The sequence below is a fragment of the Nocardia sp. NPDC050713 genome (assembly GCF_040654315.1).
In the GTDB taxonomy this organism is placed as follows: domain Bacteria; phylum Actinomycetota; class Actinomycetes; order Mycobacteriales; family Mycobacteriaceae; genus Nocardia.
Genome location: NZ_JBFAHS010000005.1, coordinates 340,177 through 455,519, shown reverse-complemented (window position 1 = coordinate 455,519; position 115,343 = coordinate 340,177). Strand labels below are relative to the sequence as shown.

Below are 115,343 nucleotides of genomic sequence, written 5' to 3'. Positions count from 1 at the left end.
TCGGCGCGCGCTGACGCCGTTCGCCGCCGTACCGGTCGACGGCGTCCCGTTCGCGCCGAGCGGGTCCGCAAAGCCGGGAATGGCGTGCGGGAAAGGCACCGTCGGCGTATCGCTGTCGGCATCGGATGGACGCCGGCGGCCGGGCTCCAGCGGCAGCGGACTCGGACCCAACTTGCGGCCGCGCACCAGCGGCAAGGTCAGGCGGAAGCTGGCGCCGACGCCGACCTCACCCCAGGCGTCCAGCCTGCCCTCGTGCAGGTTGGCGTCCTCGACGCTGATCGACAGTCCGAGGCCGGTGCCGCCGGAGCGGCGCATGCGCGAGGGATCGGAACGCCAGAACCGGTTGAAGACCAGCTTCTCCTCGCCGGGTCGCAGGCCGACGCCTTGATCGCGCACCACTACGGCGACGGCGTTGGCCTCGCTGTCGCCGCGCATGCGGATCAGCACCGGCTTGCCCTCGCTGTGGTCGATGGCGTTGGCGAGCAGGTTGCGCAGCACCCGTTCCACGCGGCGCGGGTCGACCTCGGCGACCAGCGGATCCTCCGGCAGATCGATGACGACCTCGACGCCGGCGTCCTTCGCCAGATGCCGCACCGTCGAGATCGCGGCCCGCGCGCACATCCGCACGTCCAGCGACTCCACCTGGAGTTCGGCGACGCCCGCGTCGTGGCGGCTGATCTCCAGCAGGTCGTTGAGCAGACCCTCGAACCGGTCCAGCTCCGTGACCAGCAGCTCGGCGCTGCGCGCCAGCGCGGGATCGAGATCCTCGCTGCTGCCGTGAATCAGGTCGGCGGCCATGCGCACCGTGGTGAGCGGCGTGCGCAACTCGTGACTGACGTCCGAGGTGAACCGTCGCTGCAGATTGCCGAACTCCTCGAGCTGGGTGATCTGGTTGGACAGGCTCTCGGCCATCTCGTTGAACGCCTGCGCCAGTCGCGCCATGTCGTCCTCGCCGCGCACCAGCATGCGCTCCTTGAGGCGACCGTCGGCGAAGCGGCTCGCGATCCGCGCCGCGGACCGGATCGGCAGCACGACCTGCCTGGTGACCAGCGCGGTGATCGCGGCGAGCAGGACCAGCAGCACCAAACCGCCGATCATCATGGTGCCGCGCATCAGCGCGAGGCTGCGTTCCTCGTTGGCCAGCGGGAAGATCAGGTAGATCTCCAGGGTCGGCACCTCGGCGCTCGGGCTGCCGATGATCAGCGCCCGCCCTTGGTAACCGTCCGGGTCCTCGACCGTGGCGAACTGGTAGCTGACCTGATTGCGCTGCACGAACCGGCGCAGTTCCTCCGGTATCTCGGTGATCGGGCCGGAGGTGATCGGCTGCTGCGGCGTACCGCCGACCATGCTCAGCGCGGAGTCGAAACTACCTGCGGCGCCGGTGGATTGACCGGTCCCGCCGCGGTTGGACAGGGAATTGCGCGCGTCGGTGAGACGCTGCTGCTGGGTGCCCGCGTCCTGCACGCCGACCAGCTGGCTCTCCACCGAGTTGCGGGCGCGATCCATCTCCTCGACGGCGGCGTTGATCTTCGCGTCCAACAGCCGGTCGGTGATCTGACTGGTCAGCACCACACCGAGGATGGTGATCACGATGAGCGAGAGCGTCAGCGTGGAAACGATGACGCGCAGCTGCAGCGACCGGCGCCAGACATGACCGAGCGCGGTGCCCGCCTCTTTGAACCAGGCGGCCACCGGGGCGAGCGAACGCTCGAGACGCGCCAGCGTCCCGCCCGGCGTGCCCGCCCGATCACCCACGGCGGACGCGGCCTCTTTCGAGCCCTGGGCGTCCGCCTGCTGGGCATCGCCATCGATCACGGCGGTCCGGCCTTGTAGCCGACGCCGCGGACGGTGAGCACGATCTCGGGATTCTCCGGATCCTTCTCGACCTTGGCGCGCAGCCGCTGCACGTGCACGTTGACCAGCCGGGTGTCGGCCGCGTGCCGGTAGCCCCAGACCTGCTCGAGCAGCACCTCGCGGGTGAACACCTGGCGCGGCTTGCGGGCGAGGGCAACCAGCAGGTCGAACTCGAGCGGAGTCAGCGAGATCTGCGCTCCGCCCCGGCTCACCTTGTGCGCGGGCACGTCGATCACGATGTCCGCGATCGACAGCAGCTCCGCGGGCTCTTCTTCGGTACGGCGCAGGCGGGCGCGCACCCTGGCGACGAGCTCCTTCGGTTTGAACGGCTTGACGATGTAATCGTCGGCGCCGGACTCCAGACCGAGCACGACGTCGACCGTGTCGGTCTTCGCCGTGAGCATGACGATCGGGACTCCAGAATCGGCCCGCAGCACACGGCACACGTCGATGCCGTTCATGCCGGGCAGCATCAGGTCCAGCAACACCAGATCGGGGCGGATCTCGCGAACCGCCGCCAGTGCCTGCGTACCGTCGCCGACCACGTGCGGGTCGAACCCTTCCCCGCGCAGGACGATCGTGAGCATCTCAGCGAGTGCCATATCGTCGTCGACGACCAGAATCTTCGGCTTCATAATTACTATGTTGTCATCTCCCAGGCCAGGATCGGGCTGCCACGCCAAACACTGGTACCAACCCGACGTCTATCCAACGTTATCCACCAACGAGTTCGGCGCAGCGGGTGAGCAGCGCCGGGCGATCGTCGCCGGATCGGTATGTCCACCAGGGGCCGAACCAGTCCCGATCCGCCAGCTCGCGGTACACGGCCGCGGTGCGCCGCTGCAGGCCACCGTCACGCTCGTAGGCGTCCAGCGCACGAGCGGCGTCCAGTTCGCCACGGCGACGCGCGCGTTCGGCGGCCACCTCGGTGGGCACCTCGAGCAGCACGGTGAGTTGCGGCACCGGAAGTTTCAGGCGGCCGAACTCCAGTTCGCCTATCCAGGCGACGATTTCGCCGTCGGCCTGCTGATCGGCCCGCGCCGCGGAGTAGGCGGCGTTGGAGGCCACGTAGCGATCCAGGATCACGATGTCGTTGGCGGCCACCATGTTCGACAATTCCGCAGCGGCGTCGGCGCGATCGAGAGCGAACAGCACGGCCATCGCGTTGATCGACCCTGCCAGGTCACCATGTGCGCCGCGCAGCGCCTCGGCGGCCACATCGGCGTGGATCGACCGGCCATACCGCGGGAAGGCGGCGCTCGCGACGCGCAGCCCCTTCCCGGACAGCTCGGCGAGCAGCCCATCGATCAGCGTCCGTTTCCCGGCGCCATCGAGGCCCTCGACCGCTATCAGTACGCCCATGGCCAGCAGACTACCCGGCCGGGCGACCCGAAAAATCGTGGCTCCCCAACGACGCGACCAGTGGTCGGACTTCTGCGCACGGCCGCCCCGCTGCCGCTCGAGCCGTACAGCGCACCCGCCGAGGTGTCCGATGGCGCGATCAGCTCCGGCAGTGCCGATGTCCTGCGGCTCCTGTCCACCGGATCGGGCGGTTTCTGCGAACCTCCGGTGTGCTTCCAAGGCCCCGATAGCACGAATGCCCGTCGATCCGTGGATCGACGGGCCTTCGTCGGCCGACTCTACTGCCCGGCTCAGTACCGGTAGTGGTCCGGCTTGTAGGGGCCCTCGACGTCGACGCCGATGTACTCGGCCTGGTCCTTGGTGAGCTTGGTCAGCGTGCCGCCGAGCGCCTCGACGTGAATGCGAGCGACCTTCTCGTCCAGGTGCTTGGGCAGGCGGTAGACCTCGTTGTCGTACTCCTCCGGCTTGGTCCACAGCTCGATCTGAGCGATCACCTGGTTGGAGAAGCTGTTCGACATCACGAACGACGGATGTCCGGTCGCGTTGCCCAGATTCAGCAGACGACCCTCCGAGAGCACCAGGATCGACTTGCCGGTCTCACCGAAGGTCCACTGATCGACCTGCGGCTTGATGTTCAACCTGGTTGCGCCGGAACGCTCCAGCGCCGCCATGTCGATCTCGTTGTCGAAGTGACCGATGTTGCCGAGGATGGCCTGGTCCTTCATCGCCTTCATGTGCTCGAGGGTGATGATGTCCTTGTTGCCGGTCGAGGTGATGACGATGTCGGCGTTGCCGATCGCCTGCTCGACGGTCACCACGTCGTAGCCGTCCATCAGCGCCTGCAGCGCGTTGATCGGATCGATCTCGGTGACCTGCACCCGGGCGCCCTGTCCCGCAAGCGATTCCGCGCAGCCCTTGCCGACATCGCCGTAGCCGCAGATCAACACCTTCTTACCACCGATGAGCACATCGGTGCCGCGGTTGATGCCGTCGATGAGCGAGTGGCGGGTGCCGTACTTGTTGTCGAACTTCGACTTGGTCACCGAGTCGTTGACGTTGATCGCCGGGAACACCAACTCGCCGGCGGCTGCGAACTGGTAGAGGCGAAGCACGCCGGTGGTGGTCTCCTCGGTGACGCCCTTGACGCTCTCGGCGATCGCGCTCCACTTGCCCTTGTCGGTCTCGAAGCGCTCGCGCAGCAGGTTCAAGAAGACCGTGTACTCCGCGGAGTGGTCCTCGTCGGCGGGCGGAACCACACCGGCCTTCTCGAACTGCGCGCCGCGCAGCACGAGCATGGTGGCGTCGCCGCCGTCGTCGAGGATCATGTTGGCGGGCTCGCCCGGCCAGGTCAGCATCTGCTCGGCCGCCCACCAGTACTCCTCCAGGGTCTCGCCCTTCCAGGCGAAGACCGGGGTGCCCTTGGGCTCCTCGACCGTGCCGTGCGGGCCGACGACGACCGCGGCGGCGGCGTGGTCCTGGGTGGAGAAGATGTTGCACGAGGCCCAGCGCACCTGCGCGCCGAGCGCGGTGAGGGTCTCGATCAGCACGGCGGTCTGCACCGTCATGTGCAGCGAGCCGGAGATGCGCGCGCCCTTCAGCGGCAGCACGTCGGCGTACTCGCGGCGCAGAGCCATCAGACCGGGCATCTCGTGCTCGGCCAGTCGGATCTCCTTGCGGCCGAACTCGGCCAGCGACAGGTCCGCCACCTTGTAGTCGACGCCATTGCGGACATCGGGGGTCATGGACGTGCGTGCGGGAAGTTCTGAGGTCGTCATCTGCCTCTCCATGGTCGGCTGTACCGATGCAAGGCTAGTCGCTGAACGCCTCGCGACGTACCGCGTGCCCGTCGGGGCACGCCTCGACGGGCACGGGCGCGGCGCTCAGGCGGTCGCGCGGTAGCTCGCGAGGATCCGGGTGCGCTTGCGCGGCTGGATGTTCGCGCGGGTGATGTCGCCGTCGTAGTGGGCGAGCACCCGGTGGTCCATGATCGAGCGCCACAGCGGCGGGATGGCCGCGAAGACGATCATGCTCGCGTAGCCCGCGGGCAGCTGCGGGGACTCCTGCGAGCTCCGCAGGGTTTGGTACCGACGTCCCGGATTGGCGTGGTGGTCGCTGTGCCGCTGCAGGTGGAACAGGAAGATGTTGGTGACGAGCCGGTCGCTGTTCCAGCTATCGCGCGGGGAGCAGCGGGCCCAGGCGCCGTTGGGCCTGCGTTCGCGCAGCAGGCCGTAGTGCTCGACGTAGTTGACCGTCTCCAGCAGGGCAGCGCCGATCACCGCCTGCAACAGCAGCCAGGGCAGCACCGCGATCCCGAAGACGGCGATCAGCGCGCCGAACAGCACCAGCGTCATCGCCCATGCCTGCAGCACGTTGTTGTGCACGGTCCACCAGGGCAGGCCCTTGCGCGCCAGGCGCTCCTTCTCCAGCGCGAGCGCGGACCGGAAACCGCCCGCGACGCTGCGCGGCAGGAACTCCCACAGCGACTCGCCGAGCCGGGCGCTCGCCGGGTCCTCCGGCGTCGCGACACGCACGTGGTGACCGCGGTTGTGTTCGACGAAGAAGTGCCCGTACCCGGACTGCGCGAGCGCGATCTTGGCCAGCCAGCGCTCCATGTGCTCCACGCGGTGGCCGAGTTCGTGCGCGGCGTTGATGCCGATGCCGCTGACGAAGCCCAGCGTGGCGGCCAGTCCGAGCTTGTCGAGCACGCTCAGTTCGTCGCCCGCCCACATGTAGGCGGCGACGATCAGCCCGATCAGCTGGATCGGCAGGAACAGGTAGGTGCACCACCGGTAGTAGCGATCGTTGGACAGCAGCTCGTAGTCCTCGTCGCGCGGATTGCTGCCGTCCTCGCCGACCAGCCAGTCCAGCAAGGGAATGACCATCAGCACGATGATCGGTCCGATCCACCAGAACACCGCGGCGCCAGTGTGCAGCACAAGCTGTGAGGGCAGCAACGCGGAAGCCGGTGCGATCAGGCCGAGAACCCACAGATGGCGTTTGGGATCTGGCGATCCCGCCGGTTTGCCAACCGTTTGCACGTTTGCCCCGCTAATTAAGAATCCTAACTCCGATGTATGAGAATACTTACAGGCTTGAAGTCCGTTACACCGGAGTTCGCGGACTAAACGTGTCGACCGTTACAAGCGTGGCGGTCGGTTTTTCAGGGAGTTCACATGTGACAGCAGTCACCGCACACCTCCCGCAAATCGGGGCTTCGCCCCTAAGGTTCCCCTAACCAGGGCAGTCGGCGGCCCCTATTTCTTGGGGGCCTTTCCCCTAATCGAGCGAATCCGAGGCACTCGGTCGACGCGCCGCACGGGCGGCCAGGATCGCCTCGACGTAGGGCCCGAGCAGTTCGGCGAGATCGGCGGGCGCGTTGCGGCCCGGCGCGGGCGGTGTCGGAATGTAGCTGAGCGCGATCCGGACCAGCGCGGCCGCCAGCACGACCGACTCCGCCTCCGTCGCGTCGACCCAGCTGTCCTGGAACACCTTGGACAGCCGCTCGGTGGCGTGTTCGACCAGTGGCGCGGCGTCCAGGGTGATCAGGCGCAGCAGGTCCAGCTTCACCTCGCCCGCGATCAGCGACTGGATCAGCGGATCGGCGGCGGCGTCGAGGAAGAAGCCGGACAGCGCTTCGCGGAAGGCGGCGCGGACGTCGCCCTCGTTGCCCGCGATGGCGCTGCGGACATGGTCGACCAGGTCGTCGGCCAAGCGCAGGGCGTATCCCTGCGCGAGGCCCGCGCGCGAACCGAACTCGTTGTACAGCGTCTGCCTGCTCACCCCGGCCCGTGCCGCGACGTCGCCGAGCGTGATCTTGGACCAGTCCCGCTCGGTCAGCAGTTCGCGCATGGCGTCGAGGACGGAGGTGCGCAGGAGTTCCCGCGCCGCCTCCTGGTACGGAACCCTCGGTCCATTGCGCGGCATACCCGCGAGGTTGTCACGGGCATCCGCCGCAGTCAAAATCTCACGACCGCTCGATCTCGACCATGAAGAAGTCGGCCTTGGCCGCGCCACAGTCCGGGCAGGTCCAGTTGTCCGGGATGTCGTCCCACCTGGTGCCGGGCGCGATGCCGTCTTCGGGCCAGCCCTTGGCCTCGTCGTATTCGAAGCCGCACTGGATGCACTGGTACAGCTTGTATTCGGTCACGAGGTCACTCCTACCGGTTCGAAATCGATCTTTTCCCGCACACCGCAGTCCGGGCAGCACCAGTCGTCGGGCACGTCGGCCCACCGGGTGCCAGCCGGAAACCCTTCGCGCGGAGCGCCTTTGGTCTCGTCGAAAATGTAATCACAAACAGGGCAACGGTATGCGGTCATGATTCCACCTCCGCGCCGTAGCGCGCGAGGATCCGATCCCGCTTGCCCGGGTGGATGTTGGCCAGGGTGATGTCGCCGCCGTAGTGCGCGAGCACCCGCTTGTCCATCACCTTGCGCCACAACGGCGGAAAGTAGGCGAGCAGGATCATGCTCGCGTAGCCGCTCGGCAGGTTGGGCGCACCGTCCCAGCTGCGCAAGGTCTGGTAGCGACGGGTCGGGTAGGCGTGGTGATCACTGTGCCGCTGCAGGTGGTACAGGAAGATGTTGGTGACGATGTGGTCGCTGTTCCAGCTGTGCACCGGGGCGGGACGCTCGTAGCGACCGGTGTCGGTGCGCTGACGAACCAGTCCGTAGTGCTCGAGGTAGTTGACCGCCTCCAGGAGACTGAAACCGATCACGGCCTGCAACACCAGGTAGGGCAGCACGCCGAGACCGAACACCGCGACCAGCGCCGCGTACAGCACGACCGACATCAGCCAGGCCGAGAGCACCTCGTTGCCTGGCGACCACGGCTTCTTGCCCAATCGCTCGAGCCGCACCTTCTCCAACCGCCACGAGGACTTCAGGCCGCCCCACACCGTCCGCGGCCAGAACGCCCAGAAGGTCTCGCCCACACGGGAACTCGCCGGGTCCTCGGGGGTGGCGACGCGGACGTGGTGGCCGCGGTTGTGCTCGATGTAGAAGTGGCCGTAGAACGATTGGGCCAGGGCGATGCGGGACAGCCACCGCTCCAGGTCGACCTTCTTGTGCCCGAGTTCGTGGGCGGTGTTGATCCCGATGCCGCCGATCGTGCCGACCGTGATGGCCAGACCGATCTTGTCCACGACGTGCAGGCCGCCGTCGATGCCGAGCCAGCCGAGGTCGTCGGCGCTGATCAGGTAGCAGGCCAGGATCAGCGAGGCGTATTGGAACGGCAGATAGAGATACGTGAGGTAGCGGTAGTACTTGTCGTTCTCGAGGTACGTCATCACCTCGTCGGGCGGGTTCTCGCCATCGGGGCCGAAGAAGATGTCGGCCAGCGGGATCACCAGGTAGACCAGGATCGGGCCGAGCCAGAACGGCACCTGCGCCAGGCGATGCCAGCCGATTTCGTTCAGTGCCCAGATCAGCGGAAGCCCGATCGTGAACAAGCCGGTCGGCGCGAACAGCCCCCAGAGCCAGAGATAGCGCTTGCGATCACGCCAGGCCGGGGCTTCGACCGGGCGCTGCGGCGCGTCGGCATCCGTCGACATCGATGTCTCCCATCAGTGCGGCGCACACCGAGGTGTGACGCACAATACTTCTGAGGTGGACATTAGAACGACAACTGTCACATGTCTATACAAAAGAACTGATTTGTAAAGTTGTTATGACATAACGAAAGGCGTCCGGTCGGAACCGTCGACCGACCGGACGCCCTGCACCTTCTTCAGTACAACAAGACCTCGGCATCCTCCGGCAGCGCGTCCACCGGCCACCACCGCAGATCCGTCGACTCCGCGCTGCGCACCGGCACCGCACCGGCGGGCGCGGTGATACGGAACAGCAGATCGAGGTGGCGGGTCGGCACACCGAGTGAACAGGTGATCGGATGCGCCTGCGCACCATAGAGGCCGGGCTCGATCCGCAGCCCCGGGATGCCGGACTCCTCGGTCGCCTCCCGCAGCGCGGCGTCGGCGACGGTGTCGTCGCCCTCCTCGCAGTGCCCGCCGAGCTGAATCCAGCGCCCCACCTTCGGATGCAGGGTCAGCAGCACCTCGCGGGCGTCGTGGGAGAACACCACGGCGGAGGCCGTGATGTGACCGGGTGCGTGCTCGCGCAGACAGCCGCGCGGCGCGGAACCGAGGAAGGCCAGCATGGCCTCCCGCAGCGACCGATCCTGGTCCACCACGGGACGCCAGGTCTCCAGCAGCGATGTCGCCGACGCGTGCAGCGACTCAGCGCTCACAGCTCGACCAACCCTTCCCCCGGCCCCGTGACCGGACGCGGCGTCAGCTCCGTCAACGGATGACCGATGGCGATAGCGCCCAACGGGTTCCAGTCCGCGGCGAGACCCAGCACGTCCCTGGTGATCTCGGGGGCGAAGATGGTCGAGCCGATCCAGCAGCTGCCGATCCCCTCGGTGGCCAGCGCGACGAGCAGACCCTGCACGGCCGCGCCCACCGCCACGGTGAACATGGTCCGCTCGGCGGCGCGGCGGCGTTCGTCGGGATAGTCGTGCGCGCCGTCCGGCACGCAGAACGGGATGATCACCTCGGGGGCGTCGAACAGGATCCGGCCGCGCGCCACCCGCCGCTCCACCCGCTCGGGGTCGCGTCCGTCGGCCGTGAGGTCGGCGCGCCACTTGTCGGCCATCGCCTCCAGCAACCGATTCCGCAGTTCCCGATCGCGCAGCCAGACGAATCGGACCGGCCGGGTGTGATGCGGCGCGGGCGCGGTCAGCGCGACGGCGACCGCCGCCCGGACGCGTTCCGGATCGACCGGGGTGTCGGCGAACTGGCGCACTGAACGTCGCAGCAGCACGGCCTCGCCGCGCCCGCGTTCGATGGCCTCGGCGGTGCCGAGCCAAAACAGGTCGTCGGTACCGCGGCGCAGCAGATCCGTCGCGCCCGAACCGTCGTCGACGAACGGCAGGCCGCGCACCACCGCGACCGGGACGCCGCCCAGTTTGCCCTTCACCAGATCCGCGGCGGCGGCCAGCTCGTCGGCGACGGCCACCTGGGTGACTTGCAGTTCGTTGCCCTGCCCGTCCACCGAGCCCGCGTAGTCGTGCAGCACCCGCAGCCCGGCCGCGCCGATCGCGGCGTCGATCTGCCCGTTGCGCCAGGCTCGTCCCATCGTGTCGGTGATCACGACGGCGACGGTCACGCCGAGCCGTTCGGCCAGCGCGGTCCGCAGCGCCTTGGCACTGCCGTCCGGATCGCTGGGCAGCAGCACCAATTCGCCCTGCTCGACATTGGAACCGTCCACGCCGGATGCCGCCTGGACGATGCCGAGCTTGTTCTCGGTGATCAGGGTGCGGCCCTTGCGCGCGAGCACCCGCACGGCCTCCTGGTCCACCAGCGCCCGGCGGGCGGCGTCGCGTTCCTCGGGATCCAGTGGCGCGGCGACGATTCGGCCCTCGGCCTTGGCCACGATCTTGCTGGTGACCACGAGGATGTCGCCGTCGGCCAGCCAGGGCGCCCGTGTGGCGATGTGCTCGGCGATGTCGTCGCCGGGACGGAACTCCGGCAGGCCGGTGACGGGCAGGATGCTCAGCTCGCCCGCGGCGTGGTCGATCGAGGTCACGGCTTCACCCCCGCGAGATCCAGTGCCTCGCGCACGATTTCGGCGGTCGTCGGCGGGTCGGTCATGAGCAGCGGCACGCTGCGCACCTCGACGCCAGGCACGTCGGCGGTATCGGTGCTGTGGATCAGCCAGCCGTCGAGAATGCCGGTGGCCGAGCGGGCGCCGTAGTAGCGACCGATCGCCTCGGCCGTCGTCTCGACGCCGATCACCGACAGGCACTCGTCGGCCATGCCGCGCAACGGTTTTCCGTCGATCACGCCGGAGACGCCGATCACCTTCGCCTCGGTGGTGCGCAGCGCGCCGCGGATGCCGGGCACCGCGAGGATGGCGCCGATACTCACCACCGGGTTGGACGGCGCCAGCAGCACCGCGTCGGCGGACGATATGATATCCGTCACATTTGGGGCCGGTTTTGCTTCATCCGCCCCGATTGTGGCGAATCCATGGGTGTCGATGTTCGCGCGGTATCGAACCCACCACTCTTGAAAATGGATCGCGCGGCGTTCGCCAGGGTTCTCGGGGTCGCTGACAACCACATGCGTTTCACACCGATCGTCGGTTGCCGGGATCAGTTTCACGCCGGGTTGCCACCGGTTGCAGAGCGCTTCGGTGACCGCCGAGAGTGGATACCCGGCACGCAACATTTCGGTGCGAATCAAGTGCGTCGCGATATCGCGATCGCCCAAGCCGAACCAGTCCGGCTGCGCGTGATATTTCGCCAGCTCCTCCTTGGCGTGCCAGGTCTCGCCGACGCGGCCCCACCCGCGTTCGGTATCGATCCCCCCGCCGAGGGTGTACATGCAGGTATCGAGGTCGGGGCAGATGCGGAGGCCGTGCATCCAGACGTCGTCACCGACGTTCACGATCGCGGAAACGTCGGCTTCCGGCAGCAGTTCCCGCACGCCCTGCAGGAAGCGCGCGCCGCCGACTCCGCCGACCAGTACGGCGATCTTGGGCCCCTTGGCGGGCGCGATGTCCGCTTGTTGTCCAGTCACATCCGCACAGCCTATGCGGTGTCGAAGCGAGCGGTGTTCGGGCCATATTTGCTGGTCATTTGCTATGCCATACACCAAGATCAGCACGGAAATCGGTCGCGGATAGTAACGGAATAGCGTCGGCGGCTTGACCATCGACACGTCCGGCGTGTCTAATCACAGTCATGTCATTCCGGGTTCGCGCGAGAGTGCAAGGCGCGGACGACTTTTCGAACAGATGTTCGAGCCGGGGTGACGCGCTCGGGGATGTCCGCGGGACAACGTCGCGGGGTAGGGCCGTCGGTGTGCGTGTTGGTCCGACGGAAAGAATCATTCTGCGCTAACACACAGTGAGGAGGCGGAGCGATGGCCAACGATATGGTCTCGCAACCCGATTCCACAGCAGGCGCAGCACGTGGCGTCTGCGCAGACATCGGCCGGAGCGAGCAAGACGGCGGTGACGCGGTGTCGACACCCCGGCTCAGCCTGGTCGTGACGGGCTTCGACGAGATGTTCGAAAGCATCGAAGAGCAATGGCAGGAGCGTGCCCTGTGCGCGCAGACCGATCCGGAGGCGTTCTTCCCCGAGAAGGGCGGCTCGACCCGCGAGGCGAAACGGATCTGCATGGGCTGCGAGGTACGCGACGAGTGCCTGGAATACGCACTCGCACACGATGAGCGCTTCGGTATCTGGGGTGGCCTCTCCGAGCGGGAGCGCCGGCGCCTCAAGCGCGGTATCGGCTGACACGTAGGTGTCGCACCGACCTCGATGCGCGGGGTCGGTGCGAGTTCACCTAGATTTTGGGTATGTCCCGTTCCCGCCATCGACGCCCGCCCACCGCCCGGTCGGTGATCCGACGCGGCCGCGGGGTGCGCGGGCCGATGCTGCCGCCGACGGTGCCCGCCTGGCGCACCCGAGGCCAGCAGTTCGACCGGCTCGTGCTGGAGGCGTTCGCCCCGCTCGACAGCCGCTGGCACGATCGGCTCACCAAACTCGACATCGCCGTCGACGATGTACCGAAAATCCGTCCGCTGCACCCTGATTCGGTCACCTGGCCGGACGAGGTGGTGGCCGACGGACCGGTCCCGCTGTCCCGGCTGATCCCCGCGGGCGTCGACCGGCACGGTCAGGCGACCCGCGCGCGGATCGTGCTGTTCCGCAAACCGCTCGAGCTGCGCGCGAGCGATCCGGACGATCTGGTCGATCTGCTGCGCGAGGTGCTCGTGCAGCAGATCGCCACCTACCTCGGCGTCGACCCCGACGTCATCGATCCGGAGGCGGAGGAAGAGTAGGTCCCGAATCGGGCGATTCGCGTCCGACCGGCGTGGCCGGACGAGGTTCGCTCGCGACCGCGCATGCCCGGAGCGAGGGCGGAAGTACGCGTGTGAGCCGCCACTCTTAGCGCGTGTCTGTCCACATCCGGAGGCCAGGGGGGTTACTCTCATCGGCGTGATCCCCATGCGTCGTTGCTGCCGACCCGGCTGCAAGAATCCGGCCGTCGCGACGCTCACGTATGTCTACTCGGACTCCACCGCGGTGGTCGGTCCGCTCGCGACGGTCGCCGAACCACATTCGTGGGACCTGTGCGAAACGCACGCTTCCCGGATCACCGCGCCGAAGGGCTGGGAGCTGGTCCGCCACGAGGGCGGCTTCTCCACCACCCCGGACGACGACGATCTCACCGCACTGGCCGAAGCCGTTCGCGAGGCCGGTCTGCGACGCCGTCCCCCGGAGCCCGATCAGCGCGGCTACCGCGACTACGCACCCGCGCCGCAGCGCACCACGCGTACCGGCAGACGCGGGCATCTGCGCGTGCTGCCCGATCCGCCGAACTGACCTCGCGCGCTCTCGTTCCGAGACACCCAGACGCCTCTCGTCGGAACGCTCCTCCCGGTCCGGTCGCCACAGCTCTGTCGCGCGCCCGGCGAAATCGGTTGCCCGCGGCGTGTTCTCGAGCGCGACGGGGGGCCGGGGCCACAGCCCCACACCAGCCCCGCGGGGTGAAATCGGGGCGGAGGGTAGGGAGCGGTCCCACGGTGTCGGCGGGGCACACTAGGGTAGTGCCCATGACAGTCGCCCGCTCTGCCGAATTCGTGAACGCGGTGATCAAGGCCTACGACGTTCGCGGTGTGGTCGGTGAACAGATCGACGCGCAATTCGTCAGGGACGTGGGAGCTTCCTTCGCTCGGCTGATGCGCGGCGAGGGCGCCGGCCGTGTGGTCATCGGACACGACATGCGCGAGTCCTCCCCCGCGCTGGCCGCCGCCTTCGCCGACGGTGTGCGCGCCCAGGGTCTCGACGTGGTGCACATCGGCCTGGCCTCCACCGACCAGCTGTACTTCGCCTCCGGCCGCCTCGGCTGCCCCGGCGCCATGTTCACCGCGAGCCACAACCCCGCCCAGTACAACGGCATCAAGCTGTGCCGCGCGAACGCGCTGCCGGTCGGCCAGGACACCGGCCTGGCCGCGATCAAGGACGAGCTCGTCGCGGGCGTGCCGGAATTCGACGGCCCGCACGGCAGCGCCACCGAAGTGGACCTGCTCGCCGACTACGCGCAATTCCTGCGCGGGCTGGTCGATCTGGAGAACATCCGCCCGCTCACCATCGCGGTGGACGCGGGCAACGGCATGGGCGGGCACACCGTGCCGGAGGTGCTCGGCACGCTCGCGCAGGTGACCATCGTGCCGCTCTACTTCGAGCTGGACGGTTCGTTCCCCAACCACGAGGCCAACCCGCTCGACCCGAAGAACCTGGTCGACCTGCAGCGGCTGGTCCGCGAATCCGGCGCCGACATCGGCCTGGCCTTCGACGGCGACGCCGACCGTTGCTTCGTGGTGGACGAGCACGGCGAGCCGGTCTCCCCCTCGGCCATCACCGCGCTGGTCGCCGAGCGCGAACTGGCCAAGGAGCCGGGCGCGACCATCATCCACAACCTGATCACCTCGCGCGCGGTGCCGGAGCTTGTGCACGAGCTGGGCGGGACCCCGGTGCGCACCAGGGTCGGCCACTCGTTCATCAAGCAGCAGATGGCCGCCACCGGCGCGGTGTTCGGCGGCGAGCACTCCGCGCACTACTACTTCCGCGATTTCTGGGGCGCCGACTCCGGCATGCTCGCGGCGCTGCACGTGCTCGCCGCGCTCGGCGAGAAGGACCGGCCGATCTCGGAGCTGATGTCGTCCTACGAGACCTACGCCGCCTCGGGCGAGATCAACTCGACGGTGGCCGACGCCAAGGAGCGGACGCTGGCCGTGGTCGAGGCATTCGAGGATCGCGCCAAGTCGGTGGACCGCCTCGACGGGGTGACGGTCCAGCTGGCCGACGACGCCTGGTTCAACCTGCGCGCCTCGAATACCGAGCCGTTGCTGCGGCTGAACGTCGAGGCCAGATCGCCGGAGGAAGTAGACGCACTCGTGACCGAGATTTTGGGAATCGTCCGCTCCTGACTGGGATAGTGGAATTACGACGGAGTGGAATCACAAGCTCAGGATTCGACCGCGGAAGCAGACGGCTCTGCCTGATGCGAGATTCTGGGCATCGTCCGGTCCTGACTGGGATAGTGGAGTTACGACGGAGTGGAATCACAAGCTCGGGATTCGACCGTGGAAGCAGAGGGTTCTGCTCAGCGCGAGATCCCGAGCGATGCCCGCTCCCGACTGGAATAGTGGAATCACTGACAGTGGATTCGCCCGACCTGGGCTCGGTGTGGACGATCCGGACGCAGCGCGATGAGGGGAGGTGGAACGCCCGATGATCGCTGGAACACCGGTGCTCGACCTCGACGATGCCGCTTCGCTCGAAGCGGCGGACAGCGGCGGCGCCCTGCGCTCGGCCGCCTCGGGTGGCGCCCAAGTGCGCGCCACCGCGGCGGCCATCGGCGAGCATGCGCTCGCCCGTCTCGCCGACCTTCGCCCACGCAGCGTGGTCCTGGTCTCCGGCTCCGGCCGCGCCGCACGCGCCGCCGGTTTGCTCGTCGCCGCGCTCGGTGACCGCGCGGGTCTGCCGGTGGTGTCGGTCGCCGCGCTGCCGCCGTGGGTGGGCCCGCTGGACGTGGTGCTCGTCGCCGGTGACGACGCGGGCGATCCGCGCCTGATCGACGCGGTGGACCGCGCGCTGCGCCGCGGCGCCGAGGTCGTCGTCGCCGCACCGCACGAGGGTCCGCTGCGCGCCGCCGCCGCGGGCCGGGCCGCGCTGCTGGAGCCGCGGGTCCCGGTGCTCGACCACAACCGATTGCTGCGCTTCCTCGCGGCCGGTATCGCGGTGCTGCGCATCGTCGATCCGACGCGCACCGGCGCGGCCGTGCCGGACCTGACCGCGCTGGCCGACGTGCTCGACGCCGAAGCGCTGCGCGACGGACCGCACAACGAGGTCTTCCACAACCCCGCCAAGACGCTGGCCGCGCGCATGCAGCAGCGCGGCATCGTGCTGGCGGGCGACTCCCCCGCCGCCGCGGAGCTCGCCGAGCACGGCGCCGAGGTGCTGCTGCAGGCCGCGGGCAAGGTGGCGACGGCGGCCGATCTCGCCGAGGCGGTCGCCGCGAATCCGCGCATGGTCGAGGCCGCGGGCGAGTCCGCACCCGACTTCGATCCACTGTTCCACGACGAGGAACTCGACGGCCCCGCGCCGGTGGAGCGAATCCGGGTGTTCGTGCTCAGCGCCGATCCCGATCAGGCCGCCGCACGGCGCCGGGTCGCGGTGTTCGGCGGCGCCGGATCCGGTCTGGTCGACGCCGATCTGGTGAGCGCCGACGTCGACCTGTTACAGAACAGCCTGACCGATCCGGCCGCCCCGACGCCGGTGCGCGGCGAGGAGCCCGGCGGGTCCGGGCGCGGCACGGAACTGGAGCAACTCGCGGTGCTCGCGCTGCGCTTGGAGATGGCCGCGGCCTACCTGCGGCTGATCGGCTCGCGCGGCGCGGCCGCGGACACGTCCCGCGGTTTCGGCGGCGAACAGTACGACGGGGGACGCTACTAGTGCACGAACTCGTTGGTGCACTGCGTTCCTACGCATGGGGTTCGCGCACCGCGCTCGCTCAGCTGTGCGGCCGTCCCGTCCCCTCCGCACACCCCGAGGCCGAACTCTGGTTCGGCGCCCATCCCGCCGATCCCGCGCACGTCAAGACGCCGGTCGGCACCACATCGCTGCTGGAGTTCGTCGCCGCGAACCCGCATCGCGAACTGGGCGCGGCCGCACCGGAATTCGGTGACAAGCTGCCGTTCCTGCTGAAGATCCTGGCGGCCGAGGAGCCGCTGTCGCTGCAGGCGCATCCGTCGGCGTCGCAGGCGCGCGCCGGATTCGAGCGGGAGAACCGCGCGCGGGTGCCGCTGGACTCGCCGATGCGCAACTATCGGGACGAGAACCACAAGCCGGAACTGGTGGTGGCGCTGGACCGCTTCGAGGCGCTGGCCGGGTTCCGCGAACCGCGCCGCACCGTCGAGCTGTTCCGTGCGCTGGAGGTCCCCCAGCTCGCCTCGTACACGGAGATGCTTGCCTCCCAACCCGATTCGGCGGGCTTGCGAACACTGTTCACCACCTGGATCACGCTGCCGCAGCCGGTGCTCGCCACGTTGCTGCCCGCGGTGCTGGACGGCTGCGTGCGGTATCTGTCCGGAAAGGGCAAGCGCGCCTTCACCCTCGAGGCACGCACCGCGCTCGAGCTCGCCGAGGCCTATCCCGGCGACGCGGGCGTGCTGGCCGCGCTCCTGCTGAACCGGGTCACGCTGGAGCCGGGGCAGGGACTGTTCCTGGACGCCGGAAACCTGCACGCCTACCTGCGCGGGCTCGGCGTGGAGATCATGGCCAACTCCGACAACGTGCTGCGCGGCGGGTTGACGCCCAAGCACGTCGACGTGCCGGAACTGTTGCGGGTGCTGGATTTCGAGCCGATCGATCTGCCGGTCGTGCTGCCGGAACCGGCGGGCGACGGCTCGGTGCGGTATCGCACCCCCGCGCCCGAATTCGCACTGCGCCGATTCGATCTCACCGCGGGTTCCGGACAGGTGCCGCTCACCTCGGCGGGGCCGGGCATCATGCTGTGCACGGCGGGCACGGTGCGGCTGCTCCAGGACGGCGCGGAGCTGCTCGTCGGGCGCGGCGGCGCGGCCTGGATCTCGGCCGCAGACAGCGATATTCGCGCCCAAACGGTGGACGGACCCGCCCAGCTGTTCTGCGCCTGCCTCGGCGCGGGCAGCTGAGCGACGGGCGCACGCACTCGGCCGAGGATCGGCGAACAAGCTAAGTTAGCCGTGATCGGCGAAACGAGAGAGGACCTTCAGGACATGTCTGCTGGCGGTGGCAAGAAGGCGATTCTGGCCGCGTTGACGGCGAACGCGGGGATCGCGGTGGCGAAGTTCATCGGCGCGGCGATCACCGGTTCGGCCTCGATGCTGGCCGAGGCGGTGCACTCGGTGGCCGACACTTCCAATCAGGGCTTGCTGCTGTTCGGCCAGCGCCGCGCCGAACAGGAGGCCGACGAGCTGCACCCGTTCGGTTACGGGCGCAACCGCTACTTCTACTCGTTCATCGTGGCTCTCGTGCTGTTCACGCTCGGCTCGATCTACGCCATCTACGAGGGCATCCACAAGATCCAGCATCCCGAGGATCTCAGCTCGCCGATCGTCGCGATCGTCATCCTGTTGATCGCCATCGGCTTGGAGACCTTCAGCTTCATCACCGCGATCCGCGAATCCCGTCCGCTCAAGGGCGGCGCCACCTGGTGGCGGTTCATTCGCAACTCGCGCAGCCCCGAGCTGCCCGTGGTGCTGTTGGAGGACATGGGCGCGCTGGTCGGTCTGATTCTCGCCTTCCTCGGCGTCGGCCTGACCATGGCTACCGGCAACGCGGTCTGGGACGGCATCGGCACCCTGTGCATCGGCGCGCTGCTCGGTGTCATCGCGATCATCCTGATCATCGAGATGCAGAGCTTGCTGATCGGCGAGGGCGCGACCCCCGAGGAGGACAGGGCGATCCGGGAGAGCCTGATCGACGGCGAGCGCATCGACCGCGTCATCCACCTCAAGACTCAGTACTTGGGCCCGGAGGAGATTCTGGTGGCGGCGAAGGTGGCGATCACGCCGGGTCTCGACATCGCGACCATCGCCGCGGCCATCGACGCCGCCGAGGCGCGGGTCCGCCGCGCTGTGCCCGCCGCGCGGGTCATCTACGTCGAGCCCGATCTCTACCGCACGGCGCCCGTCTAGCGATCATCTCCGCGTGAGCACCGTTGTCCGAGGACAGCGGTGCTCGCGCGTTTTTCGGCGCGTGTGTTGGCGGGTGGTCGCGCCGCCCAGACACGGGTCTGCGCTGCGATGCCGACGGTGAATCGCGTTCGTCTGGAGCCGATCTGTTTCGGCCGGTGGCGGCGGCGGAAGGCCGCCCCGACGAGGAGGAACCCGTCCAGGCGATGTCAGCGGTGCTGTGGCTGACGGTCGCGCAGGAGTTCGAGCGGGTCGGTGTGGATGTCGAATTCGTGCCGGAGCACGTGGCGGGCGGCGTGCATGCCGTTCATGCCGTGCACGCCGGGACCCGGCGGTGTCGCCGCGGAGCACAGGTAGACCCCGGGCAGCGGTGTGGCGTACGGGTTCCAGCGCGGGGCGGGGCGGAAGGCCGTCTGGCGCAACGTCATCGCGCCCGCGGAGATGTCGCCGCCGACGTAGTTGGCGTTGTGCGCGGGTTGTTCGGCGGCGGTGATCACATTCGTGGCGAGGATCAGGTCGCGGAAGCCCGGCGCGAAACGCTCCACCTGGGCGATGACCGCGTCGCTGATGTCGCGATCGGAACCGTTCGGCACGTGGGCGTAGGTGTAGAAGGTGTGCGCGTCGCCGGGCGCGCGACCGGGATCGACGACGCCCGGCTGGATGGCGAGCACGTACGGGCGCTCGGCGTGGCGGCCCGCGGCGACCGCGCCCTCGGCCGCCATCGCCTCGGCGCGGCTGCCGATCAGGTGCAGGGTGCCCGCCTGGGCGCAACCCTCGGCCTGCCACGGCACCGGGCCGGAGAGCGCGAAATCGACCTTGCACGCGGCGCCGCCGTACCTGAACCGGCGCAGCCGCTTGGCGTATCGGGTGGGCAGCCGGTCGGCGGCCAGGCGGAGCAGCCCCGCGGGCGCGAGATCGAGCAGCACGGCGCGCGCACCGGCGAACTCGTCCAGCGAATCCACCCGGTGGCCGGTGTGCACCCGGCCACCGAGGTCCTCGAGTTCGGCGATGAGCGCGTCGGGAATGGCCTGGCTGCCGCCGCGCGGGATGACCCAGCCGCCCGCGTGGCCGAGCGTGGCGAGCAGCAGGCCCGCGCCGACCGCGGGGACGGCGCGCGGTGAGGTGATCGCGTGGGTCGCCACACCGGTCAGCAGCGCGGGTGCGATGTCCTCGTGGAAGCGCGCGTTCCACAGGGGCGAGCCCTGTTCGACCAGCCGCAGGCCGAAACGCACCGCGGTCGGCAAGTCGTCGGGTAGCGCGCGCATATCGGACATGGCCACGTCGACGACGCCCTGCCACTTGCGAACGAGCGGCGCGAACAGCCGCCGCCACGCGTCACCGTCGCGGCCGAGATCGGCGACGGTCCGCTCCAGATCCAGCCAGGCGAGTCCGGCCCGGCCGCCGTCCATCGGGTGCGCGTAGGACACCTCGGGAGTGAGCAGCTCGACGCCGCGCGCGCCGAGATCGAACGCGCGAAAGAAGGGCGACGCCAAGGCCATCGGGTGCGCGCCCGCGCACACGTCGTGGTGGAAGCCCGGCAGTGTCAGCTCCGCGGTTCGCGAGCCGCCACCCGGCTTGGCCTCGGCCTCGAACACCTCGACCGACAGTCCCGCCGAGGCGAGAACCACCGCCGCGGCGAGTCCGTTGGGTCCGGAGCCGACCACCACAACATCAGCCATGAACCCACGCTACCTGCGCGCGAGAACTCAGCGACGCGCCTCGGCCCCGACCCCGGCCAGCCACTCGTCGACCAGGATCCGCAGCCGCGCCTCCCAGAGTTCCGGCACCAGCCGACCGCCGCGCGCGAGGGTGGCCATGCCGTGGATCGAGCTCCAGGCCACCTCGGTGCGCGCGCCGAGATCGGGTTCCTCGACGTACGGGCGGAACAGACGCTCCAGCTCGGCCCAGCCCTCGCGCAGCGCCTGCGGCGCGTCCGGCCCGAAGGTCAGGTCGGTCTTCATCAGGAACATCGCGTCGTAGAGCGCCGGGTTGGCGGCCGCGAAGTCGAGGTAGGCCCGCGCCACCGACTCCAGCGCAGCGGCCGGAGTCTCGGCGGTGGCATGCGCCGCGCGCAGTGCCTCGGTGAGTTCGGCGAAGCCCTGCTCGGCGACGGCCGTCACGATGGCGGTCTTGCCCGCGAAGTGGCTGTAGAGCACCGGCTGGCTGTATTCGATGCGGTCGGCGAGCCTGCGCACCGTCACCGATTCCCAGCCCTGGGACTCGGCCAGTTCGCGGGCGGTCTCGATGATTCGCCGATGGCGTTCGGCCAGTTCGCGTTCCTTACGAGTCTGGGTGCTCATGGCCGAATTCTAGCACCGCTAGACAATCTATCCAGGCTCCGCGATACCGCCTCCGGGCTGGTCATCCTGGCACTGCTCGTCGCGAAGCAGCGGTACGCGCTCGGCATCGCCACGCTGGTGATCGCGCTGATCCCGTTCGGCGACATGCTCACGGTCCTGCGCTGGGACGGTTCGGCGGGCGCCGCCTTCGGCATCCATGGACTCACCGCGCTGCTGGTCGCGGTCACCGGTGCGCTGCTGATCAGGGAGCGGTCGGCGGCCAAGGGCGCGACCGCCCCCGCGGTGTGATCCAGGGCACAAACTCCAGCCCGCCGATGAGTCCCGCGACGAGGTCCCGTCCTTAACTGTGAACGCACTTCGAGCACAGGAGACGACCATGGCGACCAAGCCGCACGGCCCCGCGTCCTACTTCCCCAACATCGAGGCCAAGTACGGCCGCGGCATCGACGAGTGGTTCACCGTGCTGCGCGATTCGGGTCTTGCCGGGCACAAGGCGCTGGTCGAGTTGCTGAAGACCGAGCACGGCATCGGCCACGGCCACGCCACCGCGCTCGTCCAGTACCACCTGAATCCGGAGAAGTGGGCGGTCGCCTGACCGCCGGAAATACCTGAGCACCAACGCAAACGAACGAAGGGCCCGCGGGATAACGCGGGCCCTTCGTCGATCGCCAGGGCGGCACCGTGCGGAGGGGGTGGATGGAGCGATGCCGCCCGCGGCCCCGGCGTTGGCCGGGACGTCTCAGGGGTCAGGCCGAGACCAGGCTCTTCTCGGCGGGTTCGGCGGGTTCGGCGGACTCCGGCGCGCCGTGCTCGTCGACCATGGTGCGTTCGTCGAACGGCAGCTTGCGGTCGAGCACCAGCCGGACTTGGTCCACGTCGATGGTCTTGGTCCAGGTGCCGATCAGCACGGTCGCGACGGCGTTGCCGGAGAAGTTCGTCAGCGCGCGGGCCTCCGACATGAAGCGGTCGATGCCGACGATCAGGCCGACGCCGTCGAGCAGTTCGGGCCGGTGGCTCTGCAACCCGCCCGCGAGGGTGGCCAGACCCGCGCCGGTGACGCCCGCGGCGCCCTTCGACGCGACGATCATGAACAGCAGCAGTCCGAGCTGTTCGGGCAGGCTGAGCGGCTTGCCCATCGCGTCGGCGATGAAGATCGAGGCCATGGTCAGGTAGATCGCGGTGCCGTCCAGGTTGAACGAGTAGCCGGTGGGCACGACCACGCCGACGGTGGTCCGCTCGACGCCGAGGTGCTCCATCTTCGCGATCAGCCGCGGCAGTGCCGATTCCGAGGACGAGGTGCCGACGATGAGCAGGTACTCGCGAGCCAGGTATCGGACCAGCTTCAGGATCGACACGCCCGACACCACCCGCACCAGCACGCCGAGCACGCCGAACACGAACACCAGGCAGGTCAGGTAGAACGCGATCATCAGGGTGGCCAGCTGCACCACGGCGTCCAGGCCGGTCTTGCCGACGACGTTCGCGATCGCGCCGAACGCGCCGATCGGCGCCAGCCACAAGATCATCGACAGGATGCGGAAGACCAGCTTCTGCGCCAGCGTCACCGCGCGCAGGATCGGCTCGCCCGCGCTGCCCATGGCCTGCACCGCGAAGCCGACGAGCAGCGCGACGAACAGCGCCTGCAGCACGCTGCCCGCGGTGAGCGAGGAGACCAGCGTGGTCGGGATGATGCCGTTGATGAAATCCCAGGTGCCGCCCGCGCTGTGCGCCTGATCGGCGTACTTGGCGCCCGCGCCCGCGGTCTTTGCGATGTTCATGCCGCTGCCCGGTTCCAGCAGGTTGCCGACCACGAGGCCGATGCCGAGCGCGATCGTCGACATGACGAGGAAGTAGCCGAGCGCGAGCCCGCCGACCTTGCCGACGGTGGCCGCGGTGCGCACCGAGCCGATGCCGAGCACGATGGTGCAGAAGATGACCGGGGCGATCATCATCTTGATCAGGTCGACGAACATGGTGCCGAGCGGCGCGAGCGAGACGCCCACGTCGGGCGCGAGCCAGCCGACGAGGATGCCCGCGCCGACCGCGGCGATGACCGCCAGATACAGCCAGTGGGTACGGTCGCGCCGAACAGCGCGAGGTCTATCGCTCATGGCGAATCATGTCCTCCGAGTGGTACCGGAATGCGAGCCGTCCCGGCCGCCTGTGCAAAATGATGACGACCCGCGTGACGCGGGTCACTGTTTGGTGCATAACGTTCAGTGGAGGTCAGCTCGTGCGACGTCGTCGCTTCACAGACGCCGCCGGGTCCGGGTCGCGCGCGCGTCCTCGCCGGGACGAGCGGCCGCGCCGCCTCCGGCTCTCCCTGGCGGGTCAGGCCTTCGTCCTGCAACTCGTGGTGCTCGCGCTGATGATCGCCGGCGCTGCGGTGCTCGCGGTGTTCGACGCCAGGCACACCAGCGACGTGACCACCGAGCACGAAGTCACCGACGTGGCCGTGAGCCTGGCGCAGGCGCCGTCCACCCGCGCGGCGGTGCTCTCGGCCGATCCCAGCGCGCAGCTACAACCGGTGACCGAGCGGATCCGGTTGCAGACCCGGATGGATTTCATCGTGGTGATGGCGCCGGACCGGACGCGGTTCACCCACACCAATCCCGAACGCATCGGCCAGCCGTTCAGCGGCAACATCGACAGGGCGCTGGCCGGGGAGACGTTCACCGAGACGTTCACCGGAACGCTCGGGCCGTCCATCCGCGCGGTGACTCCGGTGTACGACGGCGACCGCATCGTGGCGCTGGTGTCCGCGGGCGTCACCCGGGCGCGCATCGGCGATCAGGTCGCCGCGCAGCTGCCGAAGATCCTCGGCGTGGCGGGCGCGGGTCTGGTCGTGGCCGCGCTCGGCTCGTTCCTGCTGAGCCGCCGGTTGCGCCGCCAGACGCACGGCCTCGCGCCGGACGAGTTGCGCGTGATGTACGAACACCACGACGCGGTGCTGCATTCGATCCACGAGGGCCTGGTGGCCTTCGGCGCGGGCGCGCGGGCCGAGGTCGTCAACGACGAGGCGCGGCGGCTGCTCGATCTGCCGGAGGGCGACGTGCACCGCGAGGATCTGCCGATCTCGTTGCAGCGCATGAGCTGGGGCGTGGTCCGCGACGAGATGCACGTGACCAACGACCGGATTCTGCTGGTCAACCAGGACGTGGTCACCTCACAGGGCCGCACCCTCGGCACCGTGATGACCATCCGCGACCACACCGAATTGCGCGGCGTCCTAGGCGAACTCGACTCGGTACGCGGTTTCGCCGAATCGCTGCGCGCCCAAGCGCACGAGTCGGCCAACCGGTTGCATACGGTGGTCACCATGGTCGAGCTCGGCAAGCACCGCGAAGCGGTCGAATTCGCGACCGCCGAACTCCAGCTCTCCCAGTCGCTCATCGACCGGATGATGGGTGCGGTCGGCGATCCGGCACTGGCCGCTCTGCTGCTCGGCAAGGTGAACCAGGCCGCCGAACGCGGTGTGGAGCTGACGATCTCGGAGGACACCGCCCTCGACGCCATCGCGCCGCTCTCGGCGCGCGAGGCGGTCACGCTGGTCGGCAACCTGATCGACAACGCCATCGACGCCGCCGCGGGCAGCGCGGGCGCGTGGGTGGAAACCACGCTGCGCCAAGCCGATTCGGACCTGTTTCTGCGCGTCACCGACAGCGGGCCCGGTATGTCGGCACAGATCTTCGCGCGCGCGGCCGAGCGCGGCTACACCACCAAAGACGATCATCACGGGCTCGGCCTCGCGCTGGTGCACCGCGTGATCGCCAGGCACGGCGGGGCGATCGACGCCCGCCGCGAGCCGGAAAGCGCGGTGACCGTGACGATTCCGCGCGGCGCTGGAAAGGACGCATCGTGATCCGAGTGTTGATAGTCGAGGACGAGCCGCTGATCGCCGAGGCGCACCGCGCCTACGTCGAGCGCATTCCCGGCTTCACACCGGTCGGCATCGCGCAGACCGGACGCGAGGCGATGCGGGCGACCGCCGCGGCAGCGGCCGAGGGCACACCGGTCGACCTGGTGCTGATGGACATCGGCCTGCCCGACACCAGCGGTTTGGACGTCGCGGCGGCGCTCAGCGGGATGGCGCCCAGTCCCGACGTCATCGCCATCACCTCGGCGCGCGACCTGGCGATGGTGCGCACGGCCGTCGCCAACGGCGTGGTGCTCTACCTGTTGAAGCCGTTCACCTTCGCCGCCTTCCACGACAAGCTGGAGCGCTACCGGGAGTTCCGCACCGCACTGCCCGCGGGCGAGTCCGCGCTGACCCAGCTCGACATCGACCGCGCGCTCAGCGCGCTGCGCACTCCGGACCAGCGCGCCAACACCCCGAAAGGCGTCGCGCCGCAGACACTCGAGGAGATCTCGCGGATCGTGCGCACCGCCGAGGACGGCATCACCGCCGCCGACACCGCGACCGGCATCGGCGTCTCCCGGATCACCGCATGGCGCTACCTCGAGAAGCTGGCCGACGACGGCCTGGTCGTCCGCCGCTCCGATTACGGCCGCGCGGGCCGCCCCAAAACCCGCTACGTCTGGAAACGCACCGACTGATCGCGAACTCTCTGGCGTCCGGTGCGGATCTCAGACGTCGGTGGAGAAGCGGATGCCGCCGTCCGGGATCTCGACGCCGGGCCAGACGCGCGCGCCGCGCAGCAGCTCGCAGCGGGCGCCGACGTTCGCGCCGTCACCGATGACGCCGTCGCGGACCAGCGCGCGCGGGCCGATGCGGGCGCCGAAGCCGATGATGGAGCGTTCCACGGTGGCGCCCGCCTCGACGACGGCGCCGTCGAAGATCACCGCGCCGTCGAGGCGCGCGCCCGCGCCGATCTCCGCGCCGCGACCGACCACGGTGCCGCCGATGAGCAGCGCGCCGGGGGCGACGCCCGCGCCGGGGTGGACCAGGGATTCGCCGCGCTGACCCGGCAGCGCGGGCGAGGGGGCGATGCCGCGGACCAAGTCGGCCGAGCCGCGCACGAAGTCCTCGGGAGTGCCCATGTCACGCCAGTACGACGAGTCGACATGGCCCTGCACCCGCGCGCCCTCGGCGAGCAGCGCGGGGAAGACCTCGCGCTCCACCGACACCGGACGCCCGGACGGGATCTTCTCGATGTACTCGCGGCGGAAGACGTAGCAACCGGCGTTGATCTGGTCGGTCGGCGGATCCTGGGTCTTCTCCAGGAACGCGGTGACCCGGCCGTTCTCGTCGGTGGGCACGCAGCCGAACGCGCGCGGATCGGAGACGCGCACCAGGTGCAGCGTCACATCGGCGTTGGTGGACTCGTGGGTGTCCAGGATCGCGCCGAGGTCGGTGCCGCCGAGCACGTCACCGTTGAAGACCATCACGTTGTCGGCGCGCAGCTTGGGCAGCACGTTGCGGATGCCGCCGCCGGTGCCGAGCGGTTCGGTCTCGGTGACGTACTCCAGCTCGAGACCGAGCTCGGCGCCGTCGCCGAAGTGCTCCTCGAACACCTCCGCCTTGAAGGACGTGCCCAGCACGACGTGGGTGATCCCGGCCTCGGCGATGCGGGCGAGCAGGTGGGTGAGGAACGGCAGGCCCGCCGTCGGCAGCATCGGCTTGGGCGCCGAGAGGGTCAGCGGACGCAACCTCGTGCCCTGGCCGCCGACCAGAATCACGGCGTCGGTGCCTGGATGTCCTGCCATCAATATTCCCCTAGTTCGTCGGCCGCGCTGCTACGCCTGTCGGCCCTGTTCCCGAGCCAACTCACGCAGCGCAGATCGAACCGCAATCCGGGAGCGAATCGCAAGTCCGGCGCGCAACGCGAGCCGCAGCGGCGCCTGCCACCAGTGCGGATGCCGGTCGGCCTGGAACCGGTACGCGCTGGCGTGGTGCGCGGGCAGCATCACCTCGGGATGGCGTCCCGCAGCGTGGCCCTTGGCGTGGGTGACCTCGGCGGTCGGCACGAACACGTTGTGCCAGCCCGCCTTGCCCATGCGGTCGCCGAAGTCGACGTCCTCCATGTACATGAAGTAGCGCGAGTCGAAGCCCTCGATCGAGTCGAAGGCGGCGCGGCGCACCAACAGGCACGAGCCGGACAGCCAGCCGACGGTGCGCTCGGAAATCTCCTCGTTCTCCTGCCGGTAGCGGCGGGTCCACGGGTTGCCGGGCCACACGGTGCCCAGGATGGCGTGACCCGCGCCGTCCAGCAGACCGGGCACCGAGCGCGCCGACGGGTACACGCTGCCGTCCGGCTCCAGCACCATCGGGCCGAGCGCGCCCGCCCGCGGCCAGCGCTTGGCGGCTTCGAGCAGCTTGTCGATGGAATCGGCGCCCCAGCGGATATCGGGGTTGGCGATGACGACGAACTCGATACTCGGGTCGATCTCGGCCACGGCGCGGTTGATCGCGCCGCCGTATCCGATGTTGCCGCCGGTGCGCAATAGCCGCACGTGTGAGTTGGCCTCGGCCACCAGCTCGGGCACGCCGTCGACCGACCCGTTGTCGGCCAGGATCACCTGCGGTTTCTCGCTGGTGGCGTGGGCGAGGGTGGTGATGAAGTGCTCGAGGTGCTCGCCGGGCGAATAAGTCACCGTGACGACGGCAAGGCCACCGGGGCCCAAGGAATCGGAAGCGCTCACATTGGGCGAGCCTAGTCGGAACGACGCGACCGCGCGTGCCCTGGTGCAGGACCGATGGCAGACCGATCGGTCTTCCGAGCCGGTCGGCGACGGACCGCCGAGCGCGTCGAAAAGGGCACGGGCCGAGCGGTTCTCGCCGTCATTCCCGGCTCGCGCGCAGCGCGTCGTGCAGCGCGGCGCGCCAGTCCCGCAGCGGCGTCAACCCGGCCGATCGCCAAGCCCGGTCCGACAGCACCGAATAGGCCGGGCGCCGTGCGGGTCTGGGGTAGGCCGTGGAATCGCACGGTCGCACCCGTTCCGGGTCGGCGCCGACCTCCGCGAAGACCGCCCGCGCCAGGTCGAACCAACTCGCCACGCCCGCGTTGGTCGCGTGCAGCAGCCGCGGCGCGTCCGGCCGCGCGACGAGCTCGAGCAGGCCCGCGGCGAGATCCGCCGCGTAGGTCGGTGACCCGATCTGGTCGTCCACCACGTCGACGGTCTCGCGCTCGCGTTCCAGCCGCAGCATGGTCGCGACGAAATCACCGCCGCGCCCGCTGTACACCCAGGCCGTCCGCACCACATGCGAATTCGGCGCCGATTCCAGGACCGCCCGTTCCCCCGCCAGTTTGGATCGTCCGTACACCGTGGCGGGCCCCGTCGGATCGTCCGTGTCGTACGGCGCGCGCTGGGTACCCGGGAAGACATAGTCGGTGGAGAGATGGATGAGCCGGGCCTCGACGGTCGCGCAGACGGCGGCGAGCACGGCCGGGCCGGTCTCGTTGCCCGCGAAGGCGGCATCGGGCTCGGACTCGGCCTTGTCCACCGCGGTGTACGCGGCGCAGTTGAGCACCACGTCACCGGGGGCGATCGCGGCACGCACCGCGTCGGCGTCGGTGATGTCGAGGTCGGCGCGCCCGTATCCGCGAGCGCGCGGCGCGAGGCGCAACAGCTCCCTGCCGACTTGTCCACCGGCCCCGGTGACGACGAGACGAGCGGCGGCGGGCGGTACGGCGGCGGTCACGGTCGCAAGTCTGGCACGCCGTGACACTCGCGGGTGCCGTCCCGTGGGGTAACCGTTGGTTAGCCTTGAGCGACGGCTCCGGGGCTGCGGGATCTACGGATCGGCCGCGGGAGCCGCGGGGGTGGTCGGGGTGAACATGGGGCTTGTCGAGAGGATGCTCAGTTGCAGCGGAGGAGCACATCGATGCCGTCGCGACCAGCCGGCGCACAGACCGGCGACGGTTCGTGGGGCCCGGTGCACGCCTTCGTCGCGGCACTGGCCGCCGTGGTGCTCGTCATCACCGGATTCGCCTGGCACAGCGTCGACTCGCTGATCTCCAACATCCAGCGCATCGGCGACCTCGGCCTCGGCGGCGGCCGCGACGGCGCGGTCGACATCCTGCTCGTCGGCGTGGACAGCCGCACCGACGCGCACGGCAACCCGCTCACCGACGCCGAGCGCGCGATGCTGCACGCGGGCGACGAGGTGGGCACCAACACCGACACCATCGTGCTGGTCCGGGTGCCCAACGACGGCAGCTCCGCGACCGCCATCTCGCTGCCGCGCGATTCCTACGTCGACATCCCGGGCATCGGCACGGGCAAGATCAATTCGGCGTACGGCGCGACCAAGGAGACCGAGCGGCAGAAGCTCATCGAACAGGGCGTCGCGGAGGTCGAGGCCGAGCAGAAGTCGACCAAGGCGGGGCGGCAGGCGCTGATCAAGACCGTCGCCAATCTGACCGGCATCACCGTCGACCACTACGCCGAGGTCAGCCTGCTCGGCTTCGTGCTGCTCACCGACGCCGTCGGCGGCGTGGAGGTGTGCCTGAACAATCCGGTGGACGAGTGGATGTCGGGCGCGGACTTCCCCGCGGGCCGTCAGCGGCTGGACGGCAGGCAGGCGCTGAGTTTCGTACGCCAGCGCCACGACCTGCAGCGCGGCGACCTGGACCGGATCGTGCGCCAGCAGGTGTTCATGGCCCAGCTGGTCGGTCAGGTGCTCAGCGCGAAGACGCTCAGCAGCCCGGCGCGGCTCAGCCACCTGAGCGAGGCGGTCGGGCGCACGGTAGTGCTCGACGAGGGCTGGGACGTGGTCGCGTTCCTCCAGCAACTCCAGGATCTCTCCGGCGGCCAGGTCGAGTTCGAGACCATTCCGGTGGCCGATCTCAACGGCACGACCAGCGACGGCGAGTCCGTGGTCCGGGTGGAGCCGAAGGCGGTCAAGTCCTATGTGGCCTCGCTCGTCGGGGAGAAGGCCGAGGAGTCCGCACCCCCCGCGGTGGATCCCGCGACCGTCGCGGTGAACGTGCTCAACGCCAGCGGAGTCGGGGGTCTGGCCGGTCAGGTGTCGCAGGCCTTGACGGCGAAGGGTTTCCAAGCGGGCCGGGTGGGCAATTATTCCGGTGGAAGTGTCACCGGTAGCCGCGTGCTCGCGGCGGACAGCGCGGATCCGAAGGCCAAGGCGGTCGCCGAAGCCCTCGGCAAGCTCACGGTGGTCGCGGATCCGTCGATGTCACCGGACTCGGTGAGCGTCGTGCTGGCGAGCGACTATTCTGGGCCGGGCTCGGCCGCGAGCTCCACGTTCGACTTCTCCGGAACGTCGACGACCGCGACGCCGGTTCCGCCCGCCCCACCGATCGACGCAGGCCAGAATGGACCGAAATGCGTGAACTGAAGCGTGAAGCCACTGATGCGTGACAAGACCCATGCACTGACCCTCACCGAGGCGGTGCTCGACCCGATCCTCGCCCGCGAGCCCGCGGGACCGCGCGTCACCTACTACGACGACGCCACCGGCGCCCGGATCGAACTGTCCGGCCTGACGCTGGCGAACTGGGCGGCCAAGACGGCCAACCTGATCCGCGACGAATTCGGCCTGAGCCCCGGCGCGCGGGTCGCGGTGCTGCTGCCCGCGCACTGGCAGACCGCCGCCGTGCTGCTCGGCTGCTGGTGGGCGGGCACCGAGGTGGTGCTGAGTCCCGATCCGGACGCCGATCTCGCGCTGGTGACGGCCGACCGCATCGATGACGCGGAGGGCGTCGCCGAGGTCGCCGCGCTCTCGCTGGACCCGCTCGGCGCGCCCGTCCGTGACCTGCCGGTCGGCATCACCGATTTCGCCACCGCGGTGCGCGTGCACGGCGATCAGTTCTTCCCGCGCGGCACCGGCGTCGCGCTGGACGGCATGCAGGTCGCCGAGGTGCTCGCCGCCGCACGCAAATCGGCCATGCGCCAAGGGTTCGCGGAGGGCGACCGGGTGCTGTCGAGCGCGCCGTGGGACACCGCGGACGAACTGATCAACGGTTTCGTCGCCGTGCTCGCCGCGGGCGCTTCCCTGGTGCAGGTCGTCAATCCGGACCCCGACCGTCGGGAGCGCCGCATCGAGAGCGAGCGCGTCACCGTCCAGGTCGGCTGACGCCGCGTTCTCCTACCCGGGTAGGAGAACGCATCCGACCGGAGCACGTTCCAGAATCGGCCTCGAGTCCGTACGGTGGACATATCGCACAACGATGAGGTTGGTGGGATATGAAGCCGCAGTATTCGTTCCGTTGGTTGTCGCAGCAGGGCACGCCGAGGCTGGTCCTGCGCACCCAGGCGCGTCGCGGTGATCCGTTCGCGCGGCTGATGGGCGGGCCGGACGGCATCTCCGATCCCTATCCGCTCATCGAGGAGCTACGCGCCCGCGGGCGGATCGTGCGCACGCCGCTGTCCTGGGCCACCTTCGACCACGAACTGGCCAGGGCCGTGCTGCGTGACACCCGCTTCGGTGTGCGCACCCCGGAGAGCTTCGACATCCCCAAGCCATTGCGGCTGCTCGGGGGCCGTGCGCCGATGCCACCCAATCCGGTCGACCCGCCCTCCATGCTGGTGATCGATCCGCCCGACCACACGGCCATGCGCAAGCCGGTCGCCTCGGCGTTCACCCCGCGCGCCATCGCCAAGCTGCGCGACCGCGTCGAAACGGTCACCGAGGAACTGCTCGACGCGCTGCCCTCCGGCGGCTCGGCCGATCTGATCACTTCGTTCGCCTCGCAGGTGCCGATCGCGATCATCTCCGAGATGCTCGGCTTCCCCGATTCCGACCGCGCCCGCTTCCTCGCCTGGGGTGACCAGCTGACACCGCTGCTGGACGTCGGCATCTCGTGGCGCGCGCACCACCGCGCCATGAAGGCGATGGAGGTGATGAACGACTACTTCGACGGTCACATCGCCCGCCTGCGCCGCGAGCCCGGCGACGACATCCTCAGCACCCTCGTCACCGCGGGCGAACTGGACGACTACGCGCTGAAGGCCACCGCGAGCCTGCTGATGGGCGCGGGTTTCGAGACTACGGTGAACCTGATCGGCAACGGCGTCGTGCAGCTGCTCGGTCATCCCGACCAGCTCGCCAGGCTGCGCGACGAACCGGAGCTGTGGCCGAACGCGATCGAGGAAGTGCTGCGCATCGACTCGCCCGTGCAGACCACCGCGCGCACCGCGCTGGCCGACATCGAACTCGACGGCAGGCAGCTGCGAAAGGGCGACACCCTGGTGCTCTCGCTGGCGGGTGCGAACCGCGATCCGAAGATCTTCCCGGATCCGACCCGCTTCGACGTGGCCCGCGCGAACGCCAAGGATCACCTGTCGTTCAGCAACGGCGTGCACGCCTGCTTGGGCGCCAGCCTGGCCCGGATGGAAGGCGTGTACGCGCTGCGCGCGCTGTTCGAGCGGTTCCCCGACCTGCGCTTGGACGGCGAGCCGCGGCGCAGGAGCCTGTTCACGCTGCACGGTTACGAGCGGATGCCGGTGCGGCTCGGCCGCCGCGCGGTGGCCAAGGCGCCGGAGCCGACCTCCGTCTGGGGCTCAGCTGAAGCCGACGGCCTGATCGCCCCACGCGGTGTGCAGGTCCCGGTTGGGATCGTCGACGACGCGGTCGACGGCGTCGACGAGCAGCGTGGTGCGGGTGGAGGGCCGGTACGGCGGCCAGTGCTTGGAACCGTCCAGCGCGGCGGGCACGCCGTGTCGCGCGAAGGCCAGCCAGCGGCGCATCATCCGCCCCGACACCTCCGTCGCCTGCTTGCGGCCGCCGAGCCAGAACGTCGGGTCGTGGTTCAGCGTGCCGAAATTGCCGAAGACATACGGCAATTCGGTGGCGTGCCCGGCGCCGACGCGGGCCGCGCGCAGCATCGGTGTGGCGTGGTCGAAGCGATAGGCCCAGGTCATCGAGTGGGCCGCGTGCGCGTCGGCGACCCAGTGCGCGGGCATGCGGAACGCCGCGTCGGTGGACATGGCCAGCGCGCCGCGGGTCTTGGCCAGATCGGGGTAGGCCGAGGTGATCTCGGCGATCCGCTCGGCCGACAGCCCCGGGTGACCGGCGGCCACGTCGCGCAGCATCAGGTTCACCGCGTCTGGCGTCACCGGCATGATCGGCGAACGGAACAGCCGGAACAGCGAGGCCTCGTCCTTGTTGGTGCCGACGATGAGCGGCACCGGGTGCGAGCGACCCCGCTGGAATCGGTCGATCGGATAGCCGGGCAGCAGATCGCCGTCCACCACCGGCGCCGCGGCGAGGCGGCCTGGTTCCTCGAGCGGAATCTCGTCGAGCAGCACCCCGGCCGCCTGCACCACCCGCTCGATCGGCAGGTCGATCAGGTCGAGGGCCTGCGTCGGGGACATCCCCAGCAATTCCAGGTAGCGCCGCGCCACGATCGCGGCCCGCTCCGGACCGAAGACGGTGGTGGCGGGCGGGCTCTGCGCGATGGCGCGATGGAACAGCCCCGCCGCCCGCGGCGCGGTGAGCAGCGCCGTCACACAGCCCGCGCCGGAGGACTCGCCGAACAGCGTCACGTTGTCCGGATCGCCGCCGAACCCGGCGATGTTGTCGCGCACCCATTCGAGCGCGGCGAGTTGATCGTGCAGGCCGAGGTTCGGCGTGAAGCCGTGGAACAGCGAGGACAGGTCGAGGAAGCCCAGCGCGCCGAGCCGGTAGTTGACGCCGACCACGACCACGTCGCCCGCCTCGGCCAGCCGGCGGCCGTCGTAGATGGCCTGTGCCGCGGTGCCGAGGCAGTAGGCGCCGCCGTGCAGCCAGACCATGACCGGGCGTGGCTCCTCCGAGCGGGCGCGCGGCGCCCACACGTTCAGCCACAGACAGTCCTCGCCCATCCGCAGCTCCGAATCGACCGGCACCATGGTGCCCATCGTCTGCGGGGCGATCGCGCCGAAGGTCAGACAGTCCCGCACGCCGTCCCACGGTTCCGGCGGGGTCGGCGGACGGAACCGCCGCGTGCCGGTGACGGGCGCCGCGTAGGGGATGCTGCGCCAGGCGGCGACCGGTCCGTCGAGGAAACCACGCACCCGGCCGGACGTCGTCTCGACTATGGGCTCGGCGCCGTCCACATCCCAGCCCGGCTCGATCTCGAACTGAGTGCTCATCGTTCCGCACCTCCTGCCCACGACCCGTCGGTGCGCTGCGGGTTTGCTACACCCCGGGTCCGCACGTCGTGATCTCTAATTCGAGGGTACGTGCGGTTACGGAGTGCCACAGGGCGGACGCGTCATCCGTGATCCGCGCGCTACCCTGGGCCGGTGCCGAATTACAGCTTCCGGTGCCGCAGCTGCGGTGACACCTTCGAGGTGAATCGCCCCATGGCCCAGTCGTCGGACCCGGCGGCCTGCCCGCAGGGCCACGACGACACGGTGAAATTGCTGACCACGTTCGCCACGGTCGGTCGTGGTGGCGGTGGTGCGCCGCAGGTCTCGGCGCCGCCGCCGAGCGGTGGCGGCTGCTGCGGCGGGGGTTGCTGCGGCTGACGCCTTTACGGCTCAGTCGGAGTCGCCGGTCTCACGCCGGTCGGCGTGGCCGAGGTCACGGTCCGGCGCGACGCGATCGCGCACCCGCTGTTTGAGCACGGCGATGTCGGGGAAACCGCCGTCGGCCTTGCGTTCCCACACCTGTTCGCCGTCGACGGTGATCCGGAACACCCCGCCCGTGCCGGGGATCAGCGCTACTTCGCCCAGGTCGGTGGCGAAGGTGCTCAACAGCTCCTGCGCCATCCAGCTCGCTCGCAGCAGCCAGCGGCACTGGGTGCAGTACTCGATCGCAACACGTGGCATAGGGGTGGACGCTACCGAAGCGTCGTCGGGCGCGCGCTTCGACCGCAGCTGATGCCGGGCGCGCGGCTCACGCCCCGCACCGGCGACGATGCCCGACGCCACCGCTCACGGCTCGATGACACCGTCCAGGTAGACCCACGCACCGTCCTCCCGCACGAACCGGCTGACCTCGTGCAGCGAGCCGCGCCCACCCTCGGCGCGGTAGTGCGCGACGAACTCGACGGTCCCCGTATCGTCGAACGGCCCGCCGCGCTCGGTGCGCACGATCTCCAGAAACAGCCACCGCTGCCCGGGATCGAGCTCGAGCCGCTTCGGCCTGGTCCGCGAATGCCACGACCGCCGCAGATAATCGACGTCGCCCACGGCGAACGCGGTGTAGCGCGAACGCATCAGCGCCTCCGCCGTCGCCGCCGGGCGCACACCGGAAAGCGCCGGACCGCAACACTCCTCGAACGGTTCCCCGCGGCGGCACGGACACTGCTGCGACTGACTCATACCCGGATTCTCCTCTGCCCGCCCAGAACACCGTGCAGCGGCTTTGTCGCCTTGGCCCCACGCACCCGCTCCCACCGGCAAGATCAAAGTTGGTAAGGCGTTCCCGCGAAGCCCAACTCGACCATCGCCTCGGGGTTGCGTAGATACCGGTTCTCGTCCGGATTCAGGCCCGCCAGAAACTCCGCCATCAGCTTCGTCCGCTGCCGAGGCTCGAAATCGAAGTCCGGATTCAGCAACTGGGGAGGGACGGCGATACCGCGATGTGGCGCGACGAACTGGTTGTACGCGTCGTCGCTGTCGAAGGTCTCGTACTCGCGATACTCGTCAGCCGGCTTGGGAAAATGCAGCTTGATTCGTTCAGCGGCTCGGTCGAGCCATCGGTCGAATCCGGGCCGGTCCTGTGGCTCCAGGATGTGGTGGACGATGTTCGCGGAGTGGAACGTCTCGAAGACCGGTTGGAAGAAACTGTCCCAACGATCGCGATCGAGCGCCGCGCGCATGAACCTGTTCAGTTGCATCATCGCCGACAGCTCCGGCGGCTGATGTGGTGCCCGGCCCTTCGGCCCGGCGTCCACGTCGACATAGCGCCAATCCACGCAGTAGGCGAATGCCGCCTCGGCGAGTTCGAAGTTGTGTTCCACCTGGGTCAGGCCGCGCAGGCGCCAAGTTCCCCACAACAGCACTCCCGCACACAGCGCGATTTGCGCGCAGGTCGTCGTCCCGGACAGCCGATCGACCAAGGGAGTGACGGTCTCCGTCGGCCCGATATGGTCCGAGGCTCCCTCCCACACGCAATCCATCGGCGCACCAGGCCCGCTGACCCGCACGAAGGTCGGCTTCTCTTCGGTGAACAACTGACAAGCTCCTCTGGTAATACGCATGCTGGCGTTTCAGGATGGCTTTCAACAGCCGGTGGTCAGTCCGGGGCGATCTCGGAACGCACCCAGGCCGACCCGCCGTCGCCGACTCTGGCCAGCACACCCGCGATGGCGGCGGTCTGTTCGCGCCAGCGGCGCAGTTCGGTGACGCTCGGGGCGAGTTCGTAGTCGTGGTGGTGGGCGGCGCGGGAGAGTGCCGCCCAGACGGCGGCCACCTGGGCGCCGGTCTCCGGTCCCGCGTAGACGCGCAACGCGAGCAGTTGGGCGCGCATCGGGCAGCGCGCCAGTTCCGGGGCGCGGCGCGCCCACAGTTCGTCGACCGCCTGCTCGAGCGCGAGCCGCAGAATCCAGGCCGTCGCTCGCGACCATACGCCGCCCGCGGCGGTCACCTCGCCGTCCAGCAGGCGGTCCACCGCGTCGAGCCGCTCGGCGACGGTCGGTCGCGGCGCCCTCGGCTTGGCTCGGTGCGACCGGGCAGGCGGACGCCTCCGCGGGTCCCGTTGCCGCCGACGCTCGTTCACGACTCGGCCTCGCTACCGACCGCGACGCGCTCGCACACAACTTCGCCGCGCCCGCTGCGCTGCCTCGCGCGCGACGGCGCGCTGCGCTCGCTCACCGGCCCATCCAGGCGATGAATCGTTCGGTGTTCGAGATCAGTTCGCGCATCCCCCGATCGATCGGCACGTGCGCGCCCGCCGTCACGTCGCGCAGCGCGCCGACCAGCCATCTGCCTTCGCGCGCAAGGTGTTTGTTGAGGTTGTCGACGTTGTAGCCCACGCCCATCGTCGCGAGCGCGACCATCGCGCGGGTGGTCTGCGCGCCCTCGATGTGCCGCTCCACCTCGCGGTGGTTCATGCCGCGCGCCAACAGCTCGCGCCGGGCTCTCGCCAAGCTGGCCGCCTCCAGCGCGGATCGGCAGCACGTCGCGACGAGTTCGTCCGCGATGGCGGGCGGCAGCTGCGGGGTACGCACCAGCGACCGCGCGTCGTCCAGGTAGCGGCGCACCGGATCGCTGGACGTGCGCACCTCGATCACGGAGCGTTCGCGCCGCTGCACCTCCAGCACGCAGGCATCCAGCTGCATGCGGCGCACCGCCTCGGCCAACCGCTCGTCGTGGGTGAACACCACCACCTGCCGCGTCCACGCGACGAACGCCAGCACCCTGGCCAGACCGTCCACCTTCGCCGGGTCCATGGCCTGCACCGGGTCGTCGATCATGACGAAGCGGAACGGGCTGTCCTCCACCGTCGCGCGCGGCAGGAACAGCGAGAGGCCGAGCGCGTGCAGCTCGCCCTGGCTCATCACGCCGAGCGCCGCGCCGTCCACCTCGTCGACGGTGACGTCCAGCAGCACCCGGCGCGCGGTTCCCGCGTTGCCCTGCAACCGAATCGCGCCGAGTTCGACGTTGCTCTGCTGACGCAGGGTGCGCCAGACCCAGCGCGCAGTGGTCTCCAGCGGAGCCATGCGCTCATCGCGCAGACCCGCCGTGGCCGATTTGAGCCAGTCCTCGGCGCGCTTGAGGGTGCGCAGTTCGCCCGACCGCATCGCCACCTCGCGCGCGCCGTCCAGCCAGGCCGCGATCCGCGGCACCAGCGGCGCCCACACCTCGTCCAGCCGGTCCAGCTCCTTGCGGGTGCCCTGCTGGACGAGTTCCAGCTCGTCGACGAGGCGAGTGTGCGCCCAGCGCAACCGATCCGGCAGCTCCGGCGAGTACTCCGCGCCGCTCAGCGCTGCCCATTCCGTCCACGCCCTGCGCACCGCGGTGGTGTCGACGGTGGGCGGATTGCGCGGATCGAAGTCGAGTTCGGGCGGCACGTGCTCGGGCAGCGCCCGCGCGGCGCGCACCGCGTTGCGCAGCTCGTCGCGTGCGTTGGTGAGCGCGTCGACCCTTGCCGAGAGCCGCGCGATGGAGACGTCCGCGTGACGCGACCACTCCTGGTCGAGCCGGCCGCGCCCGCACACCGGGCAGGCGCAGTCCCCGCTTGCCGCCGCGTGCTCGCGGGCTCGGCGCAGCAGCTGCAACACCCGCCAGTCGGCCTCGGCGTCGGCGGTGGAATCGCGCGCCAGCGTGGCCGCGCAGGCTTCGAGACGGGTGGCGACCGCGTCCACCTCGGCCTCGGTGGGCAGCGCGAGCCGCACGATGGCGCGCAGCCCTTCCGGGCCGTCCGCGCCGTCGGTGGTGCCGAGCATGTCGCGGCCGACGGCGGTGAGGTCGGGTTGCGCCGGGCGCAGCAGGGTCGCCATCCGCACCGCGCGATCGTCGGCCAGCGTCTCCATGGTCGCGAGCAGGTCGATCCGCTCCTGCCGGGAATCCCGTGCGGCGCGCTCCAATTCGAGTCGGCGCGAGCGAATCCGATCCTGCGCCAAGGTCAGTTCGTCGAGGCCGAGCAGCTGGTGCAGCGCGTCGAACAGGTCGCTCGGCTTGCCGTCCACGAGGGTGCCGAGTTCGCTGTAGGACAGGAACGGGCGGTACAGCTCGAGCACCGACGTCCAGCGTCCGGCGTCGAATTCCTTTGTCGCGCCACCTTTTCGCCGCTCGCTCCAGCGCGCGTCGGTCAGCTCGGCCGTCGGCGACCACTCCTTGGCGATGATCAGTTCCGGATCTTCGCCGCCGGTGAGCAATTCCAGTTCGATGCGCGCGGTGTCACCGTCGTGCAGGTTGCGCCAACCCTCGCGCCACGAGGCGGAGCGACCCTCCCAGCGGCGGTTGCCTCCGGTCAGCGCCAGCTCGGCGGCCTCGGCGAAACTGGACTTGCCGCTGCCGTTGCGCCCGACCACCAGGGTGAGGCCGGGACCGGGCGGCAGATCCAGCGTCACCTCGGGGCCGATACCGCGGAAGCCGCGCACCCGGATCGCGCGCAGGAAGATGCCCGAGTCGTCGAATTCGCTTGCCCGATCGTGGGAATCGATGGCGCCCAGCGCGCGCAGCACGGCGTGCGCCACGTCCGGAGTGACCGACGGGTCCTCGTTCAGCCGACGCGCCACCACCTCGGTCAGGCGCGGTACGGCCTCCGCCGTCGTGTCGACCGCGGGCTTCGGGCACACGTGAAAAACCCCCTACACACCGCACCGCGACGCGCCCCTCCCGCATTCGCGCGCGGTGTCACCGTCGAAAGCTGAGCGAAACGCTACCCGATCACATCGGGTTTGGCCCACCGGCGGTGGACGAACGGAAGGGATGCGAACCTGCCCGGCGGGGATGGATATGGCCATCGAACGGGCTCGGCCGCGCCTCGATGTCCACCCCTCGGCCAACCCCGGCGGGCAGCTCGATGGTGTGTCACCCGATTTGGGTGGCTCGGACGGAGCCGAACAGAACAGGATGCCAGACAACGCAATTCGGCGCAATACTTCGATGGCCACGAATCCGGCGTCGGCGCAGCGACTTCCGGGCAATAGAACCTCCACCTGCGCTCCCGTCATGCGCGCGGCTTCGAGCGAACTCGTCCGGCTACGCACACAAGGGCGTATCGCTGCCTCCGCTTCGGCCGCGCCTGGAGTTTTGGGCGGGCGGCATCTGGTTGGCGTACAGGGATAGGCACCTGTGGAGCTGTCGGCGGGCTCGGGTAGAAATCGAACAACGAGGAAAACGGGAGACGAGGATGACGCACGGACGTTCGGGCGCCGCCCGATGAACGCACCGTGGCCCGAGGAGCGGGTCGGCGCGCTCGCGCCGGACGCGAGCTCGCTCGGGGCGGCGCGCGCCCTCGCGGACCGCTGGCGCGACACCGGGTGCCGTGCGGATGCCGTGTGGGGCCGGTGCCGGGGCAGCGGGCCCGAACCGTACGTGACGATCGTCGATCTGTCCGGCCCCGCGTATTCGTGCAGTTGTCCGAGTCGCAAGACGCCGTGCAAGCACGCGCTCTCGCTGCTGCTGCTCTGGTCGCGCGGCGCGGTGGCGCCCACCGCCGAGGTCGCGGACTTCGCGGCGGAATGGCTGGCGTGGCGCGCGGCCCATCCCCCGAAGCCCACCGCGCAACGCACGGCGAATCCGGCCACCGCGGAGCAGCGGCGGGTGCGCGTGACCGCGGGCTTGGAGGAACTCGACATCTGGCTCGGCGACCAGGTCCGCACCGGTCTCACCCAGGCCGACCGGTCCTACCGGGCGTTCGAGACGATCGCGGCGCGCATGGTGGACGCGCAGGCCCCCGGCGTCGCCGGTGCGCTGCACAGGCTCCCGCTGATCATGGCGACCCGCGCCGACTGGCCAGAGCCGGTGCTGCGCGAATACGCCAGGCTGCACCTGCTCGTCGCCGCGCACCGTCGCCTCGACGATCTGCCGCCCGCCCTGCGCGCCAGTGTCCGCACCCACATCGGCTATCCCAACCCGGCCGAGGCGGTGCGGGCCGAACCGGTAGTCCGCGACCAGTGGATGACCCTCGGCGTGCGCAGCACCGAGGACGACCGTCTCTACACCCGCCGCACCTGGCTCTACGGCCGCCGCACCCACCGCTGGGCGCTGCTCGTCGACCACGCCTTCGGCGCACCCGCCTTCCCCTCGACCGCCCCCGACCTCGGGCACATGGCCGAGGCGACTCTGCACTACTACCCCAGCGCCGCGCCCCTGCGCGCTCTGTGGGGCGAGCGCCACGGCACCGACGAACCGTTCACCACCATTCCCGCCGGTCCGACGGCCGACGCCGCGGCTCCCACTGCTCCCCCTGCTCCTCCCACTGCGGACGGCGCGACGGCGGGAATCCCAGCCGGGCCGACCACGGAAAGCACCGTCCGCCGGGCGCTGGACGCCCACGCCACGGCCATCGGCGCGGACCCTTGGCTGCGTTCGTGGCCGATACTGCTGCGCAACGTGATTCCGGTGATCACCGACGCGGGCTGGCAGGTGGTCGACGCCCAGGGTGCGGCGCTGCCCCTCGCGCCCGGCGAACAGCCGTGGTCGCTGCTCGCGGTGTCCGGGGGGCATCCGGTGACAGTTCTCGGCGAGTGGACCGTGGACGGACTCGTCCCGATCTCGGTGTTCGCCGTGGGCGAGATGACCGATCTCGAGAGCGAGCCAGCGCTGTACCGGGACTCCACAGCGCCGAGCGGCGCGACCGACGACCTGATCTCGGCGGCGCTGCTCGGCACCGCGCGCCGGACGTTCGATCCCGCGCGGCTGCCCGCGCCGGTCGCGGCCGCCGCCACTCGCCTGCGCACCGACCCGGCCTTCCTGCTGCTCGAATCCGCCTCGCTGCGTGACACTTTCGCACGCGGCGGGATCGCCCCGCCGAAGGCCACCGTGCCGCCACCCGCCCCCGACGACGATCGCGCGCAGCTCCCCCGCGCCGCCGCCGTGCGCCTCGCCGACATGCTGCGCGACCGGTCTCGCTTCCTGCCCGAATGGTTCGAAGCGGCCGCGCCGCACGATTTCCGCGCGCCCGACGCGCTGGCCGCCCAGTTGCTGGAATCCGCCGACGCGCAGTCCCTGCTGCGCGAACCTCTGCTGCGACTGGCGGGCGAACGCGGGCGCTGGCTCGCGCAATGGCATCCCGAGTGGCGAAACCTGCTGTCGGAGTTCGTCGTCGACACCGACTCCGAGGAGATCTGGCGCTACGGCTCGACCACGCAACGGCGCGACTGGCTCGCCCGCCTGCGCACCCGCGACGCCGACGCCGCGCGCGCGGCGCTCACCGACACGTGGGCAACGGAAACCGGCCAGGTGAAGGCCGAATTGCTCGCCGTACTCGCCGACGGCATCGGCGCGGCCGACGAGCCGCTGCTGGAGACCGCGTTGGACGACCGCCGAGTCGAAGTGCGCCGTACCGCCGCCGGATTGCTTGCCCTGCTTCCCGATTCGGCCTTCGCGGAGCGAATGCTGCGGCGCGCCGCCGACTGGATCGCGGTGGACGCCGACCGCACGCGGCTATCGATCGAGTTGCCCGACCCGCTGGACGCCGACGTCCGCCGCGACGGAATCACCGACCGCGCCGTCGAATTCAGCTACCGATGGAACGGCGTCCCGGACGTCACCGCGGGACGCCTGCGTCAGCTGGTCGCCGCGACGCCGCTGCGGCACTGGGCGGCCGCGCTCGGCGCGCCGGAGCAGGCCGTCCGGGTCGCGGTGGACGACCGGTTCCGCCAGCCGCTGTTCGACGGCTGGGTGGATGCCGCACTGGCGCAACAGGCTTCGCCCTGGGCGGCGGCACTGTTCGCCAACGGCGTGCCCTCGGATACCGCGCTGTTGCGCCGCCGCGAGCTGTTCGCCCTGCTTCCGGTCGACGAGCGCGTCCGGCACTTGCTGCGCCTGGACGGCGCCTGGCTGTCCGAACTGGAGGCGCTGCTGCCCGCCCTGCCGCACCCGTGGCCGCAGCCGCTGGCACAACACGTGATCCTGCTGCTGTTCGAGCGCGCCCGCCTCGCCGCCCAGCGCGCGGGCAGTCACGGCACCGGTCCCACCGCGCACCGATCGCTGCTCACCGCGGCGGCGGTGCACCTGCCGGTCGACGCGGCGGCCACCGTCGCCTCGATCGCCAAGCGCTGCGACGATGTGGCGTGGGCCCGCGCCTTCGACCAGCTCGCCACCGACCTCACCCACCGCTCGGACATGCTCGAGGAGTTGCCGTGACCAGCACCGAAGCCAGCACCCTGCTGCGCCCGCACGCCGAACAGGCCTACGCCGAGGAGCTGCGCGCGCTGGCCGCCGCCGACGACCGCCCGCGCCCGCCCTCCTGGCGGCTCTCGCCGTGGGCGGTGGTCACCTATCTGCTCGGCGGCACGCTCGACGACGGCACCGTGATCACCCCGAAGTACGTCGGCCCGCGCCGCCTCGTGGAGGTCGCGGTCGCCACCCTGGCCACCGACCGTGCGCTGCTGCTGCTCGGCGTGCCCGGCACCGCCAAAACCTGGGTGTCCGAACATCTCTCGGCCGCGATCTCCGGCTCCTCCACGCTGTTGGTGCAGGGCACCTCCGGCACGGCGGAGGAGTCCATCCGCTACGGCTGGAACTACGCGAGACTGCTCGCCGAAGGCCCGAGCGACGCCGCACTCGTCCCGTCACCGGTGCTGACCGCGATGCGCACCGGAGCGCTGGCCAGGATCGAGGAACTCACTCGCATCCCGTCCGACGTGCAGGACGCGCTGATCACCGTGCTGTCCGAGAAGACGCTGCCCATACCGGAACTCGGCCGCGAGGTGCAGGCGGCCAAGGGCTTCAACGTGATCGCCACCGCCAACGATCGCGACCGCGGCGTGCACGAGCTGTCCTCCGCGCTGCGCCGCCGCTTCAACACGGTGGTGCTGCCGCTGCCCGCCGATGAGGAAGACGAGGTCGCGATCGTGACGCGGCGGGTGGCGCAGCTCGGCGCGGCACTGGAGCTGCCCGAGGTCCCCGCGGCGGCCGAGGAGGTGCGCCGCGTGGTGCGGGTCTTCCGCGAATTGCGTTCGGGCATGACGGCCGACAACCGCACCAAGCTCAAGTCGCCCTCCGGGACGCTGTCCACCGCCGAGGCGATCTCGGTGCTGACCAACGGCATCGCGCTGTCTGCCCACTTCGGCGACGGGGTGCTGCGGGCCACCGACATCGCGGGCGCGCTGCTCGGGGCGGTGGTCAAGGACCCGGTGGCCGACGCCGCCGTGTGGACCGAGTATCTGGAAGCCGTTGTGCGCGAACGCCCGGACTGGGCGGACTTCTACCGCGCCTGCCGCGAGGTCACCGGCTGAGGTCATGGACGAGCCAGCGAACGACCGAGCACCCGAGGACGGCGCACCCCTTTCGGGAACCGGCCCGACCGACACCGAGTGTGGGGCAGGCGCCGCAGCTGTGTCCGCGGACCCGCGGAGGCGGGATGAAGGCCCCGTCTCGAACGACGCGGTGACGCGGGTGTTCGGCATTCGGCACCACGGCCCTGGCTCGGCCCGCTCACTTCGTCTGGCGCTGGAGGACTTTCGGCCCGACACCATCCTCATCGAGGGTCCCGCCGACGCCGATCCCCTGGTCGGGTTCGTCACGGCCGAAGGCATGGCCCCGCCCGTGGCGTTGCTCGCCTACGTGCCCGATCAACCCGCTCGCGCGGTGTTCTGGCCCTACGCCGTGTTCTCGCCCGAATGGCAGGCGCTACGCTACGCCGCCGAACACGAAGTCCCCGTGCGCTTCTGCGATCTGCCGGGCAGCGCGGTGCTGGCCGCCGAGGCGGAGCCGGGCGACAGCGTCGACCCGCTGGCCCACCTCGCGGCCGCCGCCGGTTACGACGACGCCGAACGCTGGTGGGACGCGGTTGTCGAATCGACCACGGACATCGATGTTTTCGACGCGCTCACCGAAGCCATGGCCGCGCTGCGCGAGACGCCCGACAACGAGGCACAGGAAATCGAGCTCCTCGAACCCTCGGACGAACAGGTCGAGCTCGAAAGCGCCGGTCCCGCCGACGAATTCGGCGGATCCGCCGCACCGATCGCGCGCCGCCGTCGACCGACCCCGGCCGCGATCGACGCACACACCCTGCGCCGCGAGGCGTACATGCGCCAGACCATGCGCAAGGCGCTCAAGGGCGGCTCGCGTCGACTCGCCGTGGTCTGCGGCGCCTGGCACGCGCCCGCGCTGGCGGGCAAGCTCGGCCCGGCCGCGCCAGATGCCAGGCTGCTCAAGGGCATGCCGAAGGTGAAGGCCACCGTCACCTGGGTGCCCTACACCCATTCCCGGCTCGCCGCGTCCTCCGGCTACGGCGCGGGCGTCGACTCGCCCGGCTGGTACCACCACCTGTTCACCGCACCCGACCGGCCGATCGCGCGCTGGCTCACCAAGGTCGCGGGCGTGCTGCGCGCGCACGATCTTCCGGTGTCCAGCGCGCACGTCATCGAGGCGGTCCGGCTCGCGGAAACCCTTGCCGCATTGCGGCAACGACCGCTGGCCGGACTCTCCGAGGTCACCGAGGCGGTGCGCGCGGTGATGTGCGGGGGCGACGAGACCATGGTGCACGTGGTGACCACCGAGCTGGTCGTCGGCGAGGCGCTCGGCGCGGTGCCGGAGAACGCGCCGACGGTGCCGCTCGACGCCGACCTGCGCGCCAGGGTGCGCAGGCTGCGGATGAAGCTGGAGCCGACCGCGCGCACCGTCGATCTCGACCTGCGCAAGGAGCGCGAGCTGGAACGCTCGCGGCTGCTGCACCGGCTGCGGCTGCTCGGTGTCGAGTGGGGCACGCCGACCATCGGGGAGGTGCGCAGCACCGGCACCTTCCGCGAGACGTGGACGCTGAAGTGGCGCCCGGAGTTCGCGGTCGCCGTCATCGAGGCCTCGCGCTGGGGCACCACGTTGCGCACCGCCGCCGAGACCAAGATCCTGGACACCGCGCGGCGGCCCGACCGCACGCTAGCCGACCTCGCGGGCGCACTGGAACTTGCCTTGCTCGCCGACCTGGGCGGCGCGACCTCCGGGCTCATCGAGCGCCTGGAGACCGTCGCGGCGCTGGATCACGATGTCACCCACCTGCTCGCGGCGCTGCCCGGCCTGATCAGAACGCTGCGCTACGGCGACGTGCGCGGCACCGACACCAAGGCGCTCGCGCACGTGGCCGACGGGCTGCTGGTCCGTATCGCGGCGGGTCTGCCCGGCGCCGTCACCGGCCTGGACGCCGATGCCGCCGCCGAACTGCGCACCCAGCTGGACGCCGCGCACCTGGCGATCCACACTCGCGACGACGCGTGGGCCACCGAGACCTGGCTGGCGGCGCTGCGCAAGCTGGCCGACCGCCAGGACGTGCACGGCGCGCTCGTCGGCCGCGCGGTGCGACTGCTCAGCGACGCGGGCATCATCGACGACGCCGATTCCGGACGCCGTCTGTCCGCCGCGCTGTCGGTCGGCGCGACCCCCGCTTCCAAGGCAGCGTGGATCGACGGCTTCCTCGGCGGCCGCGGCCTGCTGCTGGTGCACGACCGAGAGTTGTTGCGCCGCATCGACGAATGGCTGCGCGGCCTCGACGACGAGCAGTTCCTGGAGACGCTGCCGGTGCTGCGCCGCACCTTCGGCGCCTTCGAATCCGGCGAACGCCGCGCCATCGGCCGTGCGATCCACGACACCGCAGGTTTCGTGACATCGGAGCAGGCGGGCGTCGATGTCGAACGCGGCCGCCGCGCCATGCGTACCGCCGCCGAGATCCTCGGAGTCGCCTGATGATTCCCCATATCGGCCCCACCGCTCGCCATCGAATCGATCGACGTGGCGGTCACCTTCGGTCGTCATCCGGAGCGACGGGAAACGGTCGGAAGGAGGCGGGACATGAGTGAGGCCGGGGAGGATTTCGCACGCCGGTGGCGACTTGTGCTCGGGGCCGCGGCCGAGCCCGAGGTCGGCGGACTCGGCGGCGCCGACGACGTGGCCGTCGATCGCGCCCTCGGCGCCCTCTACAACACCGGCGACGAGCCAACCTCCGGGAAACGTTCCGGCAGTCTCGGCGATTCGGCGCCGCGGGTGGCGCGCTGGCTCGGTGACATCCGCACCTACTTCCCGTCCAGCGTGGTCGAGGTGATGCAGCGCGACGCCATCGACCGCCTGCAACTCACCGAACTGCTGCTGGAGCCGGAGCTGCTCGCCGCCGTGGAACCCGACGTGCATCTGGTCGGCACGTTGCTCAGCCTGAACCGGGTGATGCCGGAGACGACCAAGGCGACGGCGCGCACCGTGGTCGAGCGGGTGGTGCGCGAGATCGAGCAGCGCATCGCCACGCACACCCGCACCGCCGTCTCCGGCGCGCTCAACCGGGCGGCGCGGGTCAGCAGGCCGCGGGCCCGAGACATCGACTGGGACCGCACCATTCGGAAGAACCTGGCGAACTACCTGCCCGAGCACCGCACGGTCGTCCCGGAGCGGCTGGTCGGCTACGGTCGCAACACCCAGAGCGTGCGGCGCGACGTCGTGCTGGCCATCGATCAGTCGGGGTCGATGGCCGCGAGCGTGGTGTACGCCTCGGTGTTCGGCGCGGTGCTCGCGTCGATGCGGGCGCTGCGCACGTCGCTGGTGGTCTTCGACACCGAGGTCGTCGACCTCACCGATCTGCTCACCGACCCCGTCGACGTGCTGTTCGGCACCCAGCTCGGCGGCGGCACCGACATCAACAGGGCGCTCGCCTACTGTCAGACGCTGATCGCCCGTCCGGCCGACACGCTCTTCGTGCTGATCTCCGACCTCTACGAGGGCGGCATCCGCGCGGAGATGCTGCGCCGGGTGCACGCCATGCGGGAATCAGGTGTGCAGGTGGTCGTCTTGCTCGCCCTTTCCGACGACGGCGCACCGGCTTTCGACCACGACAACGCCGCCGCCCTCGCCGCGCTCGGCGTTCCGGCCTTCGCCTGCACGCCCGACCGCTTCCCCGACCTGCTCGCCGTGGCGCTGGATCGCGGCGACGTCCGATCCTGGGCCGACGTGAACGCCGGAAAGCCATGAGGCCGTTCTAGACTCGTCGAGGTCTCGGCACGCTGGATGGGGGGCACGGATGTTGCGCCGTGGTGAGGTGTTCGCGGGCTACGTGATCGAACGCGAGCTGGGGCGCGGCGGCATGGGCGCGGTGTACGCGGCGCGCCATCCCCGGCTGCCGAAGACGACCGCGCTGAAGCTGCTGCACCGGGAGATGTTCGACGACGCCGAGATTCGGCGGCGGTTCGAGCGCGAGGCAGACCTGGTCGCGCAGCTGGACCACCCGAACATCATCACCGTCTACGACCGCGGCATCGAGGACGAGCGGCTGTGGATCTCGATGCAGTACGTGGACGGTCAGGACAGCGCCGCGGCGCCGCCGAGCGACATGTCGCCGGAGCGGGTCGCGCAGATCGTCGTGCAGACCGCGGGCGCCTTGGATTACGCGCACGCCAGGGGCGTGCTGCACCGCGATGTGAAGCCCGCCAACATCCTGCTGTCCCGTTCCGCGGGCGTCGGCACGGGCTTCGACGAGCGGGTGCTGCTGACCGACTTCGGCATCGCCAAACTGCTCGACGACACCGCCGGGCTCACCCGCACCGGCAACCTCACCGCGACCCTCGCCTACGCCGCGCCGGAGCAGCTGACCAACGCGCCGCTGGACCACCGCTGCGATCAGTACGCGTTGGCGTGCACGCTGTTTCGTTTGCTCACCGGCGCGGGACCGTACGACGGCCCGAATCTGCCCGCCGTGCTCTTCGGGCACCTGCACGGCCCGATCCCGTCGCCGCGCGCGACGCGGCCGGAGCTGCCCGCGCGCCTGGACCCGGTGCTCGCGAGGGGGATGGCGAAAGACCCCGGCGACAGGTACGACTCGTGCGGGGAATTCGCCGAGGACGTCGTCCGCGCCTTGCGCGACAAGGTGCCAACAACCGACCAGTCACTGGCCGAACCCCCCGCGCGACCGACGCCGAGCGGCCCGCAGGCCCGGCCGTGGTCCGAGCCGCACGCGCGGCCCACCGCTCCCGACGTGACCATGCACGCGGCCGACTTCCGCAGGAACCTGCGCACCCAGGACGACGTGGTGCACGGCTGTCTGCTCGGCGGCGCCATCGGCGACGCACTCGGCGCGCCGGTGGAAAACTTGCTGCTGCACCACATCCGGCAGCGGTACGGCCCGCGGGGTATCACCGGCTCGCCGGAAACGTACGAGGGCAGAATCTCCGAGGAGACCCAGCTGACGCTGTTCACCGTCGAGGCTCTCGTCAGAGGCTCGGTACGGGCGCGGTCACGCGGTATCGGCGGCGCGACGCTCGGCATGATGCAGCAGGGCTTCCTGGTGTGGTTGCAGGGGCAGGGCGTCACCATCCCGGAGCAGGAGTTCCGGCCGCACAGCGCGCTGGCCGCGCACCCGGAGTTGATGGGATACCGCGGCATCACGCAAGCCGCCTACACCGCATTGCAGAAGGCGGCGGCGCGGCGCGAACCGGCCCGCCCGCTGGGCACCCGGACCGAGCCGATCAACGATTCCAAGGGCTGCGCCGCCGCGGTGCGCGTGGTGCCCTGCGGCTTCGGCTATGCCGTGGACCGGGCAGGTGACGCACTGGAGCACGTCTTCGAGTTGGGTTGCGACGCTGCGGCCCTCACCCACGGACACCCCAGCGGCTGGCTGCCCGCCGGAGCGGTGGCCGCGCTGATCTATCTGCTCGGCCGCGGCGCGGAACTCGACGCCGCGCTCGACCAGGTCCGCACCGAGCTGGCCCGCCACGAGCACCACGAGGAGACCTCCGCGGCGCTCACCGCGGCCATCGAGCTGGCCGCCGCCACCGCGCGCCGCACCAGTGCGATGCCGCAGCCGGAGGACTTCGACGCGCTCGGGCGCGGCTGGATCGCGCCCGAGGCGCTCGGCATCGCCGTCTACGCGGCGCTGTGCGCGCAGTCCGTCGGCGGGACGCCGGAGGACATCTTCCGCCACGGAGTCCTGTTGGCGGTCAACCATTCCGGCGACAGCGACTCCACTGGCGCGTTGTGCGGCAGCATCCTCGGCGCCCGCCACGGCCGCACCGCGATTCCCGAACCTTGGCGCACCGCGCTGGACGTCGCGCCCATCATCGACCGCCTGGCCGCCGACTACTGCACCGAGTTCGGCCCGACCCCGCCGCGCGACGCGCACGGCGAGCCCACGGCCGAATGGCACGCCCGCTACCCGGGTTGACGGCCCGCTCCGGCACGAAGCCGGATATCTCCAATTCCTCTGGAGTCGTCGTCGATTCAGTACACCGAATGCCGGGCGCTGAATGGGCCCGATGCGGGCGGTCGTGGTTTACCCACCTTCTTCGCCCACGATCGGGAGATCCGGGCAGACCTTTTCATACTCGATGTCGGGCGAGACCCATTCGTTCCATGTCTCCCGGCTCATGTTGTAAGTCATCTTGGCGCAAAGCTTGTCGGTGTCGAACGTCGACCCCGGCCAAATCCTGATCGTCTTGTCGGCGCTCGCGGAGAAAATGCTTGCGCCGTCCGGTGTGAAGTCGACGTCCGCGATCATTCCTGCGTGGCCGATCATCGCGGGGCCGATCTGCCGCTGCGATGCGACATCCCACAGCCGGACATTTCCGTCCACACTGCCACTCGCCAGAGTCTTTTCGTCCGGGCCGAACTCGACATCCATCACCCAGCCGTCGTGCCACATCGGATCACCGATCTGTTCCCCGGTGTCCACGTTCCACAGCCGCACCGACTTGTCGAAGTATCCGACCGCGAGCCGACGACCATCCGAGCTGAAGTCGATAGCGGACACCCACCCCGCGCCCTCCATCGACTTCCCGACCCGCAGGCCCGTCGTCGCATCCCACAATCGCACCACCCAGTCCGCGCCCCCGGCCGCGAGTACCTTTCCATCACGACTGAACTCAGCGGACAGGACCCCCGTGGCTTCGTCCAGTGACGGGCCGATCGGTCGCATCGACGGCAGGTTCCACAGCTGACCGGACGATTCCGTGAACGACGCCGCTATGCGATCACCATTGGTGAGAGCTGTCTTCGTCTCGGGCGGGAAAGGAATCGGCGCACCGACCGGCTCGCCGGTATTCGCATCCCACATTCGTAGATGGCTCGTGCTGATCGACTCGAGTCGCCTGCCGTCGGCGCTGTAAACCGCACCCTCGAGGGCATCGCCGCGGACAACGGGACCCACCTGTTTGCCGGTGTCGATCTCCGACTGGCTGATCGTCCCGTCCACCGTGCTCGACACGATGCGCCTGCCATCCGGGCTGATCGCGACCCCGATCACCGGGCCTTCGCGGTACACGGTGCCAGTGTTTCCGATCCATTCCCGCACCGTGGCATCGAGACCGCCGGAAACGATCCGTCGCCCGTCGCGGTGGAAAGCGACACTGGTGACCGCGGACTCGTGCCCGCGCAGCGCTTCACCCACTGGGTGCCCGGACGCCGCATCCCACGTTCGGATCGTCTTGTCCTCGCTCGCGGAGGCGAGTCGAGCGCCGTCGGGACTGAACGTCACATCTGCGATCACCGCGGTGTGTCCGCGCATCGGTTCGCCGATCGGCAGGCGGGTGCGCGGATCCCAGATCTGGATCGTCGTGTCCGTGCCCGCCGAGGCGAGCCGGGCGCCGTCCGGGCTGAACGCGACACTGTTCACATTGAACTGGCCAGTCGGGATCGCACCGACCGGCTGCCGCGATGTGGGGTCCCACAGCCGGATCGCGCCGTCCAAGCCACTCGAGGCGATCAGACCGGCGGCACCGAACGCAACCGATATGACCTCTTTCTCGGATCCGGACATCGGCTCGCCGATCGGTCGCCGTGACTCGGTATCCCACAACCGCACGGTCTTGTCCACGCCTCCCGAGACAAGCGCGCTCCCGTCGGGACTGAACGCGACACTCGTGACTGGCCCGCTATGCCCACGCATGGGCTCGCCGATCGGGTGTTGCGTTTCCGCATCCCAGAGTCGCACCGTCGCGTCGCGGCCGCCGGACAGTATGCGCCTGCCGTCCGGGCTGAAGGCGAGTTCGTTCACCTCGCCCTTGTGCCCGGTCATGACATCGCCGATTCGCTGCCAGGTTCCCGCGTCCACCAATTCGATCGCGTTGCCGCGAGTGGTGACGATCCGACTGCCATCCGGACTGAACTTCACGCTGGATGTACTAGCGCCGTTCAAGCCGTAGATCTTGGTTACGTTGCGCGTCTGGTGGATCGCATTGAGTACGGCGAAGCGGTCATCGGACTTCGACGGAAAGCTGCTGGCGGCCAAGGCCATCTGCATTCCCAACACGTCGTCGCTCATGCCCGGCCACGATTCGCTCAGCATGAGCTGAGATTGCGCGCCCAGCGACGCCGCCGACGCATCTCGCGCATTCGAGCGTGCCCGATCCTCCGCGCGCAACGCCCGCACGAATCCGACCGCCGCCACCACCGCCACGACGACCACGACGATCAACACCGCCCGCAGAATCCTCGACCGTCTGCGCAACATGCGGGCATTGCGCTCCGCGTCCTCCTTCGCGCGACTTTCCGCCGCCGCCAACGCTTCCGCCGCCTCCTGCCGGTCCCTGGCCGCCCGCAGCTCGGCCTCCCGATGCTCCTGTTCTTCGGCGAGTAACCGGTCTTCGTGCTTTCGCGAGGCCGACAGGAACTCCCGCACGTCCTCGAGCCGGTCCCGGAATCCCGGTTCGACGACCAGCGATTCGGCGTCGGCGAGCCTGCTGCCCGCCAGCAGCCACTCGTCGTGGCGTCCGTTGCGATCCCAGGCCAGCGCCGCTCGCTCCAGATTGACGGCATCCTTCAGGTCGGCGGCCTCGATCCGCAGCCACTCGGCCAACGCGTCCCATTGCCGCAGCAGACTTTCCAGGGCGACCTCGACCACGATCTCACCGTCGCGCTCGTCCCGGACGAGCAGCCGCTGGGCGATGAAACGCTCCAGCAATGGACGACTGGGCGCTGGCAGGTCGAACCAGCGCGCGACCCGGCGCATCGGCTGGTCGTTGTCCGGGTCGACGGTCGCCAGCCACGGCACGAACGCCGTCCGCAGCACCGCGAGTTGTTCCTGTCGCACCGCGGGATCGACCGCGAGCAGCTCGTCGACCTCGCTCTGCACGACGCGGCGCAAGCCGCCCATCGCCTCGTATTCGGCGAGAGTGATCTCGCCATCGCCGTAGTCCTGGTACAGACGCGCCAAGGTCAGCGAGAGCAGCGGGAGGGTGTCCGCGCCGTGCGACCAGTCGTCGAGCAGCCGGTCCACCAGGTCCGGGGCGAAGTCGAGTTTGCTGCCCGCTTGGCGCGCCCGCCGCGCAGGCCCGCAGATGACCTCTTTGAACTGCGCCTGCGGCATCGGTTTCAGGTCGTCGAACGGGCGGACCGCGACATCGGCCAGTTCCGGCGCGGTCTGCAGCGGCTCGTACCGGTCGGCCCGAATGGTCGCGACGACGACGATCGACATCGCGATGTGCGGATCGAGCAGCTCGCCGACGAGGGCGAGCAACGCCCGAGCTTCCTCGTCGGCGTCGACGCCGAACAGCTCCTCGGCCTGGTCGAGGGAAAGCACGAGGGTCGGCGGCTCGTCGTCGGTGGGATCGACTATTCGCTCTCGCGCTGCCCGCTGCGCCTCGGCAAGCCAGGCCCGCACCCGTGCCACATCGCGGATGCCCTCCTTGATGACACCGAGACTCGGTTGACGCAATCCCAGATCGACGCGGAGCCGGTGAATCGTGTGCGCCAGCCCGCCGTCGCCGGTCAGGGCATAGCGCTGCGGCCGCACGATCCCGGCGGGCAGGTAATGGCGATCGTCGCGGTGCAAGCGCGGCAACAAACCCGCGCGCAGGAACGACGACTTCCCGACCCCGGACGGTCCGAGCACGACGAACAACTGACCGACGCCGGAATTGCGCAGTGCTCGGATGACGGTGAGCGCCCGGCCGATCTGCGCGTCGCGGCCGAAGTACACGGCGGCGTCCACCGCTTCCAGCGGCTGCCAGCCGCGATAGGGCGCCCGTTCCGGGTCGTCGGGCGGCGGCCAAGCGAAGGTGTCCGCGCCGATGCCCGCCGCCCGCAGACCGTCACGCAGCCGCAGCAGGCCTTCGGTGCGGAATTCGACCGGCGGACCGTCGTCGACGGAGATCGAGGTGTGCGGCCCCGCGCCGAACAGATCGCACCGTTGCCATTCGCTGGTGATGTCCCGGCCCTTCAGCGGCTGCAATCGAACCGCGAAGATCGGCTTGCCCAGCGTTTCGGCAGACCGATACTCGACCTTGCACTCGTGCGAGGCGTCCCAGTTCTCGGACAGCAAGCAGATGACGGCCTCGCAGCGCTCGCTCGCTCGCCGCAGGGCGTCCTTCCAGCGGACACCGGCGCGAATCCCGGTCCGCCGATCCAGATCGAGGAAGATCTCGTCGGCGAGGCCCGGGTCCGCCTCGACGAGCCACGCCTTCAGCGCGACCGCTTGCCGCGTGTCCCGGCTCGAATGACTCAGGAAGACCCTGGACATACCGGAATCATGCGGCGCCGCTGGGCGCGGGGCGCGAGTAGTTCGCTACTCGTCTCAGCCTTGGCAACTATGTCGCAATCTGCGGACTGGCCCGGCTCGAAAGCCGGGACCAGGCCTAGGCGTATCTCCGCCTTCGCTCCGGCCATGCGCAGGCTATCGGCGGAGCGCGTCCGGCTGTGTCGACTAAATGTCCGCGATGGCGGCCAGCGGTGGGGTGCGTGCGGCCCGGATGCCCGGCCACAGCGCGGCGAGCACGCCGACGACGGCCGAGGAGATCAGCACCAGGACCAGCTGGGTCCACGGGATGTCGATCTGGTCGATGCCGAAATCCCGTAGCGTGCGCAGGAATCCGATGCCCAGGCCGATGCCGAGGACCACGCCGACGAGGGCGCCGAACACCGCGATCAGCATGGACTCCAGGTAGATCGTGCGGCGAATCTGCGAGCGCATGGTGCCGACGGCGCGCAGCATGCCGATCTCCCTGCGCCGCTCCACCACCGAGAGCGCGAGCGTGTTGATGATGCCGAGGATGGCGATCACCACGGCCAAGGCGAGGAGGCCGTACAGGATGGCGAGCAGGGTGTTGATCTGGCGGCCCTGCGCGCCCTTGAACTGCTCGCGGTCCTGCACCTGAACGACCGCGAATTGATCGGTCGCCTTCGCCAGGTCGGCGCGCATCGCGGCCACGTCCGCGCCCGGCTTCGCGTTGACGAGGACGTAGAAGTTGTTGCGGAACGCGGTCGGCGTCACCGCTTCGAAGATCGCTGGCGGCACCACCAGGTCGCCGAGCAGCGGCGTCTTCTTGTACACGCCCGCGATGGTGACCGGCACCTTCTGGTTGCGGTCCAGCGTGGTGAGCTCGATCTGCTGACCGGCCCGCCAATCGTGCTGGGCCGCCTCGTCGTCGGAGACCAGGATGCCGCGCTCACCGAGGGTGCCCGTGCCTTGCAGGATCTCGTAGTTCAGCGCGCTGTCGATCGGACCGTCGGGCGCGACGCCCGCCAGCCGATCGTCACCGACCTTCACCGCGACGCCGCGGAAGCCGATCACCTCGGCGGCCTCCGGCACGCCGGCGCGCACCGCGTCCGGCACGCCCAGCGGCAGTCCGATCAGCTGGGACTGCTGCGGGCCCGCGAGCACGTACTCGGACTTGACGCCCTTGTCGACCAGCACGGCGACACTGGCCTTGGCCGACGTGCCGAGCATGCTGATCAACGACACCAGCATCAGGCCGAGGGTGAGCGCGAAAGCCGTCGCGGCCGTGCGGCGCGGATTGCGCGCCGCGTTGTTGCGCGCCATCCGGCCGATCGGCCCGAACGGGCGGATCAGCACCCCGAGGCCGCCGACCACGGGACGCGACAGCGCGGGCGAGGCGAGCAGCACGGCGAGGATCAGCGCCAGCGCGCCCGCACCGACCGTCGCCGCGGCGCTGCCGCCCGTCGAGCGGGAGCCGAGCAGCACGAGCACAACGCCGACCACGGCGAGCACCGCGCCGACGGCGGTGCGGATCCGCAACGATTCACCGGCGGAAGCGAATTCCTCCCGCATCGCCTCGACGGGCGGGATCTTCGCCGCCCGGCGCGCGGGCGCGTAGGCGCTGATCACGGTGACGACGAGACCGACAACCAGTGCGACGACCACCGTGCGCGGCAGCACCGCCATGGAACCGGTGGGCAGGCCGAGATCGAAGGCGTTGAGCACCGCCGAGAGCCCGAACGCCAAGCCGACGCCCGCCGCGAGGCCGATCACGCTGCCGATCGCGCCGATGACCAGCGCCTCGGCCACCACCGAGCCGCCGACCTGCCCGCTGCTGGCACCGACCGCCCGCAGCAGCGCCAGCTCGCGCAGCCGCTGCGCGACGATCATCGCGAAGGTGTTGTAGATGATGAACGTGCCGACGATCAGCGCGATCGCGCCGAACGCGAGCAGGAAGTAGTTGATGAAGTTCAGCGCCTGGGAAACCTGGGCTTTCATATCGGCGCGCACCTGCTCGCCGTTCTGCACCTTGAAGTCCGGCAGCGCGGCGGCGATCCGGTCGCGCAATTCGTCGCCCGAGCCGGAGGCGGCGATGTCGATCCAGGCGACGTGCGTGCCGTCGGTGAACAGCTGCCTGGCCTGCGCGTCGTCGAAGTAGAGGCCGATGAATCCACCGGTGTCCGAAGGCAACTCGTAGATGCCGCTGACGGTGACGTCGAGGACCGGCCGCTGCTGGGTGCTCTGCGACGGGATCAGGAGCTTGGTCCGATCTCCCACCTTCAGACCGGCGACCTCGGCGCCCCCGCTGTTGATCGCGACCTCCCCCGCCTTCGTGGGCGGCGTGCCCGCGACGAACGTCGGCGGTTCCGCGACCGCGTGTTCGGGCGGGACGTAGGACTCGCCCCAGCTGGGCGCGCCGCCGGTCTGCACCGGCTTCTTGCCCTCGGGGTCGAGCAGCACCAGCGGGCCGTTCACGCTCGGCGCGACCGCGCGCACGCCGTCCATCCCCGAGACCATGTCCACCACGCCGAGCGGGACGCCGAAGGACTGCTGTTCCTTCGGGCTCACCCGCACGTCGACGCCTTTCGCCTGGCTGGCGAACAGGCCGTCGAAGGTGCGCTGCAAGGTGTCGGTGAAGACGAACGAACCCGCGATGAAGGCGGTGCCGAGCACCACCGAGAGCAGGGTCAGCGCCAACCGGACTTTGTGCGCGGCGAGGTTGCGGAGCGCGACCTTGCGCATCGGACTGCCGTTCATCACGCTTCCCCCCGCCCGACGACCGCGGTCCTCATGCCTGCTCCAGCGACTTCATCCGGTCCAGCACCGATTCCGCGGTGGGATCGCGCAATTCGGAGACGATCCGGCCGTCGGCGAGGAAGATCACCCGGTCGGCGAAGGACGCGGCGTGCGGCTCGTGGGTGACGATCACGACCGTCTGCCCGAACTCGTTCACCGCGGCGCGCAGGATGGACAGCACCTCCTCCGAGGCGCGCGAGTCCAAATTGCCGGTCGGCTCGTCGCCGAAGATGATCTCGGGCTTGCCCGCGAGCGCCCGCGCGCACGCCACCCGCTGCTGCTGGCCGCCGGAGAGTTCGCTGGGCCGGTGATCGAGCCGGTCGCCGAGCCCGAGCCGCTTGATCACCGTGTGGAGCCAGTCCTCGTCGGGGTCGCGGCCCGCGATGTCCAGCGGCAGCGTGATGTTCTCCAGCGCGGTCAGCGTGGGCACCAGGTTGAACGCCTGGAAGACGAAGCCGATGCGGTCGCGGCGCAGGCGGGTCATCTGCTTGTCGGTCAGGTCGGTCAGATCGGTCTCGCCGATGCGCACGGTGCCGGAGCTGGCGCTGTCCAATCCGGCGAGGCAGTGCATGAGGGTCGATTTGCCGGAGCCGGAGGGCCCCATGATCGCGGTGAACTCCCGCTTCGCGAACTCGACCGACACCCCGTCCAGCGCCTTGACCTGGGTATCACCCGACCCGTACACCTTGGACAGGTCGGCGGCGCGCGCCGCGATCTCGGTCGGAGTCACCGTCTCGGCGGTCTCGGCCCCCACAGCTTGCGAAGTCATGCCCTCCAGTCTGTCTGCGAACCCCGCCCCGCGCCATCAGGGATTCCCCCGAATACCCCGGTCGTACGGCTCAACCGATCGGCGCGGACCGCCACCACTTCTTCAGCGTGCGCCGTCAGGGGGCATCCAACACGCTCGCCGGAACGCCGTAGGGCAGGAACCGCACCCGACGCTGTGGATCGGTGTTGTCGCGGTGCGCGCGTAAAGCCTCGAGTTCGCTCGGGAAGACCTGGTCGACCCTGGCCTCGCCGGTGTCGTCGATGCTGTAGATCGCCCATACCCCGCTGCCGGTCTCACCCGTGGTCTCGGGTTGCGGTGGACGTGACCGCTCCGGTTGGACGAACTGACCGAGAAACGACGCCACGGAACCGACGCTCGCGTGATCTACGCGGTCCAGGTACACGCCTGCTTTCCCGAGCAGGTCGCGGAGCTCGGTTCCCGCCTCACGCAGTGCGCGTTCGATATCTTCCGGATCGATGCCGAAAGGCCCGTTGTCTGGCATCGCATGCTCCTGGGGACGAAGTTGGGCGCTACGTCCTCAGTGTCCTCGCGAAACGCCGACTTCGCCACGCCGACCTCACCCGTCCCCGACCGGCGCCTCGACGCCGGTGGCGGAGCCCGGACCACGAGTGCCGCCCAGGGCGGGTCACAGGTGAGAGCCCACGTCCATGCGCTGGTGGAGGATCCGGATGACCTCGAGGTCGGCGTCGGCGTCGATCCGGTAGCGAATGACAATGGGAGGCCGCGGCCGCGAGTTTGCGGTAACCGGGGCGGATCTCGTCGCAGGCGTGACCGGCGTCGGGTGTCGCGGCGGCGGTTTCGATCGGATGCGCCGCACCTAGCTGTTGGCCTGGTCGGCGTCCCACGTCTTGCTGTGTCTACTTCAGGATGAGGAGCGCGGATTTCTCTATGCGGTCGGCGATTTCGGAGTAGGAGGCGTAGCCCATGCCCGCGCGGACGAGGGCGCCGGCGTAGAGGAGTTCGAGGGATTCGACGATGTCGGGGTCGGCGTCGGGGCCGAGGGCGCGCAGGATGCGTTTGCGGATCTCGGCGCCGATGCGGTCGCGCAGGTGCGCGACGTCGGGGTCACGACCGAGGAGTGCGCTGGTGACGGCGCCGGAGAGTTCCTGCTCGTCGGCGACGAGCATGGCGATGTTGCGCAGTTCGGCGACGACGCGGTCGTGCGGGTCGTCGGATTCGCTCGCCGGTGACGGCGAGGCGACGAGCCGCCGCCAGAAGATCTCCGCGACCAGGTGTTCCTTGGAGGAGAAATAGGTGTAGGCCGTGGCGGTGCCGACACCGGCGGCCGCGGCGACCAACCGGATGGTCATGCCCGCGAAGCCCTCGCGGGCCAGCACCTCCACGGCCGACTTGGTCAGTTTGTCGACAGTGTCGGCCTGTTTCCCGCTGAGGCGACGCCGGGTCGCCTCCAGCATGATGGAATCACCTTCGGACATGTGTCCAGACACTATCAGTCCCCATCAGTTCTTGGCGGCCGCCACCCCGGCCCTGCGACCGTAGAAGCTGCCGTCGCCGAGCGAGGCCCCGCTGACGTATCCGCCCGCGCACAACCCCGAGGTACAGCGACCCGCCGCGTACAGTCCGGCGATCGGTTCACCGGAGACGTGCAGCACCCGCGAGTCCAGATCCGTGCGCAGCCCGCCGAGGGTGAATCCCGCGGTGAAGTTGCGCATGTCGAAGGCCGCCAACGGCGTACCGATCGGGCGCACCCACTCCGGCTTCTTGCCGAGCAGCGGATCCTTGCCGTCGGCCGCGTGCCGGTTGTAGATCTCGACGGTCGATTGCAGAGCCTTCTCCGGCAAGCCCATGTCGGCCTCGAGCTCGGCGACCGATTCCGCCACCCAGGTCGGTGGCTGCCGGAAGAAGGGCGTCGCGGTCACGGTCTTCAGCGCCGCCTCGTAGGACGCCTCATCGATCACCAGGTACGCCTGGTTCTCCTGCTGGATCAGCGTGGCCTGTCCGATCCGGCCGGGATAGGTGTCCTCCGGGATGTAGCGCTGGCCGCGCCCGTTCACCAGGATGCCGCGCACCAGCAGCTGTGGATCGCCGAAGAAGGCGACCTCGGTGGCGTCCATGTGCGCCAGGTCCGCGCCGAGCGCCTGCGCCACCCGGATGCCGATGCCGTCGTGCTCCTCGATGGCGGCGGCGGGCCTGCCGATCAGGCGCGGCGCGTATCCCTCGATCATCTGCGCGGCGTAGGCGAAACTGCCGGTGGCCAAGACGACGCCGCGTTCGGCCCGGATAGCGACCTCCTTGCCGAAGTGCGCGGCGACCACGCCGACCACCCGATCGTCGTCGTCCACGATCAGCCGACGGATGCGCGTGTCGTATTCCACTCGCACACCGAGCTTTTCGGCCGTCTCGGCGAGCGGCTTCATGAGCATGTAGCCGCCGCTGCGCTGCCCGATCCGTTTGTCGGCGTACTGCGGGACGTGTCCGCGCGGCGCGGGCGTGGCCAGGGTGTTGAACGGCGCGGCGTTCTCGCCGCCGGAGTACATCAAGCCCTCGTCGTGCGGCGGCTCCCAGCCGGGCTCGCCCCAGAACGCCTCGCGGAACGGCACGCCGCACGAGACGAGCCAGTTGTAGTGCTCGACGCTGTTGCGGCAGTAGTCCGCGATCTTGGCCGAATCGACGCCCGGTCCGAGCGCGGCGAGCAGGAACTTCTCCATGTTCTCCGGACTGTCCTCGAACCCGAGCGCGCGCTGCAACGGCGTGCCGCCACCGAGGTAGATGAACCCGCCCGCCATCGCCGCGGCACCGCCCCATCCGCCGGAGCGTTCCAGGATGAGCACGTCGGCGCCCGCCCGCGCGGCCTCGATGGCGGCGCACACCCCGGCGATGCCGTACCCCGCGACGACGACATCGGCGGAGTGTCCCCATTCGGAGACTGCACTGGCGCGCAGTGGACGGATGGACTTGGCGTCGGTCATATTCGCTTCCTCGTGGTTCGGTGCGATGTCACGCGGTCTCGGACTTGTCGGCGGCGGCCCGCGCGGCTTTCTTCTGCTGCGCCACGATTGTTCCCACCAACAGGTCGAGTTTGGTGCCGTTCGGCCAACCCACGTAGTGACACAGGAACAGCGCGATCTCGTGCAGCTGCTCCTCGGTGAGTTCGCCGTTGCGCAGCGCGGCGCCGATCTGGATGCCCGCGGTGTCCATCAGGCCCTGCGCGGTCAATGCCCCGAGCAGGAGCAGACGGCGGTCGCGCACGCTGAGCCCGGGCCGCGACCACACGTTCGCGAAGAGGTGATCGGCGGTCATGGCGAAGTGATCGCCGGGGTAATCCTGGAATTCGGTGCCGTAGACCTCGGCCATCTTGGCGAGGCCGCGCTGCCGGACGGTGTCTCCCGTGCCGTTGGCGTCGTCGGCCGCGCCATTGGCGTTGTCGGTCATGAGTTCTGCCTTTCGAAGGTGTTGTCGCCGACGCCGAGGCCGGGACCGAGGCGCTCGAGCGCGAGGCGGGCCAGCGGCAGGTCGAGCGCGAGCCGGTCGCCGAGTTCCAGCGCGAGGCCGAGGTCCTTTTCGCCGAGGTCACGCACGTGGCGCAGGATGGGCAGCCAGAAATCGTCCGGTTCGATCGGGGCGGTGCGGTCGCGCAGCATGATGGCGCCGGGGCCGCCGGTGACCGCGTCGGAATGCCGGACGATCTTGCCCAAGGCGGTGATGTCGAGTCCGGCGGCCTCGGCGAGCCGTTGCGCCTCGGTGGCGGCGGTGAAGGCGACGAAGTGCAAAAGGTTGCGCGCCAGCTTCATTCGCGTCCCCGCGCCGACCTCCCCGGCGTGCACGACGAGATCGGCGAAACTGCCGAAGGGCTCGCGCACCCGCTCGAACGCCGTCACGCTACCGCCGACCATGACCGCGAGCCGACCCAGTTCGGCGCCGGGTCCGCCGCCGCTGACGGGCGCGTCGACGAGATCGATGCCGCGTTCGGCGCAGGCGACCGCCAGTTCTTCGGCGGTCCGGTCGGCGATCGTGGAGTGCACCGCGATCACGGTCCCCGGCGCGGCGGCGCCCGACAGTTCGGTGACCACGGCGCGCACCTGCGCGTCGTCGAGCACCGCGACGCAGACGATGTCGGCGGCCGCGGCGACCCCGGCGGCCGAATCGACGGCCGCCGCACCGGCTTCGGCGAACGGACGCACCGCCTCGGGCCTGGTGTCGCACACCGTGAGGCCGCCCGGCCAGGCCAGCAGCCGCTTGGCCATCGGCGCGCCCATATTGCCGAGGCCGACGAATCCGACGCGCAGCGGTGCGTTCATGAGCGGAAGATCTGTCCGCCGTCGACATTGAAGATCTGCCCGGTGACCCACGCTGCGTCGTCCGAGAGCAGATACAGGCAGGCGCCGACCAGATCCTCCGGCGTGCCCATCCGTTTGAGCGGCAGCCGCTTGATCATGTCGTCCACGATGACGCCCGGCGTCACGGTCTTGGTCGCCTCGGTGTCGATGGGCCCGGGCGCGATGGCGTTGATGCGGATCTTGGAGCCGCCGAGTTCGAAGGCCAGCTGCTGGGTGAGTCCGTTGACGCCGACCTTGGCCAGGCCGTAGAAGCCGGAGTACACCCAGGCCGCGGTGGACGACTGGTTGACGATCGAGCCGCCGCCCGCGCGCACCATGTGCTGGAACACCGCCCTGGTCATGTTGAGCGCGCCGTCCATGTTCACCGACATGAACTTCTTGTAGTAGTCCCACGGTACGGTCAGTAGCAGGTCGAGTTTCATCTCGCCGTAGATGGCGGCGTTGTTCACCAGGTGGTCGATCGCGCCGAACTCGCCGACGGTGAATTCCGCGAGGGCCGTGGCGGATTCGGGGTCGGCGACATCTACCTCGCCGAACACCGCGGTGCCGCCCGTCGCCGCGATCTCGGCGGCGACGGACTTGCCGCGCTCGACATTGCGATCGGCGACAACGACTTTCGCACCCTCCTCGGCCAGCGCCTTGGCGTAGACCGCGCCGATGCCCTGCGCGGCACCGGTGACTATGACGGATCTTCCGGCGAAACGCCCCATGGGGTCCTCCACAACTCTCTGCCGATCGGCTTGCGTTCCAGCGGATTTCATCCCGCGGTCGCGATCAGCTTGGTTTCCAGGTATTCCTCGAACCCGGCCACGCCCATCTCGCGGCCGATGCCGGACTGCTTGTAGCCGCCGAACGGCGCGTCGGCGGAGTACCAGACGCCGCCGTTGACGCTCAGCGTTCCGGTGCGCACGCCCTCGGTGACGCGCCGGATTCGCTCGGGATCGGCGCCCCACACCGAGCCGGACAGCCCGTAGGGGGAATCGTTGGCGATGCGGATGGCGTCCTCGTCGCCGTCGTGCGGGATGATCACCAGCACCGGGCCGAAGATCTCCTCGCGCGCGACCGTCGCGCTGTTGGGCAGGTCGGCGATCAGCGTCGGCTCGACGAACCACCCGCGCTCCCGTTCGGCCCGACGGCCGCCGACCACGATCCGCCCGCCCTCGGCCCGCGCCATGTCCAGGTAACCGAGCACCCGATCGCGTTGACGCCGCGAGATCAGCGGCCCGCATACGGTGCCGGGGTCGGTGGGATCGCCCGGCACGATCCGGCCCATGGTGGCCGCCGCCACCTGCACCGCCTCGTCGTAGGACGCGCGCGGCACCAGCAGGCGGGTGGTCAGCGCACAACCTTGCCCGGCGTGCACGCACACCGAAAACGCCGCGACGCCGACGGCTCCGGCGATGTTCGCGTCGTCGAGCACGATGAACGCGGATTTGCCGCCAAGCTCGAGGAAGGTCTTCTTCAGAGTGGGTGCCGCGGCGGCCATCACCAACCTGCCGGTCTGGGTCGAGCCGGTGAAGCTGACCAGGTCCACCCGCGGGTCGACCGAAAGCCGGGCGCCGAGAGCGTGATCCGACGACGTCACGATGTTCACCACGCCCGGCGGGATATCGGTCTGTTCGGTGATGATCGCGCCGACCGCCGCCGCGCACCAAGGCGTGTCGGGAGCGGGCTTGAGCACCACCGTGTTTCCGGCCGCGAGCGCGGGACCCAGTTTGGCGAAACCGATCTGATGCGGGAAGTTCCACGGGGTGATGGCGCCGACCACGCCGATCGGTTCGCGGCGCAGCGTCCTGCGAGTCTTGATGCCCATCGGCTCGGCGACGCCGAGATCGGTTTCCCACTGGTAGTTTTCGGCGAGATTCGCGGGAAAGGCCAAGTCCGCGATCGGCCCCTCGAGCTGCGGGCCCTTGGTGAGCATGACGGGCGCGCCCGCCTCGGCGACGGTGATCTCGCGCAGCGCCTCGACCTCGGCCTGGAGAGCGACGCGCAACTGTGCCAAGCACCGGGCGCGGAAGGCGTGGTCACGGGACCAGTCGGTGTCGTCGAAGGCGGCGCGCGCGGCGGCGATCGCGTCGTCCATATCGGCGGCGTCCGCGTTCGCGGCGAGCCCGAGGGTCTCCTCGGTCGCGGGGTTCACCGTCTCGAACACGCCGTCGCCGCCCTGACGGAGTTTGCCGTCGATCAACAGGCGCGACCCGTCGGCGGGCAGGAGACTGTTCATGGTTGCTCCGATACTGTCTGGACAGGTGTACGGAATATAGTCCGGGCACGCTCCACGATGCAAGAACATGTTTCACTATCGACGATCGACGCGACGCCGACCCGGTACTGGATACGACCGATCCATTGTCTCGATATTCGAGCGCTGGTAGTGTCCAGACACATGTCCAGCTATGTGTCTTCGCGGACGGCGGCTTTCGCTGCCCGGCGCGAGAACTCGTTACGGAATCATCGGAGAGCACCATGACGGCAGCCTCGTTGGAACCGCTGACCTTCGACCCGTACGACTACGGCTTCCACGACGACCCGTACCCCACCTACCGTCGGCTGCGGACCGAGGCGCCGCTCTTCCACAACCCCGATCTGGACTTCTGGGCGCTGTCCAGGCACGCCGACGTGACGGCCGGATTCCGTGATGCCACCCGGCTCTCGAGCGCCAACGGCGTCTCGCTCGACCCGGCGGCGTGGGGACCGCACGCGCACCGGGTGATGTCCTTCCTGGCCATGGACGATCCGCGGCACATGCGGATGCGCAAGCTGGTCTACAAGGGCTTCACGCCGCGCCGGGTCGCGGAGATGGAGGAGCGCGTCCGCGAGATCACCCTCGCCTACCTGGAGCCCGCGCTCGCACGCGAATCCTTCGACTGGATCGAGGATTTCGCGGGCAAGCTGCCGATGGACGTGATCTCCGAACTGATGGGCGTTCCGGAACAGGACCGCGCGGAGATTCGCCGCCTCGCCGATCTCGTGGTGCATCGCGAGGACGGCGTGCTGGACGTGCCGATGGCCGCGGTGGAGGCCTCGATCGAACTGTTCGGCTACTACACCGACATGGTCGCCGAGCGCCGCCGCGATCCCGGCGACGATCTGGTCTCCGCGCTGCTGGACGCCGATATCGATGGCGACCAGCTCAGCGATCGAGAAGTCATCGGCTTCATGTTCCTGATGGTGGTCGCGGGCAACGAGACCACTACGAAACTGCTGGGCAACGCGTTGTACTGGGCCGCACGGCACCCCGCCGAATACGCGAAGGTGGTGGCCGAGCCCGGCCTGGTGCCGGACTGGGTCGAGGAGACACTGCGCTACGACACCTCCAGTCAGATCGTGGCGCGCACCGCCACCGTCGACCTCGACTACCACGGCGCGACAATTCCCGCGGGCGCCAAGGTGCTGCTGCTGATCGGTTCGGCCAACCGCGATTCCGCCGTTTTCGACGACGCCGACACCTACCGCATCGATCGACCCGACAAGGGCAAGCTCGCCAGTTTCGGTGCGGGCGTGCACTTCTGCCTCGGCGCCCACCTCGCTCGCCTGGAAGCCGGTGTCGCCCTTCGTGAATTCGTCGCTCGGGTGCCCGCCTACCGCGTCGCCGACAGCGGCATCGTGCGCGTGCACTCGACCAATGTCCGCGGCTTCGCCGCCCTTCCCCTGACCGTGGAGAGGTAGATGCCCCGCTACGAACCCCACCCCGACCGTAGGCCCTCGCTGATCGCGGGCGCCTCCTCCGGTATCGGCGCCGCGACCGCGCTCGCGCTCGCCGAACTCGGCCACCCGGTCGCGCTCGGCGCACGGCGCGTCGAACTGTGCGAGGAGCTGGCGGCCAAGATCCGCGCCGACGGCGGCGCCGCCTACGCGCACCGGCTCGACGTCACCAACGCGGACTCGGTGGACGAGTTCGTCACCGCCGCGGAGCGCGAGCTCGGACCCACCGAGATCCTGGTGTCCGGCGCGGGCGACATCGAATTCTCGCTGGTGCAGGAGATGGACCCCGAACGTTTCCTGCGCCAGGTCCACGTGCACCTCGTCGGCGCGCAGCGGCTGGTGCACCGGGTACTGCCCGGCATGCTCGAACGGCGGCGCGGCGACGTCGTGCTCATCGGTTCCGACTGCGCGCCCGAGCCCCGGCCGCGCACCGGCGCGTACAGCGCGGCCAAGGCCGGACTGGAGGCGATGGCGGTGCAGCTGCGAATGGAGTTGGAGGGCAGCGGGATTCGCGCCTCGGTGGTGCGGCCCGGACCGACGCTGACCAACATGGGCATGGACTCGACGCCGGAAGTCGTCGGTCCATTGCTCGAGGACTGGAAGGTGTGGGGGTTCGCCCGCCACCCGCACATGCTGCGCGCCGGTGATCTCGCGGCGGCGGTGGTAGCCGTGGTGTCGGCGCCGCGCGGGGCGCATCTGGTGCTCGTCGAGGTGCAGCCCGAGGCGCCGCTGCGCTGAATCCACAGCGCAGCGGCGCTCGATATCCAGCGCTGCGGCGCCCTGTCCGGCAAGCCTGGCGTGAGACAATAAGAACGTGTTCTAATTCCACACCGAGGGACGCGCGCGGCGCACCGCGGGCGCGCGTCGCAATCGCACGCCTGGGAGACACCCGATGAGCACAACGCACGCCACGGACGAGCGGACCGCAAGCCTGCCGCCCCGGATCACCACGGAGCTGATCGCGCGACTGACCGGCATGGTCGCCGCCGACGCGAAGGCTCGGCCACCGTTCCCGATGACCGAGGTCTACACCGGCGCCCATGTCGGCGACCTGCCGCAATCCCGCCCCGAGGACGTCACCGCGGCCTTCGCCACCGCCCGCGCCGCGCAGCGGGAGTGGGCGAGTTGGCCGCTGCGCCGCAGACTCGCGGTGTTCGAGCGGGCGCACGAGCTGTTCCTGCGGGAGGGCGAGACGATCGCCGACCTCATCCAGATCGGCTCCGGCAAGACCCGGCGCATGGCGCTCGAGGAATCGTGCGACGTGCCGATGGTCATCAGCCACTACCTGAAGACCGCGCGCCGGGTGTTGCGCCCCCGTCGACATGGCGGCCCGATCCCGTTGGTGACCAGTTCGTTCGAGGAACACCGTCCCAAGGGCGCGATCGCGGTGATCGCGCCGTGGAACTTCCCCTTGGCCATCGCTATCTCCGACTCGGTGCCCGCCCTCATCGCGGGCAACGCCGTCATTCTCAAGCCGGACAACAAGACCGCCTTGTGCGCGCTGTTCGGCGTCGAACTGCTGTATCGGGCGGGTTTGCCGCACGGGCTGTTCCAGGTCGTCTGCGGCACCGGTCCCGACGTCGGCCCCGCATTGATCGGCGGCTCCGATTTCGTCATGTTCACCGGTTCCACCGCTACCGGGCGGGTGGTCGGCGAGCAAGCGGGCCGCCACCTCATCGGATGCAGCCTCGAACTCGGTGGTAAGAATCCGATGCTCGTGCTGGACGACGCGAATCTCGACGACGCGATCGCGGGCGCGATGTTCGCGGTGTTCGGCAACTCGGGCCAGGCCTGTATGCACATCGAGCGGATCTACGTGCACGAGCGAATCCACGACGAATTCCTCCACCGCTTGGTCGCGGCGGCCGAGGAACTCGGGTCGAAAATGGGGGCCGCCTACGACTACGCGCCGGAATTCGGCTCGCTCGTCTCGACCGACCAGCTCGCCAGGGTGGCCGAACACGTGGCGGACGCGCGCGCGAAGGGCGCCACCGTGCACACCGGCGGCCGGGCGCGTCCCGACATCGGACCCGCCTTCTACGAGCCGACTGTGCTGACGGGCGTCACCCCCGACATGGTCCACGCGACGGCGGAGACCTTCGGGCCAGTGGTGAGTGTCTATCCGTTCCGCGACGACGCCGAGGCCATCCGCCTCGCCAACGACACGGACTACGGACTCAACGCCAGCGTGTGGACGACCGACCTCGCCCGGGGCAGGCGGATCGCGGACCGGCTCGAGTCGGGCAACATCAATATCAACGACGGCTTCGTCGCCACCTACTCCGCCAAGACCACACCGTCGGGCGGGGTGAAGCAGTCCGGCGTCGGCACTCGGCACGGCGACCAAGGCCTGCTGAAGTACACCGACACGGTGAACATCGGCGTGGTGAAACTCCAGGTCTTGGCCGCCCGCGCCCGGCTGTCCTACGAGATGCAGGTCAAGACCACCCTGGCCACACTGCGGTTGATGCGGCGCACCCGCCTCCGTTGAGACCGCGATCGTTTCGCCGAAGATCGTCCGCCCCGCCGATCCGGTAGCGTGGCGCTCGGGGTGGACCGACGAGATCAGAAGTGGCAGGTGCGAGACGAGTGAGCATTCGGGATATTCCGCTACGGACCCTGACCGGTGCGTCGACGACGCTGGGCGAGCTGGCCGGTGACAAGGCGGTGCTGCTGGTCAACGTGGCGTCCAAATGCGGTCTGACGCCGCAGTATTCGGCGCTGGTCGAGCTGCAGCAGACCTACGGTCCGCGCGGGTTCACCGTGATCGGCGTGCCGTGCAACCAGTTCATGGGTCAGGAACCCGGCTCGGCCGAGGAAATCCAGGAGTTCTGCTCCATCACCTACGGCGTCGACTTCCCGCTGTTGGAGAAGACCGACGTGAACGGCGAGAACCGGCACCCGCTCTACCGCGAGCTGGTCGAGACCGCCGACGCCGAGGGCGCCGCGGGCGACATCCAGTGGAACTTCGAGAAGTTCCTCATCGATCGCGACGGCAAGGTGGCGGCGCGCTTCCGCCCGACCGTGAAACCCGAAGACCCGACCGTGGTTTCGGCCATCGAGTCGGCTCTCTAGAACCAGTCGGTCTCGTTGCGCGCGGCCCTCTTCCGGGCCGCGCGCTCACCGCGGCTAGTCCCGCGCTCGCAGCGCCGCCGCGAACCAGTCGAAGACCTCCGCGAGTTCCTGCGGCGCGGGCCAGCCGTTGACGGCGGCGACGAGTCGCCAATACCGCTCCACCCGTACGTCATTGGCGATCGCCAGGCGCTGGAGCATCCAGCGGCGCAGGTCGGTGTCGTCGGCGCGGCCGAAGGTGTGGGCGTAACGCTCGGTCAGCTCGTCCACCACGGCGACGGCGGCCTGTTCGTCCGGGCGCAGGCCCGCGGCCAAGGCGGCGCCGACCAGGTCGCGGACGGCCTCGGTCAATTCGTGGTGCAGTCCGGTGGTGTCGCCGTTCGCGCGCTCGCTGGCTTGGTACTCGGCCATCCGCCGCACGGCCGCGCGGAAATCGGCGTCTCGAGCGAGCTCGGCCAACTCCATCCAGGCCCGGACCTGTTCGGGCGTGGGATCTTCCGGCAGGTCGGGCACTGTCGAGCGGAGCAGCTCGACGAGTTCCGGATTGGCGTCGATACCGCCGAAGGTCTCGTCGACGAAGTCGTGGACGATCCTACGGCGCTCGGCGTCGGTCAGCGTGGCCAGTCGGTGCATGGTGTTCATCTCCTCGGTGTCGGTGGCCCACTGGGCGACCGCACGCAACACCGCCCGTCGCTGCCGCAGAATCCGGATCTGGACATCGAGCGCGTCGGCGTGCGCCGCGGCGACCTCCGGCACGGTGCGTTCCCGTGCCAGCACTTGACGGACGGTGTCGAGGTCGAGGCCGAGGGCGCGCAGTGTGCGGACCAGTTCCAGGCGGGCGATGGCATCGGAGTCGTAGCGGCGGAAACCGTTCGGGCCGATGGCGGACGGCGCGACGATCTTGCGGTCGGCGTAGAAGCGGATGGCCTTGACCGTCAAGCCGGTGCGCTCGGCCACCGCACCGATCGAGAGGAGCGTCTTGTCGTCCATGTCCGACAGCCTGGCTTCTCCCCTTGCTGGAGACGCAAGTTCAGGATCGGATGCGCTCAACTCAGCGGGGCGGTGCGCCACCAGTTCATGAATTCGTCCTGGGTCGCGATGAAGCCGACGCTGTACATCAGGAAGTTCTCCCGCTTCTTCGCGCCGGTGAACACCGTGATCATGCGCGGGCGCTTGGCGGCGGGATGACCTTCGAGCAGGTAGTTGGTGTAGGTCTCACGGCCGTGCTTCGCGGTGGATCTGGCGTGTCCCGGCAGCGCGTCGACGGCGGCCTGCACATCCTCGGGCGAGCGGTAGACGAACAGCTCGTAGCTGGCTTTGTTCGGACCGCCGAAGCAGTACCAGTACGCGGTCCAGTTGCCGAAATCCGGTGCGCCCGCGTCCATCGCGTTGGCGGAGCCCTCCTCGTGCGCGAAGCAGGTGGAGCCGTTGTGACCGGGGCCGGTGTGCACGACGTTGTCCTCGTCCACCTCGGGGGTCATGCCGGGGAACGCCTTGCTGATCGACGCGATGTTGTCGGTGTGAGCGTCGTCGTCGTATTGCTCCGAGGTCGTCGGCGCCGCACTGGTCTTCGCGGGGCGTTGAGTGGATGTCGCCACCTCGACGGCGCTGGTCGACGGAACCGAGGCTTCCGGTTCGGATGAACCGCGATCGCGGACGATTCCGTTGGCGGCGAGAAGGGCGAGCGCCGCTCCGATTGTGACGATCACCGCGGTGCGGCGAGACCTGGTGCGTGCGCGTCCGCGGCCTCGGGCGTGCTGCCTCGAATGCGCCTGCGCCCCAGCGGAACCCGGTAAGAAGTCCGGTCCCACGCCCATACGCGTCTGCGGAGAGTTGGGAGTGTCGACCGCGGGTGCCGCGTTGCCGAATACGGAAGCGTGCTGTGGGCCCGACTGATCCGGGCACTCCCGCCAGGCGGCCTGCTCGTTCGATCTGGCGGCCTGCGAAGGCGCGGCACCGGAACCGTGCGCCCAATGGTTTGCTTGCTGCCCGGGCGCAGTGCCCGAAGTGGCGGCAGGCGAGGACGTGTATCCGCGCGGACCAGCGGGTGGGTTCGGGTGACCGGGTGCCGGTGGGGTCGAATAGCCGGTAGGCGTTGCGGAGTAGCCCTCGTCGGGTATCGAGGACCCGGGCATCGTGTGCGGGGACGGGCGCTGGGTTGCCGATGAACGATGGCCGAAATCGTTGCGCGCCAGCGGAAACGGACCAGAGCCAGGATCGGCGAGCGCCCGCCGGGCCGCCTCGGCGAACTCCGCGCAGGAGTCGAACCGGTCGTCCGGGCGCTTGGCGAGCGCACGCGACAGCACCGCGTCCAGCGCGGGCGGCAGACCAGGGCGGACGGTGCTCAGTCGCGGCGGCGGCTGGGTCATGTGGCCCTGGATCACCGCGACCGGGTTGCTCGCCTCGAACGGCACGGTGCCGGTCAGCATGCGAAACAGGCTGCACGCCAACGAATACTGATCCGAGCGGTGATCGAGCACCGCGCCGGAAAGCTGCTCGGGTGAGGCGAAAGCGAGTGTGGCGGTGAAGGTTCCGGTCTGGGTCAGCTTGCCCGTGTCGTCGCGGAAGCGGGCGATGCCGAAGTCGGTGAGGAACACCCGTTCCAGGCCGCCCTCGGCCCGCTCCAGCAAGATGTTGGCGGGCTTCACGTCTCGGTGCAGTACGCCCTTGCCGTGCGCGAAGTCGAGCGCCTTGGCGGTCTCGGTGACGATCTGCACCGCGCGTCGCGGCGGCAGCGCGCGAGCGTCCAGTGACGCCGCGTCGACACCGTCGACGTACTGCATCGAGATCCAGAGCTGCTCGCCCTCCACCCCGCGGTCGAACACGGTGACGATGTTCGGGTGGTCGAGCTGGGCGACCAGATCGGCCTCCCGCTCGAACCGTGCCCGAATCTCGGTGTCGAAGAACAACTCTCGATTGAGCAGCTTCAACGCCGTCCACCGCGGCAACCGCGGATGCCGCGCCAGGTACACCGACCCCATGCCCCCGCGCCCGAGCAGGCGTTCGACGGTGTACCCGGCGAAAACCGCGCCGTTGTCAAGCATGCGTCAGTTCAGCGGCGCCGAACGCCACCAGCGCAGCACCTCGTCGATGGTGCCGACGATGCCGTCGGTGTACATCAGGAACTGCCCCCGGTCGGGGTCGCCGGTGAAGACGGTGACCATCTTCGGGCCGCTGTTCTCGAATTTGTAGTTGGTGTAGGACTTTCCGCCGTTGCTGTCGGTCGACTTGGTGGCGTCCGACGGCAGGTTGTTCAGCGCGGCCTGCGCGTCCGCGGACGACTTGTAGACGTAGATGGTGAAGAACGGGTCGGCGTTGTTGCCACCGCCGAAGCAGTCCCACTGGTAGGCCCAGTTGCCGAAATCGGGTGTGCCGTCGGTGGGAACGGAGGGACGGTCGGGCGAGTACGCGCCGCAGGTGGCGCCGTTGTAGCCGGTGTCGCCGTCCTTGTCGGCCGGAACCATGCCTGGGAACTCGTTGCTGATGGCGGCGGCGTCGGCGGTCACCGGACGCTTGGTCGTCGTGACCGGCGCGGTGGTCGTGGTGCCGCCGCTACCGGAAGACGAACCGCCGCTCACCGCGACGCCGATGCCGACGACGACGGCGATCAGCACCACGACGCCAACAGCCAGCGCGGCGATCAGGCCGGTGTTCGACTTGCGCGGCGGCTGGTGGCCACCGCCCATCGGGTGACCGCCCCCCATCGGCGGGCCGGGCGGCGGCGCGAACCCGTACCCGGACTGCTGTGGATACTGCCCGCTGGGGCCGGTCTGCTGGTGCGGGCCGGTCGCGGTCGGCATGGCGCCCTGCGGCGTGGTCATCGGCTGGCCGGTGAGCGGCTGCGAACCGCTGGTCGTCGGGCCGATCGGATACTGGCCGCCTGTCACCGGGATCGGCCCGCCGGTAATCGGATGCGGAGCCGAGATCGGCTGCGGCGGAGCGGTGACCGGACGCTGGCCGCCGACCAGCGGCATCGACGGCGCGCTCTGACCCGACAGCGCGGCCTGCGCCGCCGCAGCGAACTCCGAGCAGCTGGCGAAGCGATCGTCCGGCCGCTTGGCCATCGCCTTGGCGAGCACGCCGTCCAGCGCGAACGGCAGTCCGGGGCGGACGCTGCTCAGCGCGGGCGGCGCCGACTGGAGGTGTCCTTGGATGACCTGGGCCGGGTTGGTCGCCGCGAACGGACCGCTGCCGGTGAACAGCCAGAACAGCGCGCAGGCCAACGAGTATTGATCGGAGCGGTGGTCGAGGGACGCGCCCGTCAGCTGCTCGGGCGAGGCGTAGGCCAGCGTGGCGGTGAAGGTGCCGGTCTGGGTGAGGTGGCCGGTGTCGTCACGCAGCCGGGCGATGCCGAAATCGGTGAGGTAGACCCGCTCGCCGCGGCCGCCGGTGGAGCGGGCGAGCAGGATGTTGGCCGGTTTCACGTCGCGGTGCAGCACGCCCATGCCGTGCGCGTAGTCCAGCGCGTCGGCGGTCTCCTTGATGATCTGCACGGCGCGCTCCGGCGGCAGCGTCTTCGGATCCACCGAGGCGGCGTCGATGCCGTCGATGAACTGCATCGAGATCCACAGCTGCTCGTCTTCCAGACCGCGGTCGTAGACCGTGACGATGCCGGGGTGATCGAGCCGGGCGACCAGATCCGCCTCCCGTTCGAACCGCGCCCGCACCTCCTTGTCGAAGAACAATTCGCGGTTCAACAGCTTCAGCGCCGTCATCCGCGGCAGCCGCGGATGTTTCGCCAGGTACACCGAACCCATGCCACCGCGACCCAATTGCCGTTCGATGACATAGCCGGCGAAAACCTCACCGCTGGCCAGCATGTCTGCTCCAATTCCCGCCTGCACCGGGACCCGCCGGGAACAGGCGTACAGCATAAGAATGCGCGGTCAGCGCTTACCCGACCACGGAAAACATCGAAACCTTAGCAGCAGTCGCGTGGCCTCAGGATGCCCGAGGAGGCGGGGGTATGCCAGGCGACATCAATAGCGAAAAGCTATGGCGGAGGCCGTGGTTCGGGCGGTTGCGGGCCGTTTCCGGCCCCCGGACCGGCGGGTGCGCTCCGCCCCCGCCGCACCCTGTCCGGCAGGGCGATGGTGATCGGTCGGGCGGTGCGGGGAGTCCGTGCTCGCGGCGGCACCGATGGGGTTGGCTGTCCGCCGTCGGCTGTCGCCGAGCCTTCCGCGCTTCCGGCCGCCGAGGAGGTGTGCCGCGCATCCGCTCCGGCACTTGCCCGTCCTCCGTTGGGCGGCGCGGACTCGCCGTGCGGCAAGGAATTTCGCCCTGAGTTCGGCGACTGATCAGCGGCGGCGCCTGGTGATGAGGTGCCTGGCCGTGTGGTGCCAGCGGGGGGCGACGTCGTATTCGACTGCCCGGGCCGGGCGTTTGGCGGAGCCGCCTGTTCTGTCCCCGTGCCGGGCACGATCGCCTGCTCGGCGCCACCGACCGGCATGGCCGCGTCCGAAGGCAATGGCAGTGTCCGCGGCAGACTCGTCGGGCGTCCGGCATACGGCGTACCGGCCTGGGCTCGGTCGTCCACCGGTTGCGGGTGGTCGGTCCGCGGGCGCGGGGTCGCGGGGAGCGGATACGCGGCGGTCCCGTGCGGGCCTGCACCACGGGTCAGATCCACCGCGCGCTGCGGACCGAGGGGGGCTCCGGTGTGTGGCGGGAGACCGCTCCGGCCCGGCCCCGGCGCGTTCGGACCTCGATGTCCGGGGACACCGACATGGGGCGGCGAACCGGTATGCGGAAGCGAATTCGCCTGCGGCGGAACCCTCCTCGACTGCGCATTGTCCGCGCGCGGCGCGAAACCACCCGATTGCGGCGGTCGGCCGGAATGCGGCGGGTCGCTCGCGTACGACGGATGAGCCGCGCCCGTCCCGTTCGGCGGCGGTCCGAATCCCGTGGGCGGCAACATCCCACCCGACTGCGCAGGCACACCCGGATGCGACGGATCAGTCCCGTGCGGAGGACGAGCAGCACGCGGCGCACCGTTCGAAGGCGAACCGAACCCCGCAGGCGGCAACACTCCACCCGACTGCGCAGGCACACCCGGATGCGACGGATCAGTCCCGTGCGGAGGACGAGCAACACGCGGCGCACCGTTCGAAGCTGGACCGAACCCCGTGGGCGGCAACACTCCACCCGACTGCGCAGGCACACCCGGATGCGACAGATCAGTCCCGTGCGGAGGACGAGCAACACGCGGCGCACCGTTCGAAGGCGAACCGAACCCCGTGGGCGGCGACACTCCACCCGACTGCGCAGGCACACCTGGATGTGAGGGATCGCTCGCGTGCGGCGAATGTGTTTGCGCGCCAGTCGCGGGCGGCACGAATCCAGTGCGCGGCACGCCGGGGCGCGGATGCGCACTGGCGTGCGCCGGTGAGCCGGGGTGAGCCGAGCCGCTGGTTGGCGGGTGCGCACCCGCGTGCGTCGGGCCACCCGCGTGCGTGGGGCCGCCCGTGTGCGGGTGCACACCGCCCGGTGCACCGGCATGTGTCGGGGTGCCCGTGTGCGGAGGACGTCCGTCGGGGACGAACCCGGTGCGAGGCGGCACGCCCTGGTGCTGGGTGGCGAAGCCGGTGTGCGGTGGGACGGGGCCCGTCATGGGGTGCGGGCGATGCGGGCCCGGCGTACCGGAGGCCAGGGCTCGGCGGGCGGCGGTGGCGAAATCGGTGCAGCTGGGGAACCGGTCGGCGGGGCGTTTGGCCAGGGCGCGGGCCATCACCGCGTCCAGGGCGGGCGGCAGACCGCGGCGGGTGCGGGACAGCGGTGGCACCGGCGTGTACATGTGCCCGTTCATCACCGCCGCGGGGGTGGTGCCGGGGAAGGGCACATTGCCGGTGAGCATCCAGAACAGCGTGCAGGCCAGCGAGTACTGGTCGGCGCGGTGGTCCAGCGGCTGCCCGCTGAGTTGCTCGGGCGCGGCGTAGGCCAGCGTGGCGGTGATGGTGCCCGCCGAGCTCAGCGTGGTGTCCGCGTTGCGCATGCCCGCGATGCCGAAGTCGGTGAGCAGCACCCGCTCGGGCTGCCCGATGGGCGCCTTGGCCAGCAGGATGTTGGCCGGTTTCACGTCGCGGTGCAGCACCCCGTTGGCGTGCGCGAAGTCCAGCGCGGCGGCGGTCTCGGCGATGATCTGCACCGCCCGTCCGGCGGCGAGCACGTCGACGTCGGCGCTCGCGGCGTCGGACCCCGCCACGAACTGCATGGAGATCCACAGCTGCTCGTCCTCGGCGCCGCGGTCGTAGACGGTGACGATATTGGGGTGGTCGAGCTGGGCGACCAGATCGGCCTCCCGCTCGAAGCGTCCCCTGATCTCGAGATCACCGTAGAGCTCGCGATCGAGCAGTTTCAGCGCGGTCATCCGCGGCAACCGCGGATGCTGGGCCAGATACACCGTGCCCATGCCGCCCTGTCCGAGCACGCGCTTGATGACGTAACCGGCAAAGATCTCGCCAGTACGCAGCAAGGTGATTCACCCCCCTCATCGGGTCGAGCACGTGGATCCTACCGATGTATCTCGCGGAACCACGTGGGCGCAACAGTCCTTCGATTCTCGGCTATTCGCCGCCGTATCGCCGGTTTCCCGCGATGTCGGTGCCGCCCACTACGCTGAGCCCCATGCGCATTGGAGCACACGTCCGGCTCGACAGCGATCCGATCGGCTTCGGTGAGAAACTCGGCGCCGATGTCATCCAGATGTTCGTCGTCGACCCGCAGAGCTGGGACAAACCGGTCCCGCACCCGAGGACCGAGGAGATCCTCGCCAGCCCGATCGATGTGGTGGTGCACTCCTCCTATCAAATCAACGTGGCGAGCCTGAACAACCGGCTGCGGATGCCCTCGCGCAACGCGGTCGCCCAGCAGGCGAAGGCGGCCGCCGATCTCGGCGCGTTCGGCTTGGTCGTGCACGGCGGCCACGTCCGCTCCGACGCCGAGGTGGAGACCGGAATCGACAACTGGCGCAAGCTGTTCGAACGCCAGCAGGACAAAGGCGGCTTCGCGGTGCCGATCCTCATCGAGAACACCGCGGGCGGCAACCACGCCATGGCCAGGCATTTCGACACCATCGCCCGGCTGTGGGACGCCGTCGGCGACTACGGCGCCGGCTTCTGCCTGGACACCTGCCACGCCTGGGCGGGCGGCGAGGAACTGCTCGGCGTCGTCGACCGGATCAAGGCCATCACCGGCCGCATCGACCTGGTGCACCTCAACTCCTCGCGCGACGAGTTCAACTCCGGCGCCGACCGCCACGCCAACTTCGCCGACGGCACGATCGACCCGCAGCTGCTCGCCGAAGTCTGCCGCAGCGCGGACGCGCCGGTGGTGCTGGAGACTCCGGGCGAGGGGGTCGCGGACGATCTCGCCTACCTTCGGGAGCACGTGGGGTGATTTAGCACGCACCTCGCGCTTCGGGTGCGGTTGGCCCGATTCTTCTGGGGCGGCGAGGCAGGAATCGTCCGGTTCGGGTTGGTGGTTGCGTCGGTTGACGTTCCGAGGGCTGGACCTGCGCGTTCCCGCACTCCTACCCAGGTTTGCCTCGAACGGCGCTGGGCGCGTGCCGAGCCACAACCCCACCCCTTGCGATCACCCCGACGAAAACCCTGGTCACGCCCCTTTTCCAGGTGATGTGCTCTACCACGCACTCCCGTTCCAGATCAGCGAAGGTGACCACACATGACGATCGCACCCGCCCCCACGGTCTCGGTGACCAAGCTCGGCGCCCGCATCGGCGCACAGATCGACAACGTCCGGCTCGGCGGCGACCTGGACGCGGCGTCGGTCGACGTGATCCGTCGCGCCCTGCACGAGCACAAGGTCGTCTTCATCCGCGGCCAGGAGCACCTCACCGAGGACGCGCAGTACGAGTTCGCGCAGCTGCTCGGCACGCCGACGACCCCGCACCCGACGGTCAGCTCGCACGGTGTGAAGAGCCTGGCCATCGACTCCGAGTACGGCCGGGCCAACAGCTGGCACACCGACGTCACCTTCGTCGACCGCATTCCGAAGGCCTCGATCCTGCGCGCGGTGACCCTGCCGACCTACGGCGGATCCACGACCTGGGCCTCCACCGTGGCCGCCTACGAGTCGCTGCCCGAGCCGCTGAAGCTGCTCGCCGAGAACCTGCGCGCGGTGCACACCAATGTGTACGACTACGCGGCGGCGCACGGCAGCAAGGCCCGGCCGAACACCGCCGAGTACCGCGCCGAGTTCGAGTCGACCTACTTCGAGACCGAGCACCCGGTGGTGCGGGTGCACCCCGAGACCGGTGAGCGGGCGCTGCTGGTCGGGCACTTCGTGAAGAATTTCGTCGGCCTGTCGGGCGCCGAGTCCCAGGCGCTGTTCCGGCTGTTCCAGGATCGGGTGACCCGCCTCGAGAACACCGTCCGCTGGAACTGGCAGCTCGGTGACGTGGCGATCTGGGACAACCGCGCCACCCAGCACTACGCCGTCGACGACTACGACGACCAGCCGCGCAAGCTGACCCGCATCACCCTGGCCGGTGACGTCCCGGTCGGCGTGGACGGCGCGCCGAGCACCGTCGTCGCGGGCAACGCCGAGCACTACTCGATCGTCGAAGAGGTCTCGCGCGCCGCCTGATTGGCGAAATACGCCGAAGCCCGCCCCCGGTGCGCGGTACGCGCGCCCGGCGCGAGACCGAGGGCGGGCCGAGGTCGGGAGCTGGATTAGTCCACACTATTGGCCATGAGTATTCGGCCGTTGGACGGAGTTCGCGTCCTCGAGCTCGGCAATTACATCGCGGCGCCGACCGCCGGGCGCATACTCGGCGACTTCGGCGCCGAGGTCATCAAGGTGGAACGGCCGAAGGCCGGCGACGAGTTGCGCAACTGGCGGCTCTACGGCGGCGACACCTCGATGCTGTACCGCACCGTCAACCGGAACAAGAAGTCGATCACCCTGGATCTGCGCACCGACGAGGGCCGCGCGGTGGTGCTCGACCTGGTCGAGCACTGCGACGTGCTGCTGGAGAACTTCCGGCCGGGCATGCTGGAGAAGTGGGGACTCGGGCCCGAGGCGCTGAACGAGGCCAATCCCGATCTGGTGATCACCAGGATCTCCGCGTACGGGCAGACCGGACCGATGTCGTCGCGGCCCGGTTTCGCCGCGGTCGCCGAGGCGGTCGGTGGGCTGCGCGAGCTGGTCGGCGACCCGGACCGTCCCCCGGTGCGCGTCGGCGTCTCCATCGGTGATTCCATCGCGGGCATCTACGCCGCCTTCGGCACCGTGATGGCGCTGTTCCAGCGGGAGCGCACGGACGCCGTGCCGCTGGCCGAGCGGGTGATCGACGTCGCGCTGAACGAGGCCATCCTCTCGGTGATGGAATCGCTGGTCCCCGACTACCTGGCTTACGGCATCAATCGGGAACGCGTCGGCGGGCGGATGGAAGGCATCGCGCCGAGCAACGCCTATCCGTGCCGGGACGGTTTCAGCATCATCATCGGTGGCAACGGCGACGCCATCTTCCAGCGCTATATGCAGGTGATCGGCAGGCCCGACTTGGCGGCCGACCCGGAACTCCAGGACAACGCGGGCCGCTGGCGCCACCGCGAGCGGCTGGACGCGTCGATCGGCGAATGGACGATTCAATACACCAGGGACGAGGCGCTGAAGATCCTGGAGGACGCGGCCATCCCGTGCGGCCCGATCTACACCGCCGCCGACATCGTCGCCGACGAACAGTACCAGGCCCGCAACATGATTCAGCCGTTTCCGGTGGACGTCGGCGAGCCGGAGCCGAAGACGGTCGGATTCCCCGGCATCGTGCCCGTGATCGGGGAGCAGTCGCTTCCCATCCGCAATGTCGGCCCCGACCTGGGCGAACACACCCGCGAGGTGCTCTCCGGCCTGCTCGGCATGAGCGAAGCCGAGATCGCGGCCGCCACGGGTGAGAGCGAGGTGCAGGCATGACTCGCAGGCGAGGTCGTCGCAGGCCGACGGGTCGCAACGTGTGGGAGCAGCGCGCGCCCGGACACGCGCGGCCGACGGTGCACCCCAATCCGGCGGGCGCGAACCAGAAACCGTGGGCGGGAGTGATGTGCGTGCCGCCGCAGGCGCGAGAGGACCGGCGATGACCGAAGCGCACGACGTGGTGTTGCGCGATGTGACTTTGCGCGACGGCCTCCAGCTGACCGGCAAGACCTTGCCCGTGGAGCGCAAGGTGGAGATCGTGCGCCGCCTGCTCGCGCTCGGCGTGCCCGCGCTGGAGATCGGTTCCATGGCGCGGCCCGACTTGGTGCCGCCCATGGCCAACACCATGGACCTCGTCGCGGCCCTGAGCCCGGAGGAGCTCGAGCGCTGCTGGGTGTGGGTGGCCACCCCGCGCCACGTCGCCAAGGCCGCGGCGGCGGGCGTGCGCAACTTCCAGTACTGCTTCTCGGCGTCCGACGCGCACAACAAGGCCAACATCGGCCGCGCGACCGAGGACAGCATGGCCGTGCTGCCGGAGGCGGTGCGGTTGGCGCACGAGGTGGGCGGCGCCATTCAGTTGTGCTTGGCGACCAGCTTCACCTGCCCGTTCGACGGCCCGGTCGATCCGGAGCGGGTCCTCGCGATCGCGAACGATCCGCGCACCGAGGGAACGGGCGACATCGTCCTCGCCGACACCCTCGGCCAAGCGCATCCGGCCCAGGTCGCCGCGCTGATCTCGGCGGTCCGGGAACGAACTCCCCAGCGCCGCATCGTGTTCCACGGCCACGACACCTGGGGCATGGGCGTGGCCAACACGCTGGCCGCGATCGGCGCGGGGGCGGGCATGGTCGACGGTTCGCTCGGCGGCCTCGGCGGCTGCCCGTTCGCGCCCGGCGCGAGCGGCAACACCTCCAGCGAGGACATCCTGTTCGCCACCCGCCCGGACTGGTTCGCCCCGGCCACGTTGGCCGAACTCGTCGAGCTGACCGAGAGCCTGCTCGCCGAGCTCGGCGAACCGAACCGTTCGCGCACTGCGGAGGGAGCGCGTTCCAACGCCGCGGCCTTCGAATGGGTCGTCGGCTACTCGAACACGTAGTTCGCGAAATCGTGGACGGCTCGGTAGCCGATCGCGCGATAGATCTTGTTCGAGGTCGGATTCGCCAGATCGGTGAAGTTGGCGATACCCGTAGCGATCACGGTGTGCCGCAGGAAATCACGGCGGAGGAAGGACTCGGTCGCGGCACGGTAGGCGACGGGGTCTTCCGTCATCTCGATTCGGATTCGGCGTACCTCTGAATTCGCTTCGGCCGTACCCGAAGTACCGACGGACTACGCACGTCGCATCCTCGCCCCGCAAGCGAAGGTCCGCGAACAACTTTTCGGTGGCTCGACTTCGCTCCCGCAAGCGAAGTCTCGCGCAACGCCGTCCGAAGACAGATGGTCCCGGGTCAGTCCGCGCCGCTTCGCCCCCCGCCGTCGGCGCGGATCTTCAGCAGCACGAGCCCCGCGGTGCACGCCAGAATCAATCCGGCGACGGTGATCTCGACGTGTAGCCCCGCAATGCCGAGCACTGCCCCGACGATACCGCCGAGGAAGAACAGCCAGCCCAATGCCCGCGCCACGATCGTGGACACAGCGCCTGTGGGCGATTTCGACACTTCCTGCTTCGCAGGTTCTGCCGTTTCGGCGGTCGCGTCGGCCGCCGGCAGCGGAGAGGTCGAGTATGCTCCCATCATCTTCTCCTCGGTGACGCCGATCAGAGTATTGCCTTCGCGCAGCTCGACCAGCGCGTCTCTCATCCTGGTATAGGCGTCTCACGCGTAACTTCGATCACATACGCTACGGCCCGTAGACGCGGTTGTGCCGCGACACGTGCCCGCGACACGCCGACGAGATCAATTCGATATCTGAATCATTGATGTTTGAAAGTGCTGTAGAAGCCCGCCGACGGTGACCCGCTCGCGTGGCCCGGGTGGGCACACGTGGATTATGGTGAGGCCACTCGAAACACACGAGGAGTGTCCCGGATGGAGAGCAGCAGGGCCAAGATCGCGGGTCCGGCGATCGCAGTGGGAGCGGTCTCGCTCGGTCTGGTCCTCATCGGCTCCTGCGGGATCGGCGGCGAGGACACCTACGTCCCGCCACCGCCGCTCAAGGACGGCCCGGCCGCCGCGGCCGTGGTCCGTGACGACGGTTCCAGCGCCACGGTGCCGCGCATCGTCATTCCGCCCTCGCCGAGCTGGCATGTGGCGCCCGCCGGACCGCCGCGCAGGCCCGCCGGATACAGCACGATGACCGTTCCGCCGGAAGAGCAATCGGAGATCAGCGGCACCTCGCCCGAGCGCACCACGGAGCCACGCACCACGGAGCCGCGCACCGCCGCAACCGAAACGCCAAGGGAAACCGAGGAACCGACGACCACGCGCCGGACGCTGTCGGCCACGACACCGCCGCCGACCGAGGACGAGGAACCGACGACCCGCCGCCCGACCACCACACCGCGGTCGGACACCTCCGAGTCCGAAGACGAATAAGGCGGCGGCACGGGCGCTTTCGCCCGCACCGCCGCCCGATCCGAGCGGTCCTACAGCTCCGGCAGGTCGTAGCCGCCGACCTGGGCGCTGAGCACCTTCAGGTGGTCGAGATCGCCGCCGAGCGTCCGGCCGATCGCGGTGAGCCGCGCGACGTAGTGGCCGACCGGGTACTCCGCGGTGACGCCGATGCCGCCGTGCATCTGAACGGCTTCCTGCCCGACGTGCCGTGCCGCGCGTCCGACCTGAAGGCGGGCCCGCGAGGCGACCACCGGGTCGTTGGCGCCGTCGGCGAGCGACGCGGTGACGTACAGGCTCATGCTGCGCGCCAGTTCCAGCGAGACGTACATGTTCGCCGCGCGCTGGGTCAGCGTCTGGAACTTCGACAGCGTGACGCCGAACTGCTTACGCGTCTTCAGGTACTCGGTGGTCAGCCGCAGCGACTCCTCCATCGCGCCGATGGATTCGGCGCACAGACCCGCGTGCGCGTGGCCGAGCGCGATCTGCACCGCCTCGGACGCGTCGGACGCGTCGCCGAGCAGTTCGGCGCGGGCCTTGTCGAAGGTGATCTGCGCGCCGCGCTGGCCGTCGACGGTGCGGAAGACCTTGCGGGACACCCCTTCGCCGGCAGCGGCGACCAGGAACAGCCCGACGCCGCCGCCCGGCAGCACCGCGCTGACCACCAGCTCGTCGGCGCAATCGCCGTGCGCCACCGGGTTCTTCACTCCGGTCAGCAGGTAGCCGTCGCCCTCGGCGGCCGCGCTGGTCGCGAGATCGGTGGACGGCCAACGCACGCCGGGCTCCGCGTGCGCGAAGGCGAGCAGCTTCTCGCCGGAAGCGACGTCGGGCAGGATCCGCTGCCGCTGTTCGGCGCTGCCGACCAGACCGATCAACGCACCGGGCACCAGCACCGCGTCCAGCAGCGGCTCCGGCGCGAGGCGGCGGCCGATCTCCTCGAGCACGACCATGGTCTCCACCGGACCCGCGCCGACGCCGCCGTCCTCCTCGGCGAAACCGAGGCCGAGCACGCCGAGTTCGGCGAGCTGGCGCCACACGTCGCGGCTCCAGCCCAGCTCGGTGTCGGTCACCTTCAGCCGGGACTCCGGGTCGTAGTTGCGGGCCAGCACGTCGCGCACGGTGTCGCGCAGCATGACCTGTTCATCGGTGAGTTCGAATTCCATGACCAGGCCTCACAATCCGAGGATCGTGGAGGCGATGATGGTGCGCTGCACCTCGCTCGAACCTCCGTAGATGGTTGTCTTGCGGTAGTTGAGGTAGCTGGGGCCGCTGCGCTGGGCCCAGCCGGGGGAGGCGATGTCCTCCGCGTCGACCGGAAGCGCGTCCGGTCCCGCGATGTCGAGCAACAGCTCGGTGGCGGCCTGCTGCAGCTCCGAGCCGCGCAGCTTGAGCACCGAGGAGGCCGGGTTCGGCTTGCCCTCCGTGGAGTTCGAGACCACCCGCAGCTGGGTGAGCTCGAGCGCGAGCAGTTCGTTCTCCAGCTCGGCGATCCGCGCGGCGAACACCGGGTCCTCCAGCAGCGAGCCGGAGCCTGACTTGATCTGGCGCGCGTAGTCCTTGGCGACGCCGAGCTTCACCTTGGTGCGGCCGACGCCGGTGATGCCGGTGCGCTCGTTGCCGAGCAGGAACTTGGCGTAGGTCCAGCCCATGTTCTCCTCGCCGACCAGCTGATCGGCGGGCACCCGCACGTTCTCGAAGAAGACCTCGTTCACCTCGTAGCCGCCGTCGATCAGCTTGATCGGGCGGATGGTGACGCCGGGGCTCTTCACGTCGAACAGCAGGAAGGAGATGCCCGCCTGCTTCTTCTGCGCGGTCGGATCGGTCCGGACCAGGCAGAAGATCCAGTCGGCGTACTGAGCCAGCGTGGTCCAGATCTTCTGGCCGTTGACGATGTAGGAATCGCCGTCGCGCACCGCGGTGGTGCGCAGCGACGCCAGGTCCGAACCGGCGTCCGGCTCGGAGAAGCCCTGGCACCACCAGATGTCGAGGGCCGCGGTCGCGGGGAGGAAGCGTTCCTTGATCTCCTGCGAGCCGAAGTGGGCGATGACCGGGCCGACCATCTGGGCGTTGAACGTCAGCGGCTCGGGCACCGAGGCCAGCTGCATCTCGTCCTGCCAGATGTGGCGCTGCATCGGGGTCCAGTCTTTGCCGCCCCACTCCACCGGCCAGTTCGGCACGGCGAGGCCGTTGTCGTTGAGGATCTTGTGGGCCGTGACGACGTCTTCGCGGGAGAGCTCATGGCCGTACTTGACGCGCTCACGGATCTCCGCGGGGATCTCGGTGCGGTAGAACTGCCGCAGCTCGTCGCGGAAGGCCACCTCGTCGGGGGACAGGGATAATTTCATACGCAACTCCCGTTGTGTCTCGTACTTCCGAGTCAAACCTACCCCGCGGTAATCCGCCACTGTCGAGTGGATCACATTCGCGGTCCGGTCCGCAGAAGACGTCGCCGACATCGATCCACGGGCGGCCATGCAACCCGTCAGGCGACCGGGAAATCTCGCTCGGCCCACTCGGCGGCGGTCATGGCGAACTGGTACGTTGCTGGCCAGGGTCGGGGAAGCCCCGGGTTGGTATTCGAGGAGAACAAGGTGAACGGCAGAACCTTCGCACGCGCGGCCGCGACTGTGACCTCCCTCGGCATCGGCGCCGTTCTGACCTTCGCCGGACCCGCCGCCGCGGCGCCGGACGCGTCGATCGATCAGGCCGTCGCCCACCTCACCGAGCGAGCCGGAACCGACCAGGCCGCACGCGCGGGCGTCGAAGCGCTCGGCAACTACACCAAGCTCGTCGATGTCGCCCAGCTGCGCGACATCGCGGGCAACTGGGCGCCCTTCGCCTACGCCGCGCCCACTTTCGGCTGCGGCACGCACGGCCCCATCACCACGATCATCGCGGCGGGCACCACCGAGGGCGTCAACCCGAACCAGGGCGCGAACCCGGAGCCGGGCACCCTGCGCTTCAGCGCCACCCCGTCGCACTCGGGCGCCCCGCTCACCTCCGGACTCGTCGTGGCGTGGGTCAACGTCAACAACGGACGCAGCGGCCTCGACGCGCTCGACGACGTCACCGAGTTCAACCTGCCGACGCTGTCCAAGACCGTGCACAGCGGACCCGGCACCGTCATCGCGTCGATGTGGGGGATCATCGGATATCCCGGCGCGCACTGCGTGATGACGCCGACGGTCGGCACTTTCGTGGTGCCCGATGCGCCGGTCGCGCCCGCCCCGCAATCCGCACCGAGCGCCGCCCCCACCGCGCCCACAAGCGGCATCCCCACCTCTTAGGCCCTAACGCTTCCGGCGACGGATTGGGTGAACTCCGCGGCAGGCCGCGGTCATTCGGGCAGCGGGGTGCGGTGCAGGGTGACGAGCAGGCGCCATACCCGCTGCGCGATCTCGGCGGGGGTCGCCTCGATCAGCCCGTGTAGCCAGTCGGCGAGCACCCCGGCGAAGGTCGCGGCCACAGCCGAGGCGACCAGGGCGGGCTCCGGCGCGCCGACCAGGATGCGCTCGGCATGGCTGCGGGCACGCAGATCGTGATGGAGTACGCGCCCGAGCGGACCGCCGCCGCCCGGGCGCAACAGTTCCCGATAGAGCCCGGCGTGCGGGGTCAGAAGGTCGAAGAAGGCGAGCAGGGCTGGCGGCGGGCTGGCAGGGTCGGGTGTACCGCGCCAGGCGTGCAGGGCGTCCACCGCATCGCGGACGACATCGGCGCAGGCGTCGACGGCGACCGCCTCCAGGTCGGCGTAGTGGAGATAGAACGTGGCGCGGCCGACTCCGGCCCGGCGCACCAGCGCGGCGACACTGACCTCGGCCAGTGGACGGCTGGCACACTCCTCCAGCAGTGCCTCGCGCAGCTTTGCCCGGGTCCGTGCCGTCCGGGGATCTGCCTGCACGGCGGTCACCGTGCCAGCAGAACGGCGCCGAGCGCCAGCGCCCCGGGCAATGCCTGGGCGATCAGAATCCGCCGGTTGGCGGTGAAACCGCCGTACAGCCCGGCGACGATCACGCAGCCGAGAAAGAAGACCTGGGCCTGGAACCTGGTCGGATTCTCGGCGATCAGAGCCCAGATCAGCCCGGCCGCCAGGAATCCGTTGTAGAGACCCTGGTTCGCGGCGAGCGGAGCGCTGGCACGAGCCATCGCGGCATCGAAGCCGGAGAGCTTGCGGCCCGGCTTCCTCTCCCACAGGAACATCTCCAGAACCAAGATGTACACGTGCAGCGCGGCAACCAGGCCGACCAACACATTCGCAGTCGTCTCCATCTCGCATCCTCTCCATTTCATAGACAGATGTCTAGAATACATGGACAGATGTCTATGATCTGTCGGGCATGCCGACAGACGCCGGCGCCGCCTGCCGAAACCGCGGGGCAGGGACGCCGACTGCCGTCACGCGTCGCGCCGGGTGTAGTCGGCCGCGACGCTCAGGCGAGCTTCGCGAAGAACGCGCGGATGTCGGCGACGTGCATGTCCGGGACCTCCATCGCGACGAAGTGGTTGCCGGTGTTGCCCTCGGGCCAGTGCGCGATGTCGTTGTCCTGTTCGGCGAGTCGCCGCATGAGCGCGGAGCCGCCGCCGTAGACGCCGGTCGGGACCAGCTTCTGGCCCGTGGGCCAGGCGAAACCGTCCTCGCCGAGTCCGGCGTACATCGGCCAGGACGAGGTGCCCGCGGTGGCGGTGAACCAGTACAGGCTGACGTTGGTCAGCAGGTGGTCGCGGTCGATCGCCTCCTCGAGGTGGTCGACCAGCGGCGTGAATTCCTGGAACTTCTGTATTTGCCAGGCCAGCAGCCCGACCGGCGAATCGTTCCACGCGTGCGCGAAGGTCTGCGGCGCGGCCCGCAACAGCGTGTGGTGGTCGACGCCGCCGGTCATCCACTGCTGCATGAGATCCCATTCCGCGCGTTCCTCGGCGGACATGGTCGGCACGTCGGCCGCGGTCGGCATGCCGATGCCGCCGTCGAGGTGCACGCCGACCACTCGATCCGGCGCGGCCAGCGCCATCTCCGGTGCGACATACGCGCCGAGGTCGCCGCCCTGGACGCCGTAGCGCCGGTAGCCGAGGCGGTCCATCAACTCCACCCACATCCGCGCCACTCGGCCGGTGGTCATCTCGTCCGTCGGCGCGGCGGAGAACGCGAAACCCGGCACCGAGGGCACCACGACGTGGAACGCCTGCGCGGGGTCGAGGCCGTGCGCCCTCGGGTCGGCCAGCGGGCCGATGGTCTTGGTGAACTCGACGAACGAATTGGGCCAGCCGTGGGTCAGCAGCAGCGGAAGCGCATCCGGCTCGGACGACTCGACGTGCACGAAATGCACGTCGAGACCGTCGATTTCGGTGACGAACTGCGGGAGTTCGTTGAGCGCCGCCTCCTGCTCGCGCCAGTCGAAGCGGGTGCGCCAGTGCTCGGCGAGCTCGCGCAGGTAATCGACCGCTACACCGCGATCCGAGCCGGGCAACTGCGCGGACCAGCGGGTGCGGGCGAGCCGGTCGTTCAGGTCGTCGATCTCGGCCTGCGGGATGTCGATGCGGAAGGGGCGGATGGGGTTCGTCATGAGAACTACGCTAGAAGCCATATAGGACCATCTATGTCCTAGTTTTCTGGGATTCTGGAATTCGTGAACGACACCCCGGCCCGGCTGCTCCGGCTGCTCTCGCTGTTGCAGACCCCGCGCGAATTCTCCGGCAGCGAACTGGCCGAACGCCTCGGCGTCACCGACCGCACCGTGCGCCGCGACGTCGACCGGCTGCGCGAACTCGGCTATCCGGTGGAGGCGACGATGGGCGCGACGGGCGGCTATCGATTGGTGGCGGGCACGGCCATGCCGCCGCTGCTCGTCGACGACGACGAAGCTGTCGCCATCGCGGTCGGACTGCGGGCGGCGGCCGGATCCGCGGTCGCGGGCATCGAGGAGGCCTCGGTGCGTGCGCTCGCCAAACTGGAGCAGGTCCTGCCCGCCAAGCTGCGCCGCCGGGTGCGCGTCCTCGGGGCGGCCACCGCGACGCCCGCGCACGAGGGACCGACCGTCGACCCGGAAGTGTTGAGCACCTTGGCCGCGGCCGTAACCAACAGGGAGCGAACCCGTTTCGGGTACGCGGGCGGCAGTTCCCGGCGCCATGTGGAGCCAGTGGGCCTCGTTCCGATCCGCCGCCGGTGGTATCTCCTCGGCCACGACCTCGATCGCGCGGACTGGCGCGTCTTCCGCGTGGATCGGATCGAACGTCCGCAACCCACCGGCGCACGATTCACCCCGCGTCCACTACCCGCCGCCTCCCCTGCCGACTACGTCGCGGGCCGCCGAACCGATTGGGGCGCACCGTCTTACCGCGTGCAAGTGACGATCTCTGCGCCGGTCGCGCGGGTGACGGGCCGCCTCGGCGACGACCCGGGCGACCTCACTCCCCTCGACGACGACACCTGCCGCCTGACCGCTACCCGCGACGACTCCCCCGAATGGTTGACCCACCGCCTACTCGCGCTCGGCGTTCCCTTCCGAGTACACGCATCCCCTGAGCTGACCGAGCAACTCCGCACCATCGCGTCTCGAATCGAATCTTCGCTCCCCCCGGTCGAACCCGCACCGCTGTCCTAGCAATCGGTTTCGCCGCTGAGCATCGGCGGATTGCTGCTCGGCGACAGTTGCGGGACAGCCCCGGATTCGCACCGGCGTTCCCGCGTCGAGTTGGACGATATCGCCGCGTCGAAGCGTGCGCGGTCCCAGCTCGGGTGGTCGAGGACGAATCACCGGGCAGCAGAACGCCGTTCGACAGCGGCCTGCGCACGCTGACGGCCGGACGGTTGCGCGCGGAGACTGCCGGACTGGGTCGCGGAAATCGGCGGGAGAGAAATGGTGGCCGAGCAAACTCACGATGTCCGGCCGCCAGCCGAGACGGGGTTGCCTCAGGGGGCCAGCTGGATGCGCAGAATCGTTCCGCGCTCGGTACCGGCGAGGAATTCACCGGGACGGCCGGGCACCGCCGCGACCGACGTCATCGGCTCGGCCGTGAGAACTTGGCAGGACTGGCCGCTCGGATCGATCCGGACCAGCTGGCCGGACAGCGTGGTCACATAGACCGCGCCCGCGTCGTCTACCAGCAGGTCGTCGGCGAAATCGGGGACGCCGGGAAGCGCGGACGTCAGATCGGCGAGGACGGTGCGATGCTCCGGTTCGGTGACCGGGAAACGCAGGACCCGCCCGAGCGGACCGCCGTTGGAGGTCAGGTACACCGTGCCGTCGCGCACGGCGATGCCGTTGGCGTTGAGCTCGGCTCGCTCGGTCCAGCCCGCGTCGACGACGCCGTCGCGACCGATGCGGATCACGCCGGTCGCGGAGGCGACGTAGAGCGTGCCGTCGGCGTCGAAGGCCGCGCCGTTGGGCATCGTGAATCCGGACACGAAGATCTCGGGGCGGGGTTCGGCGGCGGCCGGGTCGAATCGGACGACGCCGCCGGGGCGCACGACGCTGGTCGGCGAGTCGCCGTAGACGGCGTACATCAGCCCGTCGGGTCCGAGCCGGACCGCGCCGGGAAACTCCACCCGGACCGTGGCGGTCAACCGCCCGGCGTCGTCGTAGCGCTGCACCTCGTTGCGGTACAGCCGGGACACCCAGAGATTGCCCTGCCGGTCGAAGGCCAGGTTCTCCGACCAGTCCAGCACCGCGACGGCAGCGGGCAGCGCGGTCGTCGACGTAGCGTGCGCGCAAACGGGGCTCGGTTCCGCGATGGCGCTCGGGGCGGCGACTCCGGCGCAGGACAGAGCGACGGCGAGCGCGGGAACCGCGCGCCGCAAAAGCGCGGGCAACTCGACGATCGACACCTGGGACCTCCTGATCTGCACCGCGACGCGCGCAGTGTAACTCCTATTTCCCTGGGATGGTGAAGTCCCCTGAAGTGCAGAAGGTTTGGCACTATCAGTGCATGCTCTACTTCGACGGCACGCGCGGCAGGCTGCACTATCGGCGCTGGACGGTCGACCACCCCGCGGCGGTGGCGATGCTACTGCCCGGTATCGGCCAGCACAGCGGCCACTACCACCGGTTCGCCCGATACCTACGGACGATCGGTACCGAAGTGTGGGGGCTGGACACCGCGGGCCACGGCCTCAGCGAAGGCGATCCCGCGCATCCCGGCACCCTCGCCGAGCTGGTCGCGGACGCGACCAGGCTGGTGGAACTGGCGCGCGTCGAACTGCCGGACACGCCGTTGGTGCTGATGGGCCATTCGCTCGGCGCGGTCACTGCGCTCGGCATGCTCGGCGCCGCGGTCCCGGACGCGAGCACGGCCACCGACCTCAACGCCGTCGAGGCGAACTTCCCGACCGTCCCGAGCATCGACCCCGGCACGCTGAGCGGTCTGGTGCTCTCGGCGGTGCCGCGCCGCGCGCTCGGCAGCGGTCTGCCCGGTGCTCCCGGCACCCCGCTTCCGTCCGACCTTCCGATCCTCGCGGTGCACGGGACGGAGGACCGCCGCGCCCCGATCGATGCGATGCGGGTCTGGACTGGACGCCACGAATGGGTAGATTTACGCGAGTACGCCGACGCCGGGCACGATCTGCTGCACGAGCCGGTGCACGCGCGGGTCGGCGCCGACATCGCGGACTGGATGCAGAGCGTCGTCGTGGGGTTGGCACGGCACGCGTGAACCGAGTACGGCCGCACGACGCGGCACGATGAGGAGACAAGGGGGACGGGGCGGTGCAACCACAAGACAGCGCGATGCGGCCACAGGTCACGGCACTGAACCAAGCGGTCGACGAGGGCAGGCTCTGGATCGACGGCGTGCTGGTCGCCGACGGCGCGCCCGAACGGTGCGCCCGGCGCTACGAGCAGCTCGCCGACGAGGTGGAAGCGCAGATCGGAGTGCTGAGCGCGGCCGTATCGCTCCCCGGTTTCGGCGGTTTCGCCTCCGGCGCCGCACTGCGGAGCGGTTTCGAGGACAAGGCCGAGGGCGCGATCGCGAGGCTGCGCGACTACGCCGACTCGGCGCGGGCGCTCGCCCAGACCTTCCGCGCCGCCGCGACGGCCTACACCGAGGCCGACACCGAATTCGCGGCCGCGGTCGCCCGGGTGGACGCGACGGGAGCCGCGCATGCGTGAGATTCCGTACCAGACCGAACGCGCGCCGCACACCCGCGTCGATCCGGCCTACGCGCCGAGCGTCGAGGTCTTCGACAACCTCACCCACCAGGAAATCCACGGCAAGGTGCAGCTGCTCGACCCGGCGGTGCTCAACGCCGGTCAGCAGGCCTGGCAGACCTCGGCGACCGGCCTGACCGAGTCGGTTGCGCAGGCGCACAACGAGATTCGCTCCACCATCGCCGACGGCTGGCGCGGCGGCGCCGCGCAGACCGCCGCCGACGCGGTGCGTGATTTCGAACAGCGCGGCCAGCAGCTCGCCGATGTGATGGCGGCGGTGGCGCAGCGACTCGGCCAAGCGGGCGACGCCGCCGAGACGTTGCGGTCCGCGGTCGGTTCGCCGTCCGGCGCGGAGCCGGATCTCGCTGCGGCACTGCTGGATCCGAATCAGGCGACCGGCAACATCACCACCCAGAAGACCACCGAGCACGACCGCCAAGACGTCGTGCAGGCCATGGACACCATCTACGCCGACGCGTTCCTGCGAAGCGGTTCGGGGGTCCCGGCGTTCGCGGACGACGCGCCGATCGTCCCGACGGGCATCACTCCGGGCGGCAGCACACCGGGCACTGCTCAGGGCATTCCGGCCAGCACGGTGAATAGCCCTGGAGCCCAACCTGTTTCGACACTCGCGTCGACGCCCGCGCCGATCGCGGAACCGGTGCGGGAGACCGAACCCGAACCGGAGCGGTCAGCGGCCACCGACACGACCCCGGCGACGGTGACCCCGGCGTCCGCCGGACCGCTCACCGCCCCATCCGTCGCGGACACGACGCCCGCCGCGGCCAAGCCCGTCACCGTCGCGGCCGAGGCGCCGGCGGCCGCTGCCGCCTCGACGACGGAACGCGCACCGCGCCAAGTCCTTTCGGCACCGGTCGGCGCCGCCTCCGCCGCGCTGCCCGGCGCGACGCTGCCCAGCAGCGGCACGACCGCCGCCGAGGACGAGCGCAAGCGCGAGGAACGGCGCAGGGAGGCCAACAGCGAGGCAGTCACCGGTATGGGCGCGGGCGCCGTCGGCGGGCTGATGGGCGGCGCGCTCGCCGCGGCCGACACCACCCGGCACGGTTCCAGCGTCGCGTCCAAGGCCGCGGCCGCCCGCGCCGAGGACGAGGACGACGAGCTGCACTGGATCGACGACGACCTGACCTTCCTCGAACCCGCGGACGAAACGGGCGAGCTGATCGGCGAACTCGATCCGACCACGCCACCGGTCGTCGGCGAATGGACCGAGCTGGAGTGAACTGGACGCTGACCCCGGACCAGTTCGCCATGGCCTGGGAGCGCACCGACGGTGACCGTATCCCGTACCCGCTGGCCGTTCGGCTCTCGGCACGCGACTCGGTGGAGCGAGCGGCCCAACTGCCCGCACTGGACGCGTGGTGCGAGCGGACGCTGGACGCCGATCTGGAGGCCGCGCTGCGGCTGCTCGCCCGGCCGACCGTGCGGGTCGAGGTGTTCGGCGAGCACCGGCCGACCAGCCGCACCGCCGCGCCGGACGACGAACAACTCACGGACGCAGCGGAATTCGCCATCGGTGCGTCCGCGGAGCCGTCGGACGCCCCTGTCCACGGCGCCGTCAAGCCCGTGCGTGTCCTCGGCGTCGCTTCCGGCAACGTCGCGGTGGTCGCCACACAACGCCCTGGCCCGACACCCGACCGCGGCGGCGACATCCGCTTGGTCGTCGGCAGCCCGAAAAGCCTGCCCGCCCGGGTGATCTCGATGCTTCCGGAGAACCCGCCCGGCACCGTGGCCCGGCTCAGTTCGCCGCTGTCGCGGGTCAAGGAGGACAGCCGCGATCTGGTGACCGTTCCGGTGTCGGGTCCGTCCGCGCCCGCGCGGATCCGCCGCCTGCTCGCCCGTCCGCGCGACGGCATCGGCCAGATCGTCGTGTCCGTCCGCCGCGCCGACGAGCTGAAGCCGTTCGGGGTGCTGTGCTGGATCGATGTCGCCGAGGACGGTCGCTACGCCGTCCGCACCGGCGCCGACGTACACATCGCGCCGGTGACCGCGGAGACCTTCGCCGCCCACCTGCGCCCCATGCTGACCGCCGCCGAGAAGACCACCGCGCGATCCGAGCGGTGGTAGCGGCCGCCCCGGCGCTGGTAGACCTGTAGCCGTGCCACTCTACGAATTCGAAGGCAAGCGACCGCAGGTCGATCCGACGGCGTTCGTCGCGCCGACCGCGACGCTGATCGGTGACGTGCGGGTCGAGGCGGGCGCCTCGATCTGGTACGGCGCGGTGCTGCGCGCCGACCTCGCCCCGATCACCATCCGGGAACGCGCCAACATCCAGGACAACGCCGTGCTGCACGTTCCGCCGGACGTGCCGATGGAGATCGGCCCCGGCGCGACCATCGCGCACAGCGTGGTCTTCCACGGCGCGTCCGTCGGCGCCGAGGCGATCGTCGGCAACGGCACCACGGTGCTCGACCTGGCCAAGATCGGCGCGGGCAGCATGATCGCCGCGCATTCGCTGGTGCCGCCGGGCACCGAGATCCCGGACGGTGTGCTCGCGGCCGGTGCCCCCGCGGAGGTGAAGCGCCCGATCGAGGGCACCCAGGCGCAGATGTGGGTGCAGCTGAACCCGGGGTTCTATGCCGAACTCGCGCAGCGGCACCGCAAGGGCATCAGCGAAGTCGGCTGATCGGTCCGGCGGCGGCGCTCAGTTCAGCAGATCGGTGACCTCGTGGTCGGCGAGCTGGTGGAAGTCCCGATAGGCGACGCCGACGCCGCCGAGGCTGCGCGGCACCAGCGGACACACCACCTCGTCGGCCTCGGCCTCCACCCGGCGGATCGCCTCGATGGAAGACACCGGAACGCCGACGACGACCCGCGTCGGCTGGTGCAGGCGCGCGACCCTGCAGGCGACCACCACGGTCGCGCCGGTCGCCATCCCGTCGTCGACGATCACCACGGTGCGCCCGGCGATCGGCACCGGTTTCGCGTCGCCGCGCAGCACCTCCCTGCGCCGCTCGAGTTCGGCGCGCTCTTCCTCCTCGATCGCCGCCAGCCTGCGCTGGGTGACGCCGGTGTGCGAGAGCACGTCCGAATTGAGCACCCGGACGCCCTCCTCGCCGATGGCGCCCATGGCCAGCTCCGGCTGCCACGGCACACCGAGCTTGCGCACCAGCAGAATGTCCAGATCGCCCCCGATGATCTCGCGCACCGCCGCGGCGACCGGGACACCGCCGCGGGGCAGACCGAGCACCAGCGGCTTCGACGCGCGCAGGTGTTCCAGCTGGGCACCCAGCGCGCGACCGGCGGCGGTCCGATCGGCGTAGATCATCGATTCGAACGCTACTCCGGTGCGCGCTCGGTGATCGCGAATCGGCGCAAGGCCAGGCTCGGGTTGGCGGTGCGCACCGTCGCCAGGTGCGCGAGGTCGATGTCCGCGGTGAGCACGCCGGGTTCGTCGCCGAGTTCGGCCAGCACACTGCCGGTGGGGTCCACGATCATCGACGCGCCCGCGCCGCGCGGCGCGCACTGGTCGGCGGCGAGCACGTACACCGTGTTCTCGATGGCCCTGGCCCGCAGCAGGGTCGTCCACTGGTCCACTTTGGCCGGGCCGGGGATCCACTGCGCGGGCAACACCAGCGCCTGCGCGCCCGCGGCAGCGATGCGGCGGAAGCCCTCGGGGAAGCGCAGATCGAAACAGGTCTGCACGCCGAAGCGCACGCCGTCGACCGCGAAGATCGGCGGCGCCTCGATCGCGCCGGGCTCGACCACGTTGGATTCCAGGTAGCCGAAGGCGTCGTAGAGGTGCACCTTCCGATACCGCGTCACGAGTTCGCCGTCCGGCCCGAACACCAGCAAGGTATTGCGGATGCGGTCCGCGCCGGGAGCCACCTGCTCGACCATGCCCGCCACGAGATGCACCGCGAACTCCCTGGCGATCGCACCGAGTCCGGTGGCGAACGGGCCGGTCAGCGGCTCGGCCACGGCCACGACGCGTTCGTCGAGCCGGGTCACGGCAAACATCGAGTATTCGGGCGCGACCACCAGCCGCGCGCCGCGGCTCGCGGCGGTCCCGACGTGCTCGCGCAGCGCGGCGAGATTGCCCGCCGGATCCTTCCCCGGGGCGAACTGGACGACGGCGACCGCCACCGGAGAGACGGGCTGATCCTGATGTTCGGGCACGTTGTTCAGTTGCATAGGTCTCACCGTATTGGCCCGGTGGCCGGGACGACCACCGCCAGGCAGTAAACTCCTGGTCAATGAACAACAATGAGGTCGACAGCGTTCCTGGCGACAATGACAGGGACCCGGCTGGGAGCGAAACGGCTTCCCCGGCTGCCGGCCCGTCGTTCGCCGATCTGGGTATCGATGACCGCATCCTGCGGGCCATCGCCGACGTCGGTTACGAATCGCCATCGCCGATTCAGTCGGCGACCATTCCGCCGCTGCTGGAGGGCGCCGACGTGGTCGGCCTCGCCCAGACCGGCACCGGCAAAACCGCCGCATTCGCGATCCCGATCCTGATGGGACTGAAGCCCGAGGGCAAGCATCCGCGTGCGCTGATCCTCGCGCCGACCCGGGAGCTGGCCATCCAGGTCGCCGAGGCGTTCGGCCGCTACTCCGCGCACATGCCCGGTCTGCACGTGCTGCCGATCTACGGCGGTCAGAGCTACGGCGTGCAGCTGTCGGGTCTGCGCCGCGGCGCGCACGTCGTCGTCGGCACGCCGGGCCGGGTCATCGACCACCTGGAGAAAGGCACGCTCGACCTCTCCCAGCTGCAGTACCTGGTGCTCGACGAAGCCGACGAGATGCTCAAGATGGGCTTCCAGGAGGACGTCGAGCGGATCCTCGCCGATACGCCGACCGACAAGCAGGTCGCGCTGTTCTCGGCGACCATGCCCTCGGCGATCCGCAAGATCTCCAAGCAGTACCTGCACGACCCGGTCGAGATCACGGTCAAGGCCAAGACTCAGACCAACACCAACATCACCCAGCGCTGGGTGCAGGTCTCGCACCAGCGCAAGCTGGACGCGCTGACCAGGGTCCTCGAGGTCGAGTCCTTCGAGGCGATGATCATCTTCGTGCGCACCAAGCAGGGCACCGAAGAGCTCGCCGAGAAGCTGCGCGCCCGCGGTTTCTCCGCCGCGGCGATCAACGGCGACATCGCGCAGAACCAGCGCGAGCGCACCATCGGCCAGCTCAAGTCCGGCGCGCTGGACATCCTGGTGGCCACCGACGTCGCCGCGCGCGGCTTGGACGTGGACCGCATCTCGCACGTGGTCAACTACGACATCCCGCACGACACCGAGTCCTACGTGCACCGCATCGGCCGCACCGGCCGCGCCGGGCGCAGCGGACAGGCGCTGCTGTTCGTCGCGCCGCGGGAACGCCATCTGCTCAAGGCGATCGAGCGCGCCACGCGCCACCCGCTCGAGGAGATGCAGCTGCCCAGCGTCGAGGACGTGAACGCGCAGCGCGTCGCGAAGTTCGGCGACGCCATCACCGAGAACCTGTCCTCGGCGAATCTGCCGCTGTTCCGCAAGCTGATCGAGGACTACGAGCGCGAGCACAACATCCCGCTCGTCGACATCGCCGCCGCGCTGGCGGTCGGCTCCTACGACGGCGACAACTTCTTCATGGAGCCGGAGCCCGAGCCCGAGCGGCGCGAGCGGGTGCCGAGGGAACGGCCCGCCCGCCGGTTCGACGAGGACCGCCCCGCGGCGTCGCACCACCGCGGCACCGGCACGGAGCTGGCCACCTACCGGATCAGCGTCGGCAAGCGGCACCGCGTGGTGCCCGGCGCGATCGTCGGCGCCATCGCCAACGAGGGTGGTTTGCGGCGCAGCGACTTCGGGCATATCAGCATTCGGCCGGACCACAGTCTGGTCGAGCTGCCCGCGCAGCTGCCCGCCGAGACGCTGGAAGCCTTGCGGCGCACCAGGATCAGCGGCCAGCTCATCCAGCTGCAACTGGACCAGGGCCCGCCCTCGCACCGCTCGTTCAGCCGGGGTCCGCGCCGCGACCGCGACGCGGGCAAGCGCCCGGAGCGACGCAAGCCACGCTCCTGAGCCGGGCGGGGTAACCCGAGGTCACGCAGGCTAGCTAGGGCTAGCTAAGGTGTTGCCGACCGGCGCGCACGCCAGCGCGCCTGGTGCGGGTGTCCCGGCGAAGACACAGGAGGGGCGCGTTTGTTCGTGTTCGGTGATCGTGTCGTATGCGCCGCCGCTGATCTCGTGCGCGCGGCGCGCTGTGAATTCGCGTTGCTGCGTGCCCTCGACACCGAACTGGGCGCGCTTCCGGACGACATCGAAGCCTCCGCCGCGCGAACTTTCGCGGCCGAGCCGCACCGCGTCGACGATTCCCGCGAACGCAGGCTCGCCGATTTTCGCGACCGCTACGGCAGCGGCATGGTCGAGATCCGCCAGCCGCCACAGAATCCGGACGATCCGGAGGGACGGGTGGCGGCGCTGCGGGACGCGCACGAGCAGACACAGGCCGCGCTGCGCGAGGGCGTGGCGGTGGTGCACAACGCCACCTTCTTCGACGGCGGGTTCGCGTGCGCGTGCGAGTACCTGGTCCGTGCGAGTCATCGGGTGCGCTACACCGTGCACGGCGCCGCGGCCACACCGTGGGACCGGGTGGGCACGGCGCTCGAATCGGCCGCCTGCGCTGTGGCTTTGGACGCGGGCGGCGGTCTCACCGCACCCATGGCCCGGTTGCATCTCGGCGCGGAGAGCACCGACCATCCGCTCACCGATCTGGTTCCGGTCTACCTGGCCAGGCGGCGGCGCGTCGAACGGATCGTGGAGGACAAGCTCGGCGAACTGCTCCCCGTCCAGTGGGGCGATCCGCGGTATCTGGCCTGCGGCCACTGCCCCACCTGCACGGCCGAGCTGACCGCCGCGCGCGATCTGCTCCTGGTCGCGGGCATGTCTCCCGCCGCGCGCGCCAGGCTGCGCGAGGCCGGGGTGAGCACCATCGACCGGCTGGGCGGGCTGGACGGCGCGGTGCATGGACTGCCGCCGCGCACCGTGACCACGCTGCGCAGGCAGGCGGAAATCCAACGGCGCAGCGAGGATTCGGGCCGTCCCGCGCACACGCTCGTCGACGCGCTCGCGCTCGCCGGGCTGCCGCCCGCGACACCGGGCGATCTCTCGCTGACCGTGGACACCGACGAACGGGGACGCCTCGCGGCGATCGAGATCGGCGCGCCGGGCACTGTGCACCTGTCCTTGCGCGCGCCGTTCGCCGCGGCGGCCGCCGACGAGAACGCGGGATGGCGGGACGCGCTGAGCCGGGTACTCGACCTGCTCGCGCACCGGCGACGGTCCTTCCCGGACATGCGCGTCTACCACTACACCGCCGACGTGCGCTCGGCGCTGCTGCGCTGGACCGGGGAGTCGGGCGTCGGCGAGGAGGTCGCCGACGAGTTGCTGCGCGACGGTGTGCTCGTCGACCTGTATCCGATCGTGCGCAACGCGCTGCTCGTCGGCGAGGACTCGTACGGTCTGAATCGGCTGCGGCGCCTGCTGCCCGAGACCGCGGAGGCGCCGGAACCCGCCTGCGTCACGGTGCTTCGCCTGCGCGACTGGCTGCTGGAGCTGGCCGACCAGCACACCGATCCCCTAGTGCGCGCCGACCGGTATCCGGCCCCCGAACCACCGCAGCTCGCGCCCATGTCCGGCCCGTCCTCGGTGGAGGCGGCGCTCGCGGAATACGCGGCGGCCCAAGGGAACCCGGACCATCCCGCGGCGCTGATGGCCGCTGCTCTCGGCTACCACCGGCGCGAACGTCAGCCGCTGTGGTACTCGCACGCCGACCGGCTCAGCCACCCCGTGCACGAATGGCCCGACGCCTCCGGCGTGCTGATCGCCGACTGGGGCACGGTGGACACCAAGTGGCATCACAGTCCCAATCGCCCGTCCATGCGCAGGTATCTGACGCTGACCGGCCGGATCGGCACCGGTCGCGACGGTGGCGGCGCGGCCGCGCTCGCCCCGGGCGCGACCGTCTACACCTACTACGACCTCCCGGTGGCCGCGGGCATGCGCACCGCGGCAGGTGAGCGCGGCACCGCGACGGCCACGGTCCTCGGCTGCGCGGTGGACGCCGATTTCGACGACACGGTCCGGCTGGAGGAACTCCTACCGGACGGCTGCGAACCCTACGACGACCTACCCATCGCCATCGCGCCGGGCCTGCCCGCCTGGGACGAGAACGCCGAGGCCGCCATGGAATCGGCCGCGCAGAGTCTGCTGATGACACTGCCGGAGATCCCGGATTGCCCGCTGTACGACATCCTGGCCCGGCGCGCGCCGCGACTGCGCGGCGGCGCGCCGCTGCCGGAGGTGCACGGCGACCATGCCGCCGCCATCACCGCGGCCACCCGCGCGTTGGACGAGTCCTACCTGGTGGTGCAGAGCCCGTCGGGGACCGGGAAGAACTCCACCGTCGCGCGGGTGCTGGAACGGCTCGTCGTCCGGGACAAGTGGCGGATCGGCGTTGTGGCGCAAGCGCATTCGACGGTGGAGAGCCTGCTGGACGCGATCGTCGCGGTCGGAGTGCTTCCGGAGCTGGTCGCGAAGAAGGACGCCGAGGCGGTGGCGCCGGAGTGGGCGGTGATCGACGGCGCTCGCTATCCGCGGTTCCTGGACAACGCCGTGAACGGGTGCGTCATCGGCGGGCTGGCCGCCGACTTCGCCGACGACGCGATGATTCCCCCGGACAGTCTCGACTTGCTGGTGATCGCGGACGCGGGCCGGTTCCCGCTGGCGGAGACCGCGACGGTGGCGGGCAGCGCGCGCAATCTCCTGCTGCTCGGCGACCCACAGCCCACCGCGGCGCGCAGCGCGCATCCGGGGCCGGTGGGCGAATCGGTCCTCGGCTGGTTGCTCGCCGACCGCGGCACCGTGCCGCCCGAGCGCGGGTACCTCCTGGACCGCACCTGGCGGATGCATCCTCGGGTGTGCGAGCCGATCTCCCGCCTGTTCTACGACGGCAGGCTGCGCTCCAACGAAACCGTCACGCTGGCCAGGCGACTCGACGGCGTCGAGCCGGGGATCGGCACCGTCCTCGTCGATCACTACGGCGATGCCACCGAATCGGCGGCCGAGGCACGCGAGGTGGTGCGCCAGGTGCGCGCCCTGCTCGGCCTGCCGTGGACGATGGGCGCGACCACGCGGCGGCTGCACCCGCACGACATCTTCGTCGTCGCGCCGTACGGCGCTCAGGTCGGCCGGATCCGAACCATGCTGGCGCGCGCCAAGATCGAGGACGTGCTCGTCGGCACCGTGGACCGCTTCCGCGGCAGGGAGGCCGCGGTGGTGCTGCTGTCGATGACCACGTCGAGCCCGGCCGACGCGCCGCACGGCATGCCGTTCCTGTTGTCGCCCAACCTGGTTCGCGCCGCGGTGTCGCGGGCCATGTGGCGCGCGGTGATCATCCGGTCACCGCTGCTCACCGAGTATCTGCCCGCCGCGCCCGACGACCTGCCGGACCTGGCCCGCTTCCTGCAATTGGGCTGAAACGCACTCGGCTCAGCCGAAGTTCTTGCCCTCGCCGCGGTAGGTGGGCACGGTGCTGCGGCTGCCGTCCGCCTCGACGAGGTGCACCCGGTCGAACCGCTCGCACAGTTCACCGGCCTTGGCGTGGCGGAACCACACCCGGTCGCCGATGCGCAGTTCGGCGGCGGCCGTCAGCGGGGTCTGCACCTCACCGACGCCCTCGGTGCCGATCAGCCGTAAGCCGCTGGGCCACACCGGCTTCGGCACTCGGGACGCGCCGGTCGGACCGGAGGCGATGTAGCCGCCGGCGAACACCGTCGCGATGGACGGCGTCGGCTTGCGCAGCACGGGGGTGGCGAAGAACAGGGCGGGCCGCGGGGTGAAGGCGCGGTAGTGATCGAACAGCGTCGGCACGTAGAGCCCCGATCCCGCGGTCACCTCGGTGACATCCGGATCGGCGATGCTGACCTCGATGGAGCCGGTGCCGCCGCTGTTGACGATCTCCAGCTTGCCGGCCACCGAGCGCACCGCGTCCAGCACCCGCGTCCGGCGCTTGGCGATCTCGGCGGCCGAGGCCCGCTTGACCAGCCGCACCGCGGCATTGCTGTCGGGCAGCCCGGCGATCTGCGCCTCGTAGGTCATCACGCCGACCACGTCGAAGCCGCGGTCGAGCGCGGCGCGGGCCAGCGCGGCGGCCTGTTCGGGGGTGCGGACCGGCGAGCGGCGCACGCCGAGGTGCAGCGGTCCGATCCGCAGCGAGGCGTCCACGTCCAGGCAGACGCGGGGCCGCACCCGGTTACCGACGGCCAGGCGGATCAGCTCGAGCTGTTCGACGTCGTCGATCATGAGGGTGATCGCACCGAGCGAGGTGGCGTCGGCGGCCAATTCGGCCAGGGCCGTGCGGTCCACGGTCGGGTAGCCGAGCAGGATGTCGCGGGCGCCGAGACCGACAAGCCAGAGCGCCTCGCGCAGGGAGTAGGACATGATGCCCGCGAAGCCGTCGGCCGCGGTCAGCTCGCCACCGAGCACGGCTTCCAGGACGGCGCGGCAGCGCACGGACTTGCTGGCGACCCGGATCGGGACGCCGTTCGCGCGGCGGACCAAGTCGGCGGCGTTGGCGCGCAGCGCGGTCAGATCGAGCGCGGCCAGCGGCGGGTCGAGGTCGGCGGTGGCGGCGTGCAGTCCGGCGATCGGCGATGTCTCGCTCACCCGAACAACGTAACCACCAAACTGGTCACGCGTCCAGTATTGGCCGGGATCAGACTTCAGCCGCCCGGGTGGCCAGGCCGCTGACCAGGTCGTCCGACACCACCAAAGTGGTCTCGTCGTTGCAGTCGGCCAGCCAGCGCAGCACGGCCCCCTGCAGGACGGACACGACGTAGGTGGCGATGTCGTCCACCGGCTCCAGCCACTGGGTGCCGGAGCGATCGGCGCAGAGCTGCAGGAAGTTGCCGACCTCGGCGTCCATCTCACGGAACATGGCCGCGGCGACCGCCGGATCGGGCATGGGTTCGGACCGCACTTCCCAGCGCTCGCGCAGCGTCTGCACGGCCGCCTCGTAGGCGCGGATCTGTTTGGTCGGCGCGGCCTTGACCAGCGGCCAGTACGCGGTGACACCGGCATGCAACAGCACCCGCAGTGCCCGCACTCCAGTGATATCGAGCGAGGCGGCCGCCTTCTCCACGGCCTCGCAGATCGTCGGCCGCAACCGACTCTCCACTATTTCTCCACGTGCGCTCAACGACGACTCCCTCGGCGAAAGAACTCGCGCACCTCCATTGGCGCGACTCGCTGAACGTGGGCGAGCTGCCAGAAAATCCCCAGGCTGCCCGGTCCAACGTTCATCAATGGTAGAGGGTTTTCGGGGTTTGAGAACGGGTTCAGCGGGTATTCCAGACTGGAAGAATGTTTTGTTACCCAAACGGAATGACTCTGCAACGCTGCAGTGTCCCCACCGATCGGCGTTCCTGGGCGACTCCCGGACCCTCGCGGCCGGAAGACACACAATGCTCCACCTTACGGTCCGCTGCGACGCACCTGTCACCACTGTGGCGAAGCGCACAATAGCCCCGTGTAACCGGTTCGCCCCGGTGTCCGGCGTTCGATCCGGGAACGACTCCGGTGGCGGATAGCCTGGATCGGTGACTCTCCCGCCTCCCGCCGATCAGTTCTTCCTCTCCGGCACGTTCAACTTCCGCGACACCGGCGGCCTGCGCACGGTCGGCGGCGCCAAGGTGCGCCGCGGTGTGCTGCTGCGTTCCGCGCAGCTCAGCGGTCTCGACGCGGACGGCCACCGCACGCTGCGCGAAATCGGCGTCAGCGAGGTCTTCGACCTGCGCGGGGTGCGGGAGATCGACCACATGGGCCACGACAACCTGCCCGACGGCGTACGGCGCAGCGTGACGCCCTTCGACTCGCGGATGGGCGAGGCGCCGCCGCACGAGACGCGCACCGGCTCCGCGTACGACCACATGCTCGAGGTCTATCGCGAGTTCCCCGCGCTGCCGGAGGCGAACTCGGCGATCGTCTCGATCGCGGAGTCCATCGTGCGCGGCGACGGCGCGGTGCTGGTGCACTGCGCGGCGGGCAAGGACCGCACCGGCTGGGCGGTCGCGACGCTGCTGCGCGCGGTGGACGTCGTCGAGGAGGACGTGCTCGCCGACTACCTGCTCAGCAACGAGGCCGTCGCACCGCTGCGCGCGTTGATCGAGCCCACCCTGCCGCCGGGCGCGAGCTTCTCCGAAGACCTGCTCGGCGTGCGCGAGGAGTACCTGGGCATGTCGCTGGAATCGGTACGGCAACTGCACGGGGATTTCGATCGCTACCTCGACGTCGTCGGGCTGACGCCCGAGTTGCGCGCGCGGTTGCGCGACCGGCTGCTGGAATAGGTCACCGCTCAGGCGATGTCGCGCCGGACCAGACCGTGCGCGTCGATCGACACCTGGTCGCCGGTGTGGAACCAGCTGCCGGTGAATCGGTGCGCGGTGGTCTCCGGGTCGTTCCAGTACCGCGGGGTGACATTCGGTCCGCGACAGAGCAATTCGCCGTGCCCGGCCCCGGCCCGCGGACCCCACAGCGCCAATTCGGTACCGCCGAACGGGAATCCGAGGACGCGGCCCGCGTCGGCGGGCGTCTCGGTGTCGTCCACGGCGAGACCGATGCCGCTGGTCTCGGTGGCGCCCCAGACCGACCAGTGCCGGGCCGAGGGAAACGCGTCGCGCAGTGCGGCCGCCAGACCGCTCGCGGTCCGTTCGGCGCGATGCCCGGCGCTGCTGACTCGGCTGATGCCCTCGGTGGGCACGCCGTCGGCACGCAGCGCGGCCAGCTCGGGAAGTAGCCCCGCGAAGATGCGCGGCGTGCCCGAGACCATGTCGATCCGTTCGGCCACGATGGCTTCCGCGAGACCGCGGCCGTCCTTGGCGAGCACCACGGTGCCGCCGACCGCGAAGGTGGGCAGCAGCTGGTCGACGCATCCGCTGGCGTGCGCCAGCGGAGGCAGGACCAGGTTGCGCACACCGTCGGTGGGCAGGTCCAGCGCGGCGACCACCGAGCGGACCGCCGAGAGCAGGTTCTCGTTGGTCAGTTCGACGCCCTTGCGGGTGCCGCTGGTGTAGCAGAGCAGGGCGAGATCGTGGAGCGCCGCGCCGTCGTCGATGAACGCGGCGCCGTCGGGCAGTTCCACCTCACCGCCGCGCGAACCGCCACCGAGCACGAAATCCGCCTTGCTGTCGGCGATCACCTGCTCGGCCACCTTCGCGGGAAGGCCGTCGTGCACCAGCACCGGTACCGCGCCGCTGAGCAGCGCCCCGAGGAACGCCTGCACCCAGCGCGCGCCCGCGGGCATGTGGATGGCGACCCGGTCGCCGTAGCCGACGCCGTGTTCCTGCAGTCCGCCCGCGATGCGCGAGGCCGAGTGCCACAGCTCCCGGTAGGTGAGCCGGGGCCCACCGAGCTCGACGACCGCCTCGCGCGCCGCGAAGGCGTGCACCTGTAGATCGAGCAGCTCGGTGAGCGCCGGGGTGAGGTTGCCGTAGCGCAACACTCCGTCCGCGCCGCGGGCCAGCGGGTTTCCACACGCGGGCGACTGAGTCAGGGGGTATTCGACCAAGAGCTGCGACATTTGTCCTCCGCGAGATGCCTTTAGCTGCCAGGCACCTGCGACTATATGACGCGGATCACAATTTCGCGGGAATAGTCGAATTACCGTGTCCCCGCCGTCACTGGCCCGTGTACGTCGCCTTGCCCGGTCCGACCTCGAGGAAACTGCGCACCGCGCCGCGCAGATCGTCGGTCGCGAAGAGTTCGCCGGACACCTCCGGGGTCACCGAATCGGCGTGTGCCACACCGCCGGAGCGCCAGGCCCCGATGATCCGCTTGGTCGCCGCGTGCGCCTTGGTCGGGCCCTGCGCCAGCCGGTGCGCGAGTTCCCGCGCCGCACCGTCGACGTCCTCGTGCACGCCGTTGACCACGCCCCACTCGGCCATGGTCGCCGCGTCGTAGAGATCGCCGGTCATCACGAATTCCCGCGCGCGGCCCGACCCGGCGCGTTCGGCGAGCCGCTGCGGGCCGCCCATGGACGGGGTCAGTCCGACCACCGTCTCCACCAGACCGAACTTCGCCTTCGGCGCGGCCAGGATGATGTCGCAGGCCAGCGCGATCTCGAAGGCGGCGGTCAAAGTGAGGCCGTGCGCGGCGAACAGCACAGGACACGGCAATGCCTCGAGCGGATGGATGATCTGCGCGAACAGCGAACGCCACAGCTCGGCGCCCTGTTCGATGGTGAGGCCGTCGAACACGTGCACGTCGACGCCGCCGGAGACCACCTTGCCCTCCGCGCGCAGCAACAGCGCGCGCGGCGGATTCGCGCTCAGCTCGGCGATGTCCTGCACCAACGCGTCGAACATCGCCCGATCGAAGAGGTTCAGCGGCGGATGGGCCAGCGTCAGGACGGCCACCTCCGCGCCGCCGTCGGTGATTTCCCGTTCCAGCCGAGTGGCCCTTGTTTCGCTCATGCCCGCGCCTCGCTGACGCTCGGCTCCGGCATGCGCGAGGCGCACTGGCACATGATTCGCTCACTTCGTTCGCTCATTGCGCCAGCCTAGAACCTCCGTCTGCCAGACTGATCGTGTGACCAAGGCGGCATCGGAAAGCGGTTCGTACGTCGAACCGGGTGAGTTCAAGCGGGACACCAACTACATCACCACCCGCATCACGGCCGACGGACGCGACGGTTATCCGGTGGAGCCGGGCCGGTATCGGCTGGTCGCGGCGCGCGCGTGCCCGTGGGCCAATCGCACGCTCATCGTGCGCAGGCTGCTCGGCCTGGAGGACGCGCTCTCGCTGGGCCTCTGCGGCCCCACCCACGACAAGCTGAGCTGGACCTTCGATCTCGATCCCGGCGGCGTCGACCCGGTGCTCGGCATTCCCCGGCTGCGCGACGCCTATCTGGCCCGCTTCCCCGACTATCCGCGCGGCATCACCGTCCCCGCGGTGGTCGAGATCTCGACCGGTCAGGTGGTCACCAACGACTACGCCAGGATCACGCTGGACTTCTCCACCGAATGGACGAAGTTCCACCGGGAAGGCGCGCCCCAGCTGTACCCCGAGCCGCTGCGCGCCGAGATCGACGAGGTCAACGACGTCGTCTTCCGCGACGTGAACAACGGCGTCTACCGCTGCGGCTTCGCCGGCGCCCAGGACGCCTACGAGGCGGCCTACGACCGGCTCTTCGCGCGGCTGGACTGGCTCTCAAATCGCCTTGCCGGACAACGCTTCCTGGTCGGCGACACCATCACCGAGGCCGACGTGCGGCTGTTCACCACGTTGGTCCGCTTCGACGCCGTCTACCACGGCCACTTCAAGTGCAACCGGCAGAAGCTGAGCGAGATGCCGGTGCTGTGGGCCTACGCCCGCGACCTGTACCAAACCCCGGGTTTCGGCGACACCGTCGACTTCGCCCAGATCAAGACCCACTACTACGTGGTGCACACCGACATCAATCCGACGAAGGTCGTCCCGAAGGGACCCGACCTGAGCGACTGGCTGACCCCGCACGGCCGCGACGAGCTCGGCGGCAGGCCGTTCGGCGAGGGCACCCCGCCGCCACCGCCGCCGCTGTCGGAGCGGGTGCCCGCCCTGCGCGGCCCGGCCTGACCGGCGGAGGTCGTCGTTTCGGGTGGCGCGCCACGGGAACCCGGAACACGAGCCGGTTCGTTGTCGTGTTGGGCCGACGATGGTTCGGTGCCATAGAGTTCTGGCAGCGAAGGCTGAGACTTAAGGGGTGTTGCCGATGAGGCACGGCGCGTTCGAGAAGACCGTGGTCGCCTTGCTCGAGAACGGGTCGAAGCTGCAGGCGCCCGCGGTCGAGAAGTACATCGATCGGGTCAGGCGCGCCCATCCCGACGAGACCCCGGCGCAGATCCTCGACCGGATCGAGCGCCAGTACCTGCTCGCGGTGACCGGTAGCGGCACCGCGGCGGGCGCGACCGCGGCGATGCCCGGCGTCGGCACGGTCGCCTCGCTGGCCACCATCACTGCGGAGACGGCGTTCTTCCTGGAGGCCTCGGCGCTGTACACGCTGGCGGTCGCCGCGGTGCACGGAATCGCGCCGGAGGCCAAGGAGCAGCGCAGGGCGCTGGTCCTCGCGGTGGTGCTCGGCGATTCCGGCATGGAGATCGTGGAGCGCTCGGTCGGGCAGTCGGCCAAGAACTGGGGCACCCTGCTCGCCAACCGGGTCCCGGGCCTGTCCGGCATGAACGACTCGCTGATGAAGCGGTTCATCGTGCGGTTCCTCACCAAGCGGATGGCGCTGATGGCGGGCAAGGTGATCCCGATGGGCATCGGCGCGGTCATCGGCGGCGTCGGTAACCGCGCCCTCGGCAAGACCACGGTGCACAACGCGCAGAAGGCCTTCGGGCCCGCGCCGGCCTTCTGGCCGGTCGACCGGCAGCTCGTCGTCGAGGCCGATCCGCTGCCCGCGCTCGACGCCACCCCGCCACGCTTCCCCGCCGACCCGAAATGACCCCAGCCAAAACGGCTTTGGTCGTTCGCGGCCTGAGCAAGCGGTACGAACTCGGTTCGGCCGTCGAGAACGTCGGCTTCAGCGTTCCCGCGGGGAGCACCGCGGCGCTGGTCGGTCCGGCGGGCTCGGGCAAGACCACCATTCTGCGGATCCTGCTCGGTCTGCTGGAACCGTCCTCGGGGAGCGCGGAGATCAGCGCGTCGCCGGTGGGCGGGATGCTCGCGCCGCGTGGACTGCATCCGAAGCGCGCCGCCCGGGACCACCTGCTGGTGTACGCGGCCGCGGCCGGAGTTCCGGACGCGCGGGCCGACGCGACGCTCGAGGCGGTCGGCATGAAGGATGCCGCGCGCGTCAAGACGGGCGCGCTCTCGATCGGTCAGCAGACCAGGCTGGCGCTGGCCACCGCGTTGCTCACCGATCCTCCGGTGCTCATCCTCGACGAGCCCACCGAGGGACTCGATCCCGCCGAACGCGGCTGGCTGCACGATTTCCTGCGCAGGCACACCCGCCGCGGCGGCACGGTGCTGCTGACCAGCGCGAGCCTCGCCTCGGTGGTGGCGATGGCCGATCAGCTGATCGTGGTGAGCGAGGGTGCGGTGGTCTACCAGGGCACTCCCGCGAAACTGCGCCGCAATCACCCCGACCGGCTGGTGGTCGCCGCGTCCACCCCGGTGGCGCTGGCCACGATGCTCGCCGCGCGCGGCTACACGGACGCGGTCATCCGGCCGGACGGGCGGCTCGCGGTGGCCGAGGCGAGCGAGGCCGAGATCACCGACGCGGCCAAGGCCGCCGGTGTGCGGCTGGACAGCGTCACGCCCGATCCGATCCACCCCGACCGAGTCCTCGCCTCGCTGACGAAAACGAACAAGACCGCGGCGCCGATGTTCCCGCCGCCCGCGGCGCACGCACCCCATCCGCAGCCGACGCCCTACGGGATTCCGCGATGATCACTCTGCCACCGGACCTGGTGCCGCCGGTCAACTCCGAGGTCCGCAAGGTCTACACGCTGCGCTGGTGCCTGGCGCTCGGGGTGACGCTGCCCGCCATCGCGCTGGTGGCCGCCACGGTGACCTCGGTGCTGGCCGGGCCGGCTGACCCGAAGTCCGCGCTGGCCACCGGGACCGCGACCATCGGGCTGTATCTGGCGCTGGCCGCGACGATCCTGGCCGCCGCCGTGTTCGGCGCCGCGGGGGCGGGCGGTGAGTTCCGCTATCGGACCATGCCGGTGACCTCGCTGTTCACCGCGGATCGCGATCGGCTCGCGGCGGCCAAGCTGCTGGTCACCGGCGCGTACACGCTGGCGGTCACGGTGCTGGTCGAGGTGTGCGCGTTCGCCTGCCTGCTGGCGTTCGGCCGGGGCAAGTTCGAATTCGGCACCCGATTGCTGACGGTGTTCGGCACCGGCCTGCTCGCCGCGGTCTGCTGGTCGCTGCTCGGCGCCGGACTCGGGCTGCTGCTGCGCCAATCGACCGGTGCGGTCGCGCTGATCCTCGGCTGGCTGCTCGTCTTCGAGCCGCTGGTCTGGTTGGTGGCCAATGGGATCGGGCTCGGCGGCGTGGTCACCCTGCTGCCGGGGTCGGCGACCGTCGCCACCGTGGCGGTCGGCTCCTTCCCCGACAGCGACATCCTCGCGCCGACCCCGGCCGCCTTCGTCGTCCTACTGCTGTGGACGATCGGAATCGCCGGCGCGGGCTGGTGGCAGCTGCGCGGCCGCGATATGTGAGCCGCGACCGTCACCCGAGGGCGCGATCCCGCGCCCGCCCCGCAGCATCCGGAGCACCTCCCCGACGCCGTGCTCGATCTGGTTCAGCCGCGTATTCATCCCGTCGAACCGCGTGTCCATCCCGTCGAACCGAGCGTCCATCCCGTCGAACCGAGCGTCCATCGCGTCCAGCCGTGTATCGATCCCGTCGAGCCGCGAATCCATCCCGTCCAGCCGCGAATCGATCCCATCGAACCGCGAATCCATCCCGTCCAGCCGCGAATCGATCCCATCGAACCGCGAATCCATCCCGTCGAGCCGCGAATCGATCTTGCCGAAGCGCTCGTCGACCTTGCGGAATCCCTCGTGTACCTGGCGTTGCAGTTCGCCGACCTGTTCGTAGACGTCATCGACGTCGTGCCTGAGCTGGTGAAAGCGTCGTGTGAAATCCCCCTGCGATGTCATAGCGGCGAGATTAGATCCGCGCTCGAGGACACGCCAAGACCGGTGGGCAGACTCCGGGAACAAGCGGTGTGTCGCCGCGCGTCGTTACCTTCGTAAGAAGTACCGCCTGCACACGCAGGCGTCCGGGGGAGTTCGAGAACAGGACGGTGAACAGCGCAATTGACTGAGCAGAGCACGGCGGGGCGGGGCTGGATACGTCGGCTGTGGGCCGAGAGCCGGTCGCATCCCGGCACCATCGCGGGTGTCGCGGCGGCGGTCCTGGCGGGCGCGCTGGTGGAGGTGGCCGCGCCGCTGCTCACCAAGCGCGCGGTCGACGCGGCCGGTGTCGGCGACACCGAGGTGATCGGCGTGATCGCGGCACTGCTCGCGCTGCTCGCCGCCGGGCGGTTCGCCGCGGCGTTCGGCAGGCGACTGCTCGCGGGCCGTCTCTCGCTCGACGTCCAGCACGGCCTTCGGGTGCGGTTGCTCGGATCGCTGCAGCGACTGGACGGCGCGGGTCAGGACGCGCTGCGTACCGGTCAGGTGGTCTCCCGTTCGATCACGGATCTGCAGCTGGTGCAGGGCCTGCTGGCGATGGTGCCGCTCTCCGGGATGGCGCTGTTGCAGTTCTTGCTCGCGGCCGGGGTGATGCTGTGGCTCTCGCCGCCGCTGGCGATGGTCGCGCTGCTGGTGGTGCCCGGCATCGCCGCCGTGGTCTATCGGATGCGCCCGCGCCTTTTCGCGGCGACCTGGTCGGCCCAGCAGCGGGCCGCCGATCTGGCCCAGCACGTCGAGGAGACGGTCACCGGCGTTCGGGTGGTGAAGGGCTTCGGGCAGGAGGCCCGGATGGTCGACGTGCTGGAAGGGCACGGGCGCAAACTCTACGCCGAACGCATGCGCGCGGCCCGGGTGGACGCCCGCTTCGCGCCGGTGGTCGCGGCGATACCGCAGGCCGGACTTGTCGGGGTGATCGCGTTCGGGGGCTGGCTGGCGCTGCACGGCTCCATCGGGCTCGGCACCTTCCTCGCCTTCGCCGCCTACGTGGCGACCATGACCTCGGCGACCCGCGCCATGTCCTCGGTGGTGATCCTGGCGCAGCTGACCCGCGCCGCCGCCGAGCGCGTCTTCCAGGTCATCGACTCCGCGCCGGTGATCGCCGATCCGCCCGTACCCGCCGCGCTGCCTGACGGCCCGCTCGGGATCGAGATGGATTCGCTAACTTTCGGATTCGATCCGGACCTGCCGATCCTGCGCGATCTCGACCTCACCGTGCGCCCCGGCGAGACGGTCGCGATCATCGGACCCGCCGGGTCGGGCAAGACGACGCTCTCGCTGCTGCTGCCGCGCTTCTACGCGCCCGACGCCGGGCACATCCGGCTCTTCGGCGACAGCCCCGACGCCGGGAAACCGGTCGACATCGCCGACGTGGCCGCCGCCGACCTGCGCGCCGCCGTCGGCGTGGTGTTCGACGATCCGTTCCTGTTCTCCGACACCATCGCCGCGAACATCGCCCTCGGCAGACCGAGCGCCACCGACGCGGAGATCAGGCAGGCCGCCAAGCTGGCCGCCGCCGACGACTTCATCGGCGAACTGCCCGACGGATACGACACCGTCGTCGGCGAGCGCGGGCTCACCCTCTCCGGCGGCCAGCGGCAGCGCATCGCGCTGGCCAGGGTGCTGCTGGCCCGCCCGCGCATCCTGGTGCTGGACGACGCCACCTCCGCCGTGGACGCGGTCACCGAGGCCGCCATCTTCGACACCCTGCCCGACCGCGGCGGCCGCACCACGATCATCCTGGCGCACCGCGAGTCGACGCTCGCCCACGCCGACCGGGTCATCCGCCTGCCCGCGCCCGCTCACCGGCCGACGCCCGCGACGATCGAATCCGAGGAGCCGGCGAGAACACCGCGCGCCACCGGGCGGGCGGGCGGCTTCGGCGCGGCGGCCGCGGACCTTGCCGAGACACCCGAACTGCGCCGGACCATCGAGGAACTCCCGCCCGCCACCGAGGAACCCGGCCTCGACGACCGCGCGCTGCGCGAACCCGACCCAGGCTTCCGCTTGACGCGGCTGATGCGCCCGGTGCGCTGGCTGGTGCTGACGGTGGTGAGCCTGCTCGCGCTCGACGCGCTCGTCGGCGTGGCCTTCCCGGCGCTGGTGCGCTACGCCATCGATACGGGTGTCAGCGCCGGACAATCCGACGCGCTCGTGCTGGCGGCGGTGCTCGGCGGCGGGCTGGTCGCGGCGGGCTTCGCGGTCGGCGCGGCGACCATCGTGCTCACCGCGCGCACCGGCGAACGCGTCCTCTACGGCCTGCGCGTGCGCAGTTACGCGCATCTGCAACGACTCGGGCTGGACTACTACGAGCGGGAACTGTCCGGCCGCATCATGACCAGGATGACCACCGACGTCGACGCGCTGTCGAGCTTCCTGCAGACCGGCGTGGCGACCACCCTCATCGGCGTGCTCACCCTGCTCGGCATCGCGGTGGCGCTGCTGGTCATCGATCTCTCCCTGGCCGTGGTCGCGCTGCTCGCCCTGCCGCCGCTGATCGTGGCGACGGTGATCTTCCGGCGCTTCTCCTCGACCGCCTACACGGTGTCGCGGGAACGCGTGTCGACGGTGAACGCCGATTTCCAGGAAAACGTCACCGGCCTGCGCGCGGTGCAGGCCAACCGGCACGAACCGCGCGCGGCGCGGCGGTTCGCCGAATACTCCGAGCGCTACCGCAACTCCAGGATGCGGGCGCAGCGGGCGATCGCGCTGTACTTCGCCTTCGTCATCGCCTGGGCCGACCTGGCGCTGGCCGCGGTGGTGTTCGTCGGCGCACGCGAGGTCGCTGTCGGCGCGACCAGCGCGGGCACGCTGGTCGCTTTCGTGCTGTATCTCCAGCTGCTGTTCGGTCCGATCCTGCAGCTGTCTCAAGTCTTCGACGGCTACCAGCAGGCCAGGGTCGGGCTGCGCCGCATCGGCGAGCTGCTGCGCACGCCGTCCTCGATCGCCGCGGATCCGCCGGACGCGGTGGCGATCGCCGACGGTCTGCGCGGCGAGGTGGCGCTCGATCACGTGCGTTTCCGCTATCCCGGAACCGAGACTCCGGCACTGGACGATGTCGAGCTGCGCATTCCGGCCGGGTCCACGCTGGCGCTGGTCGGGCCGACGGGCGCGGGCAAATCGACGATCGTCAAGCTGCTCGCCCGCCTCTACGACCTGCCGCGGTCGTCCGGCGTCGCCGCTGTCACCGACGAGGCGGACACCGAACAACGCGATGCCGGGACCGTCCGCGCGAAGTCCGACGCGGACGCGTCCGGCACAGCGACAAGCACCGGCGCGATCGTCGTCGACGACGTCGACATCCGCGATTACCGCCTCGCCGATTACCGTTCCCGGCTCGGCATCGTCCCCCAAGAAGCTCACCTCTTCACCGGCGACGTCGCCAGCAACATTGCATTCGGACAACCATCCGCAACCCCGGAACAGATCCGCGACGCGGCGGCAGCGGTCGGTGCGACCGACATGATCGCGGCGCTACCCCTCGGACTGCGGCAACCGGTCGGCGAACGCGGGCGCGGACTGTCGGCCGGACAACGTCAGTTGATCGCCCTCGCCCGGGCCGAACTGGTCCGTCCGGACCTGTTGCTGCTGGACGAGGCCACAGCGACGCTCGATCCGGAAACCGAGTCGTCGGTGCTGGTAGCGAGCAGATCGCTGGCCCGAGGGCGCACCACGGTCGTCGTCGCGCACCGGCTCGGCACGGCCGCGCGAGCCGATCGGATCGCGGTCGTCGAGCGGGGCCGGATCACGGAATTCGGGACGCACGCCGACCTGGTCGCGGCGGGCGGAACCTATACCCGCCTCTGGGCGGCGGCCCGCGAAACGGGAGGAATATTCTCGGACCCGGACGAGTCTGCACAGAAGAGTTTGGGTCTGTCCGGTGGTGGGTAGCTTCGTCGATTTGCCGCTGGGCATATCCTCGACAGAGGGTCCATCGGCGCGCATCCGCTGATCCCCATGCCGGGCACGTCACAAACGTCGCAGCGCGAAGAACGAAATGAGGCGAACACCTGCTGTGAGCAGCTCAACTTCCCAGTTCGGACAGAACCAGTGGCTAGTCGACGAGATGTATCAGAAGTACAAGCAAGATCCATCATCCGTCGATGAGAGTTGGCACGAGTTCCTGGCCGACTACACCCCCGAAGCGAGCGGCGACGCCACGAACTCGCAGCCCACTGCGCCGACTCAGAACACTGCGCCGACCCAGACCGCTGCGCCCACCCAGACCGCCGCGCCGACCAAGAACTCCGCCCCGGCGCCCGCCCCGGCCGCGAAGCCCGCTCCGGCCGCCGCCAAGCCCGCGCCCGCTCCGGCTCCCGCCGCCAAGCCCGCGCCCGCCGCGAAGGCCACCGCCGCGCGCGCCCCCCAGACCACCCCGGCGCCGATCTCCAACGCCGCGCCGACCTCCGGCGGGCCGAAGCCCACCGAGGCCGCCGACGAGGCGAAGGTGCTACGCGGCGCCGCGGCCGCCGTCGCGAAGAACATGTCGGCGTCGCTGGCCATCCCGACCGCGACCTCGGTCCGCGCCATTCCGGCCAAGCTGATGATCGACAACCGTCTGGTCATCAACAACCACCTCGCTCGCACGCGCGGCGGCAAGATCTCCTTCACCCACCTGCTCGGCTACGCCATCGTGCAGGCGGTGAAGTCGTTCCCGAACATGAACCGGCACTTCGCCGAGATCGACGGCAAGCCGAACGCGGTCACCCCCGCGCACACCAACCTCGGCCTCGCCATCGACCTCCCCGGCAAGGACGGCAACCGCTCGCTGGTCGTGGCGGCCATCAAGGGCACCGAGGAAATGACCTTCGGTCAGTTCCACACCGCCTACGAGGACATCGTCCGGCGCGCCCGCGACGGCAAGCTGACCGCCGAGGACTTCTCCGGCGTCACCATCTCGCTGACCAACCCGGGCACCATCGGCACCGTGCACTCGGTGCCCCGCCTGATGAACGGTCAGGGCGCGATCATCGGCGCGGGCGCCATGGAGTACCCGGCCGAGTTCCAGGGCATGAGCGACGAGCGCATCGCGGACCTGGGCGTCGGCAAACTGATGACGCTGACCTCCACCTACGACCACCGCATCATCCAGGGCGCGGAGTCCGGTGATTTCCTGCGCACCATCCACCAGCTGCTGATCTCCGACGAGTTCTACGACGAGATCTTCCACGGCCTCGGCGTGCCGTACGAGCCGGTGCGCTGGCGCAAGGACATGAAGGAGCGCGGCGTCGACAAGAGCTCGCGCGTGC

At 69.9% G+C, this 115,343-nt stretch carries 99 protein-coding genes, 1 pseudogene and 1 riboswitch (2 of these 101 only partly in view); of the genes and pseudogenes, 46 read left to right on the top strand and 54 right to left on the bottom strand.

Annotated features, from left to right (window positions below; all coding sequences use genetic code 11):
• The 12 genes from mtrB to cofD all read right to left on the bottom strand — a co-directional run.
• Window positions 1-1,692: the 5' portion of an MtrAB system histidine kinase MtrB gene (gene mtrB, locus AB0H49_RS13565; RefSeq protein WP_355004329.1), read on the bottom strand. 198 nt of this gene lie to the left of the window's left edge; only the first 1,692 of its 1,890 coding nucleotides appear in the window; its start codon is at window positions 1,690-1,692; its stop codon lies off the left edge, out of view.
• 119 nt (window positions 1,693-1,811) lie between these two features.
• Entirely contained in the window at window positions 1,812-2,498 is a 687-nt protein-coding gene (gene mtrA, locus AB0H49_RS13560; protein ID WP_355004330.1) for an MtrAB system response regulator MtrA, read from the bottom strand.
• Between the two features lie 70 nt (window positions 2,499-2,568).
• Window positions 2,569-3,216, bottom strand: a complete 648-nt coding sequence (locus tag AB0H49_RS13555) for a dTMP kinase (RefSeq protein ID WP_355004324.1) — start codon at window positions 3,214-3,216, stop codon at window positions 2,569-2,571.
• Window positions 3,217-3,506: 290 nt separating this feature from the next.
• A complete protein-coding gene (gene ahcY, locus AB0H49_RS13550) occupies window positions 3,507-4,991 on the bottom strand; it encodes an adenosylhomocysteinase (RefSeq protein WP_357250898.1) in 1,485 nt (494 codons plus the stop codon).
• A 105-nt stretch (window positions 4,992-5,096) separates the two neighbouring features.
• A complete protein-coding gene (locus AB0H49_RS13545) occupies window positions 5,097-6,152 on the bottom strand; it encodes an alkane 1-monooxygenase (RefSeq protein WP_357250895.1) in 1,056 nt (351 codons plus the stop codon).
• Window positions 6,153-6,492: 340 nt separating this feature from the next.
• Entirely contained in the window at window positions 6,493-7,140 is a 648-nt protein-coding gene (locus AB0H49_RS13540; protein ID WP_355001734.1) for a TetR family transcriptional regulator, read from the bottom strand.
• A gap of 40 nt (window positions 7,141-7,180) precedes the next feature.
• Window positions 7,181-7,363 (bottom strand): rubredoxin, encoded by a 183-nt coding sequence (locus tag AB0H49_RS13535; protein WP_068061951.1) that lies wholly within the window; start codon window positions 7,361-7,363, stop codon window positions 7,181-7,183.
• Window positions 7,360-7,533, bottom strand: a complete 174-nt coding sequence (locus AB0H49_RS13530) for a rubredoxin (RefSeq protein ID WP_355001735.1) — start codon at window positions 7,531-7,533, stop codon at window positions 7,360-7,362. The genes AB0H49_RS13535 and AB0H49_RS13530 overlap by 4 nt, the downstream gene beginning before the upstream one ends.
• Entirely contained in the window at window positions 7,530-8,765 is a 1,236-nt protein-coding gene (locus AB0H49_RS13525; RefSeq protein WP_355001736.1) for an alkane 1-monooxygenase, read from the bottom strand. Before AB0H49_RS13525 ends, AB0H49_RS13530 begins: the two co-directional genes overlap by 4 nt.
• A gap of 176 nt (window positions 8,766-8,941) precedes the next feature.
• Window positions 8,942-9,460 (bottom strand): NUDIX domain-containing protein, encoded by a 519-nt coding sequence (locus tag AB0H49_RS13520; protein ID WP_355001737.1) that lies wholly within the window; start codon window positions 9,458-9,460, stop codon window positions 8,942-8,944.
• Window positions 9,457-10,800, bottom strand: a complete 1,344-nt coding sequence (locus AB0H49_RS13515) for a coenzyme F420-0:L-glutamate ligase (RefSeq protein ID WP_357250890.1) — start codon at window positions 10,798-10,800, stop codon at window positions 9,457-9,459. Before AB0H49_RS13515 ends, AB0H49_RS13520 begins: the two co-directional genes overlap by 4 nt.
• Window positions 10,797-11,936, bottom strand: coding sequence for a 2-phospho-L-lactate transferase (gene cofD / locus AB0H49_RS13510; RefSeq protein ID WP_357250887.1), 1,140 nt, complete (start codon window positions 11,934-11,936; stop codon window positions 10,797-10,799). The genes AB0H49_RS13515 and cofD overlap by 4 nt, the downstream gene beginning before the upstream one ends.
• A gap of 348 nt (window positions 11,937-12,284) precedes the next feature.
• Between cofD and AB0H49_RS13505 the strand changes: the two genes are divergently transcribed.
• The 7 genes from AB0H49_RS13505 (at window position 12,285) to AB0H49_RS13475 (ending at window position 18,970) form a co-directional block, all read left to right on the top strand.
• Entirely contained in the window at window positions 12,285-12,518 is a 234-nt protein-coding gene (locus AB0H49_RS13505; protein WP_029901515.1) for a WhiB family transcriptional regulator, read from the top strand.
• Window positions 12,519-12,580: 62 nt separating this feature from the next.
• The gene (locus AB0H49_RS13500; protein ID WP_355001740.1) at window positions 12,581-13,066 is read left to right on the top strand and encodes a metallopeptidase family protein; all 486 of its coding nucleotides are present in this window, start codon (window positions 12,581-12,583) and stop codon (window positions 13,064-13,066) included.
• Window positions 13,067-13,223: 157 nt separating this feature from the next.
• Complete coding sequence (locus AB0H49_RS13495) at window positions 13,224-13,610, top strand: DUF3499 domain-containing protein (RefSeq protein ID WP_185757013.1); 387 nt, start codon at window positions 13,224-13,226, stop codon at window positions 13,608-13,610.
• Between the two features lie 230 nt (window positions 13,611-13,840).
• On the top strand, window positions 13,841-15,217 hold the full coding sequence (locus tag AB0H49_RS13490; protein ID WP_357250883.1) for a phosphomannomutase/phosphoglucomutase: 1,377 nt from the start codon (window positions 13,841-13,843) through the stop codon (window positions 15,215-15,217).
• A 304-nt stretch (window positions 15,218-15,521) separates the two neighbouring features.
• Window positions 15,522-16,745 carry a tobH protein gene (locus AB0H49_RS13485; RefSeq protein WP_357250880.1) on the top strand — a complete coding sequence of 408 codons (1,224 nt, stop codon included), beginning with the start codon at window positions 15,522-15,524 and terminating at the stop codon, window positions 16,743-16,745.
• Window positions 16,745-17,965 (top strand): mannose-6-phosphate isomerase, class I, encoded by a 1,221-nt coding sequence (gene manA / locus AB0H49_RS13480; RefSeq protein WP_357250877.1) that lies wholly within the window; start codon window positions 16,745-16,747, stop codon window positions 17,963-17,965. The genes AB0H49_RS13485 and manA overlap by 1 nt, the downstream gene beginning before the upstream one ends.
• A gap of 84 nt (window positions 17,966-18,049) precedes the next feature.
• Window positions 18,050-18,970 carry a cation diffusion facilitator family transporter gene (locus AB0H49_RS13475; protein WP_355001744.1) on the top strand — a complete coding sequence of 307 codons (921 nt, stop codon included), beginning with the start codon at window positions 18,050-18,052 and terminating at the stop codon, window positions 18,968-18,970.
• A 206-nt stretch (window positions 18,971-19,176) separates the two neighbouring features.
• On the opposite strand, the gene AB0H49_RS13470 is transcribed toward AB0H49_RS13475, so the two are convergent.
• Together AB0H49_RS13470 and AB0H49_RS13465 are read right to left on the bottom strand one after the other, a co-directional pair.
• Window positions 19,177-20,646, bottom strand: coding sequence for an NAD(P)/FAD-dependent oxidoreductase (locus AB0H49_RS13470; RefSeq protein WP_357250873.1), 1,470 nt, complete (start codon window positions 20,644-20,646; stop codon window positions 19,177-19,179).
• Between the two features lie 27 nt (window positions 20,647-20,673).
• On the bottom strand, window positions 20,674-21,267 hold the full coding sequence (locus AB0H49_RS13465) for a TetR/AcrR family transcriptional regulator (RefSeq protein WP_355001746.1): 594 nt from the start codon (window positions 21,265-21,267) through the stop codon (window positions 20,674-20,676).
• On the opposite strand from AB0H49_RS13465, the gene AB0H49_RS13460 reads away from it, so the two are divergent.
• Complete coding sequence (locus AB0H49_RS13460; RefSeq protein WP_357250870.1) at window positions 21,223-21,555, top strand: DUF4267 domain-containing protein; 333 nt, start codon at window positions 21,223-21,225, stop codon at window positions 21,553-21,555. The two genes, AB0H49_RS13465 and AB0H49_RS13460, sit on opposite strands and share 45 nt — an antisense overlap.
• 88 nt (window positions 21,556-21,643) lie before the next feature.
• The gene (locus AB0H49_RS13455) at window positions 21,644-21,862 is read left to right on the top strand and encodes a DUF4287 domain-containing protein (protein ID WP_355001748.1); all 219 of its coding nucleotides are present in this window, start codon (window positions 21,644-21,646) and stop codon (window positions 21,860-21,862) included.
• 151 nt (window positions 21,863-22,013) lie between these two features.
• Here AB0H49_RS13455 and AB0H49_RS13450 read toward each other — a convergent pair whose 3' ends face one another.
• Complete coding sequence (locus AB0H49_RS13450) at window positions 22,014-23,378, bottom strand: cation:dicarboxylase symporter family transporter (protein ID WP_357250867.1); 1,365 nt, start codon at window positions 23,376-23,378, stop codon at window positions 22,014-22,016.
• Window positions 23,379-23,635: 257 nt separating this feature from the next.
• Between AB0H49_RS13450 and AB0H49_RS13445 the strand changes: the two genes are divergently transcribed.
• Together AB0H49_RS13445 and AB0H49_RS13440 are read left to right on the top strand one after the other, a co-directional pair.
• Window positions 23,636-25,129 (top strand): sensor histidine kinase, encoded by a 1,494-nt coding sequence (locus tag AB0H49_RS13445; RefSeq protein ID WP_357251016.1) that lies wholly within the window; start codon window positions 23,636-23,638, stop codon window positions 25,127-25,129.
• A complete protein-coding gene (locus tag AB0H49_RS13440) occupies window positions 25,126-25,824 on the top strand; it encodes a response regulator (protein ID WP_355001750.1) in 699 nt (232 codons plus the stop codon). The genes AB0H49_RS13445 and AB0H49_RS13440 overlap by 4 nt, the downstream gene beginning before the upstream one ends.
• A 30-nt stretch (window positions 25,825-25,854) precedes the next feature.
• Here AB0H49_RS13440 and AB0H49_RS13435 read toward each other — a convergent pair whose 3' ends face one another.
• From AB0H49_RS13435 to rfbD, 3 genes are all read right to left on the bottom strand, one after another.
• Window positions 25,855-26,934: an NDP-sugar synthase gene (locus tag AB0H49_RS13435; RefSeq protein ID WP_355001751.1), complete on the bottom strand. Its 1,080-nt coding sequence runs from the start codon at window positions 26,932-26,934 to the stop codon at window positions 25,855-25,857.
• A 30-nt stretch (window positions 26,935-26,964) separates the two neighbouring features.
• On the bottom strand, window positions 26,965-27,870 hold the full coding sequence (locus tag AB0H49_RS13430) for a glycosyltransferase family 2 protein (RefSeq protein ID WP_357250863.1): 906 nt from the start codon (window positions 27,868-27,870) through the stop codon (window positions 26,965-26,967).
• Between the two features lie 139 nt (window positions 27,871-28,009).
• Window positions 28,010-28,870, bottom strand: a complete 861-nt coding sequence (gene rfbD, locus AB0H49_RS13425) for a dTDP-4-dehydrorhamnose reductase (protein WP_357250860.1) — start codon at window positions 28,868-28,870, stop codon at window positions 28,010-28,012.
• Between the two features lie 183 nt (window positions 28,871-29,053).
• Here rfbD and AB0H49_RS13420 point away from each other — a divergent pair, with 183 nt between their 5' ends.
• The 3 genes and pseudogenes from AB0H49_RS13420 to AB0H49_RS13410 form a co-directional block, all read left to right on the top strand.
• Window positions 29,054-30,526: an LCP family protein gene (locus tag AB0H49_RS13420; protein WP_357250857.1), complete on the top strand. Its 1,473-nt coding sequence runs from the start codon at window positions 29,054-29,056 to the stop codon at window positions 30,524-30,526.
• 15 nt (window positions 30,527-30,541) lie between these two features.
• Window positions 30,542-31,264: a TIGR03089 family protein gene (locus tag AB0H49_RS13415; protein WP_357250855.1), complete on the top strand. Its 723-nt coding sequence runs from the start codon at window positions 30,542-30,544 to the stop codon at window positions 31,262-31,264.
• 110 nt (window positions 31,265-31,374) lie between these two features.
• Window positions 31,375-32,652, top strand: a pseudogene (locus AB0H49_RS13410) (cytochrome P450); the annotation flags it as partial.
• 39 nt (window positions 32,653-32,691) lie between these two features.
• On the opposite strand, the gene AB0H49_RS13405 reads toward AB0H49_RS13410, so the two are convergent.
• A complete protein-coding gene (locus AB0H49_RS13405; protein WP_357250852.1) occupies window positions 32,692-34,263 on the bottom strand; it encodes a carboxylesterase/lipase family protein in 1,572 nt (523 codons plus the stop codon).
• Between the two features lie 153 nt (window positions 34,264-34,416).
• Here AB0H49_RS13405 and AB0H49_RS13400 point away from each other — a divergent pair, with 153 nt between their 5' ends.
• Window positions 34,417-34,641, top strand: a complete 225-nt coding sequence (locus tag AB0H49_RS13400) for a zinc ribbon domain-containing protein (RefSeq protein WP_355001758.1) — start codon at window positions 34,417-34,419, stop codon at window positions 34,639-34,641.
• Window positions 34,642-34,653: 12 nt separating this feature from the next.
• Here AB0H49_RS13400 and AB0H49_RS13395 read toward each other — a convergent pair whose 3' ends face one another.
• From AB0H49_RS13395 to AB0H49_RS13375, 5 genes are all read right to left on the bottom strand, one after another.
• Window positions 34,654-34,944, bottom strand: coding sequence for a SelT/SelW/SelH family protein (locus tag AB0H49_RS13395; protein WP_355001759.1), 291 nt, complete (start codon window positions 34,942-34,944; stop codon window positions 34,654-34,656).
• Between the two features lie 105 nt (window positions 34,945-35,049).
• On the bottom strand, window positions 35,050-35,439 hold the full coding sequence (locus AB0H49_RS13390) for a YchJ family protein (protein WP_357250849.1): 390 nt from the start codon (window positions 35,437-35,439) through the stop codon (window positions 35,050-35,052).
• A gap of 83 nt (window positions 35,440-35,522) precedes the next feature.
• Window positions 35,523-36,293 (bottom strand): hypothetical protein, encoded by a 771-nt coding sequence (locus AB0H49_RS13385; protein ID WP_357250846.1) that lies wholly within the window; start codon window positions 36,291-36,293, stop codon window positions 35,523-35,525.
• A 62-nt stretch (window positions 36,294-36,355) separates the two neighbouring features.
• Window positions 36,356-36,838 carry a hypothetical protein gene (locus tag AB0H49_RS13380; RefSeq protein WP_357250843.1) on the bottom strand — a complete coding sequence of 161 codons (483 nt, stop codon included), beginning with the start codon at window positions 36,836-36,838 and terminating at the stop codon, window positions 36,356-36,358.
• Between the two features lie 91 nt (window positions 36,839-36,929).
• A complete protein-coding gene (locus tag AB0H49_RS13375) occupies window positions 36,930-39,362 on the bottom strand; it encodes an AAA family ATPase (RefSeq protein WP_357250840.1) in 2,433 nt (810 codons plus the stop codon).
• Window positions 39,363-39,948: 586 nt separating this feature from the next.
• Between AB0H49_RS13375 and AB0H49_RS13370 the strand changes: the two genes are divergently transcribed.
• The 5 genes from AB0H49_RS13370 to AB0H49_RS13350 all read left to right on the top strand — a co-directional run bounded on the left by AB0H49_RS13370 (window position 39,949) and on the right by AB0H49_RS13350 (window position 49,873).
• Window positions 39,949-42,879 carry a DUF5691 domain-containing protein gene (locus AB0H49_RS13370; RefSeq protein ID WP_357250837.1) on the top strand — a complete coding sequence of 977 codons (2,931 nt, stop codon included), beginning with the start codon at window positions 39,949-39,951 and terminating at the stop codon, window positions 42,877-42,879.
• Window positions 42,876-43,973: an AAA family ATPase gene (locus AB0H49_RS13365; protein WP_357250834.1), complete on the top strand. Its 1,098-nt coding sequence runs from the start codon at window positions 42,876-42,878 to the stop codon at window positions 43,971-43,973. Before AB0H49_RS13370 ends, AB0H49_RS13365 begins: the two co-directional genes overlap by 4 nt.
• A 151-nt stretch (window positions 43,974-44,124) precedes the next feature.
• The gene (locus AB0H49_RS13360; protein WP_357250831.1) at window positions 44,125-46,419 is read left to right on the top strand and encodes a DUF5682 family protein; all 2,295 of its coding nucleotides are present in this window, start codon (window positions 44,125-44,127) and stop codon (window positions 46,417-46,419) included.
• 105 nt (window positions 46,420-46,524) lie between these two features.
• The gene (locus AB0H49_RS13355; protein WP_357250828.1) at window positions 46,525-47,688 is read left to right on the top strand and encodes a VWA domain-containing protein; all 1,164 of its coding nucleotides are present in this window, start codon (window positions 46,525-46,527) and stop codon (window positions 47,686-47,688) included.
• 49 nt (window positions 47,689-47,737) lie between these two features.
• Window positions 47,738-49,873, top strand: coding sequence for an ADP-ribosylglycohydrolase family protein (locus tag AB0H49_RS13350; protein WP_357250825.1), 2,136 nt, complete (start codon window positions 47,738-47,740; stop codon window positions 49,871-49,873).
• Window positions 49,874-49,981: 108 nt separating this feature from the next.
• On the opposite strand, the gene AB0H49_RS13345 is transcribed toward AB0H49_RS13350, so the two are convergent.
• The 11 genes from AB0H49_RS13345 to AB0H49_RS13295 all read right to left on the bottom strand — a co-directional run bounded on the left by AB0H49_RS13345 (window position 49,982) and on the right by AB0H49_RS13295 (window position 64,247).
• The gene (locus tag AB0H49_RS13345; protein WP_357250822.1) at window positions 49,982-54,163 is read right to left on the bottom strand and encodes a TIR domain-containing protein; all 4,182 of its coding nucleotides are present in this window, start codon (window positions 54,161-54,163) and stop codon (window positions 49,982-49,984) included.
• A 183-nt stretch (window positions 54,164-54,346) separates the two neighbouring features.
• Window positions 54,347-56,896 carry an FtsX-like permease family protein gene (locus tag AB0H49_RS13340; protein ID WP_355001773.1) on the bottom strand — a complete coding sequence of 850 codons (2,550 nt, stop codon included), beginning with the start codon at window positions 56,894-56,896 and terminating at the stop codon, window positions 54,347-54,349.
• Between the two features lie 31 nt (window positions 56,897-56,927).
• On the bottom strand, window positions 56,928-57,704 hold the full coding sequence (locus AB0H49_RS13335; protein ID WP_355001774.1) for an ABC transporter ATP-binding protein: 777 nt from the start codon (window positions 57,702-57,704) through the stop codon (window positions 56,928-56,930).
• Window positions 57,705-57,819: 115 nt separating this feature from the next.
• A complete protein-coding gene (locus AB0H49_RS13330; RefSeq protein ID WP_355001775.1) occupies window positions 57,820-58,206 on the bottom strand; it encodes a hypothetical protein in 387 nt (128 codons plus the stop codon).
• Window positions 58,207-58,350: 144 nt separating this feature from the next.
• Complete coding sequence (locus AB0H49_RS13325) at window positions 58,351-58,542, bottom strand: type II toxin-antitoxin system RelE/ParE family toxin (protein WP_357250817.1); 192 nt, start codon at window positions 58,540-58,542, stop codon at window positions 58,351-58,353.
• A gap of 40 nt (window positions 58,543-58,582) precedes the next feature.
• A complete protein-coding gene (locus AB0H49_RS13320) occupies window positions 58,583-59,161 on the bottom strand; it encodes a TetR family transcriptional regulator (protein WP_067791578.1) in 579 nt (192 codons plus the stop codon).
• A 24-nt stretch (window positions 59,162-59,185) separates the two neighbouring features.
• Entirely contained in the window at window positions 59,186-60,655 is a 1,470-nt protein-coding gene (locus AB0H49_RS13315) for an FAD-dependent oxidoreductase (protein WP_357250813.1), read from the bottom strand.
• A gap of 28 nt (window positions 60,656-60,683) precedes the next feature.
• Window positions 60,684-61,118 (bottom strand): carboxymuconolactone decarboxylase family protein, encoded by a 435-nt coding sequence (locus AB0H49_RS13310; RefSeq protein WP_355001777.1) that lies wholly within the window; start codon window positions 61,116-61,118, stop codon window positions 60,684-60,686.
• Complete coding sequence (locus AB0H49_RS13305; protein WP_357250810.1) at window positions 61,115-61,984, bottom strand: NAD(P)-dependent oxidoreductase; 870 nt, start codon at window positions 61,982-61,984, stop codon at window positions 61,115-61,117. The genes AB0H49_RS13310 and AB0H49_RS13305 overlap by 4 nt, the downstream gene beginning before the upstream one ends.
• Window positions 61,981-62,733, bottom strand: a complete 753-nt coding sequence (locus tag AB0H49_RS13300) for an SDR family oxidoreductase (RefSeq protein WP_357250807.1) — start codon at window positions 62,731-62,733, stop codon at window positions 61,981-61,983. Before AB0H49_RS13300 ends, AB0H49_RS13305 begins: the two co-directional genes overlap by 4 nt.
• A 47-nt stretch (window positions 62,734-62,780) precedes the next feature.
• Window positions 62,781-64,247 (bottom strand): aldehyde dehydrogenase, encoded by a 1,467-nt coding sequence (locus tag AB0H49_RS13295; RefSeq protein ID WP_355001780.1) that lies wholly within the window; start codon window positions 64,245-64,247, stop codon window positions 62,781-62,783.
• 242 nt (window positions 64,248-64,489) lie between these two features.
• Here AB0H49_RS13295 and AB0H49_RS13290 point away from each other — a divergent pair, with 242 nt between their 5' ends.
• From AB0H49_RS13290 to AB0H49_RS13275, 4 genes are all read left to right on the top strand, one after another.
• Window positions 64,490-65,692, top strand: coding sequence for a cytochrome P450 (locus tag AB0H49_RS13290; protein WP_357250804.1), 1,203 nt, complete (start codon window positions 64,490-64,492; stop codon window positions 65,690-65,692).
• Window positions 65,693-66,466, top strand: a complete 774-nt coding sequence (locus tag AB0H49_RS13285; protein WP_357250801.1) for an SDR family oxidoreductase — start codon at window positions 65,693-65,695, stop codon at window positions 66,464-66,466.
• 154 nt (window positions 66,467-66,620) lie between these two features.
• Window positions 66,621-68,219, top strand: coding sequence for a succinic semialdehyde dehydrogenase (locus AB0H49_RS13280; RefSeq protein ID WP_357250798.1), 1,599 nt, complete (start codon window positions 66,621-66,623; stop codon window positions 68,217-68,219).
• A gap of 98 nt (window positions 68,220-68,317) precedes the next feature.
• Entirely contained in the window at window positions 68,318-68,803 is a 486-nt protein-coding gene (locus AB0H49_RS13275) for a glutathione peroxidase (RefSeq protein ID WP_355001784.1), read from the top strand.
• A 54-nt stretch (window positions 68,804-68,857) separates the two neighbouring features.
• Here the strand turns inward: AB0H49_RS13275 and AB0H49_RS13270 are convergent, their stop codons facing one another.
• From AB0H49_RS13270 to AB0H49_RS13255, 4 genes are all read right to left on the bottom strand, one after another.
• Entirely contained in the window at window positions 68,858-69,790 is a 933-nt protein-coding gene (locus AB0H49_RS13270; protein ID WP_357250795.1) for a MerR family transcriptional regulator, read from the bottom strand.
• Window positions 69,791-69,846: 56 nt separating this feature from the next.
• Window positions 69,847-71,844, bottom strand: coding sequence for a serine/threonine-protein kinase (locus AB0H49_RS13265; RefSeq protein ID WP_357250792.1), 1,998 nt, complete (start codon window positions 71,842-71,844; stop codon window positions 69,847-69,849).
• Window positions 71,845-71,847: 3 nt separating this feature from the next.
• A complete protein-coding gene (locus tag AB0H49_RS13260; RefSeq protein WP_357250790.1) occupies window positions 71,848-73,620 on the bottom strand; it encodes a serine/threonine-protein kinase in 1,773 nt (590 codons plus the stop codon).
• 173 nt (window positions 73,621-73,793) lie between these two features.
• Window positions 73,794-76,268: a protein kinase gene (locus AB0H49_RS13255; RefSeq protein WP_357250787.1), complete on the bottom strand. Its 2,475-nt coding sequence runs from the start codon at window positions 76,266-76,268 to the stop codon at window positions 73,794-73,796.
• Between the two features lie 152 nt (window positions 76,269-76,420).
• Here AB0H49_RS13255 and AB0H49_RS13250 point away from each other — a divergent pair, with 152 nt between their 5' ends.
• The 5 genes from AB0H49_RS13250 (at window position 76,421) to AB0H49_RS13230 (ending at window position 80,825) form a co-directional block, all read left to right on the top strand.
• Window positions 76,421-77,191 carry a deoxyribonuclease IV gene (locus tag AB0H49_RS13250; protein ID WP_141809043.1) on the top strand — a complete coding sequence of 257 codons (771 nt, stop codon included), beginning with the start codon at window positions 76,421-76,423 and terminating at the stop codon, window positions 77,189-77,191.
• A 285-nt stretch (window positions 77,192-77,476) separates the two neighbouring features.
• On the top strand, window positions 77,477-78,400 hold the full coding sequence (locus tag AB0H49_RS13245) for a TauD/TfdA family dioxygenase (RefSeq protein WP_357250784.1): 924 nt from the start codon (window positions 77,477-77,479) through the stop codon (window positions 78,398-78,400).
• A 105-nt stretch (window positions 78,401-78,505) separates the two neighbouring features.
• A complete protein-coding gene (locus AB0H49_RS13240) occupies window positions 78,506-79,729 on the top strand; it encodes a CoA transferase (RefSeq protein ID WP_357250781.1) in 1,224 nt (407 codons plus the stop codon).
• A complete protein-coding gene (locus AB0H49_RS13235) occupies window positions 79,726-79,893 on the top strand; it encodes a hypothetical protein (protein WP_355001792.1) in 168 nt (55 codons plus the stop codon). The genes AB0H49_RS13240 and AB0H49_RS13235 overlap by 4 nt, the downstream gene beginning before the upstream one ends.
• Window positions 79,890-80,825: a hydroxymethylglutaryl-CoA lyase gene (locus tag AB0H49_RS13230; protein ID WP_357250778.1), complete on the top strand. Its 936-nt coding sequence runs from the start codon at window positions 79,890-79,892 to the stop codon at window positions 80,823-80,825. Before AB0H49_RS13235 ends, AB0H49_RS13230 begins: the two co-directional genes overlap by 4 nt.
• On the opposite strand, the gene AB0H49_RS13225 is transcribed toward AB0H49_RS13230, so the two are convergent.
• Both AB0H49_RS13225 and AB0H49_RS13220 read right to left on the bottom strand, forming a co-directional pair.
• Window positions 80,810-80,998, bottom strand: coding sequence for a hypothetical protein (locus AB0H49_RS13225; RefSeq protein WP_357250775.1), 189 nt, complete (start codon window positions 80,996-80,998; stop codon window positions 80,810-80,812). The two genes, AB0H49_RS13230 and AB0H49_RS13225, sit on opposite strands and share 16 nt — an antisense overlap.
• Window positions 80,999-81,177: 179 nt before the next feature.
• Window positions 81,178-81,528: a hypothetical protein gene (locus tag AB0H49_RS13220; RefSeq protein ID WP_355001795.1), complete on the bottom strand. Its 351-nt coding sequence runs from the start codon at window positions 81,526-81,528 to the stop codon at window positions 81,178-81,180.
• A 228-nt stretch (window positions 81,529-81,756) separates the two neighbouring features.
• Between AB0H49_RS13220 and AB0H49_RS13215 the strand changes: the two genes are divergently transcribed.
• Complete coding sequence (locus tag AB0H49_RS13215; RefSeq protein ID WP_355001796.1) at window positions 81,757-82,263, top strand: hypothetical protein; 507 nt, start codon at window positions 81,757-81,759, stop codon at window positions 82,261-82,263.
• A 50-nt stretch (window positions 82,264-82,313) separates the two neighbouring features.
• On the opposite strand, the gene AB0H49_RS13210 is transcribed toward AB0H49_RS13215, so the two are convergent.
• The gene (locus AB0H49_RS13210) at window positions 82,314-83,441 is read right to left on the bottom strand and encodes an acyl-CoA dehydrogenase family protein (RefSeq protein WP_357250770.1); all 1,128 of its coding nucleotides are present in this window, start codon (window positions 83,439-83,441) and stop codon (window positions 82,314-82,316) included.
• A 9-nt stretch (window positions 83,442-83,450) separates the two neighbouring features.
• Window positions 83,451-84,623, bottom strand: coding sequence for an acyl-CoA dehydrogenase family protein (locus tag AB0H49_RS13205; RefSeq protein ID WP_355001798.1), 1,173 nt, complete (start codon window positions 84,621-84,623; stop codon window positions 83,451-83,453).
• Between the two features lie 246 nt (window positions 84,624-84,869).
• On the opposite strand from AB0H49_RS13205, the gene AB0H49_RS13200 reads away from it, so the two are divergent.
• Window positions 84,870-85,565, top strand: a complete 696-nt coding sequence (locus AB0H49_RS13200) for a hypothetical protein (protein WP_357250767.1) — start codon at window positions 84,870-84,872, stop codon at window positions 85,563-85,565.
• A gap of 50 nt (window positions 85,566-85,615) precedes the next feature.
• Here AB0H49_RS13200 and AB0H49_RS13195 read toward each other — a convergent pair whose 3' ends face one another.
• The 3 genes from AB0H49_RS13195 to AB0H49_RS13185 all read right to left on the bottom strand — a co-directional run bounded on the left by AB0H49_RS13195 (window position 85,616) and on the right by AB0H49_RS13185 (window position 87,836).
• Window positions 85,616-86,176, bottom strand: coding sequence for a TetR/AcrR family transcriptional regulator (locus AB0H49_RS13195; protein WP_357250764.1), 561 nt, complete (start codon window positions 86,174-86,176; stop codon window positions 85,616-85,618).
• Window positions 86,177-86,181: 5 nt separating this feature from the next.
• On the bottom strand, window positions 86,182-86,544 hold the full coding sequence (locus AB0H49_RS13190) for a DUF1304 domain-containing protein (RefSeq protein ID WP_355001801.1): 363 nt from the start codon (window positions 86,542-86,544) through the stop codon (window positions 86,182-86,184).
• A 161-nt stretch (window positions 86,545-86,705) separates the two neighbouring features.
• Window positions 86,706-87,836 (bottom strand): epoxide hydrolase family protein, encoded by a 1,131-nt coding sequence (locus tag AB0H49_RS13185; protein ID WP_357250761.1) that lies wholly within the window; start codon window positions 87,834-87,836, stop codon window positions 86,706-86,708.
• A 63-nt stretch (window positions 87,837-87,899) separates the two neighbouring features.
• On the opposite strand from AB0H49_RS13185, the gene AB0H49_RS13180 reads away from it, so the two are divergent.
• Window positions 87,900-88,874, top strand: a complete 975-nt coding sequence (locus tag AB0H49_RS13180) for a YafY family protein (protein WP_357250758.1) — start codon at window positions 87,900-87,902, stop codon at window positions 88,872-88,874.
• Between the two features lie 5 nt (window positions 88,875-88,879).
• Window positions 88,880-88,989, bottom strand: a riboswitch (cobalamin riboswitch).
• Between the two features lie 193 nt (window positions 88,990-89,182).
• Here AB0H49_RS13180 and AB0H49_RS13175 read toward each other — a convergent pair.
• The gene (locus tag AB0H49_RS13175) at window positions 89,183-90,097 is read right to left on the bottom strand and encodes a hypothetical protein (protein ID WP_357250755.1); all 915 of its coding nucleotides are present in this window, start codon (window positions 90,095-90,097) and stop codon (window positions 89,183-89,185) included.
• A gap of 101 nt (window positions 90,098-90,198) precedes the next feature.
• Between AB0H49_RS13175 and AB0H49_RS13170 the strand changes: the two genes are divergently transcribed.
• From AB0H49_RS13170 to AB0H49_RS13150, 5 genes are read left to right on the top strand one after another with little or no spacing between them, the layout of a single operon-like run.
• Window positions 90,199-90,921 (top strand): alpha/beta hydrolase, encoded by a 723-nt coding sequence (locus tag AB0H49_RS13170; RefSeq protein ID WP_357250752.1) that lies wholly within the window; start codon window positions 90,199-90,201, stop codon window positions 90,919-90,921.
• A 53-nt stretch (window positions 90,922-90,974) separates the two neighbouring features.
• Window positions 90,975-91,376, top strand: a complete 402-nt coding sequence (locus tag AB0H49_RS13165) for a hypothetical protein (RefSeq protein ID WP_355001806.1) — start codon at window positions 90,975-90,977, stop codon at window positions 91,374-91,376.
• Window positions 91,369-92,655, top strand: a complete 1,287-nt coding sequence (locus AB0H49_RS13160; protein WP_357250749.1) for a hypothetical protein — start codon at window positions 91,369-91,371, stop codon at window positions 92,653-92,655. The genes AB0H49_RS13165 and AB0H49_RS13160 overlap by 8 nt, the downstream gene beginning before the upstream one ends.
• Window positions 92,652-93,500, top strand: a complete 849-nt coding sequence (locus AB0H49_RS13155) for an ESX secretion-associated protein EspG (protein WP_357250746.1) — start codon at window positions 92,652-92,654, stop codon at window positions 93,498-93,500. Before AB0H49_RS13160 ends, AB0H49_RS13155 begins: the two co-directional genes overlap by 4 nt.
• A gap of 31 nt (window positions 93,501-93,531) precedes the next feature.
• Entirely contained in the window at window positions 93,532-94,059 is a 528-nt protein-coding gene (locus AB0H49_RS13150) for a gamma carbonic anhydrase family protein (protein WP_355001809.1), read from the top strand.
• A gap of 18 nt (window positions 94,060-94,077) precedes the next feature.
• Here the strand turns inward: AB0H49_RS13150 and AB0H49_RS13145 are convergent, their stop codons facing one another.
• Both AB0H49_RS13145 and AB0H49_RS13140 read right to left on the bottom strand, forming a co-directional pair.
• The gene (locus tag AB0H49_RS13145; RefSeq protein WP_355001810.1) at window positions 94,078-94,701 is read right to left on the bottom strand and encodes a phosphoribosyltransferase family protein; all 624 of its coding nucleotides are present in this window, start codon (window positions 94,699-94,701) and stop codon (window positions 94,078-94,080) included.
• 11 nt (window positions 94,702-94,712) lie between these two features.
• Window positions 94,713-95,567: a carbon-nitrogen hydrolase family protein gene (locus AB0H49_RS13140; protein WP_357250742.1), complete on the bottom strand. Its 855-nt coding sequence runs from the start codon at window positions 95,565-95,567 to the stop codon at window positions 94,713-94,715.
• Window positions 95,568-95,629: 62 nt separating this feature from the next.
• On the opposite strand from AB0H49_RS13140, the gene AB0H49_RS13135 reads away from it, so the two are divergent.
• Both AB0H49_RS13135 and AB0H49_RS13130 read left to right on the top strand, forming a co-directional pair.
• Window positions 95,630-97,438 (top strand): DEAD/DEAH box helicase, encoded by a 1,809-nt coding sequence (locus AB0H49_RS13135; RefSeq protein ID WP_355001812.1) that lies wholly within the window; start codon window positions 95,630-95,632, stop codon window positions 97,436-97,438.
• Window positions 97,439-97,564: 126 nt separating this feature from the next.
• Window positions 97,565-100,894, top strand: a complete 3,330-nt coding sequence (locus AB0H49_RS13130; RefSeq protein WP_357250738.1) for an AAA domain-containing protein — start codon at window positions 97,565-97,567, stop codon at window positions 100,892-100,894.
• A gap of 12 nt (window positions 100,895-100,906) precedes the next feature.
• On the opposite strand, the gene AB0H49_RS13125 is transcribed toward AB0H49_RS13130, so the two are convergent.
• Together AB0H49_RS13125 and AB0H49_RS13120 are read right to left on the bottom strand one after the other, a co-directional pair.
• On the bottom strand, window positions 100,907-102,082 hold the full coding sequence (locus AB0H49_RS13125; RefSeq protein ID WP_357250735.1) for an amino acid deaminase/aldolase: 1,176 nt from the start codon (window positions 102,080-102,082) through the stop codon (window positions 100,907-100,909).
• Window positions 102,083-102,131: 49 nt separating this feature from the next.
• Window positions 102,132-102,614 carry a TetR family transcriptional regulator gene (locus AB0H49_RS13120; protein WP_355001815.1) on the bottom strand — a complete coding sequence of 161 codons (483 nt, stop codon included), beginning with the start codon at window positions 102,612-102,614 and terminating at the stop codon, window positions 102,132-102,134.
• Between the two features lie 400 nt (window positions 102,615-103,014).
• On the opposite strand from AB0H49_RS13120, the gene AB0H49_RS13115 reads away from it, so the two are divergent.
• A complete protein-coding gene (locus AB0H49_RS13115) occupies window positions 103,015-103,761 on the top strand; it encodes a tyrosine-protein phosphatase (protein ID WP_355001816.1) in 747 nt (248 codons plus the stop codon).
• Between the two features lie 8 nt (window positions 103,762-103,769).
• Here the strand turns inward: AB0H49_RS13115 and AB0H49_RS13110 are convergent, their stop codons facing one another.
• Together AB0H49_RS13110 and AB0H49_RS13105 are read right to left on the bottom strand one after the other, a co-directional pair.
• The gene (locus AB0H49_RS13110; protein ID WP_357250732.1) at window positions 103,770-104,993 is read right to left on the bottom strand and encodes a long-chain fatty acid--CoA ligase; all 1,224 of its coding nucleotides are present in this window, start codon (window positions 104,991-104,993) and stop codon (window positions 103,770-103,772) included.
• Window positions 104,994-105,090: 97 nt separating this feature from the next.
• Entirely contained in the window at window positions 105,091-105,885 is a 795-nt protein-coding gene (locus tag AB0H49_RS13105; protein WP_357250729.1) for an enoyl-CoA hydratase/isomerase family protein, read from the bottom strand.
• A gap of 115 nt (window positions 105,886-106,000) precedes the next feature.
• Between AB0H49_RS13105 and AB0H49_RS13100 the strand changes: the two genes are divergently transcribed.
• The 4 genes from AB0H49_RS13100 to AB0H49_RS13085 all read left to right on the top strand — a co-directional run bounded on the left by AB0H49_RS13100 (window position 106,001) and on the right by AB0H49_RS13085 (window position 109,617).
• On the top strand, window positions 106,001-107,026 hold the full coding sequence (locus tag AB0H49_RS13100) for a glutathione S-transferase C-terminal domain-containing protein (protein ID WP_357250726.1): 1,026 nt from the start codon (window positions 106,001-106,003) through the stop codon (window positions 107,024-107,026).
• Between the two features lie 136 nt (window positions 107,027-107,162).
• The gene (locus tag AB0H49_RS13095) at window positions 107,163-107,894 is read left to right on the top strand and encodes a hypothetical protein (RefSeq protein ID WP_355001820.1); all 732 of its coding nucleotides are present in this window, start codon (window positions 107,163-107,165) and stop codon (window positions 107,892-107,894) included.
• Complete coding sequence (locus AB0H49_RS13090) at window positions 107,891-108,841, top strand: ATP-binding cassette domain-containing protein (RefSeq protein ID WP_357250723.1); 951 nt, start codon at window positions 107,891-107,893, stop codon at window positions 108,839-108,841. Before AB0H49_RS13095 ends, AB0H49_RS13090 begins: the two co-directional genes overlap by 4 nt.
• Complete coding sequence (locus AB0H49_RS13085; protein ID WP_357250720.1) at window positions 108,838-109,617, top strand: ABC transporter permease; 780 nt, start codon at window positions 108,838-108,840, stop codon at window positions 109,615-109,617. The genes AB0H49_RS13090 and AB0H49_RS13085 overlap by 4 nt, the downstream gene beginning before the upstream one ends.
• On the opposite strand, the gene AB0H49_RS13080 is transcribed toward AB0H49_RS13085, so the two are convergent.
• Complete coding sequence (locus AB0H49_RS13080) at window positions 109,552-110,061, bottom strand: hypothetical protein (protein WP_357250717.1); 510 nt, start codon at window positions 110,059-110,061, stop codon at window positions 109,552-109,554. The genes AB0H49_RS13085 and AB0H49_RS13080 overlap by 66 nt on opposite strands.
• A gap of 159 nt (window positions 110,062-110,220) precedes the next feature.
• On the opposite strand from AB0H49_RS13080, the gene AB0H49_RS13075 reads away from it, so the two are divergent.
• Together AB0H49_RS13075 and AB0H49_RS13070 are read left to right on the top strand one after the other, a co-directional pair.
• On the top strand, window positions 110,221-113,985 hold the full coding sequence (locus AB0H49_RS13075; RefSeq protein ID WP_357250714.1) for an ABC transporter ATP-binding protein: 3,765 nt from the start codon (window positions 110,221-110,223) through the stop codon (window positions 113,983-113,985).
• A 106-nt stretch (window positions 113,986-114,091) separates the two neighbouring features.
• Window positions 114,092-115,343, top strand: partial view of a multifunctional oxoglutarate decarboxylase/oxoglutarate dehydrogenase thiamine pyrophosphate-binding subunit/dihydrolipoyllysine-residue succinyltransferase subunit gene (locus AB0H49_RS13070; RefSeq protein ID WP_357250711.1) — the beginning only. The gene runs 2,561 nt beyond the window's last position; only the first 1,252 of its 3,813 coding nucleotides appear in the window; the start codon lies at window positions 114,092-114,094; the stop codon falls past the right edge of the window.

Bases quoted from the DNA above. Each gene is read 5' to 3' on its own strand.
- AB0H49_RS13355 (WP_357250828.1), top strand. From the start codon at position 46,525: ATGAGTGAGGCCGGGGAGGATTTCGCACGCCGGTGGCGACTTGTGCTC.
- AB0H49_RS13090 (WP_357250723.1), top strand. From the start codon at position 107,891: ATGACCCCAGCCAAAACGGCTTTGGTCGTTCGCGGCCTGAGCAAGCGG.
- AB0H49_RS13230 (WP_357250778.1), top strand. From the start codon at position 79,890: ATGACCGAAGCGCACGACGTGGTGTTGCGCGATGTGACTTTGCGCGAC.
- AB0H49_RS13270 (WP_357250795.1), bottom strand. From the start codon at position 69,790: ATGGACGACAAGACGCTCCTCTCGATCGGTGCGGTGGCCGAGCGCACC.
- AB0H49_RS13455 (WP_355001748.1), top strand. From the start codon at position 21,644: ATGGCGACCAAGCCGCACGGCCCCGCGTCCTACTTCCCCAACATCGAG.
- AB0H49_RS13185 (WP_357250761.1), bottom strand. From the start codon at position 87,836: ATGACGAACCCCATCCGCCCCTTCCGCATCGACATCCCGCAGGCCGAG.
- AB0H49_RS13205 (WP_355001798.1), bottom strand. From the start codon at position 84,623: ATGAAATTATCCCTGTCCCCCGACGAGGTGGCCTTCCGCGACGAGCTG.
- AB0H49_RS13395 (WP_355001759.1), bottom strand. From the start codon at position 34,944: ATGCCACGTGTTGCGATCGAGTACTGCACCCAGTGCCGCTGGCTGCTG.
- AB0H49_RS13080 (WP_357250717.1), bottom strand. From the start codon at position 110,061: ATGACATCGCAGGGGGATTTCACACGACGCTTTCACCAGCTCAGGCAC.
- AB0H49_RS13105 (WP_357250729.1), bottom strand. From the start codon at position 105,885: ATGAGCGAAACAAGGGCCACTCGGCTGGAACGGGAAATCACCGACGGC.
- AB0H49_RS13265 (WP_357250792.1), bottom strand. From the start codon at position 71,844: ATGCTTGACAACGGCGCGGTTTTCGCCGGGTACACCGTCGAACGCCTG.
- AB0H49_RS13415 (WP_357250855.1), top strand. From the start codon at position 30,542: ATGCGTGACAAGACCCATGCACTGACCCTCACCGAGGCGGTGCTCGAC.
- AB0H49_RS13500 (WP_355001740.1), top strand. From the start codon at position 12,581: ATGTCCCGTTCCCGCCATCGACGCCCGCCCACCGCCCGGTCGGTGATC.
- AB0H49_RS13335 (WP_355001774.1), bottom strand. From the start codon at position 57,704: ATGACTTCGCAAGCTGTGGGGGCCGAGACCGCCGAGACGGTGACTCCG.
- AB0H49_RS13215 (WP_355001796.1), top strand. From the start codon at position 81,757: ATGGAGAGCAGCAGGGCCAAGATCGCGGGTCCGGCGATCGCAGTGGGA.
- AB0H49_RS13445 (WP_357251016.1), top strand. From the start codon at position 23,636: ATGATCGCCGGCGCTGCGGTGCTCGCGGTGTTCGACGCCAGGCACACC.
- AB0H49_RS13170 (WP_357250752.1), top strand. From the start codon at position 90,199: ATGCTCTACTTCGACGGCACGCGCGGCAGGCTGCACTATCGGCGCTGG.
- AB0H49_RS13310 (WP_355001777.1), bottom strand. From the start codon at position 61,118: ATGACCGACAACGCCAATGGCGCGGCCGACGACGCCAACGGCACGGGA.
- AB0H49_RS13405 (WP_357250852.1), bottom strand. From the start codon at position 34,263: ATGAGCACTCAGTTCGAGATCGAGCCGGGCTGGGATGTGGACGGCGCC.
- AB0H49_RS13145 (WP_355001810.1), bottom strand. From the start codon at position 94,701: ATGATCTACGCCGATCGGACCGCCGCCGGTCGCGCGCTGGGTGCCCAG.
- AB0H49_RS13290 (WP_357250804.1), top strand. From the start codon at position 64,490: ATGACGGCAGCCTCGTTGGAACCGCTGACCTTCGACCCGTACGACTAC.
- AB0H49_RS13190 (WP_355001801.1), bottom strand. From the start codon at position 86,544: ATGGAGACGACTGCGAATGTGTTGGTCGGCCTGGTTGCCGCGCTGCAC.
- AB0H49_RS13435 (WP_355001751.1), bottom strand. From the start codon at position 26,934: ATGGCAGGACATCCAGGCACCGACGCCGTGATTCTGGTCGGCGGCCAG.
- AB0H49_RS13490 (WP_357250883.1), top strand. From the start codon at position 13,841: ATGACAGTCGCCCGCTCTGCCGAATTCGTGAACGCGGTGATCAAGGCC.
- AB0H49_RS13305 (WP_357250810.1), bottom strand. From the start codon at position 61,984: ATGAACGCACCGCTGCGCGTCGGATTCGTCGGCCTCGGCAATATGGGC.
- ahcY (WP_357250898.1), bottom strand. From the start codon at position 4,991: ATGACGACCTCAGAACTTCCCGCACGCACGTCCATGACCCCCGATGTC.
- AB0H49_RS13345 (WP_357250822.1), bottom strand. From the start codon at position 54,163: ATGTCCAGGGTCTTCCTGAGTCATTCGAGCCGGGACACGCGGCAAGCG.
- AB0H49_RS13340 (WP_355001773.1), bottom strand. From the start codon at position 56,896: ATGAACGGCAGTCCGATGCGCAAGGTCGCGCTCCGCAACCTCGCCGCG.
- AB0H49_RS13505 (WP_029901515.1), top strand. From the start codon at position 12,285: ATGTTCGAAAGCATCGAAGAGCAATGGCAGGAGCGTGCCCTGTGCGCG.
- AB0H49_RS13160 (WP_357250749.1), top strand. From the start codon at position 91,369: ATGCGTGAGATTCCGTACCAGACCGAACGCGCGCCGCACACCCGCGTC.
- AB0H49_RS13285 (WP_357250801.1), top strand. From the start codon at position 65,693: ATGCCCCGCTACGAACCCCACCCCGACCGTAGGCCCTCGCTGATCGCG.
- AB0H49_RS13450 (WP_357250867.1), bottom strand. From the start codon at position 23,378: ATGAGCGATAGACCTCGCGCTGTTCGGCGCGACCGTACCCACTGGCTG.
- AB0H49_RS13530 (WP_355001735.1), bottom strand. From the start codon at position 7,533: ATGACCGCATACCGTTGCCCTGTTTGTGATTACATTTTCGACGAGACC.
- AB0H49_RS13110 (WP_357250732.1), bottom strand. From the start codon at position 104,993: ATGTCGCAGCTCTTGGTCGAATACCCCCTGACTCAGTCGCCCGCGTGT.
- AB0H49_RS13350 (WP_357250825.1), top strand. From the start codon at position 47,738: ATGTTGCGCCGTGGTGAGGTGTTCGCGGGCTACGTGATCGAACGCGAG.
- AB0H49_RS13390 (WP_357250849.1), bottom strand. From the start codon at position 35,439: ATGAGTCAGTCGCAGCAGTGTCCGTGCCGCCGCGGGGAACCGTTCGAG.
- AB0H49_RS13555 (WP_355004324.1), bottom strand. From the start codon at position 3,216: ATGGGCGTACTGATAGCGGTCGAGGGCCTCGATGGCGCCGGGAAACGG.
- AB0H49_RS13085 (WP_357250720.1), top strand. From the start codon at position 108,838: ATGATCACTCTGCCACCGGACCTGGTGCCGCCGGTCAACTCCGAGGTC.
- AB0H49_RS13095 (WP_355001820.1), top strand. From the start codon at position 107,163: ATGAGGCACGGCGCGTTCGAGAAGACCGTGGTCGCCTTGCTCGAGAAC.
- AB0H49_RS13320 (WP_067791578.1), bottom strand. From the start codon at position 59,161: ATGTCCGAAGGTGATTCCATCATGCTGGAGGCGACCCGGCGTCGCCTC.
- AB0H49_RS13140 (WP_357250742.1), bottom strand. From the start codon at position 95,567: ATGCAACTGAACAACGTGCCCGAACATCAGGATCAGCCCGTCTCTCCG.
- AB0H49_RS13470 (WP_357250873.1), bottom strand. From the start codon at position 20,646: ATGGCTGATGTTGTGGTGGTCGGCTCCGGACCCAACGGACTCGCCGCG.
- AB0H49_RS13260 (WP_357250790.1), bottom strand. From the start codon at position 73,620: ATGCTGGCCAGCGGTGAGGTTTTCGCCGGCTATGTCATCGAACGGCAA.
- AB0H49_RS13540 (WP_355001734.1), bottom strand. From the start codon at position 7,140: ATGCCGCGCAATGGACCGAGGGTTCCGTACCAGGAGGCGGCGCGGGAA.
- AB0H49_RS13280 (WP_357250798.1), top strand. From the start codon at position 66,621: ATGAGCACAACGCACGCCACGGACGAGCGGACCGCAAGCCTGCCGCCC.
- AB0H49_RS13210 (WP_357250770.1), bottom strand. From the start codon at position 83,441: ATGGAATTCGAACTCACCGATGAACAGGTCATGCTGCGCGACACCGTG.
- AB0H49_RS13315 (WP_357250813.1), bottom strand. From the start codon at position 60,655: ATGACCGACGCCAAGTCCATCCGTCCACTGCGCGCCAGTGCAGTCTCC.
- AB0H49_RS13220 (WP_355001795.1), bottom strand. From the start codon at position 81,528: ATGAGAGACGCGCTGGTCGAGCTGCGCGAAGGCAATACTCTGATCGGC.
- AB0H49_RS13300 (WP_357250807.1), bottom strand. From the start codon at position 62,733: ATGGGGCGTTTCGCCGGAAGATCCGTCATAGTCACCGGTGCCGCGCAG.
- AB0H49_RS13330 (WP_355001775.1), bottom strand. From the start codon at position 58,206: ATGCCAGACAACGGGCCTTTCGGCATCGATCCGGAAGATATCGAACGC.
- AB0H49_RS13485 (WP_357250880.1), top strand. From the start codon at position 15,522: ATGATCGCTGGAACACCGGTGCTCGACCTCGACGATGCCGCTTCGCTC.
- AB0H49_RS13475 (WP_355001744.1), top strand. From the start codon at position 18,050: ATGTCTGCTGGCGGTGGCAAGAAGGCGATTCTGGCCGCGTTGACGGCG.
- AB0H49_RS13460 (WP_357250870.1), top strand. From the start codon at position 21,223: ATGGCGTTCGGCCAGTTCGCGTTCCTTACGAGTCTGGGTGCTCATGGC.
- AB0H49_RS13135 (WP_355001812.1), top strand. From the start codon at position 95,630: ATGAACAACAATGAGGTCGACAGCGTTCCTGGCGACAATGACAGGGAC.
- AB0H49_RS13370 (WP_357250837.1), top strand. From the start codon at position 39,949: ATGAACGCACCGTGGCCCGAGGAGCGGGTCGGCGCGCTCGCGCCGGAC.
- AB0H49_RS13240 (WP_357250781.1), top strand. From the start codon at position 78,506: ATGAGTATTCGGCCGTTGGACGGAGTTCGCGTCCTCGAGCTCGGCAAT.
- AB0H49_RS13225 (WP_357250775.1), bottom strand. From the start codon at position 80,998: ATGACGGAAGACCCCGTCGCCTACCGTGCCGCGACCGAGTCCTTCCTC.
- AB0H49_RS13420 (WP_357250857.1), top strand. From the start codon at position 29,054: ATGCCGTCGCGACCAGCCGGCGCACAGACCGGCGACGGTTCGTGGGGC.
- AB0H49_RS13295 (WP_355001780.1), bottom strand. From the start codon at position 64,247: ATGAACAGTCTCCTGCCCGCCGACGGGTCGCGCCTGTTGATCGACGGC.
- AB0H49_RS13465 (WP_355001746.1), bottom strand. From the start codon at position 21,267: ATGAGCACCCAGACTCGTAAGGAACGCGAACTGGCCGAACGCCATCGG.
- AB0H49_RS13250 (WP_141809043.1), top strand. From the start codon at position 76,421: ATGCGCATTGGAGCACACGTCCGGCTCGACAGCGATCCGATCGGCTTC.
- AB0H49_RS13245 (WP_357250784.1), top strand. From the start codon at position 77,477: ATGACGATCGCACCCGCCCCCACGGTCTCGGTGACCAAGCTCGGCGCC.
- AB0H49_RS13235 (WP_355001792.1), top strand. From the start codon at position 79,726: ATGACTCGCAGGCGAGGTCGTCGCAGGCCGACGGGTCGCAACGTGTGG.
- AB0H49_RS13525 (WP_355001736.1), bottom strand. From the start codon at position 8,765: ATGTCGACGGATGCCGACGCGCCGCAGCGCCCGGTCGAAGCCCCGGCC.